Origin of the sequence: Actinoalloteichus caeruleus DSM 43889, assembly GCF_000429185.2 — a bacterium.
Classification (GTDB): Bacteria; Actinomycetota; Actinomycetes; order Mycobacteriales; family Pseudonocardiaceae; genus Actinoalloteichus_B; species Actinoalloteichus_B caeruleus.
The window spans coordinates 5,067,120-5,182,462 of record NZ_AUBJ02000001.1 but is presented as its reverse complement, the minus strand read 5'-3'; the positions used below and the strand labels follow the sequence as shown (position 1 = coordinate 5,182,462).

The 115,343-nt window shown below is 72.4% G+C and carries 103 protein-coding genes and 1 tRNA gene (2 of these 104 cut by a window edge); 56 read left to right on the top strand and 48 right to left on the bottom strand.

The genetic code is table 11. The annotated features are described in order from the left end of the window. Window positions 1–2,534: the 5' portion of a S8 family serine peptidase gene (locus G443_RS21090; RefSeq protein WP_253860259.1), read on the bottom strand. Its footprint begins 745 nt before the window's first position; only the first 2,534 of its 3,279 coding nucleotides appear in the window; the start codon lies at window positions 2,532–2,534; its stop codon lies beyond the left edge, outside the window. 789 nt (window positions 2,535–3,323) lie between these two features. Beyond that, complete coding sequence (locus G443_RS21085) at window positions 3,324–3,545, bottom strand: DUF3618 domain-containing protein (protein WP_026418989.1); 222 nt, start codon at window positions 3,543–3,545, stop codon at window positions 3,324–3,326. A gap of 272 nt (window positions 3,546–3,817) precedes the next feature. Here G443_RS21085 and G443_RS21080 point away from each other — a divergent pair. Next, window positions 3,818–3,891 (top strand) — tRNA-Leu (locus G443_RS21080). 48 nt (window positions 3,892–3,939) lie between these two features. Here the strand turns inward: G443_RS21080 and G443_RS21075 are convergent. After that, the gene (locus tag G443_RS21075) at window positions 3,940–4,743 is read right to left on the bottom strand and encodes an aminotransferase class IV family protein (RefSeq protein ID WP_026418990.1); all 804 of its coding nucleotides are present in this window, start codon (window positions 4,741–4,743) and stop codon (window positions 3,940–3,942) included. Between the two features lie 58 nt (window positions 4,744–4,801). On the opposite strand from G443_RS21075, the gene G443_RS21070 reads away from it, so the two are divergent. Next, a complete protein-coding gene (locus G443_RS21070; protein ID WP_245588819.1) occupies window positions 4,802–5,239 on the top strand; it encodes a MerR family transcriptional regulator in 438 nt (145 codons plus the stop codon). Between the two features lie 79 nt (window positions 5,240–5,318). On the opposite strand, the gene G443_RS21065 is transcribed toward G443_RS21070, so the two are convergent. Then, window positions 5,319–6,218: an alpha/beta fold hydrolase gene (locus tag G443_RS21065; protein WP_026418991.1), complete on the bottom strand. Its 900-nt coding sequence runs from the start codon at window positions 6,216–6,218 to the stop codon at window positions 5,319–5,321. A gap of 150 nt (window positions 6,219–6,368) precedes the next feature. Between G443_RS21065 and G443_RS21060 the strand changes: the two genes are divergently transcribed. Beyond that, window positions 6,369–6,866, top strand: coding sequence for a hypothetical protein (locus G443_RS21060; RefSeq protein WP_026418992.1), 498 nt, complete (start codon window positions 6,369–6,371; stop codon window positions 6,864–6,866). A gap of 78 nt (window positions 6,867–6,944) precedes the next feature. Here the strand turns inward: G443_RS21060 and G443_RS21055 are convergent, their stop codons facing one another. From G443_RS21055 to G443_RS21045, 3 genes are all read right to left on the bottom strand, one after another. Then, window positions 6,945–7,910, bottom strand: coding sequence for an amidohydrolase family protein (locus G443_RS21055; protein WP_026418993.1), 966 nt, complete (start codon window positions 7,908–7,910; stop codon window positions 6,945–6,947). A gap of 321 nt (window positions 7,911–8,231) precedes the next feature. Then, window positions 8,232–8,963 (bottom strand): chitinase, encoded by a 732-nt coding sequence (locus G443_RS21050; RefSeq protein WP_026418994.1) that lies wholly within the window; start codon window positions 8,961–8,963, stop codon window positions 8,232–8,234. 349 nt (window positions 8,964–9,312) lie between these two features. Further along, a complete protein-coding gene (locus G443_RS21045; RefSeq protein ID WP_051313983.1) occupies window positions 9,313–9,639 on the bottom strand; it encodes a hypothetical protein in 327 nt (108 codons plus the stop codon). Window positions 9,640–10,655: 1,016 nt separating this feature from the next. Here G443_RS21045 and G443_RS21040 point away from each other — a divergent pair. From G443_RS21040 to G443_RS21025, 4 genes are all read left to right on the top strand, one after another. Next, the gene (locus G443_RS21040) at window positions 10,656–11,435 is read left to right on the top strand and encodes an ABC transporter ATP-binding protein (RefSeq protein WP_035292170.1); all 780 of its coding nucleotides are present in this window, start codon (window positions 10,656–10,658) and stop codon (window positions 11,433–11,435) included. Further along, complete coding sequence (locus tag G443_RS21035) at window positions 11,428–12,810, top strand: hypothetical protein (RefSeq protein WP_026418995.1); 1,383 nt, start codon at window positions 11,428–11,430, stop codon at window positions 12,808–12,810. Before G443_RS21040 ends, G443_RS21035 begins: the two co-directional genes overlap by 8 nt. Next, window positions 12,807–13,496 (top strand): hypothetical protein, encoded by a 690-nt coding sequence (locus tag G443_RS21030; protein WP_026418996.1) that lies wholly within the window; start codon window positions 12,807–12,809, stop codon window positions 13,494–13,496. Before G443_RS21035 ends, G443_RS21030 begins: the two co-directional genes overlap by 4 nt. A 281-nt stretch (window positions 13,497–13,777) precedes the next feature. Further along, a complete protein-coding gene (locus G443_RS21025; protein WP_016700400.1) occupies window positions 13,778–14,362 on the top strand; it encodes a dihydrofolate reductase family protein in 585 nt (194 codons plus the stop codon). 479 nt (window positions 14,363–14,841) lie between these two features. Here the strand turns inward: G443_RS21025 and G443_RS21020 are convergent, their stop codons facing one another. Beyond that, window positions 14,842–15,240, bottom strand: coding sequence for a hypothetical protein (locus G443_RS21020; RefSeq protein ID WP_245588820.1), 399 nt, complete (start codon window positions 15,238–15,240; stop codon window positions 14,842–14,844). Between the two features lie 193 nt (window positions 15,241–15,433). Here G443_RS21020 and G443_RS21015 point away from each other — a divergent pair, with 193 nt between their 5' ends. The 3 genes from G443_RS21015 (at window position 15,434) to G443_RS21005 (ending at window position 17,005) form a co-directional block, all read left to right on the top strand. Continuing rightward, window positions 15,434–16,354 carry a helix-turn-helix domain-containing protein gene (locus G443_RS21015; RefSeq protein ID WP_245588821.1) on the top strand — a complete coding sequence of 307 codons (921 nt, stop codon included), beginning with the start codon at window positions 15,434–15,436 and terminating at the stop codon, window positions 16,352–16,354. Then, on the top strand, window positions 16,341–16,586 hold the full coding sequence (locus tag G443_RS21010; protein WP_026418999.1) for a DUF397 domain-containing protein: 246 nt from the start codon (window positions 16,341–16,343) through the stop codon (window positions 16,584–16,586). Before G443_RS21015 ends, G443_RS21010 begins: the two co-directional genes overlap by 14 nt. A 179-nt stretch (window positions 16,587–16,765) precedes the next feature. Continuing rightward, window positions 16,766–17,005, top strand: a complete 240-nt coding sequence (locus G443_RS21005; protein ID WP_026419000.1) for a dihydrofolate reductase family protein — start codon at window positions 16,766–16,768, stop codon at window positions 17,003–17,005. A gap of 132 nt (window positions 17,006–17,137) precedes the next feature. Here the strand turns inward: G443_RS21005 and G443_RS21000 are convergent, their stop codons facing one another. Together G443_RS21000 and G443_RS20995 are read right to left on the bottom strand one after the other, a co-directional pair. Further along, entirely contained in the window at window positions 17,138–18,190 is a 1,053-nt protein-coding gene (locus G443_RS21000) for an LLM class flavin-dependent oxidoreductase (RefSeq protein ID WP_051313986.1), read from the bottom strand. A gap of 465 nt (window positions 18,191–18,655) precedes the next feature. Next, window positions 18,656–19,867 carry a winged helix-turn-helix transcriptional regulator gene (locus tag G443_RS20995; RefSeq protein WP_051313987.1) on the bottom strand — a complete coding sequence of 404 codons (1,212 nt, stop codon included), beginning with the start codon at window positions 19,865–19,867 and terminating at the stop codon, window positions 18,656–18,658. Between the two features lie 80 nt (window positions 19,868–19,947). Between G443_RS20995 and G443_RS20990 the strand changes: the two genes are divergently transcribed. Together G443_RS20990 and G443_RS20985 are read left to right on the top strand one after the other, a co-directional pair. Further along, complete coding sequence (locus G443_RS20990; RefSeq protein ID WP_051313988.1) at window positions 19,948–20,607, top strand: GNAT family N-acetyltransferase; 660 nt, start codon at window positions 19,948–19,950, stop codon at window positions 20,605–20,607. Window positions 20,608–21,153: 546 nt separating this feature from the next. Beyond that, entirely contained in the window at window positions 21,154–22,446 is a 1,293-nt protein-coding gene (locus G443_RS20985; protein ID WP_026419001.1) for a DUF418 domain-containing protein, read from the top strand. A 77-nt stretch (window positions 22,447–22,523) separates the two neighbouring features. On the opposite strand, the gene G443_RS20980 is transcribed toward G443_RS20985, so the two are convergent. The 4 genes from G443_RS20980 to G443_RS20965 form a co-directional block, all read right to left on the bottom strand. Then, window positions 22,524–23,342 (bottom strand): AAA family ATPase, encoded by an 819-nt coding sequence (locus G443_RS20980; RefSeq protein ID WP_035292172.1) that lies wholly within the window; start codon window positions 23,340–23,342, stop codon window positions 22,524–22,526. 222 nt (window positions 23,343–23,564) lie between these two features. Then, a complete protein-coding gene (locus G443_RS20975) occupies window positions 23,565–24,347 on the bottom strand; it encodes an alpha/beta fold hydrolase (RefSeq protein ID WP_051313990.1) in 783 nt (260 codons plus the stop codon). 38 nt (window positions 24,348–24,385) lie between these two features. Then, window positions 24,386–24,838, bottom strand: coding sequence for a DUF3618 domain-containing protein (locus G443_RS20970; RefSeq protein ID WP_026419003.1), 453 nt, complete (start codon window positions 24,836–24,838; stop codon window positions 24,386–24,388). Between the two features lie 4 nt (window positions 24,839–24,842). Beyond that, entirely contained in the window at window positions 24,843–25,271 is a 429-nt protein-coding gene (locus tag G443_RS20965; protein ID WP_051313991.1) for a phage holin family protein, read from the bottom strand. Window positions 25,272–25,829: 558 nt separating this feature from the next. Here G443_RS20965 and G443_RS20960 point away from each other — a divergent pair. Next, window positions 25,830–26,630, top strand: a complete 801-nt coding sequence (locus tag G443_RS20960) for a hypothetical protein (protein ID WP_026419005.1) — start codon at window positions 25,830–25,832, stop codon at window positions 26,628–26,630. Window positions 26,631–26,862: 232 nt separating this feature from the next. Here the strand turns inward: G443_RS20960 and G443_RS20955 are convergent, their stop codons facing one another. Beyond that, the gene (locus G443_RS20955) at window positions 26,863–27,939 is read right to left on the bottom strand and encodes a flavin-containing monooxygenase (protein ID WP_026419006.1); all 1,077 of its coding nucleotides are present in this window, start codon (window positions 27,937–27,939) and stop codon (window positions 26,863–26,865) included. 551 nt (window positions 27,940–28,490) lie between these two features. On the opposite strand from G443_RS20955, the gene G443_RS20950 reads away from it, so the two are divergent. The 6 genes from G443_RS20950 to G443_RS20925 all read left to right on the top strand — a co-directional run bounded on the left by G443_RS20950 (window position 28,491) and on the right by G443_RS20925 (window position 36,304). After that, window positions 28,491–29,585 carry a FecCD family ABC transporter permease gene (locus G443_RS20950; protein WP_026419007.1) on the top strand — a complete coding sequence of 365 codons (1,095 nt, stop codon included), beginning with the start codon at window positions 28,491–28,493 and terminating at the stop codon, window positions 29,583–29,585. A gap of 7 nt (window positions 29,586–29,592) precedes the next feature. After that, window positions 29,593–30,696 carry a FecCD family ABC transporter permease gene (locus G443_RS20945; RefSeq protein WP_026419008.1) on the top strand — a complete coding sequence of 368 codons (1,104 nt, stop codon included), beginning with the start codon at window positions 29,593–29,595 and terminating at the stop codon, window positions 30,694–30,696. A gap of 10 nt (window positions 30,697–30,706) precedes the next feature. Next, entirely contained in the window at window positions 30,707–31,558 is an 852-nt protein-coding gene (locus G443_RS20940) for an ABC transporter ATP-binding protein (RefSeq protein ID WP_030105716.1), read from the top strand. Between the two features lies 1 nt (window position 31,559). After that, window positions 31,560–32,441 carry a siderophore-interacting protein gene (locus tag G443_RS20935; RefSeq protein ID WP_051313992.1) on the top strand — a complete coding sequence of 294 codons (882 nt, stop codon included), beginning with the start codon at window positions 31,560–31,562 and terminating at the stop codon, window positions 32,439–32,441. Window positions 32,442–32,603: 162 nt separating this feature from the next. Then, entirely contained in the window at window positions 32,604–34,451 is a 1,848-nt protein-coding gene (locus G443_RS20930) for an ABC transporter transmembrane domain-containing protein (RefSeq protein ID WP_081715459.1), read from the top strand. Then, on the top strand, window positions 34,448–36,304 hold the full coding sequence (locus G443_RS20925; protein WP_026419011.1) for an ABC transporter ATP-binding protein: 1,857 nt from the start codon (window positions 34,448–34,450) through the stop codon (window positions 36,302–36,304). Before G443_RS20930 ends, G443_RS20925 begins: the two co-directional genes overlap by 4 nt. A gap of 49 nt (window positions 36,305–36,353) precedes the next feature. Here G443_RS20925 and G443_RS20920 read toward each other — a convergent pair whose 3' ends face one another. Continuing rightward, window positions 36,354–37,562, bottom strand: a complete 1,209-nt coding sequence (locus G443_RS20920; protein ID WP_026419012.1) for an FAD-dependent oxidoreductase — start codon at window positions 37,560–37,562, stop codon at window positions 36,354–36,356. 75 nt (window positions 37,563–37,637) lie between these two features. On the opposite strand from G443_RS20920, the gene G443_RS20915 reads away from it, so the two are divergent. Together G443_RS20915 and G443_RS20910 are read left to right on the top strand one after the other, a co-directional pair. Further along, on the top strand, window positions 37,638–38,252 hold the full coding sequence (locus tag G443_RS20915; RefSeq protein ID WP_026419013.1) for a PadR family transcriptional regulator: 615 nt from the start codon (window positions 37,638–37,640) through the stop codon (window positions 38,250–38,252). A 69-nt stretch (window positions 38,253–38,321) separates the two neighbouring features. Beyond that, entirely contained in the window at window positions 38,322–38,804 is a 483-nt protein-coding gene (locus tag G443_RS20910; protein WP_026419014.1) for a hypothetical protein, read from the top strand. A 135-nt stretch (window positions 38,805–38,939) separates the two neighbouring features. Here G443_RS20910 and G443_RS20905 read toward each other — a convergent pair whose 3' ends face one another. From G443_RS20905 to G443_RS20890, 4 genes are all read right to left on the bottom strand, one after another. After that, window positions 38,940–39,695, bottom strand: coding sequence for an ABC transporter permease (locus tag G443_RS20905; RefSeq protein ID WP_051313993.1), 756 nt, complete (start codon window positions 39,693–39,695; stop codon window positions 38,940–38,942). After that, window positions 39,692–40,606, bottom strand: a complete 915-nt coding sequence (locus G443_RS20900) for an ABC transporter ATP-binding protein (RefSeq protein ID WP_026419016.1) — start codon at window positions 40,604–40,606, stop codon at window positions 39,692–39,694. The genes G443_RS20905 and G443_RS20900 overlap by 4 nt, the downstream gene beginning before the upstream one ends. Continuing rightward, complete coding sequence (locus tag G443_RS20895) at window positions 40,597–41,259, bottom strand: TetR/AcrR family transcriptional regulator (protein ID WP_051713428.1); 663 nt, start codon at window positions 41,257–41,259, stop codon at window positions 40,597–40,599. Before G443_RS20895 ends, G443_RS20900 begins: the two co-directional genes overlap by 10 nt. A 334-nt stretch (window positions 41,260–41,593) precedes the next feature. After that, the gene (locus tag G443_RS20890; RefSeq protein ID WP_026419017.1) at window positions 41,594–41,947 is read right to left on the bottom strand and encodes a hypothetical protein; all 354 of its coding nucleotides are present in this window, start codon (window positions 41,945–41,947) and stop codon (window positions 41,594–41,596) included. Window positions 41,948–43,395: 1,448 nt separating this feature from the next. Between G443_RS20890 and G443_RS20885 the strand changes: the two genes are divergently transcribed. Together G443_RS20885 and G443_RS20880 are read left to right on the top strand one after the other, a co-directional pair. Beyond that, complete coding sequence (locus G443_RS20885; protein ID WP_155886144.1) at window positions 43,396–44,277, top strand: helix-turn-helix domain-containing protein; 882 nt, start codon at window positions 43,396–43,398, stop codon at window positions 44,275–44,277. Beyond that, window positions 44,271–44,480: a DUF397 domain-containing protein gene (locus G443_RS20880; RefSeq protein ID WP_026419019.1), complete on the top strand. Its 210-nt coding sequence runs from the start codon at window positions 44,271–44,273 to the stop codon at window positions 44,478–44,480. Before G443_RS20885 ends, G443_RS20880 begins: the two co-directional genes overlap by 7 nt. A 157-nt stretch (window positions 44,481–44,637) precedes the next feature. On the opposite strand, the gene G443_RS20875 is transcribed toward G443_RS20880, so the two are convergent. Beyond that, window positions 44,638–45,234, bottom strand: a complete 597-nt coding sequence (locus tag G443_RS20875) for a hypothetical protein (protein WP_026419020.1) — start codon at window positions 45,232–45,234, stop codon at window positions 44,638–44,640. After that, window positions 45,222–45,851: a NucA/NucB deoxyribonuclease domain-containing protein gene (locus tag G443_RS25610; protein ID WP_035292178.1), complete on the bottom strand. Its 630-nt coding sequence runs from the start codon at window positions 45,849–45,851 to the stop codon at window positions 45,222–45,224. The genes G443_RS20875 and G443_RS25610 overlap by 13 nt, the downstream gene beginning before the upstream one ends. A gap of 351 nt (window positions 45,852–46,202) precedes the next feature. On the opposite strand from G443_RS25610, the gene G443_RS20865 reads away from it, so the two are divergent. Further along, window positions 46,203–47,246, top strand: a complete 1,044-nt coding sequence (locus tag G443_RS20865; protein WP_026419022.1) for a MerR family transcriptional regulator — start codon at window positions 46,203–46,205, stop codon at window positions 47,244–47,246. 45 nt (window positions 47,247–47,291) lie between these two features. Here G443_RS20865 and G443_RS20860 read toward each other — a convergent pair whose 3' ends face one another. From G443_RS20860 to G443_RS20845, 4 genes are all read right to left on the bottom strand, one after another. Further along, the gene (locus tag G443_RS20860; RefSeq protein ID WP_026419023.1) at window positions 47,292–48,017 is read right to left on the bottom strand and encodes a class I SAM-dependent methyltransferase; all 726 of its coding nucleotides are present in this window, start codon (window positions 48,015–48,017) and stop codon (window positions 47,292–47,294) included. Between the two features lie 185 nt (window positions 48,018–48,202). After that, window positions 48,203–48,721, bottom strand: coding sequence for a methylated-DNA--[protein]-cysteine S-methyltransferase (locus G443_RS20855; protein ID WP_026419024.1), 519 nt, complete (start codon window positions 48,719–48,721; stop codon window positions 48,203–48,205). 61 nt (window positions 48,722–48,782) lie between these two features. Further along, window positions 48,783–50,252 carry an AlkA N-terminal domain-containing protein gene (locus G443_RS20850; RefSeq protein ID WP_026419025.1) on the bottom strand — a complete coding sequence of 490 codons (1,470 nt, stop codon included), beginning with the start codon at window positions 50,250–50,252 and terminating at the stop codon, window positions 48,783–48,785. A 97-nt stretch (window positions 50,253–50,349) separates the two neighbouring features. After that, window positions 50,350–51,294 carry a hydrogen peroxide-inducible genes activator gene (locus G443_RS20845; RefSeq protein WP_026419026.1) on the bottom strand — a complete coding sequence of 315 codons (945 nt, stop codon included), beginning with the start codon at window positions 51,292–51,294 and terminating at the stop codon, window positions 50,350–50,352. Between the two features lie 94 nt (window positions 51,295–51,388). Between G443_RS20845 and G443_RS20840 the strand changes: the two genes are divergently transcribed. Then, window positions 51,389–51,940 (top strand): peroxiredoxin, encoded by a 552-nt coding sequence (locus tag G443_RS20840; RefSeq protein ID WP_026419027.1) that lies wholly within the window; start codon window positions 51,389–51,391, stop codon window positions 51,938–51,940. After that, the gene (gene ahpD, locus G443_RS20835) at window positions 51,940–52,476 is read left to right on the top strand and encodes an alkylhydroperoxidase, AhpD family (RefSeq protein WP_026419028.1); all 537 of its coding nucleotides are present in this window, start codon (window positions 51,940–51,942) and stop codon (window positions 52,474–52,476) included. The genes G443_RS20840 and ahpD overlap by 1 nt, the downstream gene beginning before the upstream one ends. Window positions 52,477–52,590: 114 nt before the next feature. Here the strand turns inward: ahpD and G443_RS20830 are convergent, their stop codons facing one another. Both G443_RS20830 and alr read right to left on the bottom strand, forming a co-directional pair. After that, window positions 52,591–53,673, bottom strand: a complete 1,083-nt coding sequence (locus tag G443_RS20830; protein WP_035292180.1) for a D-alanine--D-alanine ligase family protein — start codon at window positions 53,671–53,673, stop codon at window positions 52,591–52,593. Further along, window positions 53,666–54,838, bottom strand: a complete 1,173-nt coding sequence (gene alr / locus G443_RS20825; protein WP_026419030.1) for an alanine racemase — start codon at window positions 54,836–54,838, stop codon at window positions 53,666–53,668. The genes G443_RS20830 and alr overlap by 8 nt, the downstream gene beginning before the upstream one ends. Window positions 54,839–55,085: 247 nt before the next feature. Here alr and G443_RS20820 point away from each other — a divergent pair, with 247 nt between their 5' ends. The 4 genes from G443_RS20820 to G443_RS20805 all read left to right on the top strand — a co-directional run bounded on the left by G443_RS20820 (window position 55,086) and on the right by G443_RS20805 (window position 59,414). Next, window positions 55,086–55,766, top strand: coding sequence for a winged helix-turn-helix domain-containing protein (locus G443_RS20820; RefSeq protein WP_026419031.1), 681 nt, complete (start codon window positions 55,086–55,088; stop codon window positions 55,764–55,766). Continuing rightward, window positions 55,763–57,226 carry a sensor histidine kinase gene (locus G443_RS20815; RefSeq protein ID WP_035292182.1) on the top strand — a complete coding sequence of 488 codons (1,464 nt, stop codon included), beginning with the start codon at window positions 55,763–55,765 and terminating at the stop codon, window positions 57,224–57,226. Before G443_RS20820 ends, G443_RS20815 begins: the two co-directional genes overlap by 4 nt. A gap of 209 nt (window positions 57,227–57,435) precedes the next feature. After that, on the top strand, window positions 57,436–57,996 hold the full coding sequence (locus G443_RS20810) for a DUF4352 domain-containing protein (RefSeq protein WP_155886145.1): 561 nt from the start codon (window positions 57,436–57,438) through the stop codon (window positions 57,994–57,996). 665 nt (window positions 57,997–58,661) lie between these two features. Further along, window positions 58,662–59,414, top strand: a complete 753-nt coding sequence (locus G443_RS20805; protein ID WP_051313996.1) for an alpha/beta fold hydrolase — start codon at window positions 58,662–58,664, stop codon at window positions 59,412–59,414. 109 nt (window positions 59,415–59,523) lie between these two features. On the opposite strand, the gene G443_RS20800 is transcribed toward G443_RS20805, so the two are convergent. The 5 genes from G443_RS20800 to G443_RS20780 all read right to left on the bottom strand — a co-directional run bounded on the left by G443_RS20800 (window position 59,524) and on the right by G443_RS20780 (window position 64,794). Next, window positions 59,524–60,045: a hypothetical protein gene (locus tag G443_RS20800; protein ID WP_035292186.1), complete on the bottom strand. Its 522-nt coding sequence runs from the start codon at window positions 60,043–60,045 to the stop codon at window positions 59,524–59,526. A gap of 495 nt (window positions 60,046–60,540) precedes the next feature. Beyond that, the gene (locus G443_RS20795; protein ID WP_026419034.1) at window positions 60,541–61,632 is read right to left on the bottom strand and encodes a mandelate racemase/muconate lactonizing enzyme family protein; all 1,092 of its coding nucleotides are present in this window, start codon (window positions 61,630–61,632) and stop codon (window positions 60,541–60,543) included. A gap of 53 nt (window positions 61,633–61,685) precedes the next feature. After that, on the bottom strand, window positions 61,686–62,606 hold the full coding sequence (locus tag G443_RS20790) for a 5-dehydro-4-deoxyglucarate dehydratase (RefSeq protein WP_026419035.1): 921 nt from the start codon (window positions 62,604–62,606) through the stop codon (window positions 61,686–61,688). Window positions 62,607–62,666: 60 nt separating this feature from the next. Beyond that, window positions 62,667–63,554, bottom strand: a complete 888-nt coding sequence (locus G443_RS20785) for an NAD-dependent epimerase/dehydratase family protein (RefSeq protein WP_026419036.1) — start codon at window positions 63,552–63,554, stop codon at window positions 62,667–62,669. 79 nt (window positions 63,555–63,633) lie between these two features. Continuing rightward, the gene (locus G443_RS20780) at window positions 63,634–64,794 is read right to left on the bottom strand and encodes a Gfo/Idh/MocA family protein (RefSeq protein ID WP_372492995.1); all 1,161 of its coding nucleotides are present in this window, start codon (window positions 64,792–64,794) and stop codon (window positions 63,634–63,636) included. A gap of 298 nt (window positions 64,795–65,092) precedes the next feature. Between G443_RS20780 and G443_RS20775 the strand changes: the two genes are divergently transcribed. Genes G443_RS20775 through G443_RS20755 form a run of 5 tightly spaced genes read left to right on the top strand, consistent with a single transcriptional unit; the run spans window position 65,093 to window position 70,084 of the window. Next, window positions 65,093–66,340: an ABC transporter substrate-binding protein gene (locus G443_RS20775; RefSeq protein WP_026419038.1), complete on the top strand. Its 1,248-nt coding sequence runs from the start codon at window positions 65,093–65,095 to the stop codon at window positions 66,338–66,340. A gap of 59 nt (window positions 66,341–66,399) precedes the next feature. Beyond that, window positions 66,400–67,365 carry a carbohydrate ABC transporter permease gene (locus tag G443_RS20770; RefSeq protein ID WP_051313997.1) on the top strand — a complete coding sequence of 322 codons (966 nt, stop codon included), beginning with the start codon at window positions 66,400–66,402 and terminating at the stop codon, window positions 67,363–67,365. Beyond that, the gene (locus tag G443_RS20765; protein ID WP_026419040.1) at window positions 67,365–68,258 is read left to right on the top strand and encodes a carbohydrate ABC transporter permease; all 894 of its coding nucleotides are present in this window, start codon (window positions 67,365–67,367) and stop codon (window positions 68,256–68,258) included. Before G443_RS20770 ends, G443_RS20765 begins: the two co-directional genes overlap by 1 nt. Before the next feature lie 12 nt (window positions 68,259–68,270). Beyond that, window positions 68,271–68,864: a hypothetical protein gene (locus G443_RS25605; RefSeq protein ID WP_155886146.1), complete on the top strand. Its 594-nt coding sequence runs from the start codon at window positions 68,271–68,273 to the stop codon at window positions 68,862–68,864. After that, window positions 68,861–70,084, top strand: a complete 1,224-nt coding sequence (locus G443_RS20755) for a Gfo/Idh/MocA family protein (protein WP_026419041.1) — start codon at window positions 68,861–68,863, stop codon at window positions 70,082–70,084. Before G443_RS25605 ends, G443_RS20755 begins: the two co-directional genes overlap by 4 nt. Before the next feature lie 58 nt (window positions 70,085–70,142). Here G443_RS20755 and G443_RS20750 read toward each other — a convergent pair whose 3' ends face one another. The 3 genes from G443_RS20750 to G443_RS20740 form a co-directional block, all read right to left on the bottom strand. Next, on the bottom strand, window positions 70,143–71,015 hold the full coding sequence (locus G443_RS20750) for an MHYT domain-containing protein (protein WP_081715464.1): 873 nt from the start codon (window positions 71,013–71,015) through the stop codon (window positions 70,143–70,145). Window positions 71,016–71,211: 196 nt separating this feature from the next. Then, a complete protein-coding gene (locus tag G443_RS20745; RefSeq protein WP_026419042.1) occupies window positions 71,212–72,522 on the bottom strand; it encodes a pectate lyase family protein in 1,311 nt (436 codons plus the stop codon). A gap of 374 nt (window positions 72,523–72,896) precedes the next feature. Continuing rightward, a complete protein-coding gene (locus G443_RS20740; RefSeq protein ID WP_026419043.1) occupies window positions 72,897–73,652 on the bottom strand; it encodes a sugar phosphate isomerase/epimerase family protein in 756 nt (251 codons plus the stop codon). A 311-nt stretch (window positions 73,653–73,963) separates the two neighbouring features. Between G443_RS20740 and lspA the strand changes: the two genes are divergently transcribed. After that, a complete protein-coding gene (lspA, locus tag G443_RS20735) occupies window positions 73,964–74,662 on the top strand; it encodes a signal peptidase II (RefSeq protein ID WP_026419044.1) in 699 nt (232 codons plus the stop codon). 18 nt (window positions 74,663–74,680) lie between these two features. Here the strand turns inward: lspA and G443_RS20730 are convergent, their stop codons facing one another. Further along, entirely contained in the window at window positions 74,681–76,759 is a 2,079-nt protein-coding gene (locus tag G443_RS20730) for a DUF2264 domain-containing protein (RefSeq protein ID WP_253860258.1), read from the bottom strand. Between the two features lie 148 nt (window positions 76,760–76,907). Here G443_RS20730 and G443_RS20725 point away from each other — a divergent pair, with 148 nt between their 5' ends. From G443_RS20725 to G443_RS20710, 4 genes are all read left to right on the top strand, one after another. Then, window positions 76,908–78,215, top strand: a complete 1,308-nt coding sequence (locus tag G443_RS20725; RefSeq protein ID WP_051314001.1) for an ABC transporter substrate-binding protein — start codon at window positions 76,908–76,910, stop codon at window positions 78,213–78,215. A gap of 100 nt (window positions 78,216–78,315) precedes the next feature. Next, window positions 78,316–81,030 (top strand): exo-rhamnogalacturonan lyase family protein, encoded by a 2,715-nt coding sequence (locus G443_RS20720; protein ID WP_026419047.1) that lies wholly within the window; start codon window positions 78,316–78,318, stop codon window positions 81,028–81,030. Window positions 81,031–81,326: 296 nt separating this feature from the next. Continuing rightward, complete coding sequence (locus G443_RS20715; protein ID WP_026419048.1) at window positions 81,327–81,575, top strand: hypothetical protein; 249 nt, start codon at window positions 81,327–81,329, stop codon at window positions 81,573–81,575. After that, the gene (locus tag G443_RS20710) at window positions 81,572–84,769 is read left to right on the top strand and encodes a helix-turn-helix transcriptional regulator (RefSeq protein ID WP_051314002.1); all 3,198 of its coding nucleotides are present in this window, start codon (window positions 81,572–81,574) and stop codon (window positions 84,767–84,769) included. The genes G443_RS20715 and G443_RS20710 overlap by 4 nt, the downstream gene beginning before the upstream one ends. A gap of 70 nt (window positions 84,770–84,839) precedes the next feature. On the opposite strand, the gene G443_RS20705 is transcribed toward G443_RS20710, so the two are convergent. After that, a complete protein-coding gene (locus G443_RS20705) occupies window positions 84,840–86,111 on the bottom strand; it encodes an ABC transporter substrate-binding protein (protein WP_035292229.1) in 1,272 nt (423 codons plus the stop codon). Window positions 86,112–86,346: 235 nt separating this feature from the next. On the opposite strand from G443_RS20705, the gene G443_RS20700 reads away from it, so the two are divergent. The 7 genes from G443_RS20700 to G443_RS20675 all read left to right on the top strand — a co-directional run bounded on the left by G443_RS20700 (window position 86,347) and on the right by G443_RS20675 (window position 90,772). Next, on the top strand, window positions 86,347–87,000 hold the full coding sequence (locus G443_RS20700) for a hypothetical protein (protein WP_051314004.1): 654 nt from the start codon (window positions 86,347–86,349) through the stop codon (window positions 86,998–87,000). 41 nt (window positions 87,001–87,041) lie between these two features. After that, the gene (locus G443_RS20695; RefSeq protein WP_026419051.1) at window positions 87,042–87,542 is read left to right on the top strand and encodes a hypothetical protein; all 501 of its coding nucleotides are present in this window, start codon (window positions 87,042–87,044) and stop codon (window positions 87,540–87,542) included. A gap of 249 nt (window positions 87,543–87,791) precedes the next feature. Continuing rightward, window positions 87,792–88,643 (top strand): hypothetical protein, encoded by an 852-nt coding sequence (locus G443_RS20690; protein ID WP_026419052.1) that lies wholly within the window; start codon window positions 87,792–87,794, stop codon window positions 88,641–88,643. A 163-nt stretch (window positions 88,644–88,806) separates the two neighbouring features. After that, window positions 88,807–89,232, top strand: coding sequence for a hypothetical protein (locus G443_RS20685; protein ID WP_026419053.1), 426 nt, complete (start codon window positions 88,807–88,809; stop codon window positions 89,230–89,232). Then, the gene (locus tag G443_RS20680; RefSeq protein WP_035292189.1) at window positions 89,229–89,822 is read left to right on the top strand and encodes a DUF3558 family protein; all 594 of its coding nucleotides are present in this window, start codon (window positions 89,229–89,231) and stop codon (window positions 89,820–89,822) included. The genes G443_RS20685 and G443_RS20680 overlap by 4 nt, the downstream gene beginning before the upstream one ends. Window positions 89,823–90,071: 249 nt before the next feature. Then, on the top strand, window positions 90,072–90,194 hold the full coding sequence (locus G443_RS25195) for a hypothetical protein (RefSeq protein ID WP_272500061.1): 123 nt from the start codon (window positions 90,072–90,074) through the stop codon (window positions 90,192–90,194). Beyond that, on the top strand, window positions 90,191–90,772 hold the full coding sequence (locus G443_RS20675) for a DUF3558 family protein (protein ID WP_026419054.1): 582 nt from the start codon (window positions 90,191–90,193) through the stop codon (window positions 90,770–90,772). The genes G443_RS25195 and G443_RS20675 overlap by 4 nt, the downstream gene beginning before the upstream one ends. A gap of 225 nt (window positions 90,773–90,997) precedes the next feature. On the opposite strand, the gene G443_RS20670 is transcribed toward G443_RS20675, so the two are convergent. The 5 genes from G443_RS20670 to G443_RS20650 form a co-directional block, all read right to left on the bottom strand. Further along, window positions 90,998–92,500 (bottom strand): rhamnulokinase, encoded by a 1,503-nt coding sequence (locus G443_RS20670; RefSeq protein WP_026419055.1) that lies wholly within the window; start codon window positions 92,498–92,500, stop codon window positions 90,998–91,000. A gap of 190 nt (window positions 92,501–92,690) precedes the next feature. Beyond that, a complete protein-coding gene (locus tag G443_RS20665) occupies window positions 92,691–92,966 on the bottom strand; it encodes a LuxR C-terminal-related transcriptional regulator (protein ID WP_308208866.1) in 276 nt (91 codons plus the stop codon). A gap of 64 nt (window positions 92,967–93,030) precedes the next feature. Continuing rightward, window positions 93,031–95,151, bottom strand: coding sequence for a bifunctional rhamnulose-1-phosphate aldolase/short-chain dehydrogenase (locus G443_RS20660; protein ID WP_051314005.1), 2,121 nt, complete (start codon window positions 95,149–95,151; stop codon window positions 93,031–93,033). A gap of 95 nt (window positions 95,152–95,246) precedes the next feature. Next, the gene (gene rhaI, locus G443_RS20655; protein ID WP_030105186.1) at window positions 95,247–96,428 is read right to left on the bottom strand and encodes an L-rhamnose isomerase; all 1,182 of its coding nucleotides are present in this window, start codon (window positions 96,426–96,428) and stop codon (window positions 95,247–95,249) included. Between the two features lie 82 nt (window positions 96,429–96,510). Next, the gene (locus G443_RS20650; RefSeq protein WP_026419059.1) at window positions 96,511–96,834 is read right to left on the bottom strand and encodes an L-rhamnose mutarotase; all 324 of its coding nucleotides are present in this window, start codon (window positions 96,832–96,834) and stop codon (window positions 96,511–96,513) included. A gap of 383 nt (window positions 96,835–97,217) precedes the next feature. On the opposite strand from G443_RS20650, the gene G443_RS20645 reads away from it, so the two are divergent. Both G443_RS20645 and G443_RS20640 read left to right on the top strand, forming a co-directional pair. Continuing rightward, window positions 97,218–98,339 (top strand): LacI family DNA-binding transcriptional regulator, encoded by a 1,122-nt coding sequence (locus G443_RS20645; protein WP_026419060.1) that lies wholly within the window; start codon window positions 97,218–97,220, stop codon window positions 98,337–98,339. 133 nt (window positions 98,340–98,472) lie between these two features. Beyond that, entirely contained in the window at window positions 98,473–99,114 is a 642-nt protein-coding gene (locus tag G443_RS20640) for a DUF3558 family protein (protein WP_026419061.1), read from the top strand. A gap of 38 nt (window positions 99,115–99,152) precedes the next feature. Here the strand turns inward: G443_RS20640 and G443_RS20635 are convergent, their stop codons facing one another. Both G443_RS20635 and G443_RS20630 read right to left on the bottom strand, forming a co-directional pair. Further along, window positions 99,153–101,189: a beta-galactosidase gene (locus tag G443_RS20635; RefSeq protein ID WP_035292191.1), complete on the bottom strand. Its 2,037-nt coding sequence runs from the start codon at window positions 101,187–101,189 to the stop codon at window positions 99,153–99,155. Window positions 101,190–101,297: 108 nt separating this feature from the next. Beyond that, entirely contained in the window at window positions 101,298–102,620 is a 1,323-nt protein-coding gene (locus G443_RS20630; RefSeq protein WP_026419063.1) for a Gfo/Idh/MocA family protein, read from the bottom strand. A gap of 369 nt (window positions 102,621–102,989) precedes the next feature. Here G443_RS20630 and G443_RS20625 point away from each other — a divergent pair, with 369 nt between their 5' ends. Further along, the gene (locus tag G443_RS20625) at window positions 102,990–104,021 is read left to right on the top strand and encodes a LacI family DNA-binding transcriptional regulator (protein ID WP_026419064.1); all 1,032 of its coding nucleotides are present in this window, start codon (window positions 102,990–102,992) and stop codon (window positions 104,019–104,021) included. Between the two features lie 758 nt (window positions 104,022–104,779). Here G443_RS20625 and G443_RS20620 read toward each other — a convergent pair. Together G443_RS20620 and G443_RS20615 are read right to left on the bottom strand one after the other, a co-directional pair. Beyond that, window positions 104,780–105,535, bottom strand: a complete 756-nt coding sequence (locus G443_RS20620) for a S1 family peptidase (protein ID WP_026419066.1) — start codon at window positions 105,533–105,535, stop codon at window positions 104,780–104,782. Between the two features lie 168 nt (window positions 105,536–105,703). Next, window positions 105,704–106,384 carry a DUF305 domain-containing protein gene (locus tag G443_RS20615; RefSeq protein ID WP_155886147.1) on the bottom strand — a complete coding sequence of 227 codons (681 nt, stop codon included), beginning with the start codon at window positions 106,382–106,384 and terminating at the stop codon, window positions 105,704–105,706. Between the two features lie 467 nt (window positions 106,385–106,851). Here G443_RS20615 and G443_RS20610 point away from each other — a divergent pair, with 467 nt between their 5' ends. Continuing rightward, window positions 106,852–108,345 carry an LVIVD repeat-containing protein gene (locus tag G443_RS20610; RefSeq protein WP_372493021.1) on the top strand — a complete coding sequence of 498 codons (1,494 nt, stop codon included), beginning with the start codon at window positions 106,852–106,854 and terminating at the stop codon, window positions 108,343–108,345. 408 nt (window positions 108,346–108,753) lie between these two features. On the opposite strand, the gene G443_RS20605 is transcribed toward G443_RS20610, so the two are convergent. Next, window positions 108,754–109,887 carry a tetratricopeptide repeat protein gene (locus G443_RS20605; RefSeq protein ID WP_155886148.1) on the bottom strand — a complete coding sequence of 378 codons (1,134 nt, stop codon included), beginning with the start codon at window positions 109,885–109,887 and terminating at the stop codon, window positions 108,754–108,756. Between the two features lie 192 nt (window positions 109,888–110,079). Here G443_RS20605 and G443_RS20600 point away from each other — a divergent pair, with 192 nt between their 5' ends. The 5 genes from G443_RS20600 to G443_RS20580 form a co-directional block, all read left to right on the top strand. Continuing rightward, the gene (locus G443_RS20600; RefSeq protein ID WP_035292193.1) at window positions 110,080–110,595 is read left to right on the top strand and encodes a GNAT family N-acetyltransferase; all 516 of its coding nucleotides are present in this window, start codon (window positions 110,080–110,082) and stop codon (window positions 110,593–110,595) included. A 537-nt stretch (window positions 110,596–111,132) separates the two neighbouring features. Continuing rightward, window positions 111,133–111,336, top strand: a complete 204-nt coding sequence (locus G443_RS20595) for a hypothetical protein (protein ID WP_030105195.1) — start codon at window positions 111,133–111,135, stop codon at window positions 111,334–111,336. 138 nt (window positions 111,337–111,474) lie between these two features. Next, window positions 111,475–113,244 carry an AMP-binding protein gene (locus G443_RS20590; protein WP_051314007.1) on the top strand — a complete coding sequence of 590 codons (1,770 nt, stop codon included), beginning with the start codon at window positions 111,475–111,477 and terminating at the stop codon, window positions 113,242–113,244. 193 nt (window positions 113,245–113,437) lie between these two features. Further along, complete coding sequence (locus tag G443_RS20585; protein ID WP_030105197.1) at window positions 113,438–113,962, top strand: PH domain-containing protein; 525 nt, start codon at window positions 113,438–113,440, stop codon at window positions 113,960–113,962. Continuing rightward, window positions 113,959–115,343: the 5' portion of a PH domain-containing protein gene (locus G443_RS20580; protein WP_245588823.1), read on the top strand. Its footprint extends 439 nt past the window's final position; the window shows 1,385 of its 1,824 coding nt (coding positions 1–1,385); the start codon lies at window positions 113,959–113,961; its stop codon lies beyond the right edge, outside the window. The genes G443_RS20585 and G443_RS20580 overlap by 4 nt, the downstream gene beginning before the upstream one ends.

Below are 115,343 nucleotides of genomic sequence, written 5' to 3'. Positions count from 1 at the left end.
CGCCACTCGACGTCGTCGGTGACCGAGTGGTAGTCGGTGCCCGAGCCGGGCACGTCGACCGGAAGGCCGAACCCGAACAGGGACCAGTCGTCCACCAGCTGCCCCACCACCGTCCTGAGCCCGGCGGCGGCCACTCCCTGCGCCTGGTAGCGCGAGGTCACCTCGGCCAGCTCCTCGTCCCGAGGCGCCAGCACGGGCTCGGCCGGGATCTCGTCGACGAACTGGGTGGCCAGGTGGTATCGGTACTCGTCCTCGGAGGAGGACACCAGCGTCGGCTTGTAGTTCAGGGCGAACGAACCACGGGCCGGGACCGCGTACTTCTGCTTGGTGCCGAACCCGAGGGCGCCCAGGCTGGACTGCCGATCCTCGCTGAGCAGGGCGCTGTCGTGGTACCGCAGCTCCGAGGGGCGTTCCGTGCGCACCTCGATGGGGACCGCCGGGGTGGCGTCGACGGTGACCCGGGCATCCGAGGTCAGCTGGACCGCCCGCTCGACGACGTAGGTGTATTCGTCGGAGGTGTCGTCACCGATCCGGGCGAGGAGGTTGTAGGTGCCGCCGGGCAGGCGGACGGCGTAGTCCCCGTTCCCGTCCGCCTCCAGGTAGTAGGAGTACCCGGTGTCGGCGTCCTCCACCAGCAGCGCGGCCCGCGACGTGGACCGCCCGTCCCGGTCGAGGACGTCCACCCCCAGGTCGTAGCTCTCCGGCTCGAGGTGCAGGCCGACCGGGGTCGAGACCGCCACGCCGCCCTCGGCGGTGGCGCGCAGCGTCCCACTGAGGTAGCCGGTGGTGCCGTGGGCGACGTCGACCGTCACGGTTGCTCCGGCGGCTCCGCCGGCCGGGACCAGCAGGTCGCTCACCGACAGCTCGACGAGGTCGGCGGGTACCGCCTCGCCGTCCTCGGTCACCAGGTCGACAGCCAGGTCGAGGATGAGGTCCTCCTCCCCGGTGTTGCGGTAGGTGACCGTGCCGGCCGCCGGCTCCTCACCGTCCCTCGGCCACGTGAAGTTCCCCAGGGACAGCGACGACGGCTCCGCCACCACCGACTGCCGCATCGCACGGGCCACATCCAGCCGGCCCGCGCCCTGACCGCTCACCGGTACCCCCGCCAGCGGTTCGGCGGCGGCCATCAACGCGGCGCGAAACTCCCGGGCCCGCCACTCGGGGTTCGCCTCGGCCAACAACGCGACCGCCCCGGCCACGTGTGGAGACGCCATCGACGTCCCGTCCGCCGAGGTGTGGTGCTCGTCCACCAGCGACCCCATCGCGGTACCCGCCGCCCGCGCGGACACGATCCCCGAACCCGGTGCCGCGATCTCCGGCTTCACCGCCCAGTCCCCGACCCGAGGACCCCGGCTGGAGAAGTCGCTGAGCTCGTCGGACTTCGTCACGCTGCCCACGGCCAGCGCCGCGTCCGCCGCCGCCGGCGAGCTGACGGTCATGTCCCAGCCATCGTTGCCGGCCGCGGCGACGAACAAGGTGCCCGTGTCCTCGGTGAGGGTGTCGACCGCTACCGACATCGGGTCGGTGCCGTCGGTGGGCCCGATGCCCAGGCTCAGGTTCACCGCGACCGCGTCGCCGGCGGCCGCCCACTCCATGCCCGCGATGATCGCGTCCTCCGGGCAGTACCCGGAGTCGTCGCAGACCTTGCCGACGACGAGGTCCGCGTCCGGCGCGACACCTCGGTGCGCCCCGTCCGAGGCGGCACCCCGCCCAGCCACGGTGGCGGCGACGTGGGTGCCGTGCCCGAAGCCGTCCGCCGCCGTGCCAGCCGGGTCGGTGAAGTCCACGGCCTCCACCACCGCGTCGACCAGGTCGGGATGGTCCGGGTCGTACCCGCCGTCGAGGACGGCGACCGTCACTCCGGCACCGGTGTAGCCGGCCTCCCACACCTCCGGCGCCCCCACCTGGGCGTTGCTCTCCTCGTCCAGCACCCGCGCCCGACCGTTGAGCCAGACCCGGTCGACGCCGCCGGAGAACGCCCTCGGTTCGGTGGCGTCGTTGGTGAGCTCGGCCCACACCACGTCGGCGGAGTCCTCACCGGGGTGAACCGCCACCGCGTTGACGCTGGTCAACACCCGTCCGGTGCTCGCCTCCCCCGAGAACACCGACACCCCCGCCCCCGGGTCGTTTCCCCGCTGGTAGGCGACGATCAGTGGCAGCGGTCCGGCATCGCCGAACCCCTGTTCCAGCAGGCCGTGGACGTCGAACAACCGCTGGTCCAGCACTCCGGTCCGCACCAGGCGCTCCGCGTCGGACGGCACGATCGTCGTCCGGCCGCCCACGGTGCGGTGCAGGAACTGGACGTGCTCGCGGCCCGGCGCTGGTCGCACCGTCGTCGCCAGCCGTCCGCCGCCGAGCTGGCGGACGTGCAGGTGGTCCCCGGTGACGAGGGTCAACGTCTCGAAGGTTCCCGGTGCCTCCGCCCGGACGCCGAGGTCCGGGGTTCCGGCGGTGGCGGTGGTCGCACCACCCAGGGCCAGCCCCGCCGTGAGCAGCAGGGCGCTCCCCGCCGCTCTTCGTCGTCGTGCTCCCATGAACTCCCACTTCCTGTCGTTGCCGCGCCGGCCGATGAGGACCAGCGGAACGCTCCTCCACCCTTGTTCGAGGGAGGAACAGAAACATCCACAGTAGACAGAACTGTGGTCGCTCCGGCAGAACAGGACGACGGTGACCGGCGGCGGCCGATCAGACGAAAAGCGCAGGGGATTCGCCACCGCCCCAGGCGAACGCATGACCGCGCGGCGGTTCCCCGCCTCCCCACCGCCGGCTGCCGGTCAGGCGACGCCCGCCCGGCCACGCGCGGCTGACCCGGAGTTCCGGCCCCGGCCCCTCGACGTCCACCGCCAGGAAGCGGCGACGCCCCACCACACCGGCGAATGCGTACTGGGGACCTCGGGCAAGGGGCCGCCAGCCACTCCAGCCGCCACGCACCAGCGGCGGAAACCGGCGGGCGCCAGGAGCCCCACGGCGGAGCGGGCGATCGGCACCGCCTGGCACGCGCGGGCGAGGAGGACCAGCCTCTCGGCACGCGACCACGCGCCGCAGGCGGCGGAAGGGAACGGGACGAGTCCTGGCAGGCCCGGGCCGGGGAACGCTGCCCGCCGGAACGGGAGCCTCGCGCGTTCGGGGCATCGTCGGTGCGGCCCGGAGCGGATCCCGGAGTGGGCAGGACCGCCGCCGGAGGGGGCGAGGACCGCGGCCGTTCGGAGGAGGAACGTCGGGAGCGAGCCGAAGTGGACCCGTTCGCGACGTGCGGACCGAAGCCACCCCCGGCACGGGTCGGGGGCGGAGCCGGCACCCGGCACCGCCCCCGACGACCTCGCTCAGCGGAACAGCCTGCGCAGCAACGCGAACGCGATCAGAGCACCGATCGCCATCAACGAGTACTTCACCCGAGGGTCCGCCAGCCTCTCCCGGGCACTGGCCTTCCCGGACTCGATGAACCGCTGCGGGTTCGCCTTGCTACCCAGCTCGTCGAGCGTTCCGGCCAACGCGGTACGAGCGTCTTCGATCTCCCGCTCGATCTCGTCGGGGTCGCGAGCCACGTTTCCTCCTCACAGCAGTGCGGACCAGGAACTCGTGCACGACCGGCACGACCGGACCGGCCGGGCGACCACCCGACGCGGCCAGCAGCGATCCTGTTTCCGACACCGTAGAGGACGCCAGTCGGGCGAGCGAACGCGCGGCGGGTGCCGGTCACGGGCACCCCGCGCGGGCGGGGACGACGGGAACGTGGTCTCGCTGACACAATCGCGCCCCCTCGTCTCACGAGAGTGATCTTTCCGTTACCCTGTGGTCCGCGTCGGAACGGCGCGCGGGGGCCGTAGCCCAATAGGCAGAGGCACACGGTTTAGGTCCGTGCCAGTGTGGGTTCGAGTCCCACCGGCCCCACAAACACCCCGAACTCCGAATCCGGTCAGTGGGACGTGGGACCCTGGTTCACGGAGCGAGTAGCGGTTCCTCCTGGTAGGCGCGGTGCAGCAGCCCCAGGAGGCGCGGGGCTGACGGGAGCGGCACCTCTCCGATGCGGTCCACCGCCACTCCCGGAGTCCACGAGTTCATCACGACGGCCCCGGACAGCGCGGGCAGGTCGTCCAGCCGCACCTGCTGGCTCCGCTGGGGGATGCCCAACCGGTCCAGGCCCCTGCGCACGATCCCCATCGTGGTCCCACCCAGCACGTGGGCCTCCGGCCACACCACCGCCTCACCGTCCCAGAAGGCCACGTTCCAGATCGTGGCCTCGCTGAGCCGGCTCCGGCGGTCGACGAAGACGGCATCGTCGAAACCCCGCGCGACGGCCTGTCGGAGGAAGTACGTCTTGGCGACCTCACCGACGTGCTTGACGGCGGGAAGGACCCGTTCGTGATCGACGGCCATCAGCGCCAGCGGCCCGATGGGGCCGGTCGCGGGTGGGGCGGTCCGAACCAGCACCTCCAACTCCGCACCAGCACCGCGGGCGGTGAACTCGCCCGCCGGCGAGTACACCGTGGCCGTCAGCGAGAGGTCATCAGGCCCCGCCGCGAGCGCGGCGCGCAGCAGGGACCGCACCCGTTCCTCGGGCAGCGCCCGCCCGAACAGCTCCTCCGAAGCGGTGCGCAACCGATCGAGGTGCAGATCCAGACCACGCACCCGACCGCCACGTACCTGCATGGCGGTGAAATGGGCGTAGCCGGAGAAAGCGAGTGGGGCCAACTCATCGGCGGTGGCCGTCCGACCATCGCGCTGCACGACGTGAAAGGACATGGGAGGACCGTAGGATCTGCCGTCCACGTGAGGTTCAAGCGCGTATGAGGGAGATCACGTGCGGATCGGTGACCTGGCGCGGCTGAGCGGAGTGAGCCCACGACTGCTGCGCTACTACGAGGAACGTGGACTCCTGACCTCGCACCGCGTGGGGCACGGACACCGGTGGTACGCCGACGACGCCCCGATCGTCGTTCATGACATCAGGGCGCTGCTCGGCGCTGGCCTGACCACGAGCGCCATCCGGGAGGTGCTGCCCTGCGCCGGGGCCGGGCCCGGCACTGGAGCGCTGTGCGGCGCCGATGTCGCGCGAACGGCTCCGGGACATCGACGACCGGCTCACCACCCCGCGACACGCGCGGACCGCACTCGCCGACCCGCTCGCCGCCACGGAGGACGCCAGCGAGAACCCGGCGAGGACACCACCGAGGACGCCAGCGAGGACGCCAGCGACGAACGACCGGTGGCCCCGCCCAGGGGGATCGGACCAGGCTGAACCGCGAACACCGACAGCGGAGGCGATTCCCTCTCGGTGCGCGAGCGCTGGTCGCGATCCCTCCCGGCGGAGCGCGGCGTCAGCCGAGGATGTCGAGGAAGTCGAGGACGTGGCCCGCGATGATGTCGGGAGCCTCCAGGACCATGGCGTGGCTGGCCGCGACGTGCTCGACCCGCACCCGGGGGTTGGTCCGCGCCACGGAGTCGAGGTCCCGTTCGACACCTCGCCGCCACGCGGCGAGCAGGTCGGCGTACCGGTCGGCCTCGGGCAGGTCGCGGGTCGCCGTGAGGACCAGCACCGGGCACCGGGCGGCGGCGAGCGGCTCGGTGAGGTCGAGGGCGGCCATCCACGTGCGGAAGGCCGCCACCGTCCCGGGATCAGGGCGTGCCACTGTCAGCCCGTCCCGGACGGCCAGGCCACGGTCGAAGGCCTCGACGGCCCTGTCCCCGCCGGCGGTCCGGTGCTGGGCGCGGGCGGCCTCGACCGCCTCCGGCTGGAGCGGCTCGGCGAGCGCCGCCGCCTGTGCCGCGAAGTCGGCGCTGAGCTCGGCCAGGCGCGCCGCCAGCTCGTCCGGGTCGATCCCCAGGTAGTGCCGTTCCTCGGTCTCGACCCCCCGGAAGCCGTCGATGTTCACCGCCCCGGCCGCCTCCGGGTGGTGGCCGGCCCAGAGCGTGGCGACGGCACCGCCGAGCGAGTGGCCCACGACGACCGGGCGCTCGGCGCCGAGGTCGGCCACGACCCGGTCGACGTCGTCCACGAGGGCCTCCCAGTCCCAGGCGCCGTCACCGGAACGGCCGTGGCAACGCAGGTCGCAGGCGACGACCCGGTGGCGGCTGGTCAACAGTGGGACGAACGCCTCCCAGTTGAGCGCGTTCCCGCCGAATCCGTGCAGCAACACGATGTCGCGGCCGGTCCGCTGGCCGCCGTGGTCCCGCACCACGAGCCTCGGTGATCCCTCGACGTGTCGTTCCTCGACCATCGTCCGCTCCTCCACCCTCGTCAACTACTTGACGGAACTCGTCAAGTAGTTGACGAGAACGTAGAATACTTGTCGCCGGCCGTCAAGTAGTTGGGCTGGCGGCCCAGCCGCGGCGCGAGCGGCGGGATCCCATCGTGGACGGAGGCGTGGTTGACCCTGGAGAACGCGCTGCGGGACCAGCTCGTCGCGCTGGTCGACGCCCGGTGCGTGGATCCGCTGGAGATCCTCCTCGAGGACGCGGACACCGCCGACGCGCTGCGACACCGGGTGCGGGAACGGGCCCCGGCCTGGGCACGGGCGATGGTCGCTGGCGACGACGCGGAAGCCACCCTCGCCATCACCCGCGTGATCGCCACCCTGTACCCCGGCGACGGCCCCTTCGACCCACCGGCGGACTGGTGGCGCACCCCGTTGGGGACGATCACCGCCCGCCGGGTGGGACACCCCAGCGCCCACGCCCTCTCCTACCCCGTCGCGGGCGCCATGCTCGGCATCAGCAGGCAGGGCGTGCACGACCTGGTGAACCGGGGCAAACTCGAGCGCCACCCCGACGGCGGTGTCACCGCCTCCTCGGTGCGCGACCGGTCGCGGGCCAACGCCCTCCCGCAAGCGCCACACCACCCGGGGAGCGGCGCGGACCGGAGCTGACCGGCCGAGTAGGTGTCGGCACGGGGAGACGGGCGCCAGCCACGGGCATCCCGAGCCGCGCCCGGACGCCTTACCGGTTCAGCTGGTGGGAGACGCCAGGCGGGGGAAGAGGCGCACGGCGTTGTCCTCGAAGACGGCCCGCCGCAGTTCCCCGTCGAGCAGCGGGGTCTCGGCGAGGCGGTCCGCGAGCTCCCGGCCCAACGCGGCGGGGAAGAACGGGTAGTCACTCCCGTAGTGCAGCCGGTCCGGGTCGGCCAGCGAGAGCAGCGCACCCAACAGCTCGGGCACCGGGGCGCCGGCGAGGTCGAAGTGCAGTCGACGCATCGCGGCCCGCAGGCTCGGCGTGGTGCGCCCCTTCGGCACGGCCAACATCGGGACCAGCAGGTCCACCCGGTTCGCCAGCACCGGGAGCACCGCACCCGCGTGGGAGACGACCACCCGCAGGTCGGGGTGCCGCTCCAACACCCCGGACAACACCAGGTCCACCACCGATCTCGTGGTGTCGAAGGGGAACTCCAGCGCGGGTTGCGGGTACCCCAGCGCCAGGTGCTCGGCGACGAAGGGCATCGCCGGGTGGACGAAGACGACCGAGCCCCGGGCCGCCACCTCGGCGTAGACGGGTTCGAGCCGCTCGTCCCCCAGGTAGAGACCGTGGTGGTTGCTCTGGAGGATCACCCCGTCGGCACCCAGGACGTCGAACGCGTGGCGCAGCTCGGCGACCGCCGGCTCCACCTCGGGTAGCGGCAGGGAGGCGAAGAACCCGAACCTGCCCGGATGCTCGCGGACCAGCCGGGCTCCCTCCTCGTTGACCCGGCGGGCGAGGTCGACCGCGCGGTCGGCGTCCCCGAAGTGGACTCCCGGGGTGGAGACGGACAGCATCGCCGTGCGCACGCCCAGCCGGTCCATCGTGCGCAACGCGAGCTGTTCGTCCCACTCCGGGAGCGAGGAGATGGCGGCCCGCCGCCCATGACCGGACTCGGCGAGCGCCTCCCGGTAGAAGTCCGGCAGGTAGTGCGCGTGCAGGTCGATTCTGCCGCCGGACATTCACGCTCCTCGTGTCGACGGGCCGGGCGCGGCGAGCCGCACCGCTTGCTGGACTATAGGCCGGCGGCGCGTCGAACGAGTGACACGAGGGATGCCGTGGACGGTCACGCGAGGCGGGCGGCGCGTGGGCGCGGCACGTCCGACCGGTCCCCACCGGGCTCCGCGTCCGGCGGAGGGGCGGACCCCCAGCACGGCGAGGCAGCTCCTCCCCCGGACGGCGACGCGGCGAGGCCCGCCCGGAGCACCGGACGGACCTCGTCGACGTGCGTGTGGTGGGTGGGCTGACCGATCCGCGTTCCACGGGAACGGCCGGCCGCCGGATCAGCAGTACAGGTTCCCGCCCGGCGTGGTGCCGAGGATCTGCGTGAAGCGCTGGTAGGTGTCGACCCGGCTCTGCACCTGGCCGGGGTTGGCGCCGTCGCACTCCAGCGCCCCGTTGATGCTGCGGATGGTCTCGCCGAAACCGTGGCCGTTGACGATGGCGTGGTGCGGGGTCATCGTGCCGGGACCGCTCTGGGTGTTCCAGTACCAGAGCGCCGTCCGCCAGGCCACCGACGCGTCGTTCTGCACCAGCCAGGGGTTACCGAGCAGGTCGAGCCCCAGGGCGTCGCCGGCCGCCTTGTAGTTGAAGTTCCAGCTCAGCTGGATCGGACCCCGCCCGTAGTAGGCGGCCTGCCCGGCCGGGCAACCGTAGGGCTGGCTCCAGTCGCAGTAGTGCGGGTAGTTCGCCTCGTTCTGCTCGACGATGTGCACGAGCCCACCGGTCTCGTGGCTGGCGTTGGCCAGGAACGCGGCGGCCTCCCGCCGCCGGGTCGTCTCGTCCCCGGTGTTCGTGAAGCCGGGGTAGGAGCTGAGCGCGGCGGTCAGCCCCTGGTACGTGTAGAAGGGGTTCCGGTTGGGGAACATCTGGTTGAACTGGGCCTCGCTCACCACGAAGCCCTGCGGCGCGGCCGGTTCGGCCGTCGCCGTGCTCGTCGTCATCGGTGCGGACACCAGCAGGGCACTCACCGCCGCCACGGCGGCGACTGCCTTCACCAGGCGTGTGATGGACACGTGATCGCTCCTTCGTCCAGCGCGAAGCGCACCGGGGAACTGGGAACGCGCACGAACGCGGGCAGGGAACGGCCGCTTCGCTTGGGGGATCGGATGGGATCGCCCCTCACTGAACCGGGTTGGTCTGAACCAGTCAATGGAGCGAACGAGTGTCAACCGGACGTCTGAGCGGAGGCGCCCTCCTGGGCCGTCCGGCCCTCGACCGGATGAACCGCGAGTCCGGACCCGCCCCGGACAGGGGGCCACGAACGGCGCACCCGCGCTCGGCGAACCGGCATCGCTCCCCCGGGCCAGCGTGATCCGTCTCCGCGTCCGAGCCGCCGGCGAGCGGCTACCGGGAACGCGGTCCTCACCTCCGCCGCCCGACATCCTCCCGGCGCCGGAGGGCACGGCCGTAGAGCCACATGGTGTGCCGGGTCCCGCCGGCGCGGGCGTGCGCGCGTCGCACCACGAAGGTGACCAGCCCGGCCCACTCCCCCGTCGTCGTGCGCTCCCAGGCGACCAGCTCCCCGGGCACCTCCGACGCCAGGTCCAGCCCCTCGGGCACGGGCGGACGACCGGAGGTCGGCTGGTTCAGGGCCGCGCCGAGGGACACCCAGACCGGCTGGGCGGGCCGCACGGCACGGTAGGTGTCCCGGGACCACCCGGGAACCGGCGAGCCATCACGTTCGAACACGCGTTCGATACTCTCCCGTGCCGCCGCCCCACCGCAAACCTGGGGAGGAACGTCACCCCGGCCCCCACAAGACAGCCCATGGGAAGCACGCCAGCCACCCCTTCGCCGCCCCCTCCGACACGCCTGTACTCGCAGCGGGCGCACGACACCCTTGCCCACCAACCTAAAAGATTCCATCGCCCAGCCGACCGAATCAGCCAATGTCAAGCCACCGCCGTCGCCTCACGGACACCGCAGGCAACGAAACACAGCACCAACTCCACTACCTTGCCTCGAGATGGGAACACGCCGATCATGTGTGGCATCCAACTCGGGACCAGACGGCACAGCCTGCCAGCAACGAACGTACACCCCAACCCAACCCTTGACCATTCGCACCTTCCATCAAGGACGTTGACCAAACAAGCAGCCTCCCTTGCCGCCGCACATGAAATATAAGGTGTGAAATTTTCAGTCAAGTCAAAAACCCAGCGCACGAACATTGCCTACCCCAAAAGGACCACCATCAAGAGACCGAATAGGTTGTGATGCCCATCACAGATCTCCTGCTTGCGCAAAACAAACAGCGCCTTATACGTTCTTTCTGCAACCAAGAAACATTCGGAGGACCACCATCCGGAGGACCACATGAGACGATTGATTGCGGCCTTTACTCTCACCGCCGCCTGCGGTGCTGCTGGCTTGATAGCAGCAGCACCGGCCGAAGCAACCCCCCCAGGCTGCAGCAACCCTGCTGTAAGTCTCACAACCAACAACGGCCTTCTCATCGGCCGCGCAGCTTCCACCTGTTCCAGCTCCACAACTCGAACGTTGACTGCTGAAATCAAGTGGAACCGCTGGCTCTCACCGGACCCGCTCGTAGCGAAAAACGCTGACAGCGGAACCAAGACCGGCTACGTGGCCACAGTCAGCGCCTGCGACAACGGCAATACTCGTGGCTACTATGCTCGCGGGTACTTCACCCAAAACACCACGTATCACGACACGCCCCCTCGAGAGATCAGATCCTGCGGAGGATGACAACAGTGCTGAGCACCCCACTCGTGAAGGCTGACGAGCTGCGGCAACAACGCGGCAGAACGACAGTCCTCCACGACATCGACTTCTCGGTCGACAAGGGCGTGACCTGCCTCCTCGGCCCCAACGGGGCGGGGAAGACCACGTTGCTCGAGACGATCGTGGGCGTGCTCAGCCCCCAGGGCGGCTCGCTCCTGGTATGCGGTCAGGACGTGAGCCGCCCCTCGGGCGTGGAGGCGATCCGGGCCAGCACGGGATACCTGCCCCAGCGGTTCACCGCGCTGCCCTCCTTCTCCACCCTGGAGTTCGTCAGCTACACCGCGTGGAGCAAGGGGCTCTCCGCCCGACGGGCGCGGGAGAACGCGGCGCGGGTGCTCGGCACCGTCGGTCTCGCGGCCAGCTCGGGCACCAGGACCAGGAAACTGTCCGGCGGCATGCTGCAACGGCTGGGCATCGCCTGCGCCCTGGTGAACGAGCCGGCGCTCCTCGTCCTGGACGAGCCGACGGTCGGTCTCGACCCCGCGCAGCGAGCCTCCTTCCGCGCCCTGGTCCGCGCGGTGGGCAAGGAGACCCCGACCGTGCTCAGCACTCATCTCACCGACGACGTCGCGGCGGTGGCCGACTCGGTCCTGCTCCTCTCCGAGGGTCACGTGCGCTTCCAGGGGACGCTGGAGGAGTTCCTCGCGCCCGAGGGAGCCGACGGCTCGCGCTCGGAAGCCGTCGAAGCCGCCTACCTGCGCCGCCTCGCGATCCCCGCTGGGGGGTCGGCACATGCCTGAGGGCACGGAGCACCCGCTGTCCACCGCTGGTTCGTCCCGCGCGCGGCGCACGGCGTTCGCGCACGCCGTCCTGTTGGAGTCCCGGCGGTCCCCGGCCTGGCTGCTGGTGCCCGCCGTGGTCGGGCTCGGGCTGTTCGCGGCGTTCGCCGAGCTGACACCGGGAGTGTCGTACTGGGGCAACGCGATGGCCGCCTCGCAGGCCTCCACCATCGCGAGCGGCCCGGTGGTCAGCGGCGTCGCCGCGCTCGTCGCGAGCCGCGACCACCGGATGGGGCTCGGTTGGCTGGACGAGGTGGCGGTCCGGGGCCCGGGGTTCCGCCACGGTGCGCGACTCCTCGCCACCCTGCTCTGGGCGTGGCTCGGCCAGGGGCTGGTCCTGGCCGCCGTGTCCACCCGCATCCTCGTCGGCAACACGTGGGGCGAGCTGGAACCACTCGCGCTCCTGATCTCCCCGCTGGGTCTGTCGGCCTACGCACTGTTCGGTTATCTCGTCGGTGTCCTCCTCCCCCACGTCCTGACCGTCCCCGTCGTCGCGCTGGCCGCCTTCTCCCTCCACGCGGTCGGCTTCGCCCTCTCCCCGACGGCGGAGGCGCTCCTCCCGGCTCGGCAGCAGCTGGTCAACGTGTGGACGGCGGTGCCGGCCACCCTCCACCTCCGGTTGGTGGTCTGGTTCCTGGGGCTCGTGCTCGCGTTGCTCGCCGTCCTCGTGCTGGTGTGCCGCCTACGCGACCGCCACCGGCGTCGGCGGCCGTGGCGGCTGGCGGTCCTCGGCGCGGCGGCCGTCGTGGCGTCGCTCACCGCCATCCCGGTCCTCGCCCTGGGCGGGCGGACCACCCTCCCGGCCGAACCGCCCTTCACCCCGGTGTGCACCTGGCACGGGGAGCTGGAACTGTGCCTGCACCCGGCCTTCGACCACGCCTCGGCCGATCTCGGCGCCCGGCTCGCGGTGTTCCACGAGATGGCCGGGGACTCGCCGTTGGCCTTCGACCGGGTGGAGCACCGACCACGGGGAATGGGAGAGGCGCCGGTAGGGGAGGGCGTCGCGGTCCACCTCGACGACACCGCCGAGGGCACCCTTGTCGCCGCCGTACAGGAACTCGCGTTCAACCTGTCCGGCCTGGACGAATGCTTCCGCCCCTTCGACGAACGCGTGGAGCAGGGCGTCGAGGACCCCGACGCGGCCGCCGGCTACAACACCCTGGTGTCGACGGCGATCGCCCAACCCGGGGTCCCGGTCGCGGACGCTGGTGGGGTGTACCGGGAGGCCGCCGATTTCCTCGCCGGGTTGTCGGTCCCGGAATGGCGGGAGTGGCTGTCCCGGCACGGCGCGGCCTACCAGGGGTGTGCCCTGACCGAGGAGGCGTTCTCGCGATGAACGGCACCGACGCCTCCCGCGCCCCCGACCGTCTCGCGGAGCCGAACCCCGGCCTCCCCCGCGCGCGCCACCCCCTGCTGTCGTTCCTGATGGCGCGGAACACGGCGTGGATCGTCGGGACCGTCCTGCTCGGAGCGCTGGCCAGCGCCACCATCGGCGCGATGACCTTCGCCGTGGGTGGTTCGGTGCCGGTTCCGCTGCCGTTCGCCGTGGTGATGCCCACCCTGCTCGCCTGCGCGGTGGCCACCTGGGCCACCTCCGGGGTGCCGGCCACCGATCGCGGTGCCGTGCGTCGCCTGGCCTGGTGGACGCTCGCGCACCGACTCGGGTGCTCGGGGTTCGCCGCCCTCGCCCTGTGGTTGTCCACCCCGGAGGTGGTGGCGGACTTCGGGGGCGGGGACGCGGCGGCCGTCCTGCTGGCGTTGACCGGCCTGGCCTGGGTGCTCCAGCTGGTCCTGCCCGCTCCACTCGCGGTGCTGCCCGTGATGCTGGTCGCCGTGCCCGGGTTCGTGGGCCTGTACACACCGGCCACCGGCGGGGACACCGCGCTGGTGAACGGGCTCCTCGGGTGGTTGGTGGGCCAGGACCCCTGGGGCCACGCCTGGCTGACCTCGCTCGTCCTGTTCGGCGCCGGTCTCGCCGCCAGCTTCGCGCGCCGGGGCGTCCCGCGCCCCGCCCGCTGGTAGGGGCGCCAGCCGACCCCGGTGGCCCCGACACCGACGGTGGGTCGGGCCGGCCCGGCCCTGGGACGACCTACCGGCGCCGTCCCCGGGACTCGCCCGTCCCGGGGACGAGCGGCTTCCCGACTTCCGCGCGGCGGCCGGGGATCCGCGAGGGGAGAGCAGGTGGTGGGTCGGACAGGCTCGCTCCCGGGAAAACGGGTACGCCCGGACTCGGGGGGCGGGGTAGCGTGCGACCGGCCCACGGCCGGGGTCCTCCCGGGCGGAACCTCGGGAAGGACGACCTGATGCGCGAACTGACCTACATCGTCGCCAGCACCCTGGACGGCGTCATCGCACCGCCGGACGGCTCGGACCCGTCGGCCCCGGGCGGGCTCTTCGACATCGACGGCGACCACCTGGGCACGCTCGTCGAGGAGTACCCGGAGTTGGTGCCCGTCCAGGCGCGGCGCGCCCTCGGCATCGACCCGCCGAACCGCACCTTCGACACGGTGCTGGAGGGCAGGGGTTCCTACGACATGGGGCTCCGGGTGGGCGTCACCAACGCGTACCCGCACCTGCGCCACCTCGTGTTCTCGCGGAGCCTGACCGAGAGCCCTGACCCCACGGTCGAGCTGGTGTCCGGCGACCCGGTGACCGTCGTCCGCGAACTCAAGCGCGAACCTGGCGCGGGCATCTGGCTCTGCGGGGGCGGGCGGCTGGCCGGTGCGCTGCTGCCGGAGATCGACCGACTCGTGATCAAGCTGAACCCGGTCGTCGCCGGCGCGGGCATCGCCCTGTTCGGTGGCGCGTTCGACCCCACGGGGTTCCGGCTGGTCGAGACGAAGGCGCACGACAGCGGCGTGCTGTTCCTGACCTACACGCGTTCCTGACCGGGCGGGGCCGCTCGGCGTTCGGCACCACCCCCAGTTGGTCCGACTCCCGGGCGCCCGCCCCGTCAGGTCGTCCTCCCGGTGCCGCTTCCCGCGCCTCGGGAGGATGTCGGCACCATCCCACTCCGCTGACGCCTTCCTCCCGCGCCCGACCCGCTGGACGCCCAGCCGTCGAATCGCGGGAGGCCGCGTCCAGCTCACGGCCCGCCTCCACGATCGATGAACGCTCATGGGAGAAGGAGACCGGCGCGATACCTTTCACCACGGGATGTGGTGCGAGGCCATCGCCTGAACCACCACGTCCACTCCCCTCGACGATGCTGACGGCGGAGGCCGAAGCCGTGTCGAACACGTCCTCGACACATCGCAGGAGCCCTCAGCGTTCCTCAGACGAAGTCGGTTGGGGATTGCCCCGATCTCCTCAGGGGGCGAGCTGCCTCGCTGGCTTCGACCTGCGAACCGCAGGGAGCGCGGTGAAGTCAGCCGTCGTCGCACGGAGTCGCAGCGGCCCTCGTGACCCAGACCAACCGGGCAGTGATGTGGCGCCCCCAGCTGAACCCGCGTAGCGCGCTCTCCGGAGATCGCAAATGCATTCGAGAGCAGCCATCCACGTCGACAACCTCCACGTGGTCGGCGAATGCGATTCCCCACGCCGCGATTCGCCCGTCCACGCGATCGCCGTACTCCTGCACCACCGCGAACACGCGCGGCGCGAACTCGGCAACCATCCCCTCCAACAGGGCGGCGAACTCGCGCTCACCGCACAACGGCGGTCGATCCTCAGGACTAGGCACAGTGCTGTCCAGCGGGTTGCGGTAGTCGGCGTCACATCGCCACTTCCCGCTGGACAGTTCGTCCTCCCTGGTCACTGCGGTCATGTTCGCCCTCCCACCTGTAGCGGATACCCCGGCCGCGCAGGACACCCGGCCGAGCGTGGCTTGAGCCACCCCGCACTCAAACTCACCTTGTAGATCTCAAATTTTGATTCAACAGAACGCGAGTCCTCCGATGGGGTGGTCTGTTGGTGTTGACCGACCGCTCGCGAGCTGGCACCTCGAAAGGCGGTTATGGATGACGGGCACACTGACCTCGACGCTGACGAAGGAGGTTGGGGTGCCCGAAACATCAAGTCCTACGGTATGGCGGCGCTGGCTGGCGCTGGAGCTCACGCGCTTGCGCCAGGAAGCTGGACTTGATCAGAAAGATGTCGCGAAAGCCCTGCGCTGCACGGTCGGCAAGGTCTCGTACTACGAGACCGCCGAACGACCTGTATTGATCCGCGACCTCGACGAGGTCTTACTGCCGCTGTTCAACGTGCCGATGGAACGTTGGCCGGACTACGTTCAGGCCGCCAAGAACTCACGTCAGAAAGGTTGGTGGGAGAGCCACGGCTCCGACACGCTGCCGAGCTGGTTCTCCCTCTTCATCGGCCTGGAGCAGGGCGCATCGCAGGCCCGGATATACGAGGCACAGTTCATTCCCGGCCTGCTGCAAACCAGGCAGTACGCCAGCGCGCTACTTCGTCGGAGCACGGCGGAACGCGCGGAGGACGAGATCGAACGCGCCGTGCAGTTGCGCCTCAACCGTCAACGCGTGCTCTCCCGCAGCCCCGAACCTCTCCGGTTGTGGACGGTCATCGACGAGGCTGCCCTGCGCCGGGTTGTCGGCAGTCCGCAGGTCATGAGAGACCAGCTCCTCCACCTCGCTGGAGCTGCGGAGCAGCCCAAGATCACCGTGCAGGTCATTCCGTTCACACGAGGTGCCCATCCCGGCATGACCGGACCCTTCGTCGTCATCGGGTTCCCCTGGCTCACAGATCCCGGCGTCGCCTACATCGAGCACCGGTCCGGTGCGCTCTACCTGGAACAACCGCACGAGATCGAGGCGCACAACGTTGCCTTCGAGCACCTGTGCGCGCTGGCTCTCACTCCCGACGAGTCTGCGAGAATGCTTCGGGATATCGCAGAGGAGTTCGATCATGACCAGACCTGACCGGGCGCACCGGGACCGCCTCGACGGCGCGGCGTGGCGCAAGTCCAGCTTCAGCTCCGACCAGGGCGGGGCGTGCGTCGAGGTCGCTCCGCTGCACGACGGCAGGATCGCCGTGCGCAACAGCAACCATCCCGGGGGAAGCGTCGTGTTCTTCACCCCTGCTGAGATGGACGCTTGGATCAAGGGCTGCAAGACAGGCGAGTTCGACGATCTGACGGTAGGCAAGGGGTAGCGGCCGCACGATTCCACCGTGAGGCTCCTGCCGGGTCTCGCGTGCGCCAGGAACCAACGTGCGCCGGGGGGTACGCGCTGCTCTGTGAACACCGCCGGTACGACGGACACTCGGGTGCGTGGTCGGTGAGGCATGCTGACAGCGCTCTGCTTCTGCCCTTCCGGGACAATCGGCGACTGGTGGATTCACCATCGCGAGAGAGCCGGTCCGACTGTCTACGGTTCGACGCGGTCGGCGACGGGCGGCTGGCCGGTGCGCTGCTGCCGGAGATCGACCGACTCGTGATCAAGCTGAACCCCGTCGTCGCCGGCGCGGGCATCGCCCTGTTCGGTGGCGCGTTCGACCCCACGGGGTTCCGGCTGGTCGAGACGAAGGCGCACGACAGCGGCGTGCTGTTCCTGACCTACACGCGTTCCTGACCGGGCGGGGCCCGAGGACGACACGCACGGGCTTCGATGACGTGACGACGGGGCTTGGAGAACCCCAGCCCCATCGTCGCGGACCCACGGCCCGCTGAACGTCCAACGCCACCGCACAGCCGCGCGCGGGAATCAGCGGGTGGTGGCCCCGGCCGTCCCGGGCCGCCGCCATCCCAGGGCGGGTGCCACCTCGGTGGCGAGGAGCCGCAGGGACTCGATGAGGCGGTCAGGCGCCAGCCTGGCCGGGAACGCCTGGACGAGCAGTTCGTCGGCCAGCCCCACGGTCGGGTCCGCCGCGAGCAGTTCCGCCACCCGCTCGGCGTCGCCGTACACCACGCCGTCCTGGACCAGCACCCGTTCCGGGCGGATCTCCTCGGCGGCGGGGTCCTCGGCTCGCCGCTGCCGCAGGTAGGGGCGGAGCCCGTCGAGCAGCTCAGCCCGCGCGGTCGCCGTGTCGGAGGAGACGTGGACCGTCCGGGACACCCCGATCCTCGGCGTGCCCCCGCCGAGCGGTCGCCATGCCTCCCGGTAGGCGCGGACCAGGTCCAGTTGGCGCTCCCCCGGCGGGCGGTCCGAGTCCGGTGCGTTGCGGGCCAGGAGCAGGCCGGTGCCCTGGGCGCCCGCCCGACGCGCCCCGGACACGCTCATCGCCGCCTGCCACAAGCGCCCGGTCAGCTCGGGGCGAGGTGGGCTCAGGACGGCGCCGCCGGGCAATGGCTCACCGGCCAGCGCCGACCGCAGCTCCCCGAGCCGCTCGGCGAACTCCTCCCGACGAGCAGCGAAGTCCGCGCCCAACGCCTCGAAGGTCTCCGGCTCGGAGCCGGACCCCACACCGAGTTCCACCCGGCCGCCGGTGAGGGCGTCGAGGACGGCGGCGTCCTCAGCCACCCGCACCGGGGACTCGGTCGGCAGGGTGATCACGGCGGTGCCCAGTCGGAGCCGACTGGTCCGCTGGCCGGCCGCGGCCAGGAACACCAGCGGAGCCGGGACGCTCCCCCGGTGGGACCCGAAGTGGTGCTGGGCCACCCAACCGGTGGCGTAGCCGAACTCCTCAGCCGCCTCGAAGATCCGGAGGCCGTCCGCGTAGGCCGCGGCCGCGTCGCCCTCGCCCTCCAGCCTCGCGAAGAACCCCAGGCGGGGCCCCGATTCCGGGGCGGTGGGGGTGGGCGTTCCGGGAGTGGGCACGGGTCCGTCCTCACGCTGTTCCGGGCTGCTGTCCTTCCTCGCCACGGGACCGCCGCGACGGGGGTCCCGTGGATCCCTGACGCTACCGGGAGGAGTCCACCGGGGACCGTGGCCGGTGACCTGCTGTCCGGAATCGACGGCCGGGCAGCACGCCCGACGACGTGTCTCCTCCCGGCCGATGGGCCCGCGGCCCGCCCGGATTCGGACGCGGTCGAACGGGGTCGGAGACCATGCCGCGCGACGGCGGCGTGCCGTTCCCGACCTCCTCGCGTTCCCGACCTCCTCGTGACCCGGTCGAGCGCCACGACCGGGATTCGACGGCACCGGGCCGGCGCTCCGAGCACCCGTCCGGCGACTGACCAGCCTGTCGCACGCGCCGGGAGAGCCATCCGAGCTCCGCCGCCGCGCGGCCGGCTCCCGCCGCGCCGGACGTGCCGCCCCACGCGGGTCGACGGCCAGCGGCCATCACTCCGACGCCGTCGTCCGCTCCCGCGCGTCCCCGCCCGCCGCCCATCCGTCGAGTGCGCGGAACACCGCGTCCAGTTCGCGGCCCCGCGCGGTGAGCCGGTAGTCGTTCCTGGGAGCTGAGCCGTCCGCCACCCGCCGCTCCACGAGCCCTTCCTCGGTGAGGAGGACGAGGCGTTCGGACAGCACCCGCCGGGACAGTCCGGGGATGGCGGAGAGCAGGTCGACGAACCTCGCCGCACCCCGGTGGAGCACGTAGAGGATCTCGGGCACCCAGCGGCGGCCCAGGGTCGCGAGCGCGGCGGCGACGGGTCCGTCGAGGGGGTGGCCGCTGTCCTCGGTCGCGGCCGGGTGGTCCTCGGTCGGGTCGGGGCCCGAAGCCGGCTCCGGGGTGCGGGCTCCCGCACCAGCCAACACCGAAGTTACTTTTTGATACTCCCTTGGGATGGTCTGGCCCGCGTCCTCGCCGGGCCGCGCCGCCACCGACCCGCGAGCGCGGTCGGCCACCAACACCCCGATCCCGTCGAGCACCCGGGCCAGCCCGAACTCGAAGCCCTCATCGGACACCAGGGTCCTGTCCGCGGCGGAGGGATCCACCCCGACCACGCTCGCGGCCAGCGTGGGCAGGTCGCCCCCCTCGAACAGCGCCCGCAGGTCCGGCAGTCGCGACTCCCACCACGTCGCGGCGTCCACCCCGCTCGTCTCCCTCGCCCTGGCCTCGACGAGCTCGTAGAGCGCCGCGCCCTGCACGTAGTCGCCGAGGGTGACGTACACCCGGCGCGCCTCGACGGGCGACAGGCCGGCGGCGACCGCCGAAGCGGCGACCCACTCCGCCGCGGCCAGCACCTTCGGCCCCAACGGCGGCCTGGCGGTCATGGCCACGACCCCGAGCACCCACGGGTGCCGCCGGTACATCGACCGCTCCTGCCGCGCGGCGAGCTCAAGCCGGGCGCGCCAGCCCGAAGGGCCCGGCACCGGGTGGCGGATCTCACCGAAGACCTCCTCGGTCATCAGGGCGGTCAGGGCGGCGCGGCCGGGGACGTGCCGGTAGAGCGACATCGCGCCGGCGTCCAGCTCGACGGCGAGGCGACGCATGGACAGCGCGGGCAGCCCCTCCTCGTCGGCGACCGCGATCGCGGCCCGCACGATGCGCTCCACGGTGAGCCCGGTCCTGCCGGACCGCTCCGCCGCCCGGTCGTCGTCCTCCGCCACCCCGCCATCATGCCCGCCGCGCGGATGTGCGTATCCTCACCCAAGACCATGAGTACACCGTACGCATCTGGGAGGGTTCAGTGTCCGAGACGATCACCGTGTGGCGGGCCGGGCGGGACGACATCGCCGGAGCGGCGGCGGCCTTCGCCGCCGCCAGCGAGGGCGAGGCCGTGATCACCTGGGTCATCCCCGACCAGGACGAGCGGCGGGAACGCATCGTGCGCGACCCCGAGGCGGCCGAGCCGTGGATCGGGGCCGTCGTCGCGACGGGGGAGGTCGTCGTGGCGGGAACCGGACCGGACGAGGTCACCGGCGTCTCCCTATGGGAGGACACCGACCCCACCTCGACGACCGGTGACCGGTCGATGGCCGCCGCGAGCCAGGACGAGGCGGACGCGGCCGTGGCGGCGGCCTTCGAAGCGGTCTACGGCCCCCACGCGCCACGGATGGCGACGGTGCGGCGGATGACCGAGGAGCGGCACCCCGCCGGAGAACCGCACTGGTACCTCCAGCAGATGGGGGTGCGACCGGATCACCGGGGACGGGGCGTGGGCGGAGCGCTGCTGCGCCACCAGCTCGCCAGGATCGACGAGGCGGGTCGGCCCGCCTACCTGGAGGCGAGTTCACCCCGGGCCGCCGCCCTCTACGAGCGGTACGGCTTCCGCGCGCTGGGCGAGCCGATCGTCCTGCCCGAGGGGGGCCCGCGACTGCGTCCGATGTGGCGTCCGGTCGGCGGCTAGGGGACCTTTCCGGGCAGAGCGTCCGCTGCCCGACGACGGCCGCGACGTCGTCCGCCCGTCGCGGTCTCGAGCTCGACGCGCACCACCGCCACGCTCGCCCGCGAGAGTCGTTGCCCACTGGCCGCCGGGAGACGACCCGTACCGCTCCACCCGGCCCTGACATGGCGAAACCCCGGCCGAGGCCGGGGCTTCTGGTGACGTAGGTTACTCCGCCAGCCCAGCCGAGGCCAGAGGAATTGTGTGGAATTCTGTTGAGAACCGATTCAGACCCCGATCGGCGGCGGACGGGGTAGGCGGTCGGGCCGCTCGCGACGACATCTCGGGCGCGGAACTCTCAGGAACGCGGGCTGGAGCGCCTTCCGGCGAGAGGTGCCCACACCGGACAGCGAGCGCGGGGATCAGCGTCTCGCGCTGGTCCGAGGCCGCGAGCACCACGCCGGAGGAAGTCCACCGATCGCCGCTCACTCCAACCATGCCGCGACCCACGCGCGCGGAAGGCTCACGAGCCGGTGCGCGCGCTGGAACGATCTGGGGAGGAACACCACCATGACAACCACCACCACTCCGTCCGAACGCGGTCCGGTGAAGGCCGGCGAACGCGTCCTCGCGCCTGATCTGGCCCGAGGCTGCATGTTGCTGCTCATCGTGCTCGCCAACACCGTCTTCTACCTGTGGGGATCCGAGCGGAGCCCCGGCAGCGCGCATCCGGTCGACGGCTCCGTCGCCGACAAGATCACCCAGGTGGTGCTCGTCGCCGGGGTCGACATGCGCTCCTACCCGATGTTCGCGTTCCTCTTCGGCTACGGCATCGTGCAGCTGCTGAGCCGCCAACTGGCCACCGGGACGCAGGAACGCGACGCGCGGGCGCTGCTGCGGCGGCGGCACCTGTGGCTGCTGGTCTTCGGCGTGGCGCACGCGGCCCTGCTGTGGATGGGCGACATCCTCGCCGCCTACGGCATGACGGGCCTGATCCTCTGCTGGTTGTTCCTCCGCCGGTCCGACCGGGTGCTGCTGGTCTGGTCGGCCGTGCTCAGCGGGCTGGTCCTCACGCTGTCGTTGGCGCTCGTCGTCCTCGCGGCCCTCGCACCCGAGGGCACGGCCGGGGGAGCCCCCCTGGACTACGTACCGTTCCTGACGAGCAACATCAGTGAGACGAGCTACCTCGCCAGCATCCAGGGCCGGCTGCCGGCGTGGCTGTTCCTGGTCGTCGTGCAGGGCTTCGTCCTGCTCGTCCTGCCCGTGTCGATGTTGCTCGGCTTCTGGGCCGCCCGCCGCCGGGTGCTGGAGGAGCCGGGCCAGCACCTCCGCCTGCTGCGGGCGACCGCGGTGGTCGGCCTCGGCGGCGGTGTGCTCCTGGGAGGCCTGCCCTACGCGCTCGCGCGGGTCGACGTGCTGTCCGTCTCCACGTTGATGAAGGAGGCGCTGAGCCTGACGCACATGACCAGTGGCCTGTTCGGCGGGGTTGGTTACGTCGCCGTGTTCGCGCTGGTCTCGCACCGCATCTCCCGGCGGGGCGGGGTGGGCCGGATCGGGGGAGCCATCGTCGCCACCGGACGCAGGTCCCTGTCGGCGTACCTGGCGCAGTCCGTGCTCTGCGCCCCACTGCTCGCCGCCTGGGGCCTCGGCTGGGGCGCCTCGTTCGGCAGCGCTCAGATGGCGCTGTTCGCCATCGGTGTCTGGCTGCTGACGGTCGTGACCAGCGCCCTGCTGGAACGCGCCGGCCGGCGCGGCCCGGCGGAGGTGGTGTTGCGCGGCCTGACCTACCGGTCGCGGGGAGCGACGGCCTCGCCGGCCGCGAGTCGTTCCCAGGATGAGCCGGCGGCACGCGTGACCACCTGAGCCCCGACGTCGGGCCCGGCCTCGCGGTCCGGGCCCGACGAGGCCCGCCGAGGCGCACGCCCCGAGGCGCGGGGAGTTCAGCTCCGCCGGGGAGCGTGCCCCGCCGCGAGGACCGGGTCGAGGTGGGCCGGCCCGGTCGGGAAGTCGGCGACGGCCAGTCCCACCAGCGCCTCGCAGTCCCGCCGCCCGCACTCGCAGTCGAAGTGGGCCACCATCGTGGTGGCGTCGCCGGTGGTCCACGGCCGTGCCAGGTAGGCGAGGTGTTGGCGGACGACGTCCAGGTTGGCCAGTCGGAGCAGGGACACCCGGCCGGCGCGGTCCCGGACGACGGGCCCGGCGGCGAGGGCGGCGGCGAACCGCTCCTCGACTTCGGGGACCACCCGCCGGAGGGGCGCTCCCCGACCGGTGTGGACGACCGGCGCGCCCCGCCCGTGGACCTCGTCCTCGATCCGCTCCGCGAGCAGTTCGTAGAACCTGAGCACCGGTCGGCTCAGGTCCCGGTCCCGGAGGCGCCGGCGCCGTTCCGCCGCGTCGGGCAGCAGCCACACCGCGGTGGCGTCCGGCCCGACCACCCCGGGGGTGATGATGGTGCCCTCGACGACGGTGAGTGGTTCGGGGGGCAGGGACCGCACGTCCTCGACCACCATCGGCCCCCGCTCGTGGTGCAGCGACCGGGCCACCAGCACCTCGGGCGGCGCGGACCACCGGCGCTCGACGGAGAGGCGTTCGAAGTCGAGCGCGGCGGGCACGCCGGCACGCAGGGCGCGGTCGCGGTGCTCCCAGGTGCGGGTGTCACTCGCGTACACGCGGAGCCCGTGCCGGCGGGCGAGCAGCCGGGCCACCGAGCTCTTCCCGGCTCCGGGCGGACCGCCGATCCACACCACGGGAGGCGTCACGCCAGGCCTCCCACCCGGGTCCGCCCGCCCGGCGAGAGGTCGCCGGGCAGGTGGCGAGCAGCGGGAGACGCGCGTACCCGGTCACCTCGCTGCGACGACGTGCCCCCGGGAGCCGGTGTCCCGCTCCCCCGGGGTGAACCGGGCACCCCGTGCCGGCTCCGGCACCCCACCGCTGCCTCCTGGTCTCCGGCGACGACGAGCCCGGGCGGGCGGCCCGGCGGATCAGCCACGCCACAGCCGGGACAACGCGGTGTTCACCAGGTCCGGCCGCTCCTGGTGCGGCCAGTGGCTGGCGCCGGGCACCCGCAGCAGCTCGGCGCCCAGCAGGTCGGCGGTCACCCGCGCGCAGGCCATGATGGGGCGGCCCCCGTGCTCCCGGTAGTCGTCGGCGGCGTTCTCCCAGGTCCCGGTGATCACCAGCGTGGGACGCGGGGCGTTCGCCACGGCTTCGGAGGGGATCGGCGTGTCCCAGGCCGGTCGTTCGGCGAGCGCGGTCCTGGTCGCCCGGACGTGCCGCTCGGTGATCTCGGGAACGGGGAGACCGGCGGACCGGTAGTTGAGGCGGACCAGTTCCTCGGCGTCGATCGTCGGCGGGACCGCGTCCAGGGCCGCCCGGTTGCGTGCGATGGCAGCCGCGACGACGGGGTCGCGCGGGGCGAGCTGGAAGCACGCGGGTTCGATGAGGGTGAGGCTGCGGACCCTGTCCGGCCTGGCTGCCGTGACCAGCAGCGCGACGACGGCGCCCGAGGAGTGCCCCACGAGGTGGGCTCCGTCGTCGAGCAGCTCGCCGATGTCGGTGGCGTCCTCATGCGGATCGCTGCGGGCCGTGTCGGGGCTCGCGCCGTAGCCACGCCGGTCGGGCACCACCAGCTGGTGGTCGGCGGCCAACGGCCGTTGGGCGGCGAACCCGAACGTGGCCGCGCCCCAGGTCCCCGAGCCGTGCACCAGGACGACGCGCGGACCGGCGGTGCCCCACGACGTGACGGACAGCGGTGCCGGCGCCATCCGTCCAGTGTGGCGGAACGGGGAGGCCGGTGCCAGGGTCAGATCTCCCACACCTCGTAGCCGTCCAGCTGGCGTCCCCTCGCCGGCCCGTGGTGCCGGAAGTGCCCGAGGCCGTGGTGTGCCCGGTGGTGGTGCCGGTGGGCGCGTCGACGACCCAGCGCCACCAGCACGAGCAGCGCGGCGGCCGTCCACCCGAGGGTGGCGCCTGGCCGCTTGCGGATCGCCTCCCGGCCCCGGTCGAGCTGCCGGGCCACCTGGGGCGGGGCCTTCTCGGTGAGTCGCGCGGCGGCCTGGTCGAGCGAGTGGAGCTTCTCCTCGGTCAGGTCCGAGACCTTGCCCCGCACGTCGAACTTGTCCACGAGGTCGGCCACGGTGTCGGCGAGTTCGTGCTCGGTGGCCTCGATGTCGCGCCGCAGTTCCTCGTCGGCCCAGCTCCCACGGGTCGCGGTGTGCCGGCCGCCGTGCTGCCTGTCTCCGTTCCGGTGGCTCATGTCCTCACCGCCCCGTCCGCGACTTGATGGTGTCCACCGTGTCCCGCATGTTGGCGACCGTCTGTTCGGGCACGACCGGGGTCACCTTGCGGAACTCGCGACGGCCGACCAGCGACATCACGCCGGCGGCCGCGAGCAGCGCGGCACCCGTCACCAGCGCCGCCAGCCAGCCCGGCCACACCAGCGCCAGCGCGAGGACCACGCACAGCACGAGCGCGCCCCCGCCGTAGAGGGCGAAGACCGCCGCTCCGCCGAACATGCCGCCGCCCATGGTGGCGTGGCGGCGTTTGCCGGAGAACTCCCGCATCGCCAGTCGCATCTCGCCGCGGATCAGGTGCCGGGTCTGTTCGAAGGCGTCGTGCACCAGCTGCGAGGTGTTGCGCTCCCGGTGCCGTTCGTCCTCCATCGACCGGACGTCGAATTGCTCAGCCATCGTCTCGCGCTCCGATTCCTTGGGACCACGTGCCGTCGGGCTACCCGACAGGTCGACGCCGAAACCGCTCCCCGCTTCGGCCGACGGGATTCACCACCCTCCCCGGGTGGGATCGGCCGGATGCCTCCCCTGGTCATCAGGGGTGCGCAGGGACCGGTGGCGCGACCTCGTCGCGGCGCGGAGCCAGCGGTGGCGTGGGCGGGGACCCGGCCGGTGCGAGGACGTCAGGGCGGGGCCGCCGGTGCTGCCCTCGACCGGTGCCCGGGCCGCAAGGTGCCGTCCCCGCTCGGGGCGGCCCCCCGCATCGGCCGCGGCGGTGGCGGAGACCGGGACTGGTGGTCGCCACCCCGCGGGGGCGGCGACCACCTCCTCCGGCCGGCGGTCCCGTCGACGGTGGCCTCGCGGGACACTGGGTCGACCCCGCGAACCGCCCGGTCAGGCCGCCGACGACCGGCCACGTGACCGCCCGGGCCGTGACCGCGCCCTGTCACCACCCGTTCACCCGGCAGCACTAGCGTTCGCGGCCACGACGCGACGGTTCTCGGGTGGGAGGCAACAGTGCCGTACGACGCCGCCGCCCGCTCGGACCCGTTCGCCCGGCGGGCTCGGGCCCGGGCCCGAGCCCGGTACCGCTGGGTGTGGGGAACCGGGATCGCACTCGCCGGGGTGTTCGGCAGCGCGGTGTTGATGCGCCTCGCCGTCCTGCCCACCGGTGTGGGGCTTCCGGGCCTGCCCGTGGCGCACGCCGCGTTCCCCGCCACCGGGTTGGCCGTGCTGGGTGCCGTGGTGATCGCCGCCCTGGTCGGGGTCGCCCTCGACCGGGTCCTCTCCCCCGTTGGCAGCCCGTGCTGGTGGGGAGGCGCGACGACGGTGGCCTGGGGCTACTGGGGTGGGCTGGTGTGGCCGGCATCCGCGACCGAGCCAGCCGCGCGGCTGGCTCCCGGTCCGCCGCCCTGGCTCCCCTGGGCCGTGCTGGTGGTCGCGTTGGCGTCCTCGCTGGTCGCGGTCCGGGCACTGAGGGCCGCCGTGGCCGAGGACCGGCGCGTGCTGGCGCTGCTGGAAAGCGGCCGGCGGTCGGTGGGGACCGTCCTCGACCTGGAGGCGATACCGGCGTCGGGCCTGACGGGACCGGCCAGGGAACGCCTGCTGCTCCACATCGGTTTCCGGGACGGCAGCCGGGCGGTCGTCTCCCGGGTCCGGCTCGACCCGCGACCCGGCCTGGCCCCGCGCGTGGGCGACCGGCTGGATCTCTGGTACCGGCCCGCCGCCGTCCTCGTGGCACCCGACCCCCAGGAGCCGGCGCGGCTGGACGACCGGCACCTGGTGGTACGCGCCCGGAAGCCCACCGTCGACTTCTGAACCGGCCGGGCGCGGCCGACCCCGGGGAGGACTGGCCCACGCCGGTGACGGCCGAGTGCCGCCGGCGGAGTGGCACCGGCGGCACTCGGGCACGGGCAGGGGGGTGGGCACTGACGGCCGATCGGCCGGCGGGGGCCGACCGGGGTGGCATTCCGGGGTTCGACGCGGGGAACGGGGGCCGAGGTCGCCGCCGTCCGCGAGGGCGCTCAGTGACCAGCCGCGCGCGGCCCCATCACCGCCCGAGGAGGGTGGGGCGGCGGAGGCCGAGGGTGGTGCTCATCCGCCTGGCCATCACCCTGGCGTCGGAACCGACACCCACGATGCTGTCCGACCCCAGGGTCCGCTGGTCCTCCACTCCCAGGTACGCCAGCCGCTGGTGGGTGGTGGACCACCCGTTGACCTGCCGGGGACGGCCCTCGCCGTCCAGGGCGCCGAGGCCGCGCAGGTAGCCGAAGTCCGGCCGGAACCCGGTGGCCAACACGATCACGTCCACGCGTTCCCGCAGCCCGTTGGGCCACACCACCTCGTCACCCTCCACCCGGTCGAACATCCGGCGGTGGTCGGGACGACCGGCTGCCACCGCCTGCTGGTAGCGGCCGACGTCGAGGACGGGCGCTCGGCCTCCCCGTCGGATCACCCGGAACTGGGGCACGGTGTCGATCCCGAGCACGCGCAGCCAGAAGTGCAGGTCACGGCCCGCGACGAACTGGGGTGCCCACTTGATCGTCCCTCGGCTGGCGAGGGTCACGACGGCGTGCTCCGCGAGTTCCACGGCGATCTGCACCGCCGAGTTCCCGCCGCCGACGACCACCACCCGGAGTCCCGCCCAGTCGTCGGGACGCCGGTACTCGGAGCTGTGGCGGAGGACGCCGGTGAAGGTGTCCAACCCGGGCAGGGCCGGCCGGTGGGGGCGGCCGAAGCTGCCGGTGGCGGCCACCACCGAGGGCGCGCGCACCACCTGGCCGTCCGCCAGGTGCGCGGCGAAACCGTCGGGGGTGGCGCTCACGTCGAGCACCCGGTTGCCGGTGCGGATGTCGACGTCGAGGAGGCGGGAGTACCGGCGGAGGTAGGCGACGTGTTCCTCCCGGGTCGGGTACCGGTCGGGGTCGCCGCCGCAGGGGAGACCGGGGAGGGAGCTGTACCGGGCGGGGGTGAACAGGGTGAGGCTGTCGTAGTAGGACGGCCAGGAACCAACCGCTTCGGGGCCGGCCTCGAGCACCACGGGGCGGAGTCCCCTGGCGCGGAGGGCCTGGGCACCGGCCAGGCCGGCCTGTCCACCACCGATGATCAGCGTATGGGCATCGGACATCCACCGATCGTAGGAAGGTCGGTGCCCGCGTCGCGGGCCGGACGGCCGGGAACGCGGCCACGACCAGGCCCGGCATAAGCGCCGCTTTGGACGGGTTGCACCGCGCGGTACCCACCACGTCCACCTTCACCCGTACAGGGTAATCCTTTAGGATAGGCTCGCCTAATGTCCCCGTAGGGCGAAGGGAAACCCATGCCTGCCCCGCACCGCACCCACCGCCGCTCCCCTCGCGGGACCGGCGGGGAGGGTCCCGCTCGTCGGTCGTGGCGAGGGCGGCACGGCGACGTTCCCCGCACCGGCACCGGGCACCCGGGCACCGCACCGGCGCACCCCGGCCCGCCGCGCGTCCTGGGTGGCGCGGCTGACCGCGACGCGGCGCGGCACGCCTGACCAGCACCGGCTGGCCGCGCCCCTCACCCCCACGTCAGGCGGGCCTCCCGGCCGGCCTCCTCTCCGGAAGGGAACACCCCAGCATGGCGGCAGCAGGAGCCGAGGGCGGACCGGTGGTCCCGGCCGCCAGCGCGGTGGCGTCGCGGGGCGGGACGCCACCGATGAACCCCGCCGACCAGGACCTCGCGCCGGCCGGCCCCGCCGGCTCGCTCCGCACCGCCGACCCGGCCGCGCGAACCACCACCGGGCGGCGCGCCCCGCGCCGACGGCTCGCGGCCGGGTTGGTGGTGCTGGCCGTCCTGCTGGTCGCGGCCGCCGTGGCCAGCCTCGTCGTCGGCACCAGGCCCATCCCGTTCGGGATCGTGCTCGACGCCCTCCGCGACGTCGACCCCACCAATCCGGACCACCTGGTCATCTGGGAACTGCGGCTGCCCCGGACCCTGGTGGGGCTCCTGGTCGGCGGCGCGCTCGGCCTCGCCGGCGCCGTCATGCAGGGCGTCGCCAGGAACCCGCTGGCCGACCCCGGGATCCTGGGTGTCAACGCCGGCGCCTCCTTCTTCGTCGTGGTCGCGATCAGCCTGCTCGGCGTGACCACCCTGACGGGGTACGTGTGGTTCGGTTTCCTGGGGGCGGCGCTCGCCACCGCCGTGGTGTACGGGATCGCGGCGGCCGGCCGGGAGGGCGCGACCCCGGTGAAGCTCGCGCTGGCCGGCGCGGCGGTCAGCGCGGCCCTGACCTCGCTGACCACCGCCGTCCTGCTGACCGACGTGGACACCTTCGACCAGTTCCGCTTCTGGCAGGTGGGCTCGCTGGCCGGCCGGGATCTCACGATCTTCTGGCAGGTGCTGCCGTTCCTCCTGGTCGGAGTGGTCCTCGCCCTGTGCTGCGGCCGAGTGCTCAACACGCTCTCCCTCGGCGACGACGTCGCCAGGGCCCTGGGGCAGCGGGTGGCCCTCTCCCGGGGGTTGGCCGGCCTCGCCGTGGTGGTCCTCTGCGGGGCGGCGACGGCCGCCGCCGGCCCCATCGCGTTCATCGGGCTGACCATCCCGCACATCGCCCGCGCGATCACCGGCCCCGACCACCGGTGGGTGCTGCCCTACTCGATGATGTTGGCGCCGGTGCTGTTGCTGGTCGCCGACGTCCTCGGTCGTGTCATCGCCCGGCCCGGCGAAGTCCAGGTCGGCATCGTCACCGCCGTGATCGGAGCGCCGTTCTTCATCGCGCTCGTCCGCCGCAGCCGAGTCGCGGAGCTCTGATCCGAGGATGACGAAGAGCCTCCCGACACCCGCTCTGGACCGCGACGCCCTGGTCGGCACCGGAGACGGCGCGGACCTGCTCCGGGCCCGGCGGGTGGTGTCCGCCGCCCGCCTCCGGCGCGGTGGCCGCGCCACCGCCGTCACCCTGGTCCTCGCCGTCGCCGTCGTCCTCGTCTTCGGGGTGTCGCTGTCCCTCGGCGAGTTCCCGATCCCCCTCCGGGACGTCGCGGCCTCCCTGGTGGGCCTGGCCGATCCCGCGACCGAGTTCGTCGTCCGTGACCTGCGGCTGCCCCGAGCGCTGGTCGGGATCCTGGTCGGGGCGGCGTTCGGGCTGTCGGGCGCGCTGTTCCAGAGCATGGTGCGCAACCCGTTGGCGAGCCCGGACATCATCGGCATCACCTCCGGGGCGTCGGCGGCGGCGGTGTTCGGCATCGTCGTGCTGGGGTTGGGCGGTGTCGCCGTGTCCGTCAGCGCGTTGGCCGGCGCGATGCTCACCGCGCTGGCCATCTACCTGTTGGCCTGGCGGCGCGGTGTCAGCGGCTACCGGCTCGTCCTGGTCGGCATCGGCGCCGCCGCGATCCTCAACAGCGCGGTGTCCTACCTGATGACCCGGTCGCGGGTGGACACCGCGCAGCAGGCGCTGGCCTGGATGACCGGCAGCCTCAACGCCCGCACCTGGGACCACGTCGTCCCGCTGACGATCGGCATGGCGGTGCTGCTGCCGCTCGTGGTGGCCCTCTCCCGCCCGCTGCGCGCCCTCCAGCTCGGCGACGCCGCCGCCACCAGCCTCGGGGTGGGGGTCGAACGGTCCCGGCTCGGGCTGGTGCTCGTCGCCGTGGCCCTGGCGGGGGTGGCCACCGCCGCCGCCGGGCCGGTGGCCTTCGTGGCGTTCCTGTCCGCCCCGATCGCCCGCCGGTTGACCCGGGGCGCCGGCCTGGCGCTGCTGCCCGCCGCCCTGGTCGGGGCGCTGGTGGTCGGCCTGGGCGATGTGGTGGGTCAGCACCTGGTCAGCGGGGCGCAGTTCCCCGTGGGCGTGGTGACCGGCGCGGTGGGCGCCCCGTACCTGTTGTGGCTGTTAGCCGTGTCGAACCGTGTCGGGCGCGGTGGATGAGGAGTGCGTGATGACTGACCGCCACAGCCTGCGGGCGGAGGACCTGCGGCTCGGCTACGGCAACCGGGAGGTGGTGCGCGGGCTGTCCGTCGACATCCCCCCGGGACGGGTGACGGTGATCGTCGGCGCCAACGCCTGCGGCAAGTCCACCCTGTTGCGGGGGCTCGCCCGGCTGCTGGCGCCGAGCGGGGGAACGATCCACCTCGACGGCAGGGACATCAACGGCATGCCCACCAAGGCCGTCGCCGCCGTCCTCGGCCTGCTGCCCCAGACGCCGACCGCACCCGAGGGCATCCGGGTCGCCGACCTGGTGGGCCGGGGCCGCTACCCGCACCAGGGCTGGTTCCGGCAGTGGAGCCAGGGCGACGACGAAGCCGTGGCGGAGGCGTTGCTGGCCACCGGGACCCTCGACCTCGCCAACCGGCCGGTCGACGAGCTCTCCGGTGGGCAGCGGCAACGGGTGTGGATCGCGATGGCCCTGGCCCAGCGGACCGACCTGCTGTTGCTCGACGAACCCACCACCTACCTCGACGTCAACCACCAGGTGGAGGTCCTGGACCTGCTCACCGACCTCAACCGGCGGCGGGGCAGCACGGTGGTCCTGGTGCTCCACGACCTGAACCTGGCCTGCCGCTACGCCGACCACCTCATCGCCATGAAGGACGGGCTGATCGTCACCCAAGGGGCCCCGGGCGAGGTGGTCACCGAGGAGGTGGTGGCGGACGTGTTCGGGATGGCCTCCCGCGTCGTCCCCGACCCGGTGTCGGGAACACCGATGATCGTGCCCATCGGCCGGCACCACGTCACCGCCGCGCCCCCGGTCCCGGTGGCCGGCGGCGGGAATCCCGGGCACGGTGGTTGAGGTGGGCCGGGACCACCTCCGCGCCGAGGTCGTCGCGGTGGACCGCGTCGGCCCCCGCGTCGTCCGGGTCACCTTCGGCGGACCGGAGCTGGCCGGGTTCGGCAGCGTCGGAACCCCTGACGAATGGTTCCGACTCGTGGTGCCCTCGACCGCCGCGCACGGCGGGGACCCGGAGCCGGCCGGCGGTGCCCCCGCCTACCGGGCCGAGGAGTTCGGCCGCTGGTACACGGTGCGGCGGTGGGACGCCGAGACCGCGTTGCTGACCGTGGACCTCGTGCTGCACGGACGGGGAGTCGCCGCTGCCTGGGCCGGCTCCGCCGCCGTCGGCGACGTCGCGTGGGTCGGGCAGCCGCGAGGCTCCTACGTCCCGCCACCGCCCGGGGTGCCGGTGGTCCTCGCCGGTGACCTGACCTCGCTGCCCGCCCTCACCCGGATCGTGTCGTCCCTGCCCGAGGCGACCCCGACGCGGGTGGTCGTGGAGGTGGGTGGCGCCGCCGACGAACAGCCCCTCGACGGGCCGGCCGACCTGGAGGTCCGCTGGCTGCGCAACCCCCGTTTCGGACGCGCGGGGAGCCTGCTGCCCGCCGCGCTGCGGGAACACCTCCCGGCGGGATTCGATCCGAGGTCCTGCCGCTACTGGATGGCCGGCGAGGCCACCGCGGCCCGGCTCGTCCGGCACCACCTGCGCCACGAGCTGCGCGTGCCCGACGGGCAGCACCACGCCGTCGGCTACTGGCGGCTGGACGGGGAGGAGTGGAACCGCCGGTTCGCGGCGTCCGGCATCGACATCGGCGCCATCTGGGACGCGGGACAGCGCGCCGGCCGCACCCAGGAGGAGATCGTGGACGACATCCACGCGCGACTCGTCGACGCGGGGCTGTGATCCGGCTATCGCGGCCCCTTCGGTGGTGCCGCCCCCGTGTCAATCACCCACGAAAGCGTGACACCGTTCCTCACGCCGCGTTCCCGGGCCCGGAGCCCGGCGGGGAGAGGCGGCGCGATCACCCGATCAGGGGACGACCTTCCAAGGAGAAGAGGAACAGCGATGGACAGCAGCGGTGACGGGCCGGGCCCCGTCCCCCCGGCGCCCGAGCCTCGCCGGGGCGGTGGTCGTCCGCTCACCGCGAACCGGGTGTTGTGGCGCGCCCTGGCACGACACCGGTTACGCCTGACCGGCGGCATCCTCGGGCTGTCCGGCCACCAGGCAGCCGAGACGCTGGTCCCCGTCGCGATCGGGATCATCATCGACCGGTCGGTGGCGACCGGGGACCCGGGGGCACTGGGCCTGTCCGTGCTCGGGCTGGCCGCCTTGTTCACCGTGCTCGCCCTGTCCTGGCGGCTGGGCGCCCGGTCGCTGTTCGGCGCGATCCAGCAGGAGAACCACCTGTTGCGCGTGGAGACCGCCGGACGTGCCCTCGACCCCAGGGGGCAGCGCTCCGGGCTGGCCACCGGGGAGCTGCTCAGCGTCGCCACCTCGGACGCCGAACGCACCTCCGACGTCCTGCGTGACGTGCCCAGCTTCTTCTCCGGTCTGGTGGCCCTGGGCATCTCGGCGTTCGTCCTGCTGCGGATCGACGTCCCGCTCGGGCTCGGCGTGCTCGTCGGGGTGCCGGTGCTGGTCGTCCTGCTCCAACTGCTCGGCCCCCTGCTGACCCGCAGGGCCGGGGAGAAGCAGGCGGCCACGGCGCGAACCGCCGCGCTCGCCACCGACCTGGTGCGCGGCGTGCGCGCCCTCCGGGGCATCGGCGGCGAACCGAGCGCCGTGCGCCGGTACCGCGAGTCCAGTGACGACGCGCTCCGCCGCACGCTGCGGGCGGCCACCCCGCTGGGGGCGCACCGGGGCGCGACCACGGCGGCCAGCGGGCTGCTGCTGGCCGTGGTGGCCGGGTTCGCCGGTTGGCTCGCCGTGGACGGCCAGATCACCATCGGCGAGCTGATCACCGTGGTGGGGCTGGCCCAGTTCATCGCCGAACCGGTGCAACTGCTCGGGATCTGCGGGCAGGGCATCGCCGTGTCCAGGGCCTCCGCCGCCCGGCTGGTCACCCTCCTCACCGCGCCGCCCGTGGTGCGGCCGGGCTCCGCCCGGCTCCACGGGTTCCGGGAGCTGCGGTTCGACGGCGTCGCGCACGGCTCGCTGCGGTCACTGGACCTCACCGTGCGGGCCGGCGAGTTCGTCGGGGTCGTCGTGGACGACCCGAGGGACGCCGATGCGCTGCTGGCCCTGCTGTCCGGGCGGGTTCCGGCCGCCGACCACGAGGGGGAGCTGGTGGTCGACGGCGTCGCCGTGTCCGAGGTGGACATCGACGAACTGCGGCGGACGGTGCTGGTGGAGACCCACCACGTCACGCTCTTCGAGGGGACCCTCCGGGACGCGGTCACCTCCGGCCGCGAGGTCTCCGCCACCGGCCTGGAGCGCGCGTTGCGGGCCGCGGCCGCCGACGAGGTGGTGGCCACCCAGGCCGAGGGGCTGGACACCGAGGTCCTGGACCGGGGGGCCTCGCTGTCCGGCGGGCAGCGGCAACGGATCGCCCTGGCCAGGGCACTGCTGGCGGACCCGCCGGTCCTGGTGCTCCACGACCCCACCACTGCGGTGGACGCGGTCACCGAGGAGGTCATCGCCCTCGGCGTGGCCGAGCTGCGCCACCCCGCCACCCACCCTCCCGGTGCCGACGACCCCGACGCGGGCGGTCGGGACGAACGACCGGCGGGCGGTGACGGGGAGGGCCCGCCAGCGGGCGGCCCGAGGACGACGCTGCTCATCACCAGCAGTCCGGCGCTGCTGGCCCGGGCCGACCGGGTGGTGGTCCTCACCGACGGAGTGGTGCGCGCCGAGGGCACCCACGCCGACCTGGCGGCCACCGACGAGACCTACCAGCGGGGAGTACTGCGATGAGCGCGGAGGCGGGGACCGGCGGCCGCCGCCGGCGGAGGCGTTCGGCGGCGGCGGCCGCCGAGTTCGACACGGCGACCTCGGCGGCCGACCGCCTCCCGGTCGCGACACCGCGCCAGGTCTGGCGGGTGCTGCGGGGCGAACTGGCCCGCCAGCCGTGGACGACGAGCGCCGCGTTGGGCGCCTGCCTGCTCGGCAACGCCTTCGGTCTGGTGGCCCCCTGGGTGCTCGGCGACCTGGTCGACACCATCGCGGCTGGCGGTCCGGACGCCGACGGGTCCGCCGTGCTGTGGACGGTCGCGCTCATCGCCGGTGCGGCGCTGCTGGGTGGCCTGCTCACCGGGGTGGCCACCGCGCTGATCGCCCGTGCCGGCGAGACGGTGCTGGCCCGGCTGCGGGAACGTGTCGTGGACCGCGCCCTGCACCTGCCCACCACCACCCTGGAACGGGTGGGCAGCGGGGACCTGCTCTCCCGGGTGGGCGACGACGTGTCGATCGTCGGCCGGATCGTGACCAACCAGGCGGCGGTGCTGATCTCGGCGTTCTTCACGGTCGTCCTGACGGTGGGTGGCCTGCTCACCCTGGACTGGCGGCTCGGGCTGGCCGGCATGGTGACCCTCCCGATGTACGTGTTGTCACTGCGCTGGTACCTGCCGCGTTCCGGCCCCGGTTACGCGGCGGAACGGGTGGCCATCGGGGAGAGGTCACAGGCCCTGGTCAGTTCCCTGCACGGGGTGGACGCGGTGCACGCGCACCGGCTGGGCGAGGCCCGGATGGGGTTGGTCACCGACCGCTCCGCGCGGTCCCGGGACATCTCGGTCCGGGTGTTCCGGCTGTTCACCCGGTTCGCCTCCGGCGCCAACCGCGCGGAGTGCGTGGGACTCGTGGCGATCGTCGTCACCGGGTTCCTCCTCGTCAGGGCCGACATCGTGACGGTCGGCGCGACCACGGCGGCGGCCCTGTACTTCCACCGGCTGTTCTCCCCGCTCGGCGCGTTGCTGTTGTCCTTCGACGAGGTGCAGTCGGCGGGGGCGAGCCTCGCTCGCCTGGTGGGCGTCGCGCGCCTCCCGGCGACCCCCGAACCGGAGGCACCGCCCCGCCCCGCCGACGCGGGCCTGCGGATCGAAGGGGTGAGCCACCGCTACGACGGCGGTCCGCTGGTGGTGGACGACGTGACCCTGGTGGTGGAGCCGGGTGAGCGGGTCGCCCTCGTCGGCGCCAGCGGAGCCGGGAAGACGACCCTGGCCGCGATCGTCGCCGGCCTCCTCGACCCGGCGGAGGGCTCCGTCCGGGTGGGCGGTGTTCCGCTCGCCGAGCTGGGACTCCGCCAGCTGCGCCGCCACGTCATGCTCGTCAGTCAGGACGTGCACGTCTTCTCCGGTCGGCTGGTCGACGACGTGCGCCTGACCGCACCGGACGCGTCGGAGGCCGAGGTGCTCACCGCGTTGGAGGCGGTGGGCGCCCGCCGCTGGGCGGAGGGCCTGCCGGGGGGCATCGAGACCCGGGTGGGCGAGGAGGGCCACCCGCTGACGGCGCCGCGGGCCCAGCAGTTGGCCCTGGCCCGGCTGGTGCTGGCCAACCCCTCGGTGGCGATCCTCGACGAGGCCAGCGCCGAGGCGGGCAGTTCCGGGGCCCGTGACCTGGAACAGGCCGCCCTCGCCGCCACCGAGGGGCGGACGTCGTTGGTCGTCGCGCACCGCCTGCCCCAGGCGGTGGCCGCCGACCGCGTGGTGGTGATGGACCACGGGCGCATCGTGGAGGTCGGTTCGCACGAGGAACTGGTGGCCGCCGGTGGCCGCTACGCGCGGCTGTGGGCGGCGTGGGAGGGCAGGGACCGCGAACCGCTGCCGGGCTGAGCGCGTCCCAGCCGCCCCCGTCCTCCCCTTGGCCGCCCTCGCCGCCTGCTCAGCCGACGGCGGCGGTGATCGGGGCTTCCCAGTCGACCCGGTACTCGTAGAGCCATCGCTGGTCGACGGCCTCGGCCCTGGCCATCCGCCGGAAGACGACGGGCAGCGCGAGATCCCGCACCACGCGCGCCACCGGCCCGGGGGCCTTCTGGTCCCCGTTGCGCTTGCCCTGCGCGACGACCCGCTCCACCCGGTCCCGCCGCGACGCCGTGTAGGTGGCGAGCGCGGCGGGGTGGTCGGGCACGTCCCGCAGGCACTTCGCCAGCACCAACGCGTCCTCGATGGCCAGTGACGCGCCCTGCCCGGAGGAGGGTGAGGTGGCGTGCGCCGAGTCCCCGACCAGCACGCAGCGGTCGGTGTGCCAGGTCGGCACGGACGGCAGGTCGTAGGTGTTCCAGGGCGGCATGATCCGCTCGGTCGCGGCGATGATCCTGGCCGCGGGCGTGCGGTCGCGCGCGACGAGCTCCAGGAGGTGCGCCCGCCACCACGTCGGGTCGATCGCGTCCAACTCCTCCTGGCTGGCCTCCTGGGCGCGGGGCGGGTTCGCGAACCACCACACCTCCCCGTCGGGGTGGCGGTAGTAGGCGAAGAAGCAGCGACGCCCGAAGACCATGTTGGCCACGCCCGGCTCGGCGTCCACCGGCACTCCCGGCGCGAAGCCCCCCGTGTTGAGCAGGCCGACGTACCGGCCCGAGGGCGCGCCAGGGTCGATCGCCCCGCGCACCCGGGACCGCAGCCCGTCCGCGCCGACCAGCAGGTCGCCGGTCGCCTCGCTCCCGTCGGCGAAGCGCGCGGTCACCCCGTCCGGGCGTTCGGTGAGGCCCACCAGGCGGCGGCCGTACTCGACGCGCACCCCCTCGTCGAGGGCCGCGTCCCGCAACGCCCGGTAGAGGTCGGACCGGCGGACCGTCCTGGTCACGGTGCCGTCGGGCAGCGCCCCGCCCTGGGCGAGCTCGGCGAGGAAACGGCCGGAACCGGTGCGGAAGGCCATCCGTGGCGTGTCGAACCCGGCGGCGAGCGCGCGTTCCAACAGGCCCAGTTCGGCCAGGGCCGACTGGCCGTTGGTGGCGACGCCGAGGTAGGCGCCCACGCCGTCGGCGGTCCGGTCGTACCCCTCGTACACGACCGGATCCAGCCCAGCCCGGCGCAACGCCACCGCCGCGACCGTTCCCGCTATTCCTCCCCCGATCACCAGCACCCTCGTCATCGTCATCCCCTCCCCGAGGTCATAGTATGACTATACATAAAATGACTATGCTCGCAAGCTGGCTAGGGTGTGCCCATGTCCGGTCGTCCCTCCCGAAGGTCACCGCTGGCGATGGCCCTGCTCGCCCTGCTCGCCGAGGCCCCGACGCACGCCTACCGCCTGCGGGAACTCATCCGGGAGCGCAGGAAGGACCAGGTGGTCAACGTCGCGCAGCGCAACAGCGTGTACCAGACGCTCGATCGCCTGCTCCGCGACGAGCTGGTCCAGGTGCGCGACACCGAACGGGTCGGGGACCGACCGGAGCGCACCGTCTACGAACTCACCGACGAGGGCACGGCCACCCTCGACGGATGGTTGCGGGAGATGCTGTCCACCCCGGCACGGGAGTTCCCCGAGTTCCCGGCGGCCCTCGCCTTCCTCCCCCTGCTCACCCCGGACGCGGCACTCACCCTGCTGGCACGGCGGGCGGAGGCGCTCCGACGCACGTTGGCGGACCTGGACGCCGAGGAGGCACGGGTGGCGGGGGCGCTCCCCCGGGTCGTGCTCCTGGAGGGCGAGTACCAGCGCGCCACCGCCCTCGCGGAACTGCGGTGGCTGGAGGCGGTGACCGAGGACCTGCGCACCGGAGCCCTCGACTGGAACCGCGAGGACCTCGACGCCATCGCCGCCCGCTTCGAACCACGGGGGTGAGGCGGTGCTTCCCGAGAGCCCCAGGCCGCAGCCCTTCCGGCGCACAACCACGAAGGGACCACCTCGACCGTGGCACGCATCGGCATCACCGGCCATTCGAACCTGAGCCCGGACTCGGTCTCCCTCGTGGAGACCGCCCTGCGGGACCACCTGCGGGCGGAGGGCGACGGCGAGCTGGTCGGCGTGACCTGCCTGGCCCGCGGCGCCGACCAGATCTTCGCTCGTGCGGTGCTCGCCCTGGGCGGCACCACCACCGTGGTGCTCCCCGCCGAGGACTACCGGGAACGCAAGGTCGGACCCGACAACGCGGCCGAGTTCGACGCGCTGATCGACAGGGCCACCGATGTCGAGGTGATGCCGTTCGAGAGGTCGACTCGTGATGCCTACGTCGCGGCCAGCGAACGGGTGTTGAACCTCGTCGAACGGCTGGTGGCCGTGTGGGACGGCCAGCCGTCCGACGGTCGGGGCGGCACGGCGGACGTCGTGGCCGCCGCCCGCCAACGAGGGATCCCCGTCGTGGTGATCTGGCCGGAGAACGCCCGTCGGGCGTGACCCGCCGGCGGGGCGCCGAGCCCGCGCCGATCAACGGCCGTGGATGACATCCCCGTCCAGAATGTCCCCCAACCGGCACCGCCACGTCCCAGCCGGGGGCGGCACGGCGGACGGCCCACCCCCGGGGCACCCCGCTCACTCCCAGCGGAAGAAGCGGATCGCGATCGGCCAGATCAGCAACACCGTCACCCCCATCACCAGGAAGGGCTGGAGCGACAGCGCCTCCCCCGCCCAACTCGCCCGCAAGGCCTGCGTGACCGCACCCACCGGGGTGAGATCGCCGATCTGGCGCACCAGTTCGGGCAGGTCCTCGCGGGGGACCATCGCTCCACTGAGGAACATCATCGGCACCAGCAGGATCGAGCCGATGCCGTTGGCGATGTTCGCCGTCCTGGAGATCCCGGCGATGAGCATGGTGATCGACAGGGTGGTGACCATCGCGCACAGGTAGACCAGCAGGAACGCCGGCAGCGACCTCGGCGGCGCCAGGCCGTGGACGAGCGCGCCGCCGACCAGGACGGCCACCACCGCGAGGACCGAGATCAACGCGCCGATGGCGAAGTTCGCCACGAGCAGCCCGACCCGGGGAGCCGGGGTGGTGGACAACCTGCGGAGAATCCCCCTCTCCCGCACGGTGACGATCTGCTGCGGCATGAGCTGGAGCGAGATGATCAGCAGCGCGATGCTCAGCGCGATCGGGGCCATCACGACGTCGAAGGCGCGGAGCCCGTCCAGCCCGGGGATCGGGTCCATCATGTCGGGCAGGTTCGCGAACAGCAGCAACAGCACGACGGGGAACCCGATCCCGAAGAACAGCAGCGCCCAGTCCCTGCGGAGCAGCCGCAGTTCCATCCGGGTCATCCGACCCGTCGCCCGCAACACCCTGTTCACGCCGCCTCCTCGGTGAGCTGCCCGGTGATCGCGAGGAAGGCGTCGTCCAGGCTCGCGTGTTCCACGCGGAGGTTGGACGGGGTCACGCCGGCCGCCCCGAGCAGCTGGGAGACGGCGAAGACCAACTCGCCCTCGCCCCGCACCGTCACCGCCGCACCGTCGACCACGACCTCGGTGACCACCGGCAGTGCCCGCAGCTCCTCGACGGGCACCGGTTGGGTGGTGTGGAACCGCATGCGCTGGGTCGAGCCGGCGGCCGAGGCCAGGCCCTCCGGGGTGTCCAGTGCGGCTACCCTGCCCCGGGCGATGACGGCGATCCGGTCGCAGAGGTGCTGCGCCTCGGCCATGAAATGGGTGACGAGCAGGACTGTCACCCCCCGGTCCCGCACCCGCTCGACGACCTCCCAGGTGTCCCGGCGGGACTTCGGGTCCAACCCGGTGGTCAGCTCGTCGAGCACCGCGAGCCTGGGGTTGCCGACGAGCGCGAGGGCGATCGCGACCCGCTGCCGCTGGCCCCCGGAAAGCTTCCCCCAGTAGGCGGAGGCGCGGTCCCGCAGGCCCAGGGTGTCGATCAGCTCGTCGGGGTCGGCCGGATCGGCGTAGAAGGAGGCGTAGAGCCCAAGCGCCTCCCGCACGGTCATCTTCGGCTGGAGTTCGCTGTGTTGCAGCTGGACACCGACGGTCTCGCGCAACGCGTCGCGATCGGTGTCCGGGTCGTGGCCGAACACGCTCACCCGCCCGCCGTCGCGCCTCCGCAGCCCGGTGAGGCATTCGACGGTGGTGGTCTTCCCCGCCCCGTTGGGTCCGAGGATGCCGAAGATCTCCCCGCTCTCCACGCTGAACGAGACGTCGTCGACGGCGACGTGGTCGCGGTAGGTCTTGCGCAGTCCCTCGACTTCGATCACTGGCATGGCGTGCTCCCGCTGTCGGTGGTGGGTGGGACGGCGACCAGCGCTCGGTCGAAGGTGGTCACGAGCTGCTCGCCGGCCTCGGTGAGGTCGGTGTCCGGTTCCTCCAGCCAGCCGGCGATGACGGCGTCGATGGCGCCGCCGATGGCCTGGGCGAGGACCCGGGCGTCGAAGTCGCGGAACTCGCCGGCGGCCTGCCCGGCGCGGAGGAGGTCCGCGAGGGAGCGCCACCGCGCGCCCGCGTCGCCGGGGTCGAAGGAGTCGCCCGCCTCGGCACTGCCGCCGTCGTACGTCGCGGCCTCGGCGATCACCCGCACGTGGGTGGGGTTGTCGCGCATGTACCCGACGAGGGCGCGGATGTAGGCGGCGAGGGTGGACCGGACGTCGGGGTGGTCGGCGAGTTCCTGCTCGAACCGGGCGCCGAGGGCCGCGTAGATCTGGCCGAGCGCGGTCTCGATCACCTCTCCCTTCCCGGTGAAGTGGTAGAGGATCACCCCCTTCGACACGCCGGCGCGTTCGGCGATCCGCACCAGTGACGCCTTCCGGTACCCGAACTCGGAGATCACCTCGATGGCGCAGGTGACGATCTGCGCCCGCCTGGCCTCCTCGATGAAGGTCCGCTCCTTCTGACTCCTGAGACTTTTTTCTGACCCCACGGTCAGAAGTATGCACCAGCTGGTCAGTTCTCGACACCCAGGGCCAGGACGCGGCCCACCCACCACAGCCGAGGCCGCTCCCGCGGGTCGGTGGTCGGAGGTCGGGCCAGCGGGCGGGAGCGGACAGCGTGGTCCCCATGCCGGTCACCTCCGCACGACTGGAACACCTCACCTGATCACCGACGGACCTCTCCCCGCTGCCGTCCCAGGAGCGGGCGTCACTCCGACGTCTGGCCGGCGGGCGCACCGCGGCCTCGGCCAAGGACCTCCTCAGCGCGGGCACGTGCCACCCGCACGGCCAGGGGGCACAGCGGCGACCGGCACGAACTCGCGCTCACCCCCGTGGGCGCAGCGGCGGCGGGGGTCGCCACCTGCGGCCGGTGATCAGGCGAGGCGCGGCCGGGTCGTCAGGAGGCGGCAGCGCGCCGAGTTCCTCGGCCACCGGCCCCACCCGGCCGTCCCGGCACCAGACCACCCACTCGCCGTAGCAGACCCGCACCGCCTCGACCTCGCTCGCGCCCCGGATGACGCACCAGTCCACCGTGGAACAGCCGGGCCACTCGAAGTACCCCACCAGCGCCCCCGGCCCCCGGGTCAGGGACACCCAACGCCAGCCCCGGCGGGTCAGGGCGTACACCGCCGCCAGCTCCGGTACCACCGCGATCGCCTGCCGTGCCGTGTTCTCCACTCCGGTTCTCCTCGCACACGTGGGGGCGGACCCGGCTCCCGGGATGCGGCACCGGCTCGCGGCGGGATGCCCCCGCCCCGGCCAGTCGCGATCACTCGGACGAGTCCGTACTTCGCGAATCCGCCCCTGGTGTCGGCCGGGTCGACGGTGTCGACAGCCGATCGACAGGGGATGGGCGTTTCCGCCGGCGGTCGAGCGCCCAGCGGCGATCGCCGACCGGGGGCGGTGTCGACGACGGCGAGGGGTAAGGCGGTAGGGGCGGAGCGGACGCGGAACCGGGCGAGGGCGGGCACGATCACGGCGGCCTCCGGGAGGGCGTTCGGGGATTTGGGGAAGGGCCGCCCGGGCGGGAGCTCACGACCGGGGAGGAGGGTGTCGGAGCTCGACCGCCCGGACGACCGGGTCGGGATGTGGACGTGGTCGGGATGTGGACGTGCGGAGGTGCTGATCAGGACGGGACGAGAGGCCTGACCACCCCGACGGGCACGACGTCCCGGCCTCCGCAGCGGGCCGTCCGTTCGTGGTCACGGCATCGGCGCGCTTCTCGTCGGGAATGCTCCCGGGCCGCGCCACTGGTCACCGCCCAGCTCCGGGCCTCCCGGGTGGTTCGCCGGGCCCGCCGAACTCGGCAGGCCATCGCCAGGCGGGGAACGATGGCGCGATCGACCCACTCGACGAGCCCGAGGGCGGCCAGGGCGATCGCGGCACCCACCGTCATGCTCAACACCGTCATGAGGCACGACCGTTCGACAGGGGTGGCAACGGGAGGACTCCGCTGAGCACGGTTTCCCACCCCGTCCGCGATGCCGGGACGTCCGGGGCCTCCCGGCATCGCCAGTGATGCCGCCCCTCCCGCTCGGGCAGCCGAGAACGCGCGGGCTGCCGCTCCCCGTGGCCGGTGGCGGCGTGACTCACCGAGTAGCCGAGCACCGCCCGACGCGCCGGCTCCCCCACCCCCACCGGCGACGCCCCCTGGGCGCCGTGCGCACCGGCGCGGGCCGACGGGCGCACGACGCACGCGCCTCGAAGACCCGGGCGGAACGGTCGGGCGGGTTCGCCTCGATGCCGGCTATCTCGACGACGAACCGGACTCCGCCGCTCGTCACCAGGGCGCGGACGAAGCGCGATCGGCGGCGTCGCGACTGCCTGCACACGGCGACGAGTACGGCGATTACGGCCAGTAGCATGGCTACCGGGATGGGATCGACGGGCATTGCGTCGGTTCCTCTCGTCACGAGGGGCCGGGCGGCCTGCCAGTTAGCCCGGCCCCTTCTTCTGCGCACCCCTACCCAGGGTTGCGATACGCTGTTACGCAACCACCCTAGGTAATGCAACTTCTCGCCAACAAGCTTCGGTACCCATGAGAAGTTGCATTCCACTCGAAGTGGCGATCGATCGTCCAATTCGGAGCGTCACTACGCTGACACGCGAAGCGATGGAGGTACCCGTTGAGCGATCCGACCGTTCGGCAACGCCTCGTGGCCCGCACACTCCGACAGTGGCGGGCGGACGCGGGCATGGTGCTCGACGACGTCACCAGCCGCCTGGGATGGTCCCGATCCAAGCTGTCCCGCCTGGAACGAGCCGAGACGATCCCTGGCCCGGCGGAAGTGATCGTCCTGGCGACGATCTACGACATCCCCACACCCGAACGGGACGAGTACGCGGCCCTGGCCTCACACCACCGTCGCGATGACTGGGCGCGGGCCTATCTCGAGGACACCATCACCGGGGAACTCCAGGACTTCATCGAGCTCGAGTCAGAGGCGAGCAAACTCGAGAACTTCGAGGCGGTCCTCATCCCTGGATTACTCCAAACCGCCGAATACGCCGCTGCCGTAGCCGCCGGTTGGGACTGTGGCGTTCCCGATGACGACATCGCCGTCGCACACCGAACGGAGGTTCGTGTACGGAGACAAGCCCGACTTCACTCCGACAAGCCCCTCCTCCTGCACGCCGTGGTGCACGAACTAGCTCTGCGCAGTGTGATCGGCGGAAGTCAGGTGATGCGCAGGCAGCTACACCACCTTGCCGCCTCCGCCGAACGCCCCAACATCACCCTGCAGGTGCTACCCGCCTCAGCCGGAGCGCACCCGTCCTTCGGGTCAACCTTCGCGATCTTGCACCACGGCGAACACACGACGCCCACGGTCTTCCTCGATACCTTGATTCGCGGGATCTTCATCCAGGAACCAGAGGACGTTGAGCGGTGTAAGATCACGTTCGAGCGTCTACGAGACTTCGCGCTGAACAGCACGGAGTCCGTACGTTTGATTCGAGCCGTAGCAGCGGAGATCACAACTGACGAGGTTGGGGGAGCACGATGGTAACCGCCGAGGCAGGATTTTCTTGGCGCACATCCTCCCGTAGCAACGACAACGGGCAGTGCGTTGAGATCGGGCGCTCACGCGAGGCGTCCGGCACCGAAGTGGCCGGCATCCGCGACACCAAGAACCGCGACGGCGGAACCCTACGCCTCGACAACGCCACCCTCACCACCTTCCTCAACGCGGTCAAAGTTGGCCGCTTCTGAGCTCGGCTGAACCTTCACGAAACCGTGCTCGAGGTGAGACACCAGGATTCTCCGAGCCTACCCGCTGAACGCGATGAGGCCATCCTGGAAGTTCAGAGCTGACGTTCCGGGAAGTGACCGTGGATTCCTCGCTCTGGTCGGCGGCCGTTCGCGCGTCTCAGGGCGTCCGAGCCTTCGAGTCATCCGCCAGGAGCTGGTCGGGATCCGGGATGCGGTAGGTGGGAAGTGGCGTGGTGAACCAGCTCCGGTCGACCGCGAGCCCGGTGCGCAGCTCGACGGCCGCGAAGCTTGAGGCGTTGGGCCACTCGTCATCGAACACGGTGTCCTCGGCCCATGCGGGAACGAGGTCGCCAGCGCCACCCGGCTCCGCGATGAGGAACGGGTTGAACCAGGACACGACGGCGCCGCCCCGGGCCTCCACCACCCGCCGCGTGCCGGACATGCTCCAGTGCACGCTGAGGAAGAAACCCCTCGACGACGCGCGGCGCGCGATCCCGGGCAGACTGCCCGCCCACCCGTTCGGCTCGATCATGACGGTGCGCGCCCCTTCGGTGAGCACCTGGACGTGGAAGTAGGAGCCGAAATCCTCCTGCGGAACCCACGCGTCGTCATGTGTCAGAAGAACAGGCCCCCTTCCGCTGCCACCGTAGGCCGACACCACCTCGTCCACTGAACCGCAGGTGGTTACGGCGAGCGTGAGCACCAGGTCTTCGTCCTGGTCGGCCCAGCGGTACTTCTCGATCAGCTCCCGCATGTCGACTGGTCCTCCGCGATGTCCTGTCCCTGGTACGGCTCTACCGCGACCCGATGGGGGTTGCTGATGACGACGAGTAAATCGTCTCCAGCCCTTATTCCCTGCCACCGGTACGCGGCCGCGAGGGTTCCCCCTTGGCAGTCCTGTTCCCGCGCCGGAACCTCCTCGGTACGGGCACCGATGCCCCCCTGAACCGTCGAGGCGAAGGCGTACTCGTCACACGAGCCGTCTACATGCTTTTTGACGAAGCCACCACAGGCGGCCTTGTAGTTCGCGTGCCGTGACACGCCGCTGCGGGTGAGGACGTGCTCTTTGCCCTCGCTCCAGGCGGGCGAGATATTCCGAGTAATGTGCGGCATCCTCGCCGCATCCATGATGACAACCTTGACCTCCCCACAACGCTTCTGCCTGAGCACCCGCGTTGTCGTGCACTTCCGCACCATGGATGCCGCGTCGTCGGCAACCATCACCGCCTCGTCGCCCACCCCGATGACAACTGGTTCGCCGATCAGCGCACCTCGTACGGCGTCCTCCACCTCGTCCACCCCGAAGTAGGCCACCGCGCCTCCGACAAGCAACAGCGGAAGGAGGAAGCCGCCTTTGGCTTTCGTGGCCACCCGGCTCCCCCCCTATCGCGCACACCGAGTGCACCTCATAGGCAATCCACGTTGTACAGTCAAGTACGACAGTAGCCGCCAGTCTCCGGGATTCCGTTTCCTACGACGCGCGGCCACCGGGGAGATCACCAGTCCCCACAAGCCGTACGCGCGGCGGGCTCATCGCGGCGGCACCGCACCGCGATCGAATTTCTCCGGAATCGGATCACGACCAGCGCCGACAGTGGGAGCGAGCGGTTCGGCATGAGCGCTGCCCGAGCGAGCCCCAGGTAACCCGCCGACCGCCCTCCCGGCACCGGCTGCCCGTGCTGGCTTGAGTCTCATGCCGCTTGAGACCCGATAGTGGGCACCGTGAACGAGAACGAGCTGTACTCCATCGGCGACGTGGCGCGCCGCACCGGGCTGAGCGTCAGCGCCGTCCGCTACTACTCCGACGCGGGAATCGTCACCCCGACCGAGCAGACCCCCGCCGGCTACCGGCACTACGACGTCCAGGCCATCGCGCGCCTGGAGTTCGTGCGCACCCTCCGCGAGCTCGACGCGGGCCTGGACGACATCCGCCGGGTGCTCGCCGGTGAGACGACGCTCCACGACCTCGCCGCCGCGCACCTGGCCGTGGTCGAGGAGCAGACGCGCCGCTTCCACGCCAGGCGGGCCGTGCTGCGCAGCATCCTGCGGCAGGACACCCCGGACGGCCAGGTGGTGCTGATGCACCGGCTCGTCTCGATGTCCGACGAGGACCGGGAACGGCTGCTCGACGAGTTCTGGGCCGAGGTGTCCGAAGGCCTCGACGTCAACCCCGCGATGATCGACCGCCTCAGCCAGACGCGGGCGGTACTGCCGGACGACCCCACCCCCGAGCAGCTGGAAGCGTGGATCGAACTGGCCGACCTGGTGCGGGACGAGGACTTCCGCGCGGCCGTCCGCAGCCACCTCCGCGAGGAGTACTCGACGGAGGCGGGGCGGATCATGTCCTCCTCGTCGATGCTCGACTCCATCGACGAGGGAACCCCGATCATGGCGGAGGCGATGGAGGCCCGCCGGGCCGGGATACCGGTGGACTCGTCCCGGGCCCGGGACATCGCCGACCGGTACTCGGCCTGGCTCTCCGGGGTGTGCGGCAAACCGGACTGCCCCGAGTTCCGCCAGCAGTCGGCGAAGCAGCTGCGGATTGCCCTGGAGCTGCACGGCACCAGGAACGCCGAGGCCGATCCCCACTGGGAGTCGCCGTTCACCGGCCCCCACGACCGGTACCTGGACCTGGTGGCCACCATCAACGGGCATCCCACGAGCGACGAACTCGTCGGCATGATGGCCGACCAGGTGCCCTACGCCTGGCTCGCCGACGCCCTCAGGGCCTCCGCCAGCTCCTCCGAGCCGGGGACGGCTGCCTGAACCAGCCCTCCGGTGGACGGGACGGTCGAGGACGCCACGCCGGGTTCAGGCGCTGCGCCGGGCGAGGAACACGTACTCCCGGTCAGGGCGGTCGGGGGCGTCCCGGACGTCCCGCACCTCGAACCCGGTCGCCACCAGGCTCTCCTCGACCTCGTCCCGGGTGCGGAACCGCAGCGTCGAGTCGGAGGCGAGGACGGTGTCCTCGCCCAGGAACCGGTAGACGTGCCGGAAGGACACGAACGGCAGCGCCACCTCGGTCACCTCAACGCGCGCCTCCACCGGCCCCTCCCCGGGCACCTCGCGGACGACGGGGGTGGCGACGGCCCACTTCTCCCAGGCCCGGCGCTCGGGCCGTCTGGTCTCGAACACCAGGTGTCCGCCGGGGCGGAGGGCGGCGCGCGCCGCGCGCAGGGCGCCGAGCCAGTCGTCGTCTCCGAGGAAGACCTGTGCGACGTTCCCGGTCATCACCGCGAGGTCGGCGTCGACGGCCGGGGCCGCCGTGGCGTCGCCGTGGACCCAGGTGATCCGTCCCGCCGGGTCCTTCGCGCGGGCGGCCCGCAGCGACTCCGCCGCCGGGTCGACGCCCACGACCTCGTACCCGCGCTCGGCGAGCAGGACGGCCAGGGAACCGGTGCCGCAGCCGAGGTCGAGCACCCGGCGGGCACCCAGTTCGTCGACGATGGCGAGGTAGTGGGTCAGGTCGTCCCGCTCACCGTCGAAGGTGTCGTAGAGGGCGACGAGCCTGGGGTGGGTGAAGATCGCGTCCGGCATCGGGCGACGCTATCCGCGTGGCCCCGGTTCGGCCACGGCTTTTCCGGTGCGCTGGGGCCCTCCCGCTCCCGACCCGGCACCGAGCGGGTCCTCCTCGCCGGGAGGACGGACCGGAACGGCGTCCCCGGACGCGGGCGGGTGGTCCGCCGGGGCGCGCCAGGCCCGGCCGGCCGCTCCTCCGAGCCTCAGAGCAGTGCCCGGCCGCTCACCCGTCGTTCGAGGTCGAGGAGGGTGCGTTTCCGTTCCACGCCCCCGGCGTAGCCGGTGAGGCCGCCGGCGGAACCCACCACCCGGTGGCAGGGCACGATGACGCTGATCGGGTTGCGGCCGTTGGCCAGGCCGACGGCCCGGGACGCGGAGGGGCGACCCATCCTCGCGGCAAGCTCGCCGTAGGAGACCGTCTCCCCGTAGGGGATGGCGCGGAGCTGGGCCCAGACCTGCTGTTGGAAGGGTGTTCCGTGCGGCGCCAGCGGCAGGTCGAAATCGGTGCGCCGCCCGGCGAAGTACTCCGCCAGCTGCTGGGCGACCAGGTCGAATCCGGTTTCGTCCCGCGTGCCGAAGGTGTCGCCGTCCGGGCGGTGGCGGTGCTCCTCCATGTAGACGCCGGCCAGCACGCCGTCGGTGGCGACCAGGGTCAGCGCCCCGATCGGGCTGTCGACGACGGTGTGGGTTCGACGCCCGTCGGGCGTCGCTGCGGTGCTCATGTCGAAATCTCCCTGCGAACGTCGTTCTCTCACATGGTCCGCCCCGCCGGAGGGGCGCTGCTCAGGCGGGTAAGCGGTTCATGAGGTGGCTGGTGGTGGACCACAGGTACTGCACGGCGTAGGCGCGCCAGGGCCGCCACGCCTCGGCACGGCGGGTCAGCGCCCCGGGCGTGTGCGGCAGCCCCAGTGCCCTGGTCGCGTGCCGGATCCCCAGGTCGGTGGCGACGAAGGCGTCCGGGTCGCCGAGTGCCCGCATCGCGATCGTCTCCACCGTCCAGTCCCCCAGGCCGGGCAGCGGCCGGAGTTCGGCGCGGGCCCGGTCCCAGTCCGCCCCTGGGCCGAGGTCGAGGTCTCCCGCCGCCAGCCGGGCGACCAGGGTGGTCAGGGTGGCCCGCCGGGTGCGGGGCAGGGCGAGGCTGTCCGGGTCGAGACCGGCCAGGGTCCCCGGTTCGGGGAAGAGGTGGGTGAGGCCACCGTCCGGTGCGGCCAGCGGTTCCCCGTGGGCGGCGACCAGCCGGCCGGCGTGGGTGCGGGCGGCCGCCGTGGAGACCTGCTGGCCGAGGACGGCGCGGACGGCGAACTCCGGCCCGTCCGCCGCGCGGGGAACGCGCCGGCCCGGGCCGGCGTGGACCAGCGGCGCCAAGGCGGGATCGCCGGTGAGCAGCTCGTCGACCGCGACCGGGTCGGCGTCGAGGTCCAGCAGCCACCGGCACCGGTTGATCGCGGCGGACAGGTCGCGCAGGTCGGAGAGGGTGAGCCGGCACCCGATGTGGTCGGTCTCCGGTCGCAGGGCCACCACGGCCGGTCCGTGGGGGAGTCGCAGCGCGCGGCGGAACGCGCCGTCGCGCCACTCCTCGACACCGGGGACGGCGGTGACCGCGAGGTGGCCGAACAGGCTGTCCGGGGTGAACGGCCGGCGGAACGGCAACCGCACGGCCAGGGTCCCCGGGGTTCGGGGCGGCGCTCCACCGCGCACCCTCGACCGCAGCTCGGTCGGGGTGAGGCCGAAGACCGCCTGGACGGTGTCGTTGAACGAGCGGACGCTGGCGAAGCCGGCGGCGAAGGCGACGTCGGCCATCCGCAGGCTGGACGTCTCGATCAGCAGACGCGCGGTCTGCGCCCGCTGGGCCCTGGCCAGCGCCAGCGGCCCCGCGCCGAGCTCGGCCACCAGTTGCCGCTCCACCTGGCGGGGGCCGTAGCCGAGGCGGGCGGCTAGGCCGGGAACGCCGTCCCGGTCCACCACCCCGTCAGCGATGAGCCGCATCGCCCTGGCCACCAGGTCCGCCCGTTCGTTCCACTCGGGTGAGCCGGGGCTGGCGTCCGGGCGGCACCGCTTGCACGCCCGGAACCCCGCCTGCTGCGCCGAGGCGGCGCTGGGGTGGAAGCTCATGTTCTCCGGTTTGGGTGGCACCACGGGGCAGCTGGGTCGGCAGTAGATGCCGGTGGTGAGCACCGCCGTGTAGAACCACCCGTCGAAGCGGGCGTCCCTGGACCGCACCGCTCGCACGCACCGGTCCCGGTCGAGAAGCATGCGACCAGCATGCCCCAGTTCAGGGGGCTGCTCTGGCAGGAATCCGACATCACCCTCCGGTGGCCCGCCCCGGTCCCTCCTGGCGCTGGGGCGGGTGTCAGACCCGGTCCGGGGCCAGTCGCACCGGCATCCGGCGGGCCCGCACCGCCCGCCGCAGCTCGTGGGCGATCGTGGTGAACTCGGCCTCGCGGCCGGCGCTGTCCCGGTACACCACCCCGATGCGACGTCCCGGCTTCGGGGAGGCGAACCGGCTGACCCGCAGCTGGTTGCGGCGGGTCTCCAGGCTCACGGCGCTCGCCGGCAGCAGCGTCACCCCCATGCCCGCCGCCACCAGCTGCACCAGGGTGGTGAGGCTGGTCGCCCTGGCCGCGGTCTCCACGCCGGTGCCCACCTCGCGGCAGACGTCGAGGGCCTGGTCCCGCAGGCAGTGCCCCTCCTCCAGGAGCAGCACGTCCAGGTCCCGCAGCGCCTGCCGCGAGATCACCTGCCGCTCCGCCAGCGGGTGGTCCTTCGGGGTGACCAACACGAAGTCCTCCGCGTAGAGGAGGAGCGCGGCCAGGTTGCGGTCGACCACCGGCAGGGCGAGCACGGCGAGGTCCAGTCGCCCGGTGGTGGCGCCGTCGAGCAGCGGCGCGGTCCGCTCCTCGTGGACCTCGATCTCCAGTTCGGGGAAGGCACGGCGGAGGGCCGGCAACGCGACGGGCAGCAGGTAGGGGGCGACGGTGGGGATGATGCCCAGCCGCAGCCGGCCGGTGAAGGGACGACCGAAGACCGCGACCTCGGTCACGAGGGCGTCCATCGCGTCCAGCACGGCCCGGGCACGTGGCACGAGTCGCTCACCGGTCTCGGTGAGCATCACCCGGCGTGTGGTGCGTTCCACAAGGCGCGCGCCCAGCGCGTCCTCGCAGGCGGCGATCGCCGCCGACAGGGTGGGCTGGGTCACGCCCAACGAGGAGGCGGCGGCTCTGAAGTGCAGGAACTCCGCGACGGCGAGGAACGCCCTGAGCTGTGCCAGGCTCGGCGCGCGCTCACTGATCGGCATGGCCGATCAGTGTAGGTGGCGGAGTCGATTTCCCCTATCAATGCTGGCGGAGCAAGGTTGGTGGCGCATTCGGAGCAACACGACAGGAGAGAACGTGCTCACCGTTGGCCAGCAGTTTCCCGAGTACGCGCTGACCGCGTGCGTGTCCCTCGACGCCGACAAGGCGTTCGAGACGATCGACAACAAGTCGTACCAGGGCAAGTGGCGCGTCGTCTTCTTCTGGCCGAAGGACTTCACCTTCGTCTGCCCGACCGAGATCGCCACCTTCGGCCGGCTGAACGAGGAGTTCGCCGACCGCGACGCCCAGGTGCTCGGCGTCTCCGTCGACTCGGAGTACGTGCACCACGCGTGGCGGAAGAACCACGACGACCTGCGGGACCTGCCCTTCCCGATGCTCAGCGACATCAAGCGGGAACTCTCCGAGGCCTGCGGCGTGCTCGGTGGCGACGGTGTCGCCCAGCGGGCCACCTTCATCGTCGACCCCGACAACGAGATCCAGTTCGTCATGGTGACGGCCGGTTCCGTTGGCCGGAACGTGGAGGAGGTGCTGCGGGTACTCGACGCCCTCCAGACCGACGAGCTGTGCCCCTGCAACTGGAACAAGGGTGAGGGCACCCTCGACGCCGCGAAGCTGTTGGACGCCTGATGTCACTGGACGCGTTGAGGAGCGCGCTGCCCGCCTACGCCAAGGACACCAAGCTGAACCTCGGTTCGGTGATCGGCACCTCCACGCTGCCCAAGCAGCGGCTGTGGGGCACGGTGCTGGCGGTGGCGATCGCCTGCCGCAACGAGCAGGTGCTGCGGGAGCTGGAGTCCGAGGCCAGGGAACACCTGTCCGAGGAGGCGCTGAACGCCGCGAAGGCGGCCGCCTCGATCATGGCGATGAACAACATCTACTACCGGTCGAAGCACCTGATCGGCGACGCCGAGTACGACAACCTGCCGGCGCGGCTGCGCATGCAGGTCATCGGCAACCCCGGTGTGGACAAGGTGGACTTCGAGCTGTGGTCGTTGGCGGTCAGCGCCATCACCGGTTGCGGTGTCTGCCTGGAGTCGCACGAGAAGACGCTGCGGAAGTCGGACCTGCCCCGGGAGACGATCCACGAGGCACTGCGCGTGGCGGCCGTGGTGCACGCCGCCGCCGTGACGCTGGACGCGGAGCGGGTGCTGTCCGGGGTGTGACCCCCGACCCGCGCCCCGCTCGACCAGGGCCCGGCCCCGCTCCCCCACCGATGGGAAGTGGAGGCCGGGCCGTCCGCCGCCTGGGCCGGACCAGCTCCCGGCCACCCGCACCCGTCAGGCCCCGGCCGCGGCGGCGGCGACCGGCGTCCGCCGCGCCAGGGCGGTGTCGACCATCGCCGTCAGCAACTCCGAGTAGGACAGGCCGGCGGCCCGCCACATCAGCGGGTACTGGGACGCCGAGGTGAACCCGGGGAAGGTGTTGACCTCGTTGACCACCAGTTCCCCGTCGGCGCGCAGGAAGACGTCCACCCGGAGCAACCCGGCGCAGTCCAGGGCCTCGAACACCGCCACCGCGAGCCGGTCCAGGCGCTCGGCCGTCGAGGCGTCCAGGGTGGCCGGCACGTCGAAGACCGTGCCAACGGACCCGTCGTACTTGGCCTCGTAGTCGAAGAACCGCTGGTCCTCGGCGACCCTGATCTCCAGCGGCGGACTGACCTCCAGGGTGCCGTCGGCGCGCTGAAGCACGCCCACGTCGATCTCCCGACCGGGAACCGCGCCCTCGACCAGCACCTTCCCGTCGCTCTCCCGGGCGGTGGCCAGGGCCGCCGGCAACTGGGCGAGGTCGTCCACCCTGGACACCCCGAGACTGGAGCCGGCGCGGGCCGGTTTGACGAACAGCGGCAACCCGAGCGGGGCCAGGTCCTCCGGGCGGGGCCGCTGCCCCGGTCGCAGCACCAGGCCCGGCGCGACCGGGATCCCCGCCGAGGCCAGCATGGTCTTGGTGTGTTCCTTGTCCATGCCGACCGCGCTGGCCAGCACCCCGTTGCCGACGAAGGGGATGCCGTAGAGCGCCAGCATCGACTGGATCGTCCCGTCCTCCCCGAACGGGCCGTGCAACGCGGGGAACACGACGTCGACGTCCCGCAGCCGGCGCAGCGCCTCCGTCATGCCCAACGCGGGAGCCGGTCCGGGTGCGCGCCACACGTCCTCGGTCGCGGCCCGGGCACCGGTGGCCGCCGGGTCTGGCCCGTCCTCCTCGATCCACCACCCCCCGTCCCGGTCGATCAACACCGGGACCACCTGGTGGCGGTCGCGGTCGAGGTGGGTGAGGATGCTCGCCGCGGACTGGCGGGACACCGCGTGTTCCCCGCTGCGGCCGCCGTAGACCACGGCGACCCTGGTTCTCGGCTCAGACAAGGGACAACTCCTCCAGTTCGCGGGTTGCTCGTGCCCCACCGAGGTAGCGGCGGGGTATCCGCGCGCCGATGCCGGTGAGGACCTCGTGCGGGTTGGTCTCCGCCCAGGCCGCCCACTCGGCCGCCGTGGGTTCGCCGTCGTCCCCGGGGCCGAGCACCAGGACCTCGTCGCCGAGGTTCGCCTCGTCCCGGCCGAGGTCGAGGACCAGTTGGTCCATCGCGACGAGACCGGCGACGGGACGCCGACGGCCCGCCAGCAGGGCCGCACCCCGGTTGCTGGCCAGCCGGGGCACACCGTCGGCGAAGCCGACCGGCACCAGGGCGAGCGTGCTCTCCCCGGACGTCCGGTAGCGGTGCTCGTAGGAGACGCCCTCCCCGGCGGGAACCTTCTTCACCAGCACCGTCCTGGACCGCAAGGTCATCGCTGGCCGGAGGCCGCCGCTGCGCCCGGCGACCGGTTCCACCCCGTACAGGGCGATGCCGACCCGCACGAGGTCGTAGTGGGTGGCGGGCTCGGTCAGGGTGGCGGCCGAGTTCGCGAGGTGGCGCAGTTCCGGGTCGAGCCCGGCGTCCCGCGCCTCCCGCAGGGCCAGCTCGAAGGCCCGCACCTGCGTGCCGACCGGCGGCGACGCGGCGGGTGCCCCGGCCGCGCCCAGGTGGGACCAGACACCGCGCACCAGCAGCCGCCCCCGGCGTTGCAGCCACGCCGCCCGGTCCAGGAGGCCGCGCCACGCCGTGTGGTCCGCTCCGCCTCGGCGGAGCCCGGTGTCGACCTTCAGGTGGACGGCCGCGCGGGTGCCGACCCGGGTGGCGCACTCCGCGATCCGCTCCAGGTGCTCGGCGGAGGAGACGCCCAGATCGACACCGGCCAGGATCGCCGCGTCGAAGTCCTCGTCGTGCGCGTGCAGCCAGCTGAGCACCGGGGCCGTCACGCCGGCCTCCCGCAGCCGCAGCGCCTCGGCGTTGGTGGCGACCCCCAACCAGGTCGCGCCCGCGTCGAGCACGGTCCGGGTCACCGGCAACATCCCGTGCCCGAACGCGTCCGCCTTCACCACGGCGAGCACCGGGGCCGTCGCCCTGGCGGCGAGCAGCGCCGTGTTGTGGGCGATCGCGTCGAGGTCCACCGTGGCCTCGGCCAGGCCACCCCGTGCGGTCCAACTCGTCATCGTTCCGTCCTCGGGTCGCGTCCCACCCACGCTAGGAACGGCGTGTGCCAGGACTGTGACCGTTTCTCGACCGTTCCCCACCGGTGCCAGCGGCACTCGGCCCGCTCGGGGATCGCCGGCGCCTCCGGTCGTCACCGCTGGTCAACGGCGGGTCACGGTCCGGAGGGGCGCGTCCGGGTCGTATACCGTGGCGGCCGCGTCCGAGGTGGTGCGGACATCGGCGGAAGACGACGGGGAGCGACGAGCGGTGGCCCGGCTGTTACTGGTGGAGGACGACGACGCGCTGGCCGAGGCCCTCACCCTGGCCCTGCGGGGGCTGGGGCACGAGGTGGTGGCGGCTGGCGGCGGCGAGGGCGGGCTGGAACTGCTGGCCCTCGGGGAGTCGGTCGACCTGCTGCTGGTGGACGTGATGCTGCCCGGCATCGACGGCTTCGAGGTGTGCCGACGGGTGCGGGCGCGCAGCACGCTGCCGATCATCCTGCTCACCGCGCGGGGCGACCCGATCGACGTCGTCGCCGGCCTGGAGTGCGGCGCGGACGACTACGTCGTCAAACCGGTCGAGCCCCGCGTGCTCGACGCCAGGATCAAGGCGGTGCTGCGGCGGAGCGCCAGCGCTCCCGGGCAGGAGGTCGTCCGCATCGGCGAGGTGGCCATCGACCGCACCGCGATGGTGGTGACCCGCGAAGGGCACGAGGTGAACCTGACCTCGACGGAGCTGCGGCTGCTGCTGGAGTTCGCAGACCACTCCGGCCAGGTGCTCACCCGGCAGGTGCTGCTCCGCCGGGTGTGGGACTACGGGTACGTGGGCGACTCGCGGATCGTGGACGCGGCCGTGTCCCGGCTCCGGTCGAAGATCGAACGTGACCCGGCCAACCCGGAACTCGTGTTGACCGTCCGCGGCCTCGGGTACCGGCTGGCGAAACCGTGACCCCCCCTCGCGGCTGGTCGCTCGGGCTGCGCACGAGGATCGCGGCGAGCATCGTGCTCCTCACCGTCGCCGCGAGCGCCGGCGTCGGTTTCGCCTCCTACCGGGTGCAGGCCGACGACAGCACCGAACGCTTCGTGCTCGCGGCCGACGCATCCTTCCAGTCCACGATCAACCACCTGCGCACCGAGGAGGAGCTCCACGGGGAGGGGCGGGTGGCGGTGCTCGCCGAGGAGATGGACCGCTGGGCGGGGGTGGGTTGGAGCGCGGTCGACCTCGGCGGCGCGCCGGTGTCCTGGCCACCGGCGGAGGGCGAACCGTCCGGTGCCGCCTTCCCGGCGACCGCCGGCGACCCACAGCACCAGAATGCTCCGGTTCCGGCGGAGCTCGTCCGCGAGGCCGTCGTCGGCCACCTCCCGGCTGTCCAGCGCGACCCGTACCGGTCGGGCTGGCTGCTCGTCGCCGGCGAGGTCACCCCCGGGCTCGTCCTCGTGCAGCACTACGGCATGCACCGGCTGGACGACGAGCTGTCCCGGCTCCGCCACCAACTCGCCGCGATCTCCGCCGTCGTCGCGTTCCTCGCCACGGTCGCCGCGATCCTGGCGGCCAACCAGGTGTCCCGACCGCTGCGGACGGCGGCGGACGCGGCCAGGAGGTTCGGGGACGGCGACCTGGGCACCAGGCTCCCGGTCGCCGGGCGGGACGACCTCGCCGACCTCGCCACCGCGTTCAACGCGATGGCCGAACGCCTGAGCCACTCGATCACGGACCTGCGGGCCAAGGACCGGCAGCAGCGGCGGTTCGTCTCGGACGTCACCCACGACCTGCGCACCCCCCTGGCCTCGATGGTGGCGGCGGCGGACAGCCTGAACAGCCTGGACGGCGAGTCGCGGGCGCGGGCGGCGGACCTGCTGACGGTGCAGAGCCGGCGGCTGGCGCGGTTGGTGGAGGACCTGCTGGAGATCTCCCGGTTCGACGCCGGTGTGGTCGAGGTGCTCCGGGAGCCGGTGGACCTGGCGGAGCTGGTGGCCGACGCCGTCGACCTCGCCGCCCCCGACGCCGACATCTCGATCCGGGTGGTGGGTGACGTGCTCGTCACCGGAGACGCCCGCCGGCTGCACACGATCGTGCGGAACCTGCTGACCAACGCCGTGACGCACGGAGCCGAACCGGTGGTGGTCACCGTCGACGGCACCGACTCCGCCACGGTGCTGGTGCGCGTCGCCGACGGCGGCCCCGGTGTCCCCGAGGAACTGGTGCCCATCGCGTTCGACCGCTTCGTCCGGGGCGACGCCTCACGACGGGTCACCGAGGGCAGCGGGCTCGGCCTGTCCATCGCCGCCGAAAACGCGACGGCCCACGGCGGGCACCTCGGCGTGCACAACGCGGGCGGCGCCGTGTTCACCGTCACCCTCCCGAGGGGAGAGCCACCGCCGACGTCACGCGGTGACGACGAAGCGTGAACCGAGCGATGGCGCGTTCGGCCTCGGCCAAGGACCTGAGGAATCGGTGGCCCCCTCAACAGATCTGCGGACCGGAAGGCGGGAGGTGTATCACCCAGGACTCCGAACTGTCTCGGTTCAGCCACGGCCCGCCGGAACCCGACTCGAACGCGAGACGAATTCCGATACTTCGGATAACCCAGACACCAGCTGTGAGGAAGAACGACACCGTGCGTACCCGACTGACTCCCGTCATCTCCGCCGTCGCCGCGCTGGCCCTGCTCGCGGGCTGCGGCAGCTCGGACGAGGACACCACGCCCGAGACCACCGCCGAGCAGACCGCCGAGGAGGGGGCGGACCAGGCCCAGGAGGCCGCCGCCGAGGAGCCGGCCGGCAACCCGACCTGGGGCGACACCCACGACTTCGACGGCCTGCTGGTCACCTTCTCGGAGCCGAGGGAGCACGAGCCGAGCGAGTACCTCATCCAGGAGATCGACGGCGGCCGCGTCGTGGCCTTCGACATCTCCGTCGAGAACGGCAAGGACGAGGTCTACGACGGAGCGTTGTTCCACACCCAGGCGACCTCCGGGGGCCGGCCGACCGAGGAGCTCTTCGACAGCGGCGGCGGTCTTGACGGCACGGCGATGGGCTTCAGCAGCATCCCCTCCGGCGAGACCGTCACCGTGAGCGCGGGCTGGATCATCCCCGAGGGCAGCAGCGACCTGCGGCTCGAGGTCGCGCCCGAGCTGTTCAGCGACGGCGACCCGGTCTTCTTCGAGGGCGAGGTCTGAGCCTCCCCTCGGCGCGCGGAGGCGGGCACCACCCCGTCTCCGCGCGCCGCCTCCCGCCGGAGGTGGCGCCGCTCGGCGGTGCGCGCATCACGGCTGTCCCCACCGGTCGCGGGGAACCAGAACCACGACGGCAGCCCCCGGCGCCGCCCGAGTGACCACGCCTCGGGCCCTGGCTTCCGCGTCCCGGCGACCCGGCCTCCCTCCACGTCCCCCGCCAGGGCACGGGCGGTCGTCCCGCCGTCCCGAGGCATCTCAGGCCACGCGAGCGGACGCCCGCCTGGCCGCCCCGGTGCCGGCGCTCAGGGGGCTGACGCGTCACGCGACAGGCCCTCCACCACCGCCCGGCTGCCGCCCGCCGGCCCGCCCGCCCCGGGTCGAGACCGGTGCCCCGCACATCAGAGGTGATCCAGCCGCTGCCCGTCCGGTGTGGAGTGATCCCCGGCGAGCTCGGCCCCGGAGCCTCCCACTCGCCCCGCTCGTCGTGTCGGTGCCGGCTCCTACCCTCGCCGACGGCACCGAGGGTGCCGGTCGACGCCCCACCCCCGCCCGGGCCCCGAGGCGTCCGACCGGGGTGGTGAGGACACCTCGGAGCGCACCGCGCGGCCCCGGGTGGCGGTCGGGACCCGACCGACGAGGACGCGGACCACCTTTCCCTGGAGGACGGTTTGGGCCACTACGCGCGGATCGGCGACGTGCTCACCTGGTACGACGACCACGGAGCCGGGGAACCGCTGCTGCTGCTCCACGGCGGGCTCGGTGACTCCCGGGACTTCGACGGCCTGCTCGACGATCTCACCCCGCACTTCCGGGTCCTGCGCCCCGAACGGCGTGGTCACGGCCGGAGCCCCGACGCGCCCGGTCCGACGGGTTACGCGTCGATGGCCGAGGACACCATCCGGTTCCTGGAGGACGTGGTCGGTGGCCCCGCCCACCTCCTGGGCCACGGCGACGGCGGCACGGTGGCGTTGCTGACGGCGATCCGGCGGCCGGACCTGGTGCGGCGCGCGGTCCTGGTCGGGGCGGTGTTCCACCATGAGGGGCTGGTGCCCGAACTCCGCGCGGCGCTCGCCGAGCACGGCGTGGGACAGGTCCCGGCACCGCTCGCCCTGGCGCACGAGGAGGTCTCACCGCACGGCGCGGGGCACGCGCAGGACCTGTGGGAGCGCCTGATGACGATGATGTCGAACGAGCCGGCGCTGCGCCGGGAGGACCTGGCCGGGGCGGACGTGCCCGTGCTGGTGATGAGCGGGGACCGCGACGTCGTGTCCCTGGAGCACTCGGTGGCGCTCTACCGAGGACTGCCCACGGCGTCGTTGGCGATCCTGCCCGAGGCCACCCGATCGCTGATCGCCGAGCACCCGGGGCTGTGCGGGCGGATCGCCGGTGACTTCCTCCGGGGTGCGACCGCGCCCGGGTGACGGAACCGGTCGCCGGTTCGAGGGCCGCCGGTGTCCGGCTCGAGTGCGGCTCGGTCGTCTCGACCGACCCGCACTCCCCACCACCGGATGCCGGTCCTCGGCCCGGGTCTCACAGGGCGGCGGAGACCACCAGCGCACCCAGCAGGACGGACAGCGCGACCATCAGCCCCCGTGTCCGGCTGACGACGTCGCTGAGCAGCCGTCCGACGAAACCGGACACCCCGCCCAGCAGGGCGACGACCACCCCGCCCAGCACGTCGGTGTCGACCGCGTCGAGGACGAACAGCAGGACGACCCCGACGACCGCGCCCAGCGCCGCGAACGCGAGGGACGCGGCGAGGGGACCCCACCGCGCCGTGAGCACCCCCAGCGGCCAGCCGAGCAGCAGGGCCGATGGCAGCAGGAGCGCCGCGAGGACCAGTGCGAACACCGACCAGGCAGTCCAGAAGGCGCCCACGGTCGTCGCCGCCGAAGCCTCGTGCGGTACCACACCGACGAGCGTGGTGACCAGCAGCGAGGACAGCAGCACCGAGGACAGCACTCCCGCGAACAACCGCACCGGTCCCGGAGCGACCGGCGGCGGTTCGAACGTGCGCGTCTCCGGTAACCGTCCCCCAGCGTCGTCCGTCATGACGTCCCCCGGTACCCCGTGTCGGTCGGCCCCCGAGCTGATGGTCCACCTCCGGGGCCGCACCGAACCAGCGCGGATCGATAACGGTTGCGCCCCACCTGGTCGCCGCCCGGCCGACCGCCGTGCGGGGGCTCGCGGTCGTCCGCGGCGACCGGCCGCCGCGTTGGTGAACGGGCTCGGGACGCCGTTCCTTCTCCTGTCCATGCCGCTCAGCCAACCACCCGAAGATCACTACTCCAAGCAGTTGGTCGGACACCGTTAGTAGACGGAGGCGGCGGGCGAAGAGCGCGCGCGGCGATCCCCGACGGGTGCTGGCTGGTCAGCGGGACGCCGACGCGGATCGTGGCGGGCCGTGTGCCGGTCGGGGACCGACCACGGCGCTGCTACGCCCTCAGCGAACACCCCGGGTGCCGGTGCCGACGCGGCGACGGGGGCCACGTCCCACCGGAGGTCACGAGGCCGCGCGGTGCCGCCTGAGCGGGAACGGTCCCCCGCTCAGGCGCCCGACACCCGTTCCATCCGGTCGGTCGCGAAGACCAGGCCGTGCCCGGGGGCGGTGGCGGCCGTCACCGACGGCGCGCTGATCGTCACCCCACTCGGCTCCGCCAGGGCGCCGAGCGCCCCGAAGGACGCCCGGTCGATGTCCTCGACCATGGAGACGAGGGGCACGCAGAGCGCGAGCTGCGCCGACAGTTCCGGCAGCAGGTGGGGAGCCGTGGGAACACCGAAGACCCTGGCCAGCTCCGCGATCCGCAGGAAGGGGGTGATCCCGCCGACGCGCACGGCGTTGGGTTGGGCGAAGTCGACCGCGCCCGCGACGAGCGCGTCCCGGAACTGGTGGACCGTGCGCAGGTTCTCCCCCACCGCGATCCTGGCTCCCGTGTCGGCGCGCAGCCGGCCCAGGCCCGGCAGCTCGTCAGCCAGCAACGGCTCCTCGATCCAGTAGGGGTCGAAACGGGACAGCGCCCGGATCGCCCGCACCGCCGTCGGGTGGTCCCACCGCTGGTTGGCGTCCAGCATCAGCAGGCCACGCTCACCCAGGACGTCCCGGACGGCGGCGACCCGGTCGAGGTCCCGGTCCAGCTCGGGCGACCCGACCTTGATCTTCACCGCGTGGTGGCCGGCCTCGACGAACCGGCGGACCTGGGCGACGAGGTCGTCCCGACCGTAGTGGAGGTTCACCCCGCTGCCGTAGCAGGTCACGGTGTCCCTGCGCCGGCCAACCAGGTCCACCAGGGGCAGACCGGCGCGGCGGCCGACCAGGTCCCAGGCGGCGATGTCGACGGCGGCCAGGGCCATCGTGGTGATCCCTCCGGAACCGCCCTCGTGCAGGTGGTGCCAGAGCCGGTCCCACAGCACCTCCGGGCGGGCCAGGTCCGTGCCGACGAGGGCGTCGCGGATGTCGGTGCGCAGCAAGGCGTCGACGGCCGCCGGGCCGATCCTCGGTGTCCACGCGAAGCCCGTGCCGGTGGACCCGTCCTCGGTGGTCAGGGTCGTCACCACGAGGTACTGGTGGTCGACTCCCGGCCCCCAGGGCCGGTCGAGCGGAACCCGGTAGGTGCGGGTGCCCAGGTCGGTGACACGCATGGTGGGGTCTCCTCGGGAACGTGGTCGGTGGGACGGTCGGCTCGGGCCTCGGGTCAGGACCGGGCGGGCGAGGCCGCTCCGACGATCCCCAGTCCGGTGTCGATCAGCTCGGACAGGGTTCGCAGGTCCTCCTCGGTCGGGGGGACCAACGGCGGGCGGACCGGACCGACGTCGAGGCCCCGCAGCGTCTGACCGGCCTTCACCAGGGCGACCGCGTAGCCGGGCGTGGTGTCCCGCAGCGCGGCGAGCGGCTGGTAGAAGCCGGTCAGCAGTCGGGACACCAGGTCCTCATCCCCGCCCAGGGCGGCGTGGAAGGCCGCCGACACCTCGGGGACGAAGGCGAAGGCCGCCGAGGAGTACAGGTCGACGCCGATGCCCCGGTAGGCGCCCGCGGTCAGCTCGGCGGTCGGGAGGCCGTTGAAGAAGAGGAAGTCCTCCCCCACCGCGTCCCGCACGGCCAGCACGATGGCGTGCAGCCGGTCGAGGTCGCCGACGCCGTCCTTGATGCCCACCACGTTCGGTATCCGCGCCACCTCGACCGCCGAGTCGACGGTGAGCACCGCGTTGCCCCGCTGGTAGAAGACGATGGGCAGCGGGCTGGACTCCGCGACGGTCCGGACGTAGTCGACCAGGCCGCGCTGGGGGGCGTTGACCAGGTAGGGCGGCAGGAGCAGGATCGCCTGGGCCCCGGCGTCGGCCGCGCCGCGCACCTGCTCCCGCGCGGTGGGCAGCGGGCCACCGGCTCCGGCGAACACCGGGATGTCCTCCGGGGTGACCGCCGCCGCCGTCGCCACCACGGTCGCCTGCTCGGCGACCGACAGGGCGTGCACCTCGCCGGTGCCGCAGGCGGCGAACACCGCGCCCGGCCGGTGGGCGAGGCTGCGCCGCAGGTGTTCCGCCAGGACCTCCGTGTCCACCGCGCCCCGTGCGTCGAAGGGGGTGACCGGGAAGAACAGAACCCTGTCGAGCTTCACGACTCTCTCCTGTGCTCGCTCACGTTGTGCGGATCGGTGTTGCCGGCTTCCGGCCGGGACTCAGCGCAGCTCGGTGCGCCAGCTCCTGGCGGCGGTCCAGCCCAGCAGTCGGGCCGCCTTCGCCACGCGGAACGCCGGGGTGTCCCCCGTCAGCGGGGCGGCCACCTCCTCGGGCACGCTGGTGTGCGCGGGGAGCAGGTCGGCCAGCGGTTGCCTGGCGAGCGCGTCGCGGGCCCCCACGAAGAAGGTCTGGCCGGGGGGCAGGTCGTGCGCCCGTTCGAGCAGGACCGCGGTGAACTCCCCGGCGTCCCGGGCGTCGACGTAGTTGAACAGGGACACCGCGCCGAGTTCCGGGCGGTCCAGCCGGTCGTGGATGCGGTGTCCGGTCTGGGTGGGCGCGCCCTCCCACTCCTCCGGCGAGACGACGAAGCAGGGCCGGAAGCAGTGGAAGGCGGCGCGCTCCGGCCACCGGCGGGCGAAGGAACGGGTGATCTCCTCCGCGACGACCTTGGACAGGGCGTAGGAGTTCCACGGGCGCACCGGGGTGTCCTCGTCCAGCGGGAGCCGGTCGGGCTGCCACCCGGCCGGGTTGCCGTAGCCGAGGACCGTCGGGCTGCTGGCGGTCAGCACCGTGCGCACCCCCAGGTCGGTGGCGGCCTGGCACACGTTGAACGCCAGCTGGGTGTTGGTGCGGAAGGTGTCGGGGTCGGTGGCGACGAACGGCACCGGGATGGCCGCCAGGTGCACCACGGCGTCCGGCCGGTACCGACCGAGGGTGGCGTAGCACTCCCCCGTGTCGGTCAGGTCCGCCGTGAACGTCTCCACTCCCACCGGTTGGTCGGGAGCGCGGACCAGGTCGACGCACACCGGCTCGTGGCCCGCGTCCGCCATCGCCCGCACCACGCTGCGGCCCAGCCGGCCACTGCCGCCCGTCACCAGAACCCGCATCCTCGCGCACCTCTCCGTTCGCTGTTGCCCAGGTGTGGTGCCGCCGTTCCGCCGGCGGCCGGCGTCGTCCGACCGACCGTCAGATCCTGATCTCGGTGATCGGCACCCGGCGGCCCTCGGCGGAGGACAGCAGGCCCGCCTCGGCGAGCTGCACACCCCGGGCCCCCGAGAGGAAGTCGTGCGGGAAGGGGGCGTCCTCGACGACGTGCCGGATGAACTGCTCCCACTGCACCTTGAAGCCGTTGTCCAGCTCGGCGTTGTCCGGCACGGTCTGCCACTGCTCCCGGAAGGGCTCGGGCACGGCGATGTCGGGGTTCCACACCGGCTTGGGCGTGATCGCCCGGTGCTGGACGCGGCACTCCCGGAGTCCGGCGACGGCGCTGCCCTCGGTGCCGTCGACCTGGAACTCCACCAGCTCGTCCCGGTTGACCCGCACGCACCAGGAGGAGTTGATCTGGGCGATGACCCCGCCGGCGAGTTCGAAGATGCCGTAGGCGGCGTCGTCCGCGGTGGCCTCGTACGCCTTGCCCTGCTCGTCCCAGCGGCGGTCGACGTGGGTGACGGCCTTCGCGGTGACCGCCTCGACGGAGCCGAACAGCGCCTCCAGCACGTAGTGCCAGTGCGGGAACATGTCGACGATGATCCCGCCGCCGTCCTCGGCGCGGTAGTTCCAGCTCGGCCGCTGGGCGGGCTGCCAGTCACCCTCGTACACCCAGTACCCGAACTCGCCCCGGACCGACAGGATGCGACCGAAGAAGCCGCCGTCGATCAGCCGCTTGAGCTTGAGCAGGCCCGGCAGGAACAGCTTGTCCTGCACGACCCCCGTCTTCACCCCGGCGTCCCTGGCCACCCTGGCCAGCTCGACCGCGCCCTCCAGGGAGGTGGCGGTGGGCTTCTCCGCGTAGATGTGCTTGCCGGCCTTGACCGCCCGCAGCACCGCGGACTCGCGGGCGCTGGTGACCTGGGAGTCGAAGTAGATCGACACCGACTCGTCGGCGAGCACCTCGTCGAGGTCGGTCGTCCACCGGTTCAGGGAGTGCCGGTCCGCGAGTTCGCGCAGCTTCCGCTCGTTGCGGCCGACGAGGACCGGCTCGGGGAGGACGCGGGTCCCGTCGGACAGCTGGACCCCGCCCTCCTCCCGGATGGCCAGGATCGACCGCAGCAGGTGCTGGCGGTAGCCCATGCGGCCGGTGACCCCGTTCATCGCGATTGTCAGCACGTGACTGTCCATGAGTTCCATACCTCTCACACAGGGAAAGCGCTTTCCACCGTAACCGTAGTGCCGCCTCGCCGCCAAGGCCCTCCGTTCATCCCCGACCGACGCCCCCTTGACCAGAGCCCGCCGTTCGAGTGTCCTGTTCCGGTCATGTGATTGACACCACGAACAACGCTCCCTAGTTTTCGGTAAACGTTTTCCACTGCGCCGTGGGGCTCGGTGGAAACGCCGCTACGTCCCAGGAGGCCAGGCTGGCCTCTACGTCCCAGGAGGCCAGGAGATGGGTGTGCAAGGAAGCTCCCCATGGCGCAGAGGGCTCACGGTGTTATCGGCGCTCACGGTCCTCGGCGCTGTCGGAGCCTGCGGCGGCACGAACGACGGCGGCGACGGCGACGTCACGATCCGCTTCACGTGGTGGGGCAGTGACGACAGGGCACGGCTCACCGAGGAGGCGGTGGCGCTCTTCGAGGAGCGCAACCCCGGAATCGACGTCGTGACCTCATACTCCGCCTTCGACGGCTACTTCGAGAAACTCGCGACGGAGACCGCGGGCGGCAACCCGCCCGACGTGATCCAGATGGATTACGCGTACCTGCGGGAGTACGCGGACCGCGGGGTGCTGGCGGACCTCAACGAGTTCGGCGAGGACCAGCTCGGCACCGAGGAGATCACCCCCCTGCTCGCCACGTCCGGCGAGATCGACGGCGCGCTCTACGCGCTGCCGATGGGGCAGAACACGCACACCTTCGCCTACGACGTCGAACGCTGGACCGAGACCGGCGTCGACCTCCCCGAACCGGGCTGGACCTGGGAGGACTGGTTCGACGCCTCCCTCGAACTCGCCGATGCCACCGACGGCGAGAGCGTCGGGCTCACCGACTTCGGCTGGTCCTGGGAGACCTTCCAGGTGTGGTTGCGGCAGCAGGACAAGGACCTCTACACCGAGGACGCCGAGCTCGCCTTCGAGCGCGCCGACGTCGTGGAGTACATGGAGCTGCTCGACCGCTTCCGCTCCGAGGGAGCCTCCACCGAGGGTTCGGTGACCGCGCAGATCGACGGAGCCGTGGAGAACTCCCCGGTCTCGCGTGGCCTGGCGTTCGCCGACTTCAGCTGGGACAGCACCGTTCCCAGCTTCTTCTCCGTGCTCGGAAGGCCGGTCGCGCTCGCCCCCATGCCGAGGATCGGCGAGCGGGTCGGCCAGTTCGCCAAACCCGCGATGCTCGTGAGCGTCGCCGAGGGCAGCGAGCACAAGGAGGCCGCCGCCGCGCTCGTCGACTTCCTCCTCAACGACGAGGACGCCGGCAAGATCCAGGGCACGACCCGGGGCATGCCGGTGAACGAGTCGGTCCGCGAGGCGGTCGGCGCCGAGTTGGAGGGTGCCGACGAGGTCGTCTACGAGTACGAGGAGCTGCTCGCCGACGAGCTGGAGGAGACCCCGCCACCGCCCCCGCCCGGCAACAGCACGCTGAAGCGGGAGTGGGAACGGCTGAACCAGGTGGTCGCGTTCGGACAGATCAGCATTGACGAAGCCGCGGACCAGTTCCTCAACCGAGCACAACAGGAGCTCTGACGCGAGTCAGTTGGCGGGGGTGCCCGGTGAGCCGGGCACCCCCTGGGATAGGTGAACACATGGTCGCTCAACAAGTCGAAGCAGTGACGTCGCCCCCGCCGCAGGAGAGCAAGCGGGACCAGGCACGTCGCAAGAGGAACGCGAAAGGGCAGACGGGCGTCGCCTACCTGTTCCTCACGCCCTGGATGATCGGGGCGCTGCTGCTCACCGTGGGGCCGATGGTGGCCTCGCTGTACCTCTCCTTCACGAACTACAACCTGTTCACCGCCCCGGAATGGGTCGGCCTGGACAACTACGTCCGGTTGTTCACCGAGGACGACAGGTTCCTCAGCTCGGTGTCGGTGACCCTGCGCTACGTCCTGCTGTCGGCGCCGCTGAAGCTGGCCGCGGCCCTCGCCGTCGCCATGCTGCTCAACCGCCCGCGCAAGGGCCAGGGCTTCTACCGATCCGCCTTCTACGCGCCCTCCCTGCTGGGTGCCAGCGTCGCGATCGCCCTCGTCTGGCGGGCGCTGTTCACCGACAGCGGGACGGTCGACACCCTGCTCCAGAAGGTGGGCATCAACACCGGCGGCTGGATCAACCAGCCCCAGTACGCGACCATCGTGATCGTCATCCTGGCCGTGTGGCAGTTCGGCGCGCCCATGGTCATCTTCCTCGCGGGCCTCAAGCAGATCCCGCAGGACCTCTACGACGCGGCCGCCGTGGACGGCGCGAGCAAGTGGAAGACCTTCACCTCGGTGACGCTCCCCATGCTCACGCCGGTGGTGTTCTTCAACCTGGTCATGGAGATCATCAACTCGTTCCAGGCCTTCACCGGGGCGTTCGTCGTCAGCAACGGGCAGGGTGGCCCGGCCGACTCCACCCTCTTCTACACCCTGTACCTGTACCAGCGTGGCTTCTCCGACTTCCAGATGGGATACGCCTCGGCCATGGCGTGGCTCCTGCTGCTGGTGATCGCTCTGGTGACCGGCCTGCTCTTCTGGAGCTCCGGCCGGTGGGTGTTCTACAGCGGAGAGGACAAGTGATGAGCACCGCGACCGTGACACCTCCGAAGCAGGCCGCGACGCCAACCCCGAAGGCGAGGACCGGTCGTTGGCGGCCCGTCGTCTGGCACGTCATCGTCACCGCGATCGTGCTGCTCCTGCTCTACCCGATCATCTGGCTGGTGGCGGCGTCGTTCAAACCGGCCGACGAGGTCGTGACGAGCCTGAGCATCCTGCCGAACAACCCCACCCTGGAGAACTACACGGCGGCCTTCGACGGGATCGCCGGCGTCAGCTTCTGGTCCTACCTGGGGAACTCGCTGTTCGTCGCCATCGGCTCGGTGGCCGGCAACGTCGTGTCCTGCGTGCTGGCCGCCTACGCCTTCGCGCGGCTGCGGTTCCGGATGCGCGGCCTGATGTTCGCGTTCATGATCGGCACCATCATGCTGCCGTACCACGTGGTGCTGATCCCGCAGTACATCATCTTCCAGCAGATGGGGATGGTGGACAGCTTCTGGCCGCTGATCCTGCCCAAGTTCCTCGCCACCGAGGCGTTCTTCGTCTTCCTCATCATCCAGTTCATGCGGGGCCTGCCCAGGGAACTGGACGAGGCGGCGCGGATCGACGGCTGCGGACCGATCCGGATCTTCTTCCACATCATCCTGCCGCTGGTGCGACCCGCCCTGATCACCACGGCGATCTTCACCTTCATCTGGACCTGGAACGACTTCTTCAGCCAGCTCATCTACCTGAGCACGCCGAGCAACTACACGCTCCCGCTCGCGCTTCGGCTGTTCATCGACCAGACCAGCGTCTCCGCCTACGGACCGATGTTCGCCATGTCGGTGCTCACCCTGATCCCGATCGGGCTGTTCTTCCTGGCGTTCCAGCGGTTCCTGGTGCAGGGTGTGTCCACCACCGGACTCAAGGGCTGAGAGGTGATGGCGGTGTCCTCCAAGACCCGGGCGCCCGAGAACCGGACGACCGTGGTGGGAGAGCGGTTCGCGTTGTTCGCGGACTGCCTCTACCTCGGCCTGCTGGTGCTGGTCTCCTCACTCCCGCTGGTCACCGCGTACGCGGCGATCACCGCGGGGAGCGGGCTGCTGCGCCAACGGGTCCGCGAGGACACCTCCTTCACCATCGGCGGCTACTTCGCCCGGCTGCTGGCGGTCATCCGCCACCAGTGGCTGGTCCTGGTCGCCCCCCTCGGGTTGGCCCTGCTGCTCGGCGTCAACGCCGTCGCGGTGGCCTCCGGCGCCCCGGGCGCCGACGTGGTGGAACCGGTGTTGTGGCTGATCGGCGCGGCCCTGCTCGTCGTCGGGCTGCGGGCCGCGGTGCTGTGGACGCCGGACACCGGCTGGCGGGAGACCGTGGAGGCCGCCGGTACCGCGACCGTCCGCGACCCGGTGGGCAGCCTGCTGCTGCTCGGCGCGGCCTTCGCGTGCTACGTGATCGCCGGGCAGACGCTCATGCTCGTCCCGCTGGTGTGCGGGTTGTTGGTCTTCGCCGCCGTGGCGGTGACCGGAAGGGAACACGGGTGACCACCCCGACTCGCGTACTCCAGGTGGGCGCGCACGGCTACGGCCGGGTCCACCTCGACAACATCGCCGCGCTCGGCGAGAGCGGCCTGGTCCGGCTGGTGGGGCTGTGCGACCCGGTGCCGCCGGCCCCCGAGACCCTCGCGGCCTTCGACGGGGTCCCGGTGTCACCGGAGCTGGACGCGCTGCTCGCCGAACAGCGCCCCGACGTCACGATCGTGGCCACCCCGATCCACACCCACCTGCCGCTCGCCGTCACGGCGCTGCGCGCCGGCTCCCACGTCCTGCTGGAGAAACCGCCCACGCCGACCCTGGCGGACTTCGAGACGCTCCTCGCGGTCTCCGAGGAGACCGACCGGCGGTGCCAGATCGGCTTCCAGAGCCTGGGTTCGGCGGCGTTGGCCGAGGCGGTCGACCTGGTCGGCTCCGGGACGATCGGTGGGTTGCTCGGCATCGGCGCGGCCGGCACCTGGATCCGGGACACCGCCTACTACCAGCGGGCGCCCTGGGCGGGCCGGATGGTGCTCGACGGACGTCCGGTCACCGACGGCGCCCTCACCAACGCCTTCGCCCACGCCGTGGCCTCCGCGCTCCGCCTCGGCGGAGCCGAGCGGGCCGGCGACGTGCGCCGGGTGGAACTGGAGCGCTTCCACGCCCACCCCATCGAGGGTGACGACACCGCGTGCGTCCGGCTGACCAGGTCGGACGGCCTGCCGATCGTCGTCGCGGTCACCGTGTGCGCGGAGCGCACCCGCGACCCGTACCTGATCCTGCACGGCGAGTCCGGGCGCATCACCGTCTGGTACACCCGGGACCAGCTGCTGGTCGAGACGGGGAGCGCCTTCCCCGGCGCCCGGCCCGTCACCGACGACGCCCAGTCCCGCGCGCGGGTGCTGTCCCGCACCAACCTGCTGGCCAACCTCGTCGACCACCTCGCCGACCCGTCGGTCCCGCTGCTCTCCCCCTCGGCCGGCAGCCACACCTTCATGCGGGCGATGGAGGAGATCCGGCTCGACGGGCCGGCCAGGGCGATCGACCCCCGGTACTACCGCGAGGAGGGCACCGGCCAGCGGTGGCGCCCGATCATCGACGGGGTGGACACGGTCGTCGCCAGGTCGGCCGCCGAGCTGCGGCTCTTCTCCGAGCTCGGTGCTCCCTGGGCGGCCGGTTCCCCCCGGGACACCACGCTGCCCACCCGGCAGGGGGTCTCCTCACCGAGCTAGGCGCCGTGCTCCGGAAGGCGACCGGGAGCGGGGCCCGCCGGTCAGGGGCGCGTGCGGCTCACCGGTCGTCCTCCGTCGCCCGTTCCCCGTCCCGGCTCGGCCCGGACGAACCCCGGCCGGAGCCCAGCACCTCCGCCCACGGGTCCGCACCGGACCGCTCGGCCAGCCGGGCGAGCACCCGCCGCTCCTCCTGCTCCTCGCGGGCGTTCGGGGCGGTGACGACGAGGATCAACGCCACCACCGTGACGACGCTCAGCACGAGCAGCAGCGGCTCACCGAGGTCGGACGAGACAGTGCCGGGCAGTGGCCCGGTCGCCTCGGTGAGCTCCGCGCTGGTGCCCGCGATCACCAGGTAGTGCATCCCGCAGACCGCCGCGGCCTGGCAGATCGCTGCGATCGTGACGAAGACCCGGCCCTGTTGCGCCACCGAGGTCCACAGCGCGATGACGGACCCGGACAGCGCGACCACCACCGCCGCGCCGAGCACGGCGCGATCGAAGGTGAGGTCCGCGTGCATGCGCAACGCCGCCATCGAGCCGTAGTGCATCGCGGCGACGCCCAGACCCACGACCGTGCCCGCCAGGACGGCGCGGACACCGAGCGGTGCCCGCCCTCCCCCGGCCAGGATGGCCAGGCCGAACCCGCTCGCGACGACCGCCACGCCGACGCTGAGCAACGTCAGCGGCCCGTCGTGCCGAATGGGTGTTCCGACGACCGCGAAACCCAGCATCGCCACGAAGTGGGCGGCCCAGGCCCCGGTGCCGCCCAACGCGAACGCTCCCAGCACGACCCATCTGGCCCGGGAGAACGCGGTCGGCCCGCGCCGCGCCCGTTTCAGCGACAACACTCCCAGCAGACAACCGACGAAACACATTCCGACGGCGAGCAACGGGAAAAGGGGGCCTTCGGAGAACGGGTCAATCTCAGCCACGGAAGAACCTTCCTTCACGCTTCGACACCTGCGCGCCCGAAAGAAGGATTACCGGACAACCGACCCCGCGACACGGGAACGGGGGAAATTCCGGTCGTTCCGGGGAGGAAACAACACTGCTGGCGGTACGTCCCGGTGGTCCCGACGACGTCCGGTCTCGCGGACGCCGCCGGGAGGGACGTGACCGGTGGGGGCGTCAGCCGACCCGGCCGGCACCGGCGCGGGCCGGGACCAGTCCGGGAACGGCCGAGGCCGGGTGGATCCGTTCGTGCCAACGCGGGACCCAGCCCACGTCGGCGGACAGTTCCGAGCCGTGCGCGAGGTTGTGCTCGGCACGGAGGTCGACGCGGCGGCGTCCGTCCTGGTCCTCCACCACGTCGCCACGCGTGCGGATGGCGGTGCCGCCCCAGTCGTAGACGACGTCGCCGGCGGTGAAGCGCTCACCCAACCGGAAGTAGTTGTTGTCCGTTACCACCTTCGACTCCACCCCGACACCGACGTGGTACCCGAGGCCGTCGATCGACTCGTAGTAGTTGTTGTAGACGTGCACCTGCCCGAACCGGACCCGGGGCGAACGCTCCAGCGTCTCGGAGAAGACGTTGTGGTGCAGGGTGATCCGGAGCTTCCCCCGATCCTCGAAGCGGCTGTTCGAGTTGCCGATCAGCATGGTCTTGTCGTGGTCCCGGAAGACGTTCCAGGACACCGTCACCAGGTCGGTCTCCCGCACCATGTCGAGCAGGCCGTCATGCCACTGGTAGGGGCGGCCGAAGTACCACGGCTGCGAACTGTCGGGGTACCGACCGTCGTGGAAGGTGTTGTGGTCGACCCAGACGTGGGTGGCGCCGTGCAGCTCGACGGCGTCGTACTCCGAGTTCCACTCCCCCGCCTCGTTGTCGGTGGGGTCCCAGGCCGGGAAGCAGTCGACCGGCGCCTCGAAGGTGATGTTGCGGATGATGACGTTGTCCGCGTCCCGCACCGAGAGGTTGAGCCCCCGGATCTCGGCGTCCGCGCCCAGGCCGACGAGGGTGGTGTTCGAACCGACCCGGACCTGGATGTGGTCCCGCTGGTTGCGCATCGACCGGTCGCGGGCGTCCTCCAGCGGACCGTGCGGCTCCTCCTCGTAGCCCCAGTGCTCCGGGTCGTAGGCGGCGAGGTAGTCATCGAGGGAGTAGTCGGGGTCGGCGAAGTCCGCGCAGCTCAGCGGCGTTCCGTCGTCCGCCTCGTGCCCCTCGATGGCCCCGTCCACGTAGATGATCTTCGGGGTGGGGCTGCCGCCGTCGAGCGCGGCGACCAGCTCGGCGCGGTTGCCCACGTGGAACACCGCGTCGTCCTCGGCCGCGGCACCACCGGTGGTTCCCCCCTCGGCGGCCGCCCAGCCGTCGCGCTCACCGAGCACCTGCCGACCGAGGTCGGGTGCCCCGGTGGTCGTGGTGTCGGCGACCGCGACGGGGGCGGCCAACGCGGCCGTGGCGATGACCGCTCCCGTCAGAACAATGGATCTTCGCACCCTGCGCTCCTTTGCGACCTCGGCTGCGGACCGTCTCCAGCCGCGCCGAACGAACATCCGGCACGGTTTCGGGACTCCTGCGGAGAACGCGAGTGCCCCGGGTCCTGACAGTCGAAAATAGTGCGGGAATCCGGGAAGTCAACGGTTTCCGGCAAGGTTGGGAAAACGCTTACTCGAAGCGCCGGAACCACCCCACGAGAGCCCTTCCCCTTCCGCCGAACAGCGGTACCGCAGCACCGCGAACACCCTTTCCACGGCCCGAACCCCGCCAGCCGGCGCGGGGAATTCCGGCGGTGGACCTCGAACGCCGCACCGGGCCGGGGCCGGCCTCCCCCGCCCGCATCGACCCGGCCCCTCCGGCGGCCCGGCACCGCTCAGCGCAGCCACTCCAGGAGGGTCGCGGCGTCCCGGGCGAAGGCCGCCGGCGAGTCGTCCCGCACGAACTCCAGCAGCACGTGCCGCCGGGGTCCACCCGCCAACCGCTCGAGCACGGGAACCCAGTGGTCGGCCCGCTCGGCGAGCGGCAGCCGGTCGTGGAAGCCCCCCGGGCCCCAGGAGAACACGTGCGCGCCGTCGATCCGGTCCGACAGCGCCTCGATCTCCCGCACCGAGACCGCCGGGTCCGGCTCCGCGCCCGGCTGCCAGTAGGAGCGGACCTCAGCCGGGTCGAGCTCGTCGAACAGCCGTCGCGCTGACCCCGGGTCGTCGGTCAGGGTCCCGGGGTGGTACTCCACCACCACCCGGATCCCCCGGGCGGCCGCCACCTCACCGCACCGCCGGAGGTCGTCGACCACGGCCGCGCGCCGCTCCGAGTCCACCTCGGCCGAGCCCGCCACCCCGGCCCACACCCGGATCGCGGGAGCCCCCAGTTCCTCGGCCGTCGCCACGACCCGGGCGAACTCGCCCGGGTCGGTGTCACCAGCGCGGTAGTAGGAGCCGTACGCCTCGACCTCCAGCCCGGCGTCCGCGCACCGCGCCCTGGCGTCGACCGCCCGGTCGAAGGCGCCGACGGGGACGTGGACGTCACCACCCCAGTGCACCGCCGACAAGCCGTTCGCCGCCGCGAGATCCACGATCTCGGGCACGCCGAGCGACCGGAAGGTGACCGACACCAGACCTGGTACGAGCACGAGCGACTCCCTGAATCCGGCCCCGCCCCGCCGGAGGCGGGAACGACGGGACGACGACCAACCGTCCGGAGCACCCTAACGAGCCACCCGCCCGACGCCGGGCGTTCCGGCCCGGCCGGAACGGGCCCCTCGGCCGGCGACCACCCGTCCGACGGACACCACTCGACGTCGGACGCGGGTCGCCCCGGTGCGGCGGGTGCGCTTCACCCCACCGGCACCAGAGGGCATGTCCCATATATTCGACGCTGTCCGGCTTCCCCGCCGGCGGGGGCGCCAGCCCCGAACCGACCTTCGAAGGGAGCGGCGCCCCGATGAGCGCAGCCGACGCGACGGACACCGCCGAGGGCACCGTCGGCACCGACCCAGCACCCGCCGTGACCGGACCGGCCGTGCGCACCGGCGCCCTCCTCGTCGCGGTCACCGTCGTCCTGGGCATCGCCCTCGACCAGCTCACCAAGTGGTGGGCCCTCGAGGCCCTCGGCGACGGCACGGTCATCCCGCTGCTGCCGACCACCAGCTTCCGGTTGGTCTTCAACCCCGGGGTGGCCTTCGGCATGGGCAGCGAGATCGGCCCCGCGCTGACGGTCGTGCTGATCGGAGTGGTGCTGTTCCTCATCGGCTGGCTGGTCATGCACGTCCGCAGGCGGGAGGGCCTGGCGAACCAGCTGCTGCTGGCCGTCGTGGTCGCCGGTGCCTGCGGAAACCTCGCCGACCGGCTGTTCCGCGCCGAGGACGGCCCGCTCACCGGTCACGTCGTCGACTTCATCGCCGTGGACTGGTTCGCGGTCTTCAACGTCGCGGACATCTTCACCACCTGCGGTGTGCTGGCCTTCGCGGTGCTCGTCTTCTGGCAGGAGGGCCGTCGGCCGGCCGACGGCGAAGCCGAGGGGGATGGCACGAGCGGAACCGGGACCGCCGCCAGGGGTGACGCGGACGGCACCCCGCCTCCCGCCACCCCCGCTCCCGGCGCGGAGCGGTCCGCCCTGGGGGGCTCGGCGAGCACGGACTGACCCCCTCGGCCCGCACGGTCACCACGACCGTGCGGGACGTGCCGGCGCGGCGGGGGTGATCAGGGCAGTGGGACCGTGTGCGCCTGCCCGTCCGGCCACTCCACGGCGACCTGCCCGCCCCGCTCGACGAGCGCGACCCGGGGAGGACGCCCGCCGTCGCCGAGCTCCCCGCGTCCGGCCCCGGCACCGGCTCGGCGTCCCCCACCAGACCGACCACCACCCAGTACCACCGCCCCGGCCGCACCGAGGACGTGGTGGCGGCGGGCACCGCGTGCCGGGAGCCGAGCGCGGAACGGCCCTGCCCGGTGATCGTGCCCACGGCCCAGTCGGCGTCGGCGGGGCCGGGTCCGGCCAGCAGGCTGCGGAGACCTCCCGCGCTCGCCTCCACCCCCCGGCCGTCCGCCGTTCGGTCGGCGCGGAGTCCCCGGCCACCGGCCACCCGGTGATCCGCAACCGGAGTGCCCCGCCGGACGGCGCACCGCCCTCGGGGCGATCCGTGCCCGGCGCGTCGACCCGGACCAACCGCACCTCCCACGGGCCGCGCACCACCGACCCGACCGTCAACCAGGGACCCGGGACCAGGTCACCGTCCTCCCCGCCCTCGACCGACGACCAGTGGGCCCGGTGGCGGGAGAACGCCGACAGGGCACCCCCGGCACGGACTCCCAGCGACTGGACGGGCGGCCGGTGGGAGGGCCGCCCCTCGGCGTCGAGCAGCACGACGGCCGAGTCCACCGGCTCGGCGACCAGCCCACGGCCCGGGCGCAGTCCAGTGTCGGGGTCCTGCACGGTCGCGGTCGCCGTGGAGAACCCGTAGGCGGTGTAGACGGGGCGGTCGACAGCGGGTTCGTCGGTCGCCGCGCGGTCCGTGCCGTGGTTGACCACCCGGACGATCCCGTCCGCGCTGGTCCCGGAGACCAGCCAGCCGGGGGCCGGCAGCGCACGGGCCACGTCCCCCCGCTCGATGGCCATCGGTTCCTCGACGGCGGTCCACACCGGGTGGTCCCCGGGCAACAGCAGCCCGGCCATCCCCTTGCTCGCCCAGTAGGGCGAACCGGGGCCCGAATACCACTGGGCCAGCGGCGGGAACGGGCCGTGCCACCCCGTCGTGAGCAGGTCGTCGGTGTCGAGCGCCCCCCGGTCGAGGAAGTACCGGACCGTGCCGCTCGCCCACCTCCGCAGCTGGCCGGCGGGCAACGGGGAGCAGTCGAACAAGGCCGCCGTCCACACCGGGGCGAGCGTCGCCCAGCGGTAGGTCAACGACCGGCCCTGGAAGAGCGGCGCCCCGTCCCCGCCCACCAGGGTGGCGTAGTCGCCGAGGAAGGACCGGAGCCGGTCCTGGTAGCGCGCCCGCAGCTCGGCCACCCCCGGCTCGGTGCCTCCCGACATCCGGCAGTACCAGAGCGGGTAGAAGTGGAAGGCCCAGGCGCAGTAGTGGTCGAAGGAACGGCGTCCGCCGTCGGTGTACCAGCCACCGCCCCGATGCCACGAATCGGTCATGGCGCAGTTGCGCTCGATGTCCTCCCGCGACCACGGACCGCCGACGGAGCGGAGGAAGGCCTCCACGATCGTCTGGAACCAGACCCAGTTGCTGTCGACCGGGGGCTCTCCCACGAACGGGGCGAACCAGGCCACCACCTGGTCCCGGACCCGCTGGTCGAGGCGGTCCCACAACCAGGGCCGGGTCTCGTGCAACGCGATCGCCACCGACGCGGCCTCCACCCTCGCCTGCCGCAGCTCGGTCAGCCGGGGCCACCGCTCGGGGTGGTCGGGATCGGTGCCGTTGGCCAGCCCACGGGCATACCAGCCCAGCAGGTCGTGGGGGTCGTTCCCGCCCGCCCCGGCGACCCGGAAGGCCGCGGACAGGAACGTCCGCGCGAAGCCCTCCAACCCGTCGCTCCACTCCCCGGAGCGGGACGCCGTCCCGGGTAACCGGACGAGCGCGGACGAGGCCGAGGCGTGCGGCCGCACCGCGAGCAGCAGCCGATCAGCCAGGTCCTCCCAGTGCGCGCGTGTCCACCCCGTGTAGGGCGAGAGCGCGCGGTCCTCCCCGGTCAGCGACACGTCGACAGCCCCTTCCGTTTCGGTTCGGGCCACGGTAGCGACGAAACGCCGCACCCCACCCCCACCGGCGCTGACCGCATCCGGTCAAGGTCGATGACGTGATTGACGGAAAACGTTTCCATACTAGTTTTCCAGGCACGGGTCCGGCGACGCGGCCGCGCCCGAACCGAGGAGAACCGCGATGCGCGCTGACGTACCCCTGCGGGGTGGAAGCCGAACCACGACGACCACGGCCCTGCTCGCGAGCCTGGCGGTCACCGGAACCCTGGGCCTCGCCGCCTGCGGGTCGACCGCCGACGACTCCGGCACGGCGACCATCCACTTCACCTGGTACGGCAACGACGACCGGGCGAACGCCACCATGGAGGCGGTCGAGCTCTTCGAGAGCCGACACGAGGGCATCACCGTGGAGACCTCCTTCTCCGGGTTCGACTCCTACTTCGAGAAGATGTCGACCCAGATCGCCGGTGGCAGCGCACCGGACGTCCTGCAGATGGACGCCGGCTACCTGCGCGAGTACGCGGAACGCGGCGCCCTCGCCGACCTCGACGACTTCACCGGTGACGTCCTCGACATCGACGACGTCGACCCGGCCGGCCTCCGGTCCGGGGAGACCGGGGACGGGCGCTTCGCCGTCCCGCTGGGCCGCAGCACCCAGACCGTCGCCTACAACTCGCGGGTGTGGGCCGAGGCCGGACTCGAACCACCCGAGATGGGCTGGACGTGGGACGACCTGCGGGCGGCCGCCCGCACCATCAGCGAACACACCGACGGGGAGGTCCACGGGCTGACCGATCCCGGCTGGGCGATCGACTGGTTCCAGTTCTGGCTCCTCCAGGACGGCAAGATCCTTTACACCGACGACGGTGAAATCGGTTTCACCGAGGAGGACCTCGTCGACTACTGGACCTACACGCAGGAGATGCGGGACGAGGGCGCGGCGACCCCCGTGGAGATCACCACCCAGATCAGCGGGAACCTCGACACGTCCCCGCTGGCGTCCGGCACCGCCGGCGCCGAACTGAGCTACCTCGGGAGCTCGGCCGGGTTCTTCCCGATCCTCGGCGAGGAGATGGCCTTGGCGCCGTGGCCGAGCCGCAACGGCGAGTACGGGGCGTACGCCTCCACCTCGATCCAGATCAGCGTCAGCGCCGGCACCGAGCACCCGCGCGAGTCCGCGATGCTGGTGGACTTCCTCATGAACGACGTCGAAGCCGGCCGCATCCTGGGCACCACCCGGGGGACCCCGCCGAACGCCGAGGTGCGCGCGGCCGTCGCGGAGGACCTGTCCGGCGTTGAGGAGCTGCTCTTCGAGTTCGAGGAGAGCGTGTCCGACGCCCTCGGGGAGGCCCCGCCCCCACCGCCGCGGGGCTCCGGGTCGTTGAAGCGCAACTTCAGCCGGATCTACGACTCGGTCAACTTCGGCAACCTCACCGTCGAGGAGGGCGCCGCCCAGCTGATGACCGAAGCCCGCCAGCTGATCACCTGACCCGCCCCCGGCTGGCCACGGCCCCGGCGGGCCGAGGACCAGCACATCCCACCCGGTCCCACCCTCCCCCCAGCCCCCAACGACGAGGAGCTGATCACCGATGACCGGTTTCGCCAGACGCACCTTCATGCAGGGCACCGCGGCGGTCGGAGCCGCCACCCAACTGCCGTGGCTGCTCGCCTCCCAGGCCACCGCCGCAGACGGTGAGGACGTCCCCGCCGCCAGACCCGCCCCCATCCGGTGGTTGGAGTCCACCCCCACCGAGAACGTGGGCAGCACCTGGGGGGTGTCCTGGCCGAAGGGAACGCTGCCCGCCGACCAGTCCTTCTCCCTCCGCACCGCCGGCGGCGACCGAGTCCCGGTGCAGACCTGGCCGATCGGCTACTGGCCGGACGGGTCGCTGAAGTGGTCGGCCTGCGCGATCGGCGCCGCCGCCCCCGCCGCCGAGGAGTACGTCCTCGAACCAGGGGCCGGCCTGGCACCCCGCACGAAGGTGCGGGTCACCGAACGCGCCGACCACGTCATGGTCGACACCGGGGTCCTGCGCTGCCGGATCAACCGCTCCGGCACCACCCTCATCGCCTCCATGAGCCGAGGGGGACGGGAGATCGCGCGGGGCGGGGAACTGGTCTGCCAGTGGCAGGACGGCGTCGAGGACTCCGAGGACGGCAGCACCCGCCGGGCCAGGTTCGTCAGCCACATCGACAGCGTCGAGGTGGAGCAGGACGGCCCGATCCGGGCGGTCGTGCGGATCACCGGCACCCACCGCGGCCAGCGAGGCCGCGAGTGGCTGCCCTTCACCGTCCGGCTCTACCTCTACGCCGGCGCCGAACACGTCCGGATGATGCACACCTTCGTGTTCGACTCCAACGGCTCCTCCGACTTCATCCGGGCCCTGGGCATCCGGTTCCGCGTGGTGATGCGCGACCAACCGCACGACCGGCACGTCCGCCTCGTCGGCGACGGGCACGGCCTGCTCTCCGAGGCGGTGCGAGGACTGACCGGGCTGCGCCGGGACCCCGGCCAGGAGGTGCGGGACGCGCAGGTGGCCGGACGGGCCACCCCGCCCGTCGACACCTTCCCCGATAACGTGCGGACCCGACTGCACCTGATCCCGACCTGGGGGGACTTCACCCTCGCCCAGCTCACCTCCGAGGGCTTCCAGATCCGCAAACGCACCAGCCCAGGGCACGCCTGGATCACCGTCGACTCCGGTCACCGGGCCGCCGGCTTCGGGTACGTCGGCGGGGTCAGCGGCGGACTCGGCTTCGGCATGCGCGACTTCTGGCAGAAGTGCCCCACCCAGCTGGACGTCCGAGGGGCCGCCGGGGACGAGGCCGAGGTGACCGTCTGGCTGTGGTCCCCCGACGCCCCGCCGATGGACGTGCGGTTCTACCACGACGGCCTCGGCATGGACGACTACCCCGAGCAACGCGAGGGCCTGGAGATCACCTACGAGGACTACGAGCCGGGTTTCGGCACCGCCGAGGGCATCGCCAGGACGAGCGAACTGATGTTCTGGGCGTTGGACGCGACCCCCGAGGCGGACCGCCTGGTGGCGATGGCCGACACCGTCCGCACGCCCCCGCAGCTGGTGACCACGCCCGAACACCACCACCGGGCCGGGGTGTTCGGCGACTGGGCCCCCGTCGACCGGTCCACCCCGGAACGCGCCGAGATCGAGGACCGGCTCGACTTCCTCTTCGAGTTCCACCGCGACCAGGTCGACCAGCACCACTGGTACGGGTTCTGGGACTACGGCGACGTCATGCACACCTACGACGGGGACCGGCACACCTGGCGGTACGACATCGGCGGGTACGCGTGGGACAACTCCGAACTCTCGCCTGACCTGTGGCTCTGGTACTCCTACCTGCGCAGCGGCCGGGCCGACGTCTTCCGAATGGCCGAGGCGATGACCCGGCACACCGGGGAGACCGACGTCTACCACTCCGGCCCCTACGCCGGGCTCGGCACGCGCCACAACGTGCAGCACTGGGGGTGCAGCGCCAAGCAGGTGCGGATCAGCACGGTCGCCTACCGGCGCTTCTACTACTTCCTCACCGCCGACGAACGCGTCGGCGACCTCATGCGCGAGCTCGTCGACGCCGACCGGACCTTCCTGACCCTCGACCCGATCCGCAAGATCCGCGAGGGCGAGTACGCCCCGGACCCGAACGCCCTCGCCATCGGCCTGGGCACCGACTGGGGGGCGCTGTCCGCCGCCTGGCTGGCCGAGTGGGAACGGGGCGGCGACGACACCTACCGGGACAAGCTGCTGACCAGCATGCGCACCATCGGGGAGCTCTCCAGGGGCTTCTTCACCGACGACGTCCGCTACGACATGGACACCGGGGCGTACAGCTCGGACTCCGACGTGGCCAGGGCCTCCCACCTCAGCGCCGTGCACGGCCTCACCGAGATCTGCTCCGAACTGGTGAGGCTCGTGCCGGAGGAGACCGGGTTCGCCGAGGCATGGTTGGGGTACTGCCGGCTGTACAACGCCTCGCGAGAGGAGCAGGAGGCCGAACTGGGACGACACCTGGGGAACCTCAACCTCCGGCAGGCGCACTGCCGGCTCACCGCCTACGCGGCGAACCGGCTCGGGGACGAGGACCTGGCCCAGCGCGCCAAGGAGGAGTTCTACCGGGGCGAGGCCGGCTACCCCCGGGACCTGACCTGGGAACGACGCCGCGTGGAAGGCCCGTCCGCGCTGAACCCGGTGGACGAGACCGACTTCGTGTCCACCAATGCCAGCGCCCAGTACGGCCTGGCCGCCATCCAGACGCTGGCCCTGGTACCCGACCGGTTCTGACGTCCACCGAACCCGCCCGACGGCGTCCCCGGGGCCTCCCGGGGACGCCGCGGACCACGCTGCCCCGCCCGCACCCACCCGTGCCCGCCAATCCACGGCCACCCGCCGCCCCTCGCCGCCGCCCCTCCTGGCGGGGTTCGGCGACCGGGGCACCACGAGCCGCCCGACGTCCGCCCCGCCCGGGGACGGGTAAGGACGGGTAAGGACCTCCCGGACCGCCGATCGTGGGCGGTTGCCCGATGTGCGGGCCCCCTCCTTACCCCCACTCTCGACGGTGGAGAGAGGGAGGTCATCACATGTGGGAGTCGATCGACACGCGGTGGCAGGAGGTCCGGGAGGTCCAGCGGGACCGCCGCGCCGAGGGGGCCTGGTACCGGACGAGGCTGCGGCCCAGCCGCCGACGCGCCCCCGAGTCCCCCGTCAGGGCGGACCGCCACGTCAGGGCGGCCGGCGACGAGGCCGGGACGACGGAGCGGCCCGGAGAGCCGACCACCGGTGAGGCACGCGCGCCCCGCCGCGCCCAGCCCGTCGCGGAGCTGGTGTGATCCCGGCCGACGGCGGCACCGGGGGCGACGGCGCGCTGCTGGTCCGACGGGCGGCGATGACCCTCCTCGCCAGGAAGGGGGCCGCGCGGACGCATCCGGCCGGTGTCCAGTGGCTCGGGCCGGCAGCGGATCGGGCGGAGAACGCGGGCGATGCCACCGCCCGGCCGCCGCTGCGGCCCGTGGGATCATTCGACGTGTCTTTCGGACCGGTGACCCCGTTGGTCGCGCGCGTCGACGAGTTCGCCACGCTCCGCTCCGCCTGGCGCTCCGCCCAGCTGGGGAGGGCTGGCGCGGTCCTCCTCGGCGGGGAGGCGGGGGTCGGCAAGTCCCGGCTGCTCGCCGAGCTGACCGCGCTGGCCAACGCTGACGACGCGGTGGTCCTGGGCGGGCGCTGCCTCGACCTCGACAGGGCCGGGCTGCCCTACCTGCCCTTCGCCGAGGCACTGGGCCGCGTGGTGTCCGCGACCGGCGAACTCCCCGCGATCGCCAGCCGCCGAGCCGAACTCGGCAGGTTGCTGCCCGGCCTGGAGATCCCCCACGACACCGGCTCCGCTGACGGGCCGCCGGAACGCCTCCGGCTCTTCGACGCCGTCCACGGCCTGCTGGCCGACCTCGCGAGCGACCGCCCCGTGCTGCTCGCCCTGGAGGACCTGCACTGGGCCGACGCCTCCACCCGGGACCTCGTGCGGTTCCTCGTCTCCCGACTCGGACACCAACGCCTCCTGGTGGTGGCCACCTACCGCTCCGACGACCTCCACCGGCAACACCCGCTACGACCGGTGATCGGCGAGCTGTCCCGGCTGCCCTCCGTCCTCCGGATGTCACTGCGCCCGTTCACGCCCGCCGAGACGCTCGACTTCGTGCGCGTCCTGACCGGCGACCAGCTGCCCGACTCGGTGACCAGGGGAATCGCGAGCAGGTCGGAGGGCAACGCGTTCTTCTGCGAGGAACTGGCGGAGGCGTGCCGGGAACGCGGCACTCTCGACAACGGGCTCCCCGCCGTCCTGAGCGACCTGCTGCTCGCCCGGGTCGAACGGCTCAGCGGCGACGCGCAACGCGCCGTCCGCGCCGCCGCGTGCGGCGAAGGCGTCACCACCTCCCACGCCGCCCTGGTGGCGGCGTCGGGGCTCGAGGACACCGTCGCCGAGGACGCGCTGTACGAGGCGGTGCGACAACACGTGCTGGTCGCGACCACCGACGGCGCCTACACCTTCCGCCACGCGCTCGTGCGCGAGGCCGTCTACAACGACCTGCTCCCCGGTGAGCGGGTCAGGCTCCACCAGGGTTTCGCCAGGGTCGCCGACGACCAGGGCACGACCACGGCCCTCGCCTACCACGCGCGGCAGAGCAACGACCTGCCCGTGGCGCTCGCCGCATCGGTGACCGCCGCCCGTGAGGTGCGGCGGATGGGAGCCCCCGGGGAGTCGCTGCACCACCTGGAACAGGCCCTCCAGCTCTGGGACCGGGTGGCGGAACCGGAACGGGTCAGCGGAGTCGACCACCTCGCCCTGCTCCGGGAGACCTCCACCACGGCCGAGAGCGCCGGCGAACTCGAACGAGCGGCCGCGCACGCCCGCGCCGCCGTCCGGGTCGCCGACTCCGCCGCCACCCCGGAGGCCCGCGCCGCGGCCCGGGCCGAGCTGGCGGCCCGGCTCATCCCCCTGGAGGTGCACGCCGCCGAGATCAGCACCGTGCTCGCCGACGCGTGGGACCTGGTAGCGCCCCGGGCGGCGAGCCAGGAACGGGCCGCGGTCCTCGCCCTGATGGCCCGGAGCTGGGTGTGGCTGCGGGAGGACGACATCGACCTCCCCGCGCTCCGACGGCACGCCGAGGACGCCATCGTCGACGCGGAGTCGGTGGGCGCCGAACAGGTGGCGATCGACGCCATGGTCACCCTCGCCGTCTTCGCCTCCATGGAACGGCAGGTCTCCCGGTCCCTGGCACTGGGCCTGCGAGCCGCGGAACGGGCCACCGCCATCGGCGCCCACCAGGTCGAACTCCGGGCCAGGAAGAACTACGCCATCCACCTCAGCTGGCTGGGGCACTACTCGGAGGGGCGGCACGCCCTGAAGACGATCACCCAGCGGAGCGAGGAGATCGGGGTGCTCTGGGGCGGGATCGCCCTCGACTGCTACCAGGACCTCATCCTGATCTCGACGTGGACCGGCCACTGGGAGGAGGCCCTGGCGATCGCCGACCTCAGCGACCGCACGCCCCCCGCCCTGTTCCAGCAACGACTCGACGCCGTCACCCTGCCGATCCTTTCCGGCCTCGGGCGCCACGACGAGTTCGACCGGCTGGCCGCCCGGCTCGACCGGGACAGCAGGGAATCGGTCACCCGTTTCCTCGTCCAGTACGGCAGGGCGGTGCACCTCCACTCCCTCGGCCGGCACCGCGAGGCGCTCCACCACGTGCGGCACGCCCTGGCCTGGATCTTCCGGATCGAACGGATGCACGCCAGCAACGCCGTCGGCTGCCTGCGGCTCGGGCTGTCCTGCTGCGCGGAACTCACCCAGGTGGCCCGCCGATCCGGGGACACCGACACCCTCGCCGAGATCCGGGGGCTGGCCGACGGGTTCATCGCCCAGGTCCGGGAGATCCGCGACGAACGCCCCGACCGGCCATGGGGCTCACCGGAGTCCGCCGCGCGGAGCACCCAGGCCGAGGGGAGATGGGCCGAAGCCGAGTACGGCCGGCTCCTGGGGCGGAACGACCCGGCGACCTGGCGGAGCGCACTCGCGCTCTCCGAGGGACTGCGGGCCTGGCAGGCGCACATCCGGTTCGGCCTCGCCCAGGCCCTGACCGCGCGGGGCGACCGGCCCGGCGGCGACCGGGAGGCCGCCGCCGCGCTGGCCCTCGCCGACGAGATCGGCGCGGCCCCGCTCCGCACCCGGATCGAACGCTTCCGTGCCGGCTCCCGGCTGTCGGAACCCGGGGAGGGGGCCCACGACGCGGCACCTGACCACCACCCCACGCCCCCGGGGACACCCGACCCCCTCACCCCCCGGGAACGTTCGGCCCTCGAACTGGCCGCGGCCGGGCTGACCAACCGCCAGATCGGCGAGGACCTGCACATCAGCCCCAAGACCGTGAGCGTGCACCTGTCGAGGGTCATGGCCAAGCTGGGGGCGACCAGTCGCACCGAGGCTGTCGCCCGCGCCTACGAACAAGGGCTGCTGACCGTCGAGAACTGACCCGTGGCGGTGCCGGGACGCACCGCCGGCCCCCGGCCACCAACCCGTTCACGCACAGGGGTGGGACCGCTCAGCGCAGCGCCCGCCCCGCCTCCCGCACGAACCGCGCCGCCCCCTCCGACACCGACCGCTGACCGAAGTTGATCTCGTCGTAGATCCGGGTGAAGGTCCGCTTGTTGGTGCTGGCGCCCGTCGGTGGGGGCGGCGGGGCCTCGTTCAGCTCCTCCGCGACCGACTCCTGGAACTCGTACACCGCGCTGTCGGCGCCCTCCAACGAGCCGGACACCGCCGCCCGCACCTCGCCGTTGACCGGCATCGACCTGCTCACGCCCAGTGCGCGCCCCGCGTCGACGTCATTGACGAGGAAGCCGACGAACGCGGCGGCCTCCTCCGGGTGCTCGGTGCAGCTCGACACGCTCAGCAGCGAGGAGGCCCCGGCGTGCGCACCGCCGTTCCCGGTGTCCGTCGGCAGAGGCGCCAACGCCATGTCGTCCGACACCGTGAAGTAGCTGCCGGCCGTCGAGTCGTAGTTGAACTCAGACCCCGCCTGGCCCCGGGCCAGCGGCGAGGTGTCCAGCGCGCCGTTCACCGAGGTCGTCGTCTCCGGCGGGGTGGACACCCCCTCCCGCACCCAGTCCTGCGCGACCGTCCAGAAGTCGACCAGGTCGGCCTCGTCGAACCCCAGACCGGCGTCCTCGGTGTAGAGGGACTTGCCCTGCTGTCGCAACCAGAAGTCGAACCAGTCCGAGTTCCAGCCGAAGTCGGTCGTCCCCGCCTCCCCGGTCTCCTCGGCCACCCGCTCCGCCGCGCTCCGGTAGTCCTCCCAGGTCCAGCCGATCTCCGGCGCCGGCACCCCGGCGGCGTCCCACAGCTCCCGGTCGTAGACGAGGGCGGGAACGTTCTGGCCCAGGGGCAGCGCGTACAGGGCACCGTCGAGGGTCGCTCCCTCCAACAGGGTGTCCGGCAGGTGCTCGGTGCTGATGGCCTCACCGACGTGCTCGGTCAGATCCATCAGGACCCCGCGCTCCGCGTACTCACGAAGGAAGAAGGTGTCCATCTGGATCAGGTCGGGCGCGGCCCCACCCGCCACCTGGGTGGACAGCTTCTCCACGTACGACTCGTAGCTGGCGAACGACGTCGTCACCGTGATACCCGGGTTGCGTTCCTCGAACAGGTCAACCGCGCGCTGCGTCGCCTCGGCGCGGTCCTCGTTGCCCCACCAGGTGAAGTGCAGCGACACGGCGCCACTCCCGCCGCCGCTGTCCCCGCAGGCGACGAGAGCCGCCCCGAGGACGGCCACCCCTAGGACACCCGCCACCCGGGTTCTCCCGGTCGTCGACATGTGGGACTCCTTCCGGTCACGCCGGACGGTAGGGCGACCGGCACCCGCGGGGACAGTGGCCACGACGCGGGTTGGCCGGAGTGGGCCGCCATGTCGGGGAGTCGACTGGGCCGTCGGGAGTACCCGCCCAGCCGGCCGCGGGCGCGGAGCAACCCCACCTCGCGGTTCCACCGTCCACCCAGCACTCCCCTTCCGCGCCGGGTTCCTCGACCCGGGCCGAGGAAAGGACACGGACATGACGACACGGGCGTTCAGAACCGGGGTGACCGCGACCTGCGTGCTGCTGGCACTCGCGGGATGCGCGGGAACCGGGACACCCGCGACCAGTGGACCGCCATACCCCTCGGCGTCCTCGGCCCACCCGGAACCGCGCCTCGGGTCCGGTGGGCCGAGCGCCGAGGACGGGCCAGCCGAAGCGGGCGCGCACCACCACCCCGTCCAGGAACAGGTGGGCGAGCTGGAAGCCGCCCTCGTCGCCCAGGAACCCGACCGTTTCGGCGGAGCGTGGATCGGCGGGTACGAGCCGGAGTTCCGCGTCGTGGTCGCGCTGACCGAGGTCGACCCGCGCCCCACCGCGCTGGACGACTTCCCCGACCTCGTCGACCACGTCACCCTCACCCGGGTCGAGTTCGCGGCGCTGGAACTCGAGGCAGCCAGGGCCCGGGCCGAGGAGGCGTTGACCGAGGCGGGCGTGCTCGGCGGGATCGGCGTGCACCCCATGGACAACCGGGTGTTGGTCGAGGTCGCGGGGACCGACGTGGACGAGGCCGAACAGGCGGTGTCCGGCATCGCCGGCGTCACCGTCACCAGGGTTCCCGAACTGCCCGAGCGGTACCCCGGCCTCGGTGTCCACGAGACGGCACCGGACGAGCCGACCGGAGGCCGCTGACCGTGGCCTCCCGACGATCGGACGTTCGACGCGGACCGGCGGTGCTCGCCTCGGCGGTGGCCGCCCTGCTGGGCGCGGGCTGCGGACCCGCGACCGCTCCCCCGGCCGGCGACTGGCCGCATTTCGACTCCCTGGCGCGACTCCGCTCAGCCGCCGATGTCGTCGTTGAGGGTCGGCTGCTCGCCACGTCCCAGCGGCGGATCGACGTCGCCCTCGCCTCGGGCACCGAGCGGGCCGGCGGAGAACCGGCGGCCGTCATCTCGTACACCGTCCACGAACTCGAGGTCGAACGGGTCGTGCTGGGAGAACGCGCCGTCGGGGAGACGGTTCGCATCGGCCAACCCTCGGACGCCGACTCCACACGCATGGTCGTCGGGGACACCTACCTCCTGTTCGCCGAACTTTCCAGGGACGACCTGCCGTTGTCCCTCATCAGTCCCGTTCAGGGGGTGTACCGCAGTGTTGGGGACGGCGCCTTCGAACCGGTCCACGACGCGAACCCGCTCAGCTTCGGCGAGGAGGACCTGGCCGCCGCCGGATAGCCGCGAGCGACCCGTGCCCGCCGAAGCCCTCGTCCTCGCCGGTACCCGACGACCACCAGCTCCCGTCCGCCCGGGACCGCCCGTCCGGCGAGCGGCCCGAGACGGCCCCACCCCGCCGGAGGTGGCCCCAGGAGCGCGGCTGCGCGCTCCCCCGCTCATCACCCAGCGCAAGCCCTCCTGCCCGAACGAGGGACCGCTGGTGCGCCACGGCGAAATGTCCGCTACGGCGCGCTGGCAGGATGAACCGATGTGAGCGAGGGCGGACATCACGGAGAAAACCGGCAGCGGCGAACCTGGACCGCACTGGGGCGCCGTCTCCACTGGACGCTGCTCGGCCTCAGCCTGGTCGGTTTCCTCGTCTGGATGCTGGTCGTGCAGGCGGCGATGCCGGTGTGGCTCGACCAGGGCGCCGCCTGCGCCGCGAGGTTCGACATCGACACGACGAGGGTCGTCGTCAGGACCACCCTGCTCCCCCCTCGGGCGACCTGCACCTTCCACGAGGTTCCCGGCGAGATCGCGCCCGTGGTCACCGAGTACATCTCCCCGAGCCTGGCCCTGGTCCTCACCGTGATGCTCCCCCTGCCCGCCGCCAGCGGCGTGGCCGGGCTGCTCCTGCTCGCGCGCCGCATTCTCACCCTGGGGCGGACGGCACGCGGCCCTGACCGGGACGTCCCAGCCCCGGACCCGCCGCAGACCTCGGAAGGCGGCACGTCCCGGCGCACGTCGCACCTGCTCGGCGCCGCACTGCTCGGCGTCGTGGCCGGCACCTTCGGCGCCTCGGTCACGATGCTGTCCGTCGTCTTCGGGAGCTGGCCGGCCAGCATCGCCTCCTACGGGGCCATCGTGCTCGCCGTGGTCGTCGCGGCGACCGCGATGGACGCCGCGTTCGGGCCACGTGAGGGTGGTCGACGAGGATCCCGGCGACGAGGTCTCGCCCTGGGCGGGCTGGGCTGCGCGGTCGTGCTGGCACTCTGCCTACGGCAGAAGCTGGACGGCGACGGCATGGGCGAGGACGGTCACGGGTGGATCCCCCTCGTGTCCACCGTCGTGTTCCTCCTCGTGGCGGCGGTCCAATGGCGCCTCGCGCGCCGAGGACGCTGAAACACGTCCTACTTCTCGCTTCTCGCCTCGTCCTGACGCGTTCCTGCTCCGTTCGGAGTCGGTGCACCGATTCATACCTGCGGTGTGTTTCCCCGTTGGTAGCGTTGACCAGTGCCGCGGAGTCCGGCTGTCGCCGCTCCGCGAAGAGAACGTGGGAGGCAGCGTGCACATCGAAAGCGACGGCGGCGGCACCGGTTCCGCGATTCCCTCGACGGCGAAGATGACGGGCAGCATCGCGGCGTTCAGCGCGGCCGCCGCGGCGGGAAAGGTCTCGATCAACCCCGAGAGCGCCGAGAGCATGGCCACCAAAATCGACGCCATCGCCGTTCGTGCCACCGACCGACTGGAAAGGTTCAGATTTCTGGAGCAGGATGTGCCACTCGGCTCCAGTCCAGTGGCCTTACTGATGTCCAAGCAGGACCGCATAACCGCATCAGGCACGCCGACCTCGGCCAAGGAAAACCTCGTGCTCTACATCCAGGCGCTCAAAGACCTCGCCGCCGCCATCCGCGCCTCCGCCCGCAACACCCAACAACAGGACACCGACAACGCCACCCTGCTCAACAACACCGGAGACCACCTCACATGACCCGTCGGACACCCCCACACCGCCACACCACGGCACTCGCGGGAATCACCCTGCTCACCGTCCTGACGGGCTGCACCACCGAAACCACCGGACAAGCCCACACCCCCACCACCCCAAACACCACCAACTCCACCACACCCGACACAACCACCAACCCCGACAACACCACCTTCGCCGAGGACATCGCCAACGTCCTGCCCTGCGAAGTACTCGACGACAACCAGATCACCGACCTCGGATTCGACCCCACCACAGCCCAGTTCGACGACGTGGGAATCCTCTACATGTGCCTCTACCGACCGGCGCCACTGGAAAACCCACTGATGTCCATCAACATCCGGTCTGATCGAGCGTTAGACGACCTCAATCTGGCAAATTATAATACCGCAGACCACCAGGTTGGGCCACTCCGGGCGCTCCTCATCACCGATGACAGCGACCAGAACCGGTGCCAAATCTCGATGGAACTCGGCGAGACAGCCCACGCCACCGTAGCGGTGAGTTGGGCTGAATCGCAGGAGGCCGCCTGCGAGGCCGCCGAGCGGGTCGCCGCCGTCGTGGAACCCGAACTCCCGCGAGAGCAGAGCTGAGCACACCTCCGCTGAAAAGAGCCGGCCCAGCACAGAGCACACGGCGAGCCGACTCACGGACGCTGAACCACCTCATGCCGCCCCACCGCGCTGCTCGGCGATCCCCCACCCCCACCAGGCGAGGCTGGGAAGCGGTCGCCAGCCAGGAGGGAAACGCTCCTCCCGACCACTGACAGTGGCGACAGCGACCACCCAGGCACGACCCCGGTGACGGCGGTCGGCGCGCCGACCTCGGCCAAGGAAAACCTCGTGCTCCACATCCAGGCGCTCAAAGACCTCGCCGCCGCCATCCGCGCCTCCGCCCGCAACACCCAACAACAGGACACCGACAACGCCACCCTGCTCAACAACACCGGAGACCACCTCACATGACCCGTCGGACACCCCCACACCGCACCACGGCACTCGCGGCAATCACCCTGCTCACCGTCCTGACGGGCTGCACCACCGAAACCACCGGACAAGCCCACACCCCCACCACCCCAAACACCACCACACCCGACACGACCACCAACCCCGACAACACCACCTTCGCCGAGGACATCGCCGACGTCCTGCCCTGCGAAGTACTCGACGACAACCAGATCACCGACCTCGGATTCGACCCCACCACAGCCGAATTCGATGACGTTGGTGTGGCGTACATGTGCCTCTACCGACCCGCGCCGTTGGAAAGCCCGCTCATGTCCATCAACATTGACCGGGATTGGGCGCTGGACGAACTCAACCTCACCAACTACAACTCCACGGAACACCAGGTCGGACCACTTCGCGCACTCCTCGTCACCGACGACCGCGACCCGAGCATGTGCCAGATCTCCATGAAGCTGAGCGAGTCCGCTCATGCGACCGTCGCCGTGGACTTCGCCGAATCGCAGGAGGCCGCCTGCGAGGCCGCCGAGCGGGTGGCCGCCGTCGTGGAACCCGAACTCCCGCGAGAGCAGAGCTGAGGGCGGGGCCTCCGAGGTCGGGGCTGAAGCCACATCCCGGCGGTTCTGGTCCCCCTGGGCAGACGATCCCCTCCCGGCCCCTCGCCCTCGCCCAGAGGTTTGCCGATGTCCTGCCACAGACACGTCGTCCCCGTTGGAAGCGCACCTCGGGCTGGACGACGGTCACGGCCCCCGCGGTGGCGGGGTGGGTGCCGAGGGCGAGCCGAGCGGGGAGGCCGGTCCCGGTCAGCTCGCCGAGCTCGCGGCGCGCACCCGGCGGGCCGCCTCGGCCCAGGCTGAGGTGGTGGCGGCGGAGCGGTCCGGCTCGTACCGCCGGAGCGGCTGGGTGCTGGTGATCAGGGCGCGCATCTCCGGCAGGCCGGCCAGTTCGCTCCGCCCGGCGGCCCTGGCCTGGACGAGGAGGTTTCCCAGCGCGGTGGCTTCCACCGGCCCGGCCACGACGGGGATCCCGCAGGCGTCCGCGGTGAGTTGGCAGAGCAGTTCGTTGCGGCAGCCGCCTCCGACGAGGTGCAGCACGTCGACCTGCCGGTCGGCGAGTTCGCAGGCGGTCCGGAGCGTGCGCGCGTAGGCCAGGGCCAGGCTCTCCAGCACGCACCGTGTGAGCGCGGCGGGGGTCTCGGGCACGGGTTGCCCGGCGCGCCGGCAGGCGTCGGCGATGCGGGCGGGCATGTCCCCGGGAGCGAGGAACACCGGGTCGTCCGGGTCCAGCACGGAACGGAAGGGCTGTTCTCGGCTCGCGTCGGCGAGCAGGCGTTCGATGTCGTGGTCCTGCCCGGCGATTCGCCAGGCTCGCATGGATTCCTGGAGCAGCCAGAGCCCCATCACGTTGCGCAGGTACCGGACGGTGCCGTCCACGCCGAGTTCGTTGGTGAAGTTCGCCCGCCGGCTGTCGTCGGTGAGGACGGGGTGGTCGAGTTCGAGTCCGACGAGGGACCAGGTGCCGCAGGAGACGTACCCGAACCGTTCGGTGGTGGCGGGCACGGCGACCACGGCCGATGCCGTGTCGTGGGAGCCGACGGTGACGACGGGGAGCCCGGCTGGCAGGCCGTGGTGGGACGCCACCTCGTCGTGGACGGCACCGAGGGGGAGGCCCGGTTCCCGCACCGGCGGCAGGAGGCCGGGTGGGATCCTCGCCGCGTCCGCCAGTTCGGGCGACCAGCGGCGGGCGCGGACGTCGAACAGCTGGGTGGTGGAGGCGTTGGTGACCTCGGCGACGCGTTCGCCGGTCAGCCAGTAGCCCAGCAGGTCAGGGATGAGCAGGAGCGTCCTGGCGTGGTCGAGCTGGGCGCGGCCGGTCCTCGACCGCAGTTGGACGAGGGTGTTGATCGGCATGAACTGGATGCCGGTGATGTCGTAGATCCGTTCGGCCGGGACGTCGTCGAGCAGTTCGGGCAGGATGTCCTCGGTCCTGGCGTCCCGGTAGTGGAAGGGGGTGCCCAGCAGGGCCCCCTCTGCGTCCAGCAGGCCGTAGTCCACCGCCCAGGAGTCGATGCCGACGCTGGACAACGGCGTCCCGCCGAGCTGGGCGGCGGCGGCGAGGCCGCCCAGCGTCCGCTGGTAGAGGCCGAGGACGTCCCAGTGCAGTCGGGACACCCCGGAGCCGTCCACGGTGCGGACGGGGTCGTTGGGGAACCGGGCCGCCTCGGTGACGGAGAGCTCACCGCCGCCGATCCTGCCCAGCAGCACCCGGCCGCTGGAGGCGCCCAGGTCCACGGCGGCGCAGTGCACGGCTCCGCCCGCTGTCGGGTCGCTGGTGGCCCTGGTGGCCGTCACCGCGTCCTCCTCTCCTCGCAGGGCGGCGGGGCACCTGGTCCGGTGCCCCGCCGCGCTCGTCGTGTCGGTTGCCGCCCCCCCGTGGGGGCGGTGGTCGCGGTGGCTGCCGCCGGCCGCGTCCGGTCGTCGCCCGTGGTGGGTGGGCTCAGATGAGCCCGCGCCGGGCGGCCCAGGCCACGGCCTGGATGGGTGTCTGCACGCCGAGTCGGTCGCACACGCCCCTGATCCTGCGGCGCAGGGTCCGGTTGGACGTGCACATCCGCCTGGCGATGCCGTCCAGGAGGTAGCCCTCCGCGAGCAGCGCGAGGATCTGGCGCTCCTCCCGGGTCAGCCGCACCTCCCCGACGCAGTCGGTCCTGATCTGTTCGGCACGAACCCGTTCCGCACTCAGTGCCGTCGCGCGCATAGCCACCGCAACCACTGGGACCTCCTCCTGTGTCCTCGACCGACCCCGGAAACGCTTCCGACGGGCGCCGTTCGGCGCCCTACCGCAGGAACGCCGCGGCGACTCCCGCGTCCACCGGCACGTGCAGCCCGGTGGTCCTGGTCAGCTCGCCGGCGACCAGGACGTGGACGGCGGCGGCGACGTGCTCGGGGAGCACCTCGCGCTTGAGCAGGGTCCGCTGGGCGTAGAACTCACCCAGCTCGGACTCGGGCACCCCGTAGACGGCGGCGCGCTGCGCGCCCCACCCGCCGGAGAAGATGCCGGAACCACGGACCACGCCGTCCGGATTGATGCCGTTGACCCGAATGCCGTGCGCGCCCAGCTCGGCGGCGAGCAGTCGGACCTGGTGCGCCTGGTCCGCCTTGGCCGCGCCGTAGGCGACGTTGTTGGGTCCGGCGAACACACCGTTCTTGCTGGCGACGTAGACGATGTCCCCGCCGATGCCCTGCTTCGCCATGGCCGCCGCGGCCGCACGGGCGACGAGGAAGGAGCCCCGGGCCATCACCCGGTGCTGCACGTCCCAGTCGGCGTCCGTCGTCTCCAGCAGGGGCTTGGAGATGGACAGTCCCGCGTTGTTGACGACCAGGTCGACCCCGCCGAAGGCGAGGCTCGCGGCGTCGACCGCCGCCGCCACCGCGTCGGTGTCGGTGACGTCCACCGTGACGGGAACGGCGACGTCGGCGGTGCGGAGGGCCTTGGCCCCGAGTTCGTCGGCGACCTCGGCGGCGGCGGCGCCGTCCCGGTCGGCGACGACGACGCACGCGCCCTCGGCGGCGAGCCGACGGGCGGTGGCCCGCCCGATTCCGCTGCCGCCACCCGTGACGAGGGCGATCCGCCCGGCCAGGGGCCGGGGCTTGGGCCGCCGCCGCAGCTTGGCCTCCTCCAGCTCCCAGTACTCGATGCGGAACTTCTCGTTCTCGTCGATGGGCTGGTACCGGGACAGCGCCTCCGCGCCGCGCATGACGTTGATCGCGTTGACGTAGAACTCGCCGGCGACGCGGGCGGTCTGCTTGTCGGCGCCGAAGGAGAACATCCCGACTCCTGGCACGAGCACGATGGCCGGGTCGGCGCCGCGCATCGGTGGGGAGTCGGGGGTGGCGTGCCGCTCGTAGTAGGCGCGGTAGTCGTCGCGGTAGGCGGCGTGGAGTTCCCGTAGTCGGGCGATCGTCTCGTCGAGGGGAGCCGTCGGGGGCAGGTCCAGGACGAGCGGCCGCACCTTGGTGCGGAGGAAGTGGTCCGGGCAGGAGGTGCCGAGCGCGGCGAGCTCGGGCATCCGCTCGCGGGAGACGAAGTCGAGGACGACGTCGGTGTCGGTGAAGTGGCCGAGCGGGCCGCGGCCCGGGGCGGGTTCGCCGGTCTCCCGCTGCGAGGTGGCGGCCAGTCCCCGGAGCACGGGGGCGAGCGCGGCCGCTCGCGCGCGTCGTTCCTCGGTGGGCAGGGGCTCCCAGCCGGGCACCACCGCGCCGAGCGGGTCCCGCCGGCCGTGGTTGTCGATGAACTCCTGGGCGGTGCTGATGATCTCCAGGGAGTTGGCGCGGCACTCCTCGGAGGTGTCGCCCCAGGCGGTGATGCCGTGGCCACCGAGAATGACGCCGATGGCCTGGGGGTTCTCGCGGCGGATCTGGGCGATGTCCAGGCCGAGTTGGAACCCGGGTCGCCGCCACGGCACCCAGGCGACGCGGTCGCCGAAGCAGCGGGCGGTCAGTTCGCGGGAGTCGGCCGCGGTGGCCAGCGCGATGCCCGCGTCGGGGTGCAGGTGGTCGACGTGGGCGGCGTCGACGAGGCCGTGCATGGCGGTGTCGATGGACGGCGCGGCGCCACCCTTGCCGTGCAGGCAGTAGTCGAACGCGGCGACCATCTCGTCCTCGCGGTCCACGCCGGGGTAGACGTCGACGAGGGAGCGGAGGCGGTCGACCCGGAGCACGGCCAGGCCCTCCTCGGTCAGGGTGCCCAGGTCACCACCGGAGCCCTTGACCCACATCAGCTCGACGGGTTCGCGCGTCACCGGGTCCGTACCGGACGCCTTCACGGAGGCGTTGCCACCGGCGTAGTTCGTGTTGCGCGGGTCGGAGCCGAGGTCGTGGCAGCGGGCGATGAGCGCGCTGACCTCCGGGTGCGTTCCCCGTCCGGTGTCCGGGGCGCCTGACGCTGAACTCGACACTGCGTTCCACTCTTCCCTGTTCGTGCGCCCCGGTGCCGGGACGGTGTTCCACTGGCTGCTGGCGCTTCCCGGTGTGGCCGGGTGCCCTGGTGCGGTCAGGCTCCCCAGCCCATCGCGTTGCCGCCGACCCGTTCCGCCTCGATGCGCTGCTGGTACCCCGAGCGGCGGTAGGCGGCGATCGGGTCGGGGTCGAGGCCCATGTCGGTGCGGAGTTCGGCGACCAGTGGCCGCACGTCGGTGTGGTAGGCGTCCATGAGCACCTCGTTGGCGCCGAGGACGTCACCGGCCTCCTGGGCCGAGCGCAGCGCGTCGGTGTCGACGAGGAGCGCCTTGGCGGTGGCCTCCTGCACGTTGGTGATGGATCGGATCATCGCCGGGATCTTGGGCTCGATGTTGTGGCACTGGTCGAGCATGAAGGCGAGGTCGGAGTCCGCGGCGAGGCCGCCGCCCCGGTTCACCTCGTACATGAGGCGGAACAGCTGGAACGGGTCGGCCAGGCCGACGATGAGGTCGTCGTCGGCGTAGAAGCGGGAGTTGAAGTGGAAGCCGCCGAGCATCCCGGCCCGCAGCAGGAAGGACACGATGAACTCGATGTTCGTACCCGGGGCGTGGTGCCCGGTGTCGACGAGGACCTGCGCGGCCGGTCCGAGCTGAGCGCAGTGCGCGTAGGAGGTGCCCCAGTCGGGGACGTCCATCGTGTAGAAGGCGGGTTCGAAGAACTTGTACTCCAGCAGCAGCCGCATGCCTTCCGGCATCCGGTCGTAGACCTCGCGCAGCGCCGTGGCCAGCCGGTCCTGCCGGGCCCGGATGTCGTCCTGCCCGGGGTAGTTGGTGCCGTCGGCCACCCACATCGACAGGATCTTCGACCCGGTCTGCTCGGCGATCTCCACGCACTCCAGCAGGTGGTCGGTGGCCTTGCGGCGGATGCCGGGGTCCGGGTTGCAGATGCTGCCGAGTTTGTAGTCGTCCTCCTGGAAGACGTTGGGGTTGATCGCCCCGAGTTCGATGCCGGCGTCGCGGGCGTGGGCGGCGAGCCCGGCCCAGTCGTCGACCTTGTCCCAGGGGATGTGCAGGGCCACGCTGGGTGCCGCTCCGGTGAGTTCGTGGACCTTGGCGGCGTCGTCGATCTTCTCCTGCGGGGTGCGTGGCACTCCGGCCTGCGCGAACACCTTGAACCGGGTCCCGGAGTTGCCGTAGGCCCAGGACGGCGTCTCGATCCGCAGGCCGCGCAGGATCGACTTCACCGTGGCGCGGCGACTGGGACTGATCTCGGTCATCAGGAGGCTCCTTGCGGATGTGGACGGCGGCGACCACCGCGACCAGGGGACGCGGAGTGCGTGGGACGCGGGGGAGGGACCGTCAGGGAAGGTGGAAGACCTCGGGTAGTGGACTCATGTCCTCGTCGGCGGCGCCGGAGTCGAGTTCGGCGAACAGCGGGGCCATCTCGGCCTGCCAGCGTGCGTTGACCTCGGTGCGGTTCATCGCCTCCCTGGCGGCGTCGAAGTCGTCGCACTCCAGGTAGCCGATCAGCAGGCCGTCCTCGCGGAGGAAGAGGGAGTAGTTGCGCCACCCGGATTCGGATAGCGCTTTCCGCATGTCCGGCCAGACGTCCGCGTGCCGTTCGCGGTACTCCTCCAGGCGGTCAGGGCGCACCTGGAGCGTGAAGCAGATCCGCTGGGTCACGAGCGACCACCACGAACCACGGGGCCCCGAGCGACGGCTGTCGCCAACTCGGCCCGAACGTGCCGAAAACCCGTCATTGCGCGCGACCGCATCATGCGCCCGGCCTCCTCGTTGAGTGGGTCGTCCCGACAAACGCCGGCCGCCCCCTCGTCCTGGGTTGCCACCGGGTTAATGAATCGTTTCAACAACGCGCTTGTGCTGAGTTTGCAGCACGCCTCTTCGCGGTGTCAACCTCTCGTGCGGGACTTTTTGCCCGAGCATTCCCACCAGTGCGGCATACTTCCTCCAGGCTTCCCCACGGTGCGGGAAGCGACTCCATCACGGTGATTGACACGTTTCAAGACGTCAGCCAGCGTCTCGGCGTCTGCCCAGCGGGAGGTGCGGTGGGACAGCAGGCAGCAGCCAGCATCCGGCAGGTGGCCAGGGCCGCCCGGGTGTCGGTGGGGACGGTGTCCAACGTGCTCAACCGCCCGTCGGTCGTCGCGCCCGCCACGCGCCGGCGAGTCCTCGCCGCCATCGACGAACTCGGCTTCGTCCGCAACGAGTCGGCGCGGCAACTCCGGTCGGGGACCGCCCGCACCATCGGCCTGGTCGTCCTCGACGTCGGCAACCCGTTCTTCACCGACCTCGCCAAGGGCGTGGAGGCGGCCGCGACGGAGGCCGGGCACGCCGTGATGCTGTGCAACAGCGACGGATCACGGGACCGGGAGTCCCGCCACCTGGAACTGCTGGCCCAGCAGCAGGTGCACGGGGTGCTGATGTCCCCCGTGGAGGACGACCTGTCCTCGGCGCGCGAGTTGGCCGCGCGGGGGGTCTCCGTGGTCCTGGTCGGACATCCGGCCGAATCCGAGGACCTGTGCTCGGTGGCGGTCGACGACCGGGTCGGCGGGGAGGTCGCCGTCACCCACCTGCTGGCGACCGGACGTCGCCACCTGACGATGATCGCCGGTTCACCCGCGACCCGGCAGTGCGCGGAACGGCACGCCGGTGGGCGGCAGGCGTTGCGCAGGGCGGGCCACGACCCCGCGGACCTCGAGTTCCTGGAGGTGGCCACCCTCGACGTCGCGGCGGGCCAACGAGCCGCGGAACAGCTGTTGGCGCGGGGGGAGCTACCGGACGGCGTGTTCTGCGTGAACGACCTCGTCGCGCTCGGACTGCTCCAGGTGCTGCTGCGCGCCGGCGTCTCCGTGCCGGACGACGTGGCCGTCGTGGGTTACGACGACATCGACTTCGCCGCCGCGGCCGCCGTCCCGCTGACCTCCGTCCGACAACCCGCGACGTTGCTGGGACGGACGGCCGCCGACCTCGTCATCGCGGAGGGCACCGGTTCCGGGCACCAGCACCAGCAGGTCATGTTCACGCCGGAGCTGGTGGTCCGCGAGTCCACCGGACACCGGGAGGACAGGGGCCGGGCGACGGGCGGCCCCGCCTGGGGCGCCCTGCTGCGGCCGGTGCGCGAGCTCGGCGGCCGCGTCGGCGCGCAGGAGCCGGAACCGGCGGGCTGACAGGCTGACCGGGTGTCCCGGGCGGGCGCACCGGCGACGCGGGCGAGGTCCCCCCTGCCCTCCTCGACGGACCCCGTACGCTGGCCCGCCGCGGTACTCCATGCCACCGTCCGATCACCGGGAGGCACCAGACATGACGGGATCCTCGCGCCCGCGAGTCGCGACACCGCTGTGGGCCCTGCTCGCCTGCGCCGTCCTCACCGCCTGCACCACGGTGGAGGGAGGTCGCGCGCTGCCAGCCGAGGAACCGCCGGCGTCGCGCGCTTCCGAGGGCCCACCGGCCGACCAGAGCACCGGAGCTGGTCCCGAGCACGCCCCCGGCACCCCGGTCTCCCCCGGAGCTGGTCCCGAGGGCGACCAGCCGCCCTCGACGGAGGACGCGGCGATGATCCAGGCCTGTGAACTGCTGACGGCCGAGGAGACCACCGCCTTCGGTGTCGACGGGTCCGCCGCGGAGTCGATGCCGGGCACCGACGTCGCCTCCTGCCGTATCCCCGCCCTGGAGCGGGGCGGCCCGACCCTGTTGCTCGGCATCTCCGCGCTGCGGGGCGTCGACCCCACCCTGCTTCCCGACGACGCGGTGGAGACCCAGGTGGGTTCCCGGCCCGCCATGCGGTCGACCGAGGACAACGCCTGCGATCTGACGATCGCCCTCGGTGCCGATGCGCACGCGCTCGTGCGCGCACGCAGCTCGGAGAACACCGACACCGCCTGCGCGCTGGCGGAGGCGGTCGCCGCCACCGTGGAGCCGCGCCTCCCCCGCGACCTGGGCTGACGTTCGCGGAGGAGGCGCTGGCGGCGGCTCCGGTGCGACTAGTCGCGGGCGAGGCGCAGCACGGCGACTCCCCGCCGTTCCACCGCGACCTCGGTCAGCGGGTCCCCGGGCTGGAGGACGTCGGTCCCGGGCGTGGGCAGGGGGATCCGCACCGGCTCCTCGCCCCGGTTGAGCACCAGCAGGTAGCGCTCACCGCTCTCCGCGACACGCTCCCAGGCCCGCACGCCGGCCGGCAGGTCGGGCAGCACCGGCGCCACCCCGGCCTCGGCCCGGATGCCGTCGACGAGGCCGCGCATGGCGTCCTCGGGCAGCCGGGTGCCGAGGTACCAGGCGACCCCGGAGCCGAACTCGTTGCGGGTGATCGCCGGGGACCCCGCCAGCTCCCCGCCGGCGAACGACGCGACGGCGGCGGCGCCCTCCAGGTGGATCTGCTCGGACCAGACGGTGCCGAGGACCTCCGTGTCCTGGTCTCCCAGGCCCCGCACCGGGACCGTCCCGTTCTCCGGCAGCGGCCAGAACTCCTCGACCCAGACGCCCAGCACGTCGCGGAAGGCTCCCGGGTAGCCGCCCAGGTAGACCTGGTCGCGGTCGTCGACGATGCCGGAGAAGAAGGACACCGCCAGGTGGCCGCCGCCCCGGACGTACTCGCGGAGGTTCCTGGCGGCCTGCGGGCTGACGCTGTAGAGGTTGGGCGCGATCACCAGCCGGTACCCGCTGAGGTCGGACTCCGGGTGCACGACGTCACAGGCCACGCCGGCCTCGAACAGCGGCGCGTAGTGCGCCAGACTGGACTCGACCTGCCGGACGTCGACGCTCGGGTGGGAGTCCATCTCCAACGCCCACCAGCTGGACCAGTCCAGCAGCAGCGCCACGTCGGCGACCACTCGGCTCCCGGCGACCTCCCGGGCCCTGGCCAGTTCGTCACCCAGTGCGCACACCTCGCGGAAGATGCGGGTGTTCTCCCCCGCGTGCGGCACCATCGCGGCGTGGAACTTCTCGGTGCCGCCCTGGGAAGCCCGCCACTGGAAGAACATGACCGCGTCGGCGCCCTGCGCCACGGCCTGCCAGCTGTCCAGCCGCATGACGCCCGGGGCCTTGGGCGAGTTCCGGTCCCGCCAGTTCACGCCGCTGGTGGCCTGTTCCATCAACAGCCAGGGCTGACCGGCCCGCAGTGACCGCATCAGGTCCGAGTTGAAGGCGATCTCCCGCTGGCTCTGGCGGTCCCACGGGTCCGGGTAGGCGTCGTAGGAGACGACGTCCATCTCCTCCGCCCACGCGAACGCGTCGATGGAGGCGCCGGAGCTGATGAAGTTGGTGGTCGCCGGCACGGAGGGCGCGGCCGCGCGGAGGATGTCGGCCTCCATGCGGTAGCAGGCCAGGAAGGCGTCGGAGGTGAACCTCGCGAAGTCGAGGCGCTGCCCGGGGTTGGAGTGGAAGGGAGCGGCCCTCGGCGGCAGGATCTCGTCCCAGTCGGTGTACCGCTGGGCCCAGAAGTCGGTGTACCAGGCGGTGTTCAGCTCGTCGATGTCGGTGTAGCGGCTGCGCAGCCACCGCCGGAAGTCCACCGCCGACTCGTCGCAGTAGCAGGCGGGCAGATGGCAGCCGTACTCGTTGTTGATGTGCCAGAGGGCGACGGCCGGGTGGTCGCCGTAGCGCTCACCGATCCGCCGCACCAGTTCGGCGGCGCGTTCCCGGTAGATCGGGCTGGAGGGGCAGTAGTGCTGGCGGGAACCGTGGGAGAGGCGGGTGCCGTCGACGGTCACGGGCAGCGTCTCCGGGTAGAGACGGCCCAGCCAGGCAGGGGGCGACGCGGTCATGGTCGCGAGGCAGGCGCCGATCCCGTTCTCGGCGAGCCCGTCGAGGACCCGGTCGAACCACGCGAAGTCGAACTGGCCGGGACGGGGTTCGACCCTGGCCCAGGAGAAGATCCCGACGCTGACGAGGGAGACCTTGGCCTCCCGCATCAACCGGAGGTCCTCGACCCACACATCTTCCGACCACTGCTCGGGGTTGTAGTCGCCGCCGTAGGCGAAGCCGCCAAGGCGTGCTCGGACAGCCTCCATGCTTCTGGTCATCAGTCGCTGCTTCCCTTTCCGCGGCTGCCGCCGCCGGTCGTCGCGCTGTCGGGTCTGGACGGTCGTGGGGGTGGGCCTGGGCGTGGGCCGGGGCCGGGGCCGGGCCGGTCAGAGCGGGAGCAGGTCGGAGACCCGGACCGGCGCGCCGGTCCGGAACGACTCGGTGGCGGCCAGCCCCACCGCCAGCGCGTTCGCACCGGCGACGTGGTCGGCCCGCAGGCCGAGCGGGTCGGCGGCCGGCGGGCCGAACAGGGCGCGCAGCATCAGCTCGTCACCACCGCCGTGCCCCGGTTCGAGCGGTTCGTCGAGCAGCACCTCCGGCTCGGCGAACAACGGGTACCGCGTGATGGTGGCCCTGGTGAAGTCGGCGGCGTCCGTGCCGGGCGGGCGCTCGAGGCGGAAGCCGTCCTCGACGGGCGAGCGGGCGTAGTCGTTCTCCCGCACGGCGAGTTCGAGCCGGCCGCCGGACCCGTTGAAGCACACCCGGTAGCCCTCGTACGGCGAGTAGGCGTGCAGCTGGTAGTTCAGCGAGACCCCGGAGCGGTAGCGGGCGAGCACGGACATGTCGTCCTCGACGGTGATGCCGGAGCCGAACACGTTGCGGTCCCGCAGGTACCCGTCCTCGTGTTCGGCGTCGAGGTAGAGCGCGCGCATGCGGGGCGAGGCGGCGAGGTCGAGGGCGAACGGGTCGCTCCTGGCCTCCTCGGAGCCGGCGGCGCGCGCGTAGTCACGGGCCAGCCCGTGCCGGGCGCCGTTGGACTCGCCGTAGAAGAAGAGCCGCCCCATGCCGAACACCAGCTCGGGCCGGTCGTCGAGCCACCAGTTGACGAGGTCGAAGTGGTGGCTGGACTTGTGGACGAGGAGCCCACCGGAGTGCTCGCGTTCCCGGTGCCAGCGGCGGAAGTAGTCCGCTCCGTGCTGCACGTCGAGCAGCCACTCGAAGGTGACCGAGCCGACGCGTCCGACGGTGTCGTCCGCGAGGAGCTCCCTCACCCGTTGGTGCACCGGGTTGTAGCGGTAGTTGAAGGTGACCTCCACGGGAACGCCGGTGCGGCGTTGGGTGTCGAGGATGGCGCGGCACTTCGCCACGTCGACCGTCATGGGCTTCTCGGTGATGGCGCGGCGCCCGTTGTTCATCGCCGAGACGAGGTAGTGGTCGTGCGCGCTGTCCGTGGTGCAGACGATCACGGCGTCGACGCGTTCGGCCGTGAGCATCTCCTCGAAGCGGTCGGGGGTGTAGGCGGGCAACGCCGGGTGGCCGGCGTCGGTCAGCCAGCCGTTGTAGGCGGCGATCCTCGTCTGGTTGGAGTCGCAGAGAGCGACCAGTTCGGCCGTGTCCGGGAACCCGCTGGCCAGCGCGTTGACGTACATCTCGGCCCGAGATCCCAGCCCGACGAGGGCGTACCGGGTCCGCTGGTTGCCGTCACTCACCTTGAGGTGCTCCTTCCACAGGCGCTGGGCCTGTCCTCGCCGGGGCGGGTGCGCGTGGACGGGTCGCTCCGCACCTCCTGCCGCCACCCCGGCCGTCCGGCCGCCGCCCCGGCGTTCTCGTGCCGGTCTCGACCGCTGCCTGTGCGGATTCAACCTGTGTCCAACTCGCCCAGCAAGCGCTTACCGGCCCGACCGGCAGGCTGCTGACCGGTTCCGGCCAGCGCGGTCGGCGAGGCGGGACCACCTACCCGACCGGAGCAGCCTCTGCCATCATCCGCATGGCGGAAAGTGCTTTCCCAACCACTCGGGCGGTGTGTGGCCAGGCTGGTGCGGGGCGCGGAGCGACGAGGCTCGAGGGCGGGAGGGGCGGTGGCACGACGACAACCAACCCTGGTCGAGGTGGCCCAACACGCCAGGGTCTCGTTGGCGACCGCGAGCCGGGTGCTCAACGGCTCGAACCGCAGGGTGGGCGAGGAGCTGCGGAACCGGGTCGTGGTCGCGGCGACCGAACTGGGCTACCTGGTGAACGCCTCGGCGCAGGCCTTGGCGCGCAGCGCTTCCCCCGTGGTCGGGCTGCTGGTGCACGACATCGCCGACCCCTACTTCTCCAGCATCGCCGCCGGCGTCAGCCGCGTCGCCGAGGACCGTGGTCTGGTGGTGGTGCTCGGCGTGACGGGCCGCGAGGCGCACCGGGAACTGTCGCTGCTCTCCACGCTGCGAGCCCACCGGGCCCGCGCCGTCGTGCTCGCCGGCAGCCGGACGACGGAGTCCCTGCACACGGAACGGCTGAGCACCGAGATGGTGGCCTTCATGGAGCAGGGCGGCCGGGTGGCGTGCATCTCGCAGGACCGCCTGCCCGTGCACACCGTGGTGCCCGCCAACAAGGACGGGGCCCGCGCGCTGGCGAGCAGGCTGGCCGAACTCGGTCACCGGCGGTTCGGGGTCCTCGCCGGTCCGGCCGACCTGGTCAGCGCGGTGGACCGGACCACGGGTTTCCTGGAGGGGTTGGCGAACCGCGACGACCCGCTGCCGGAGCCGGTACTGGTGCACGGCGCCTTCACCCGGGACGGTGGCTACCAGTCGACCCGGGAGATGCTGGCCAGGGACAGCGGCATCACCTGCCTGTTCGCCGTCAACGACGTGATGGCCACCGGGGCGATGGCGGCGATCCGCGACCAGGGGTTGCGGGTCCCCTCGGACCTCTCGGTGGCCGGCTTCGACGACATCCCCACCCTGCGGGACCTGGTGCCCTCGTTGAGCACGGTCCGCTTGCCCCTGGAGCAGATGGGCGAGCAGGCCGCGCGGCTGGCCTTCGGCGACCAGCCCATCCGGGGGACGCGCACGGTGCGCACCCGGGCCGAGGTGGTGCTCCGGCAGAGCACGGCCCCGCCGCCCCGCTGAGGGCGTCGCCCCCGGGAACACCCGGCTCCACGCACCAGGGAGCCGGACGGGCGGCGGAGGCGCGAGTCGAGGCGGGACGACTCCCGGACCGCATCCCTACCGCCAGGCGCGTGACCGGTGGGCCCGCTCCAGCCGCCCGCGTGGTCCTGGTCGCACCGCCGGCACGGAACGAGGTGCTGTGGACGGTGATCTGGCGACGGTCGCGGGTGGAGGTGACCGGGGGATTCGCACCGAACCGGATCCCGAGAACGCCGGTTCACCTGAGTCGCTGGGCGCCCGCATGGCGGCGATCCGGGACTCGCGCACCCTGGCACCGCCCAGGTCGTCGGCACAGGCCATCCGGCACCCGGCACCCGGCACCCGGCACCCGAGGGTTGACCCGACTACGGAGGTGCCGCGAGCGGCCCGACCCCGCCACGCGGGTCGCGCCCAGCAGTAGCCCTGGACGGCGTCACCGACCGAGACGTCGGGCTCGGGGGTTGGAGGCGGGATCGCTGCCTACGGGCTTCGCCATCTGGGCGAGGGCCACATCGGCCGCGGGATGGGAGGCCCAGGCACGGCCTGTTCCACCCGGGTACCCGCTGTTCTTGTCGAGGTCGTCGCAGTGCGCGGGGTACCCGTGGCCCGCCGACCACTGCGTGCTCGGCGGGCCGAGCCCCGGTACGGCGCGGCGCCCCGGGCCGGTGGGTACGACCCGGGGCGCCGACGGCTCACACCCGGCCCTCCTCAGGAGGACGCACGGCGGGGCGTGTCACCGCTCAGACACCGGTGTGCTGGGTGATCCAGTCCCGGTACGGGGTGATGTGGGTGTACACGGTGACGCTGCGGCGGTCGCTGGTGGAGGCGACACCGATCTGGTACCCGGACTCGGCGAACATCGGGCCGCCGGAATCACCACCGGCGGGGATGCCGTCAATGCGGGAACCGCACACACCCAGGCCGCCCCGGTAGTCACCGCGGCAGGTGCCGTCGACCCCGGTGACCTCGACGTTGGCGTACTTGAGGTACTGGGACTGGCAGCTGGCCTCGCCCTGGCCGGGCGCGGGGATGCAGGTGGCGCCCCACCCGTAGGTCTGGACCGTATCGCCGACCGCGACCTGCTGGCTCGGGGCGAGGGGCGTGAACTCGGTGTCGACCTCGTTCGCCAGCCTGATCAGCGCCAGGTCGGCGCTGGGGTGGGTGATGACGCCGTTGGGAGCCTGGTCCACCAGGGTGCCGGCGTGCTGGTCCAGGTCGCCGTACCGGACGCTGTTGCCGCTGCTGGCGACGCAGTGCTCGGCGGTGAGAACCCATTCAGGGGCGATGACGGTGGCCGAGCACACCTCGGCGCCGTTGCGGAACAACCGGGCCGCGCCGCGGGTCTCCTCGGCGAAGTTCCCGTCGATGATCATCGGCTGGTTGGCCGTGTCCAGTTCGGCCGGTTCGGCGGTAGCGGCACCCGCCAGGGGGGCGACCAGACCACTGATCGCGAGACAGGCCGCGGCGGCGACAACTCGTAGTGGGCGCAAACTCAACTCCTCGGCTTGGGCGGGCGACCAGCCCGCCTTGGGCAGGGAACGAGGAATCCAACCTCGCGGTGAGTTTCACACGATCGAGTGAGGACGAAAAGGATTAACCTGGACCTTGTCCGGCGATGTCCACCTCGCCACCCGGTTGGAGCAGCGGGTCGTCACCGAGCGAGATCAGCCGAGGAGTTCGCGCATCGTGTCGATCTCGGCCGTCTGCCCCACCATCATGTCCGCCGCCATCGCCTGGAGGGCGACGTCCGACCCGCGCGAGAGGACCTCGTCGGTCATCTCCAGCGCCCCCTCGTGATGGGCGATCATGAGACGGAGGAACAGCCGGTCGAAGTCCGATCCCTCGGCGGCGGCCAGCGCCGTGAGTTCCTCCGGGGTGGCCATCCCCGGCATGTCGGCGTGGTCGTGGCCCCCGTGGTGGTCCTCGTGGTGGGCATGCCCGGTCGCGTCGACGATCCCGTCGCGCCACCCCAGCATCGCCCCGATCTCCGGCCCCTGGGACCCCTCGATCCGCCCCGCGAGCGAGACGATGCGGGGGTCCGCTGCCCGGCTGGGGGCGAGCGCCGCCATCTCCAGCGCCTGCTCGTGGTGGGGAACCATCATGTCGACGAAGGTGAGGTCGTGCTCGTTGGCCTCGGGTTGTCCGGCGCTGAGCGGACCGTCGGGGGCGACCCGGCGTGGTTCGTCACCCGGCCCGCCCGGGGCGACCAGCGGCGGCGCCTCGGTACCCGTGTGCTCGTCCACACCGGATCCGGTGCATCCCGCGAGGAGTACCGCCCCGACGACCAGGACGGCCAGCCGTCCCATGCCCGACGCCCCCGGTCCGCCCACTCCCCGCACCCGCACCCGACTCTCCCGTCATCTCGTCACCGACCGGGCGGTACGCGGACCCGTCCAGGTCCACGGTGGAACCGCCGGCGCGCGCACCGAACGCGATGCGACTCGGGAGCCAGCCTAGGCGCGGTCACCGTCGATTCCTAGGCCGGAATCACGCCCTCCTCCGATTCGCCGCGCCCTCGACCATTCCTCCTCCCAAACCACCGCCGGACGGGTGAAACACATCATTCACATTCCCGTCACGGAATCCCGTCCACGGCCTGGGAGAATCGCGGGACAACGGGACGATGACATGGCACTACCCCACAGCACCGCGCTCACCAGCACTGATTTCCCTCCTCACCCAGCGTTGCCGCCCGCATGAGATCCACGTGAAATCATCACTCTTTCGGCGGATACATTCGCCCCGACGGTCCTCCACATACTGCTAGGTGGTTCGACGTGCCACCGGGGGGGCGCATTCCCGAGGGGAGATCATTGTGAGGCAGGCTTTCCATTCCCGTGCGCGCAGAGCCCGGGCGGCTCTGGTCGCGGCCGCCGGTCTCGCGGCCGCCGCGACGCTGGCCGTCCCGGCGTACGCGCAGTCCGCGGACCCGCTCGAGGCGGACCCGTTCGCCACCGAGGGCGTCCTCCCGCAGTCGGTGGACGAGGAGGTCTTCCACAGCGACAACATCCGCCACGTCGCCCACCTGCCCAAGCAGGCGCCGTTCGACAACACCGACAGCGTCGGCAGCGACATCGGTTTCCGGGACGACTACGCGTTCTTCGGCAACTACAACGGTTTCGTCGTCTACGACATCGCCGACCCCGAGGACCCCCAGATCGTCTCCCAGGTGTGGTGCCCCGGCGGGCAGGGTGACATCACCGTGCACGGGGACCTGCTCTTCCTGTCGGTGGACTACCCGCGCACCAACAACACCTGCGACTCCGAGTCGACGACCGCAGCCGACCCGAACGGGTGGGAGGGGATCAGGGTCTTCGACATCAGCGACGTGACCAGCCCCCGCTACGTCGCCGACGTCCGCACCGACTGCGGCTCCCACACCCACACCCTCGTACCGGACAAGGGCGGTGAGGTCGCCTACCTGTACATCTCCTCGTACGCGCCGTCGGCGAACTTCCCCCAGTGCCAGCCGCCGCACAACAAGATCTCCATCGTCGAGGTGCCGTTGGACGACCCGGCGGCCACGGCGCTGATCGCCGAGCCGGTGCTCTTCCCCGGGGACACCGGCAACCCCGGCCCGCCCGCCGGTCAGCGGAGGACCACCGGGTGCCACGACATCACCGTGTTCCCGGCCAGGGATCTCGCGGCCGGCGCCTGCATGGGTGACGGCATCCTCATCGACATCGCCGACCCGGTGAACCCGGTCGTCATCGAACGGGTCCGCGACGACGTGAACTTCGCCTTCTGGCACTCCGCCACCTTCAACAACGCCGGCACGAAGGTGGTCTTCACCGACGAGCTCGGCGGAGGCGGCGCGGCGACCTGCAACGAGGAGGTCGGACCGACGCGCGGAGCGAACGGCATCTACGACGTGGTCGACCGGGGCGGCGAGCCCAAGCTCGAGTTCCGCAGCTACTACAAGATCCCCCGCCACCAGGAGGACACCGAGAACTGCGTCGCCCACAACGGGTCGCTGATCCCGACGAAGCACGGCGACTTCATGGTGCAGGCCTGGTACCAGGGCGGCATCTCCGTCTTCGACTTCACCAACTCCGCCCGGCCGAGGGAGATCGCCTACTTCGACCGGGGACCGTTGAACCCGGACCGGCTCCAGGGCGGCGGCTCGTGGTCCGCCTACTACTACAACGGCTACATCTACTCCAACGGGATGCAGCGGGGCCTCGACGTCGTCGAACTCGACGACCCGAGGACGAACACCGCGAAGCGCGTCACCTTCGACGAGTTCAACCCGCAGACCCAGTACGTGTACGACTGGCCGAACGGCCTGGTCGTGCCGGGCAACTGACACCACCGGACCAGCGGCCGTTCCGGCTGCCCCCCACGCGAACGGGCCCGGCACACGCCGGGCCCGTTCCTCGTCCGGCCCTGCCCGGGTGACGCGGGTGATCCGACCGGACCGGCCCACCGCGGCGGGACCAGCGCCACCCGCCCCAGTCCGGGCGGGCCGACCTCGGGCCCCTCAGCCGCCAGCGGAACCCCTGCCCCCACCCACCCGGCGGCGACCACCTCGCCGCTGGGGACCGGCGGGGGCCGACTGCTCCGGCAGACGCGCGGGCCTCCTCGGCGCGACGAGGCACCAGGCGGACAGGACCGGTGTTCCCGCGCCCCGAGGACGTCGAGGCCTGGCGGGACGTGCGCCTGACGCACCCGGTTCGCCCCACCCACCCCTGGACCAGGGTTGACCGGGCGGGGCTCAGCGCCGAGCCGCGTTCCGCGCGAGGCCGAGCAGGCCGGCGGCCGCCGAGACGAGGACGACGATCGACAGCGGTTGCACGGTTCCCGGCGAGACGAGAACCAGCAGGGACCACCCGGCCAGGAGCACCGTCCCCGCACCGAGCACCGCACCGCAGACCAGGAGGAGCGCCCTCCCCCGCAACGCGCCGATCACCTCGCCTCGGCGGGCTGGGGGCACGCGGCGCAGTCCGTGGGCGGGCAGGAGGACGACGGCGATCGCCACCAGCAGCCCGGCGAGTCCATGGATGCGCGTCGAGTCGGGCATCGAGGTCAGCAGCAGGAGGAGCGCCCCGCCGGCCTGGACGAGCCACATCTTCCGGAACAGCGGCCACAGGACCGCCTCGACACCCCGGCCGAGCTCCTGCCGGCGGGTGTCCCGTTCGATCCGTTCCTCGTCCCGGCCCTCGTCCGGCGTCCCTGTCCCGCCCACCTCGGGCTCGCCCGACCCGCCGTTCCTCCGCCAGCGGCGAGCGACGGGCCCACCGCCGCGCGCCGACCGCGGCTCCGCCCTGGCCCGGGCGTCGCGCTCCTTGCGGACCACGCGCAGGCCCCGTTCCGCCACCGCCGACTTCGGGCGGAGCCGCAACGCCGTCCGGTAGGCCCACTCGGCGCGGCCCCAGTCGTGGCGCAGCAGGGCGGCGTCGCCCAACACCTCGTACGGCCGGCCCTCCTCCGGAGCGAGTTCGACGGCACGCGCCGCGCTGTCCTCGGCGTCCCGCAGGGCGCCCTCCCCGCCCTGGGCCGTCAGCGCCTCGGCCAGTCCGGAGTGGCACTGCCAGACCCGTGGTGCCTCCGCCACCGCCGTGCGGGCGGCGGCGACCGCGTCGTCGTGTTCCCCGAGGTCGGTGTGGGCCAGCGCCGCCAGCAGGTGCGGGGAGTAGTGGCCGGGCAGGACGATCATCGCGCGGCGGGCCAGGGCGAGTGCCTGCGTCGGGGCACCGACGTGCAGCTGCTCGCCCGCGAGCTGGCAGAGCACCGCCGCGTTCCCCGGGTGCTCGGACACCAGGTCGGACAGCAGGCGCACCGCCTCGCGGTGTTTGCCGGAACCGCTCAGTTCGGCGGCGCGGCGCAGGGTGGCGGTGACGTCGGGCACCACCCCAGTCTCTCAGCTCCCCGCGAGCCCGTTCCAGCGCTCGGCGATGAGCGGGTCCCGGTGCCGTCGACCCCCGCTTCCCCGTGCCCCTGTTCCTCGGGCGGCGGGGCCGGAACCGCGTTGTGGGAGGCCGGGGGCGCGCGGCAGGATCGGCCTCGGCCGTCGTCCCAACCCCGCGACCAGAGGAGCACGATGCACCCACCACCGATCCGCGTGTCGCGCGCCGAGGACCTCCCCGTCCTCGGCGAGGTCAGCAGGGCGGCGGACCGGCTGTTCGAGGACGTGGGACTGGTCCTGCCACCGGACGACCCCGAACACGCGCTGCGCTCCGCCGGCGAGGTGCTGGTGGCGGGAGAGCCACCCGTCGGTTTCGCCGCGATGGACGAGCTCGACGGCAGGACGCACCTGGACCAGCTCGCGGTGCACCCCGCCTTCGGCGGCCGGGGTATCGGTGGGGCGCTGCTGGCCGAGGTGCTGGCCCGGGCCGGCCGCCGGGGCTCACCCGCCGTCACCCTGACCACCTTCCGCGATGTTCCCTGGAACGCTCCCTGGTACCGGCGGCGCGGGTTCGTGGAACTGCCCCGGTCCGACTGGGGACCGGAGCTCCGCGCGCGTTGGGAGGAGGAGCGGGGCGCGGGCATCGCGGTGGCGCCCCGCGTCGTGATGATCGCGTGGGCGGACCCGGTGCCCGGGGGGTCGGGGAGCTGAGCGGACGTCCGCTCCGCCCGGACGCGGGGCTGCTCCCTCGTTCGGTGACCGTCCACCGCTCACCCCGACCACGGACCCGGCCGAGATCGGCGGACTCGGACTCCCCAGCGGCGAGCGGTGCTCCCCCACCGCTGCCCGAGGACGCGCGCGGGGTGGTCGGGCGGCGGCTGGTGGCGGTCCTCGGGCCGTCGAGCCGGTCTGTCCCCCAGATCCACCCGACCGCGCGCCGCGATCACCCGGGCGGATGGTGGCGCCGGTCGTCAGGGGTGTGCCAGCACGGCGTTCGCCCCTGTCACGGGCCGATCGCGTCCCCCTGGCCACGATCGCGGCTAGTATCCCGATGTGATTGAACGCTCCACCAGTTTGGGTGATCTGAGCGTCGTCACCGGCGCGGTGGGTGTCGATCTCCTCGCCTGGGGGCGAGAAACACTCGGAAAGCGGCCACGACGGGCGTCATGACCCCGGCGGCGGTGGCGTCTCACCACCGCGAGCACCGAGTGCAGGAGACCGCCGGTCACCGGCGGAGGAGTGGGGGGAGTGGTAGTGCGCAACGAGTGGTCCGTCAACTGCCGGGACGTCGCGGGGCGGCGACGGGACGTGGTCGTCTTCGTCGACCAGGGACAGGTGGTGCTGACAGCGCCCCCAGGGGAGACCGCGGTGCTGAGCCCGCTGGAGGTGGGACGGTTGCGCGCCGCCCTGCGGGACGCGGTGGTCGCCGCCTCGGTATCCCCCGAGGAGTGAGCGGGTACCCCGCTGCCGGGAGGTGACCGCGCCGCGCCCGCCTCCGAACGCTCCGGCGTCGGCCCGGACCAGCGGCGCACGACGACCGGCCGCCCGGCGGGTCGGGGACGACACAGGAGGGAGGCGCCGTTGACACGGGTGGAGGTTCGCCGGACGTTCGCGCAGTCACCGGACCGCCTGTGGTCCTGGCTCGGCGAGCCGACGACCTACCCCAGCTTCCTCCCCGAGGTCACCCGGCTGCAGCCCGTCGGGCACGAACAGCACGCTCCCGGTGACCGCTACCAGCTGTCCCGACGTGGCACGGCTGGTCGACCCGCCACCCACCTGACGGTGGAGGTCCGGGACGCCGCCCGTCGCATCGTGCTCTCCCAGGGACCCGGCGACATCCGACGGTTGGAGTTCCGGCTCCGCCCGCTGCACGGCGGCGGGACCGAGGTGCGTTTCGGGGTGGAGACGCTGGTCAGCGGGCCCGTCCGGCGACTCCTGGACAGCGCCGGCGCCCCCGTCCTGCGGCGCTGGGCGACCCGGGCGCTGGTGCGGCTGTCCCACGCGGCCGAGGGCTGGCCGGCCGGGCACGACGCACGGGCCTCCCGGCGGGGGCACCACCTGGTGGAGCGGTGGCGCGACCTGCGCGTCCTGGTCAACAACGGTGTGCTGCGCCCCGACCGACCCGACCGCATGGTCCGCCTCGCCGGCGCGTGGTGGCGCTGGGGCACGTCCCTCCCACTCGGCTACACGGCGGCGGCGGTCCGCCACCCCGACCGGGCGGCGCTGATCGACGAACACGGCGCGGTCAGCTTCGCCGAGCTGAGCGAGCGCACCACCCGGCTCGCCAACGCCCTGGCCGACCGGGGGTTGGGGGAGACCGACGCGGTCGCGTTGCTCTGCGGGAACCACCGCCTGCTCGTCGAACTGTTGATCGCGTGCAGCAAGCTGGGGGTCAGGACCGTCCTGCTCAGCCCCCGGTTGAACGCGGACCAGGTCAGCGGGTTGCTCCGCGAACAGCGCGCACGGACCGTGGTGGCCGACGCGGAGTACCGGCCGCTCCTGGTGCGAGCCCCGAGGAACTGCCAGCGGATCACCGCGTGGGTGGACGCCCCGACCCGGGCACTGACGGTCGAACAGCTGATCGCGGACTTCCCCGCCACCCCGCTCGGCCGCAAGGCGGCGGAGGGCACGACGATCGTCCTCACCTCGGGTACCGGCGGAGTCGCCCGCGCCGTGCCGTGGCAGGACCCGCCCCGGGTCACCCCGGCCTCCACGGTCTTCACCCGCGTCCCGCTCCGCGAGGGCGAACGCACGCTGATGGCGGCCCCCCTGGCCCACACCCGTGGTCTGTCAGCACTGCACCTGTGCGCGGTGCTCGGGGCGACGCTGGTGCTCCGACGTGATTTCTCCCCCGGGCAGGCCCTGCGCGAGGCGGCGCAGCACCGGTGCACCTCGATGTTCGTCCAGCCGGACCTGCTCAGGGGCCTGCTCGACCTGCCGCCCGCCGAGCGCCTCGAACACGACCTCGGCAGCCTGCGGGCCGTGGTCAGCACCGGTGCTCCCCTGCCCGCCGACCTGGCGGCGGACTTCCAGCGCGAGTTCGGCCCCCTCCTCTACAACCTCTACGGCTCCACGGACGTGTCCTGGGTCAGCATCGCGACGCCCACCGACCTGTCCGCCGCGCCCGGCACGGTCGGCAGGCCGCCGCGGGGTATCCGCATCGCGATCCTCGACGAGGACGGGAACCCGCTGCCCGCCGGTCGCGAGGGGCGGATCCACGTCGGCACCCACGCCAGCCACGGCCGGCACCGGGAGGACGTCGGTGGGGAACCACCGTTCCCGGAACTGGTGTTCACCGGCGACCTGGGGCACGTCGACGTGAGCGGCCGGCTGTTCGTCCGGGGCCGCGAACGGGACTGAACCCGCGTCCCGGGCCCCGCCTCCCGCGCCGGCGGGCGGACGTGGTGACCACCGCCCCGCGCCAGGCGAGCGAGGAACGCGGCCTCTCACCGGGGGGAGGCCGCGGCACCGGAAGACCGGAGGAGGACCCGCTTGGGATCGCCCGGCCCCCGCCGTCTTCGACAAGCACACCCCGGTCAGGCAGGGTAGGCGGGTGACTTCGATCGACCCCTCCTCCGGCGGAGGACCGGCAGACCTCCGGCTGCGCGCGCCCGAACACCGCGTGGCTCCCAGGGCGATCCTCTGGTGGTCCCTCCAGGCCCTGATCGGCTGGCTGGTGGTCACCCTGCCCCAGGCCGGCCTGCTGCTGTTCACCGACGACGCCCCCATCGGGGCGATGTGGGCGTTGTGGGCCTGCGTCACCGTCGGGGTCCTGCACGTGGCGATCATGCCCAGCTGGCGCTACCGGGTCCACCGCTGGGAGGTGGCGGCCGACGCCGTCTACACGCAGACGGGCTGGTTGACGCAGGAGTGGCGCGTCGCGCCGGCCTCGCGCATCCAGACCGTGGACGCGAAACGAGGGCCGCTGCAACAGCTGCTCGGCCTGTCCACCGTCACGGTGACCACCGCCTCGGCCGCCGGCCCCCTGCACATCGAGGGACTCGAGCACCAGCTGGCCGCGACGCTGGTCGAGGAGCTGACGGCGACGACCCAGGCCGTCCCGGGGGACGCGACGTGACCGGACCCGAGGGCACCGCTCCGGGCGGGGGTCCCACGCCGGACCAGCCGAGCCCGCAGGGACCGACCGGCCCCCACCTCGGCCCGGCGGGGGTGGGCCCGTCCCAGCAGGAGGACGCGATCTCCCCGCCGAAGGACGAGGACGTCGACCAGTCCCCGTTCGGGCCGGACGCGCCCCCTCCGCCCGAACTGTCCGACCCGGACGTGGACGAATGGCGACGGCTGGACCCCCGGATCATCGCGGCACGACCGCTCGGGGAGGCGGCGGGCCTGCTCTGGCTGCTGGTCGTCGCGCTGTTCGTCGGTGGGGACAACGGGTGGCAGCTGCGCATCGCGGGTGTGGTGATCGTGATCCTCGGGGTGAACGGTCTGATCCGCTGGCTGACCACCCGCTACCGGATCACCGAGGACCAGGTCCTGCTCCACACGGGGTGGGTCTTCCGCAAACACCTGTCGGTGCCCAGGGATCGCATCCGCACCGTCGACCTGACCTCCCCGCTGCTGCACCGGGTGTTCCGGTTGGTCGTGGTGACCGTCGGCACCGGCCACAGCGCCACGAGCCCCGACGAGCTGTCCCTGAACGCGGTGACCGCCGCCGAGGCCGAACAGCTCCGCGTCCTCCTGCTCCAGCGCGCCCGGGCCGGTGGGGAGGCGGCTGCCACGAAGGGGGCGGCCGAGGGGGCACCTCCCGACGGGGACGAGGTCGGGGAGACCTCGCCGGCTGGGGCGACCCCGCGCGAGGACGGGGAGCCCGTCCCTCCACCCGACCAGCTCTCCCGGCTCCGGCGGTCCTGGCTGCGCTTCGCGCCGCTGACGCTGGCCGGGCTGGCGGCGTTCGGTGTGCTGTTCGGCACCTCCTACCAGGCGTTGGAGGGGTTGAACGTCGAGATCACCGACTCCTCCGTGCTCGCCGGCATCCAGGAGTGGGTGACCGCGCTGCCGGCCCCCGTGCTGGTGGCCGTCGCGGCGCTGTCGTTCCTCGTCGTCATGGTCGGCGGCGCCCTGGTCGTCTACGTGGTGCGCTACTGGAAGTACGAGCTCAGCCGGGAACACGACGGGACGCTGCGGGTGCGGCGGGGGTTGCTCACCACCCGCTCGGTCTCGATCGAGGAGAAACGGCTCCGAGGGGTCGAGGTCGTCGAACCGCTGCTCCTGCGCTCCGCGAAGGGGGGCAGCGCGGACGCGATCGTCACGGGCTTCGGTGCGCTCAGCGGCGACCGCGACCTGCTGCTGCCGCCGGCTCCCGTCACCGAGGCGCACCGCGTCGCCGAACTCGTCACCAGGACACGTCCCGCCCCCACCCTGACCGGGCTGGCCCGGCACCCCTCGGCGGCGCGCCGTCGACGGCTCGTGCGAACGGTCGTGCCCACCCTGGGCCTCCT

Coding starts and splice junctions, on each gene's coding strand:
- alr (WP_026419030.1), bottom strand. CDS start 54,838: ATGACGAGTTGGACCGCACGGGGTGGCCTGGCCGAGGCCACGGTGGAC.
- G443_RS20850 (WP_026419025.1), bottom strand. CDS start 50,252: ATGCTTCTCGACCGGGACCGGTGCGTGCGAGCGGTGCGGTCCAGGGAC.
- G443_RS20855 (WP_026419024.1), bottom strand. CDS start 48,721: ATGAGCACCGCAGCGACGCCCGACGGGCGTCGAACCCACACCGTCGTC.
- G443_RS20940 (WP_030105716.1), top strand. CDS start 30,707: ATGACTGACCGCCACAGCCTGCGGGCGGAGGACCTGCGGCTCGGCTAC.
- G443_RS20785 (WP_026419036.1), bottom strand. CDS start 63,554: ATGCGGGTTCTGGTGACGGGCGGCAGTGGCCGGCTGGGCCGCAGCGTG.
- G443_RS20715 (WP_026419048.1), top strand. CDS start 81,327: ATGTGGGAGTCGATCGACACGCGGTGGCAGGAGGTCCGGGAGGTCCAG.
- G443_RS20680 (WP_035292189.1), top strand. CDS start 89,229: ATGACCCGTCGGACACCCCCACACCGCCACACCACGGCACTCGCGGGA.
- G443_RS21040 (WP_035292170.1), top strand. CDS start 10,656: ATGACAACAGTGCTGAGCACCCCACTCGTGAAGGCTGACGAGCTGCGG.
- G443_RS21015 (WP_245588821.1), top strand. CDS start 15,434: ATGACGGGCACACTGACCTCGACGCTGACGAAGGAGGTTGGGGTGCCC.
- lspA (WP_026419044.1), top strand. CDS start 73,964: ATGAGCGCAGCCGACGCGACGGACACCGCCGAGGGCACCGTCGGCACC.
- G443_RS20970 (WP_026419003.1), bottom strand. CDS start 24,838: ATGAGCCACCGGAACGGAGACAGGCAGCACGGCGGCCGGCACACCGCG.
- G443_RS20880 (WP_026419019.1), top strand. CDS start 44,271: ATGGTAACCGCCGAGGCAGGATTTTCTTGGCGCACATCCTCCCGTAGC.
- G443_RS21065 (WP_026418991.1), bottom strand. CDS start 6,218: ATGGTCGAGGAACGACACGTCGAGGGATCACCGAGGCTCGTGGTGCGG.
- G443_RS20675 (WP_026419054.1), top strand. CDS start 90,191: ATGACCCGTCGGACACCCCCACACCGCACCACGGCACTCGCGGCAATC.
- G443_RS20700 (WP_051314004.1), top strand. CDS start 86,347: ATGACGACACGGGCGTTCAGAACCGGGGTGACCGCGACCTGCGTGCTG.
- G443_RS20945 (WP_026419008.1), top strand. CDS start 29,593: ATGACGAAGAGCCTCCCGACACCCGCTCTGGACCGCGACGCCCTGGTC.
- G443_RS20930 (WP_081715459.1), top strand. CDS start 32,604: ATGGACAGCAGCGGTGACGGGCCGGGCCCCGTCCCCCCGGCGCCCGAG.
- G443_RS20765 (WP_026419040.1), top strand. CDS start 67,365: ATGAGCACCGCGACCGTGACACCTCCGAAGCAGGCCGCGACGCCAACC.
- G443_RS20920 (WP_026419012.1), bottom strand. CDS start 37,562: ATGACGAGGGTGCTGGTGATCGGGGGAGGAATAGCGGGAACGGTCGCG.
- G443_RS20975 (WP_051313990.1), bottom strand. CDS start 24,347: ATGGCGCCGGCACCGCTGTCCGTCACGTCGTGGGGCACCGCCGGTCCG.
- G443_RS20770 (WP_051313997.1), top strand. CDS start 66,400: ATGGTCGCTCAACAAGTCGAAGCAGTGACGTCGCCCCCGCCGCAGGAG.
- G443_RS21020 (WP_245588820.1), bottom strand. CDS start 15,240: ATGACCGCAGTGACCAGGGAGGACGAACTGTCCAGCGGGAAGTGGCGA.
- G443_RS20925 (WP_026419011.1), top strand. CDS start 34,448: ATGAGCGCGGAGGCGGGGACCGGCGGCCGCCGCCGGCGGAGGCGTTCG.
- G443_RS20915 (WP_026419013.1), top strand. CDS start 37,638: ATGTCCGGTCGTCCCTCCCGAAGGTCACCGCTGGCGATGGCCCTGCTC.
- G443_RS20725 (WP_051314001.1), top strand. CDS start 76,908: ATGCGCGCTGACGTACCCCTGCGGGGTGGAAGCCGAACCACGACGACC.
- G443_RS20600 (WP_035292193.1), top strand. CDS start 110,080: ATGCACCCACCACCGATCCGCGTGTCGCGCGCCGAGGACCTCCCCGTC.
- G443_RS21030 (WP_026418996.1), top strand. CDS start 12,807: ATGAACGGCACCGACGCCTCCCGCGCCCCCGACCGTCTCGCGGAGCCG.
- G443_RS20950 (WP_026419007.1), top strand. CDS start 28,491: ATGAACCCCGCCGACCAGGACCTCGCGCCGGCCGGCCCCGCCGGCTCG.
- G443_RS20900 (WP_026419016.1), bottom strand. CDS start 40,606: ATGCCAGTGATCGAAGTCGAGGGACTGCGCAAGACCTACCGCGACCAC.
- G443_RS20985 (WP_026419001.1), top strand. CDS start 21,154: ATGACAACCACCACCACTCCGTCCGAACGCGGTCCGGTGAAGGCCGGC.
- G443_RS20635 (WP_035292191.1), bottom strand. CDS start 101,189: ATGACCAGAAGCATGGAGGCTGTCCGAGCACGCCTTGGCGGCTTCGCC.
- G443_RS21035 (WP_026418995.1), top strand. CDS start 11,428: ATGCCTGAGGGCACGGAGCACCCGCTGTCCACCGCTGGTTCGTCCCGC.
- G443_RS20860 (WP_026419023.1), bottom strand. CDS start 48,017: ATGCCGGACGCGATCTTCACCCACCCCAGGCTCGTCGCCCTCTACGAC.
- G443_RS20705 (WP_035292229.1), bottom strand. CDS start 86,111: ATGTCGACGACCGGGAGAACCCGGGTGGCGGGTGTCCTAGGGGTGGCC.
- G443_RS20845 (WP_026419026.1), bottom strand. CDS start 51,294: ATGCCGATCAGTGAGCGCGCGCCGAGCCTGGCACAGCTCAGGGCGTTC.
- G443_RS20955 (WP_026419006.1), bottom strand. CDS start 27,939: ATGTCCGATGCCCATACGCTGATCATCGGTGGTGGACAGGCCGGCCTG.
- G443_RS20795 (WP_026419034.1), bottom strand. CDS start 61,632: ATGCGTGTCACCGACCTGGGCACCCGCACCTACCGGGTTCCGCTCGAC.
- G443_RS21055 (WP_026418993.1), bottom strand. CDS start 7,910: ATGTCCGGCGGCAGAATCGACCTGCACGCGCACTACCTGCCGGACTTC.
- G443_RS21075 (WP_026418990.1), bottom strand. CDS start 4,743: ATGTCCTTTCACGTCGTGCAGCGCGATGGTCGGACGGCCACCGCCGAT.
- rhaI (WP_030105186.1), bottom strand. CDS start 96,428: ATGACCGAGATCAGTCCCAGTCGCCGCGCCACGGTGAAGTCGATCCTG.
- G443_RS21025 (WP_016700400.1), top strand. CDS start 13,778: ATGCGCGAACTGACCTACATCGTCGCCAGCACCCTGGACGGCGTCATC.
- ahpD (WP_026419028.1), top strand. CDS start 51,940: ATGTCACTGGACGCGTTGAGGAGCGCGCTGCCCGCCTACGCCAAGGAC.
- G443_RS21010 (WP_026418999.1), top strand. CDS start 16,341: ATGACCAGACCTGACCGGGCGCACCGGGACCGCCTCGACGGCGCGGCG.
- G443_RS20875 (WP_026419020.1), bottom strand. CDS start 45,234: ATGCGGGAGCTGATCGAGAAGTACCGCTGGGCCGACCAGGACGAAGAC.
- G443_RS20965 (WP_051313991.1), bottom strand. CDS start 25,271: ATGGCTGAGCAATTCGACGTCCGGTCGATGGAGGACGAACGGCACCGG.
- G443_RS20640 (WP_026419061.1), top strand. CDS start 98,473: ATGACGGGATCCTCGCGCCCGCGAGTCGCGACACCGCTGTGGGCCCTG.
- G443_RS20780 (WP_372492995.1), bottom strand. CDS start 64,794: ATGGAACTCATGGACAGTCACGTGCTGACAATCGCGATGAACGGGGTC.
- G443_RS20800 (WP_035292186.1), bottom strand. CDS start 60,045: ATGACGGACGACGCTGGGGGACGGTTACCGGAGACGCGCACGTTCGAA.
- G443_RS20720 (WP_026419047.1), top strand. CDS start 78,316: ATGACCGGTTTCGCCAGACGCACCTTCATGCAGGGCACCGCGGCGGTC.